Origin of the sequence: Streptomyces sp. NPDC004065, assembly GCF_044903565.1 — a bacterium.
GTDB lineage: Bacteria > Actinomycetota > Actinomycetes > Streptomycetales > Streptomycetaceae > Streptomyces.
The window spans coordinates 56,736-172,078 of record NZ_JBJDQT010000014.1 but is presented as its reverse complement, the minus strand read 5'-3'; the positions used below and the strand labels follow the sequence as shown (position 1 = coordinate 172,078).

General features: G+C 73.3%; 90 protein-coding genes, 2 pseudogenes and 1 riboswitch (2 of these 93 cut by a window edge). Of the genes and pseudogenes, 62 read left to right on the top strand and 30 right to left on the bottom strand.

Annotated elements, in window-relative coordinates; translation table 11 throughout:
• A protein-coding gene (locus tag ACI2LW_RS17505) for a glycosyltransferase family 1 protein (protein WP_404732067.1) crosses the window boundary here: on the top strand, positions 1 to 2,084 show its 3' portion. It extends 565 nt beyond the left edge of the window; 2,084 of the gene's 2,649 nt are visible here — the last part of the coding sequence; the start codon falls outside the window, past its left edge; the stop codon is at positions 2,082 to 2,084.
• A gap of 22 nt (positions 2,085 to 2,106) precedes the next feature.
• Here the strand turns inward: ACI2LW_RS17505 and ACI2LW_RS17500 are convergent, their stop codons facing one another.
• From ACI2LW_RS17500 to glgX, 6 genes are all read right to left on the bottom strand, one after another.
• Complete coding sequence (locus tag ACI2LW_RS17500) at positions 2,107 to 2,628, bottom strand: DUF1990 family protein (protein WP_404732066.1); 522 nt, start codon at positions 2,626 to 2,628, stop codon at positions 2,107 to 2,109.
• A 76-nt stretch (positions 2,629 to 2,704) separates the two neighbouring features.
• Entirely contained in the window at positions 2,705 to 4,366 is a 1,662-nt protein-coding gene (locus ACI2LW_RS17495) for a M4 family metallopeptidase (protein WP_404732065.1), read from the bottom strand.
• A gap of 255 nt (positions 4,367 to 4,621) precedes the next feature.
• Positions 4,622 to 6,667: a M4 family metallopeptidase gene (locus tag ACI2LW_RS17490; protein ID WP_404732064.1), complete on the bottom strand. Its 2,046-nt coding sequence runs from the start codon at positions 6,665 to 6,667 to the stop codon at positions 4,622 to 4,624.
• A 413-nt stretch (positions 6,668 to 7,080) separates the two neighbouring features.
• A complete protein-coding gene (locus ACI2LW_RS17485) occupies positions 7,081 to 8,940 on the bottom strand; it encodes an ABC transporter ATP-binding protein (protein ID WP_404732063.1) in 1,860 nt (619 codons plus the stop codon).
• Positions 8,937 to 10,904 (bottom strand): ABC transporter ATP-binding protein, encoded by a 1,968-nt coding sequence (locus tag ACI2LW_RS17480; protein WP_404732062.1) that lies wholly within the window; start codon positions 10,902 to 10,904, stop codon positions 8,937 to 8,939. The genes ACI2LW_RS17485 and ACI2LW_RS17480 overlap by 4 nt, the downstream gene beginning before the upstream one ends.
• Positions 10,905 to 11,094: 190 nt before the next feature.
• A complete protein-coding gene (glgX, locus tag ACI2LW_RS17475; protein WP_404732061.1) occupies positions 11,095 to 13,347 on the bottom strand; it encodes a glycogen debranching protein GlgX in 2,253 nt (750 codons plus the stop codon).
• Between the two features lie 163 nt (positions 13,348 to 13,510).
• Here glgX and ACI2LW_RS17470 point away from each other — a divergent pair, with 163 nt between their 5' ends.
• The 9 genes and pseudogenes from ACI2LW_RS17470 to ACI2LW_RS17430 form a co-directional block, all read left to right on the top strand.
• Positions 13,511 to 14,740, top strand: coding sequence for an Ig-like domain-containing protein (locus ACI2LW_RS17470; RefSeq protein WP_404732060.1), 1,230 nt, complete (start codon positions 13,511 to 13,513; stop codon positions 14,738 to 14,740).
• A 176-nt stretch (positions 14,741 to 14,916) separates the two neighbouring features.
• A complete protein-coding gene (locus ACI2LW_RS17465) occupies positions 14,917 to 16,164 on the top strand; it encodes an Ig-like domain-containing protein (RefSeq protein WP_404732059.1) in 1,248 nt (415 codons plus the stop codon).
• Positions 16,165 to 16,281: 117 nt separating this feature from the next.
• Positions 16,282 to 17,049 carry an enoyl-CoA hydratase/isomerase family protein gene (locus tag ACI2LW_RS17460; protein ID WP_404732058.1) on the top strand — a complete coding sequence of 256 codons (768 nt, stop codon included), beginning with the start codon at positions 16,282 to 16,284 and terminating at the stop codon, positions 17,047 to 17,049.
• Between the two features lie 323 nt (positions 17,050 to 17,372).
• Positions 17,373 to 17,879, top strand: a complete 507-nt coding sequence (locus ACI2LW_RS17455; protein WP_404732057.1) for an ATP-binding protein — start codon at positions 17,373 to 17,375, stop codon at positions 17,877 to 17,879.
• A 104-nt stretch (positions 17,880 to 17,983) separates the two neighbouring features.
• Positions 17,984 to 18,787, top strand: coding sequence for a polysaccharide deacetylase family protein (locus ACI2LW_RS17450; RefSeq protein WP_404732056.1), 804 nt, complete (start codon positions 17,984 to 17,986; stop codon positions 18,785 to 18,787).
• A complete protein-coding gene (locus ACI2LW_RS17445; protein WP_404732055.1) occupies positions 18,787 to 19,980 on the top strand; it encodes a hypothetical protein in 1,194 nt (397 codons plus the stop codon). Before ACI2LW_RS17450 ends, ACI2LW_RS17445 begins: the two co-directional genes overlap by 1 nt.
• Before the next feature lie 127 nt (positions 19,981 to 20,107).
• Positions 20,108 to 21,019, top strand: a complete 912-nt coding sequence (locus ACI2LW_RS17440) for a MerR family transcriptional regulator (protein WP_404732054.1) — start codon at positions 20,108 to 20,110, stop codon at positions 21,017 to 21,019.
• Positions 21,020 to 21,079: 60 nt separating this feature from the next.
• A complete protein-coding gene (locus ACI2LW_RS17435) occupies positions 21,080 to 21,292 on the top strand; it encodes an EF-hand domain-containing protein (protein ID WP_404732053.1) in 213 nt (70 codons plus the stop codon).
• Between the two features lie 148 nt (positions 21,293 to 21,440).
• Positions 21,441 to 22,127: pseudogene (locus tag ACI2LW_RS17430) on the top strand (NADPH-dependent F420 reductase); the annotation flags it as partial.
• A 77-nt stretch (positions 22,128 to 22,204) separates the two neighbouring features.
• Here the strand turns inward: ACI2LW_RS17430 and ACI2LW_RS17425 are convergent.
• The 6 genes from ACI2LW_RS17425 to gcvT all read right to left on the bottom strand — a co-directional run bounded on the left by ACI2LW_RS17425 (position 22,205) and on the right by gcvT (position 28,509).
• Positions 22,205 to 22,759, bottom strand: a complete 555-nt coding sequence (locus ACI2LW_RS17425; protein WP_404732052.1) for a glycoside hydrolase family 25 protein — start codon at positions 22,757 to 22,759, stop codon at positions 22,205 to 22,207.
• 93 nt (positions 22,760 to 22,852) lie between these two features.
• Positions 22,853 to 23,890, bottom strand: a complete 1,038-nt coding sequence (locus tag ACI2LW_RS17420; protein ID WP_404732051.1) for a phosphatidylinositol-specific phospholipase C domain-containing protein — start codon at positions 23,888 to 23,890, stop codon at positions 22,853 to 22,855.
• A gap of 125 nt (positions 23,891 to 24,015) precedes the next feature.
• On the bottom strand, positions 24,016 to 25,383 hold the full coding sequence (locus tag ACI2LW_RS17415; RefSeq protein WP_404732050.1) for an L-serine ammonia-lyase: 1,368 nt from the start codon (positions 25,381 to 25,383) through the stop codon (positions 24,016 to 24,018).
• 155 nt (positions 25,384 to 25,538) lie between these two features.
• A complete protein-coding gene (glyA, locus tag ACI2LW_RS17410) occupies positions 25,539 to 26,816 on the bottom strand; it encodes a serine hydroxymethyltransferase (RefSeq protein WP_404732049.1) in 1,278 nt (425 codons plus the stop codon).
• A 23-nt stretch (positions 26,817 to 26,839) separates the two neighbouring features.
• Positions 26,840 to 27,217 carry a glycine cleavage system protein GcvH gene (gcvH, locus tag ACI2LW_RS17405; protein WP_404732048.1) on the bottom strand — a complete coding sequence of 126 codons (378 nt, stop codon included), beginning with the start codon at positions 27,215 to 27,217 and terminating at the stop codon, positions 26,840 to 26,842.
• Between the two features lie 152 nt (positions 27,218 to 27,369).
• Positions 27,370 to 28,509, bottom strand: coding sequence for a glycine cleavage system aminomethyltransferase GcvT (gene gcvT, locus ACI2LW_RS17400; protein ID WP_404732047.1), 1,140 nt, complete (start codon positions 28,507 to 28,509; stop codon positions 27,370 to 27,372).
• Positions 28,510 to 28,708: 199 nt separating this feature from the next.
• A riboswitch (glycine riboswitch) is annotated at positions 28,709 to 28,809 on the bottom strand.
• Between the two features lie 172 nt (positions 28,810 to 28,981).
• Here gcvT and ACI2LW_RS17395 point away from each other — a divergent pair.
• The 9 genes from ACI2LW_RS17395 to ACI2LW_RS17355 all read left to right on the top strand — a co-directional run bounded on the left by ACI2LW_RS17395 (position 28,982) and on the right by ACI2LW_RS17355 (position 40,150).
• Complete coding sequence (locus ACI2LW_RS17395; RefSeq protein WP_404732046.1) at positions 28,982 to 29,680, top strand: AAA family ATPase; 699 nt, start codon at positions 28,982 to 28,984, stop codon at positions 29,678 to 29,680.
• A 959-nt stretch (positions 29,681 to 30,639) separates the two neighbouring features.
• Positions 30,640 to 31,443, top strand: a complete 804-nt coding sequence (locus ACI2LW_RS17390; RefSeq protein ID WP_404732045.1) for an enhanced serine sensitivity protein SseB — start codon at positions 30,640 to 30,642, stop codon at positions 31,441 to 31,443.
• Positions 31,444 to 31,548: 105 nt separating this feature from the next.
• Positions 31,549 to 32,346: an enhanced serine sensitivity protein SseB C-terminal domain-containing protein gene (locus ACI2LW_RS17385; protein WP_404732044.1), complete on the top strand. Its 798-nt coding sequence runs from the start codon at positions 31,549 to 31,551 to the stop codon at positions 32,344 to 32,346.
• A gap of 485 nt (positions 32,347 to 32,831) precedes the next feature.
• The gene (locus tag ACI2LW_RS17380) at positions 32,832 to 33,830 is read left to right on the top strand and encodes an ABC transporter permease (RefSeq protein WP_404732043.1); all 999 of its coding nucleotides are present in this window, start codon (positions 32,832 to 32,834) and stop codon (positions 33,828 to 33,830) included.
• A 78-nt stretch (positions 33,831 to 33,908) separates the two neighbouring features.
• The gene (locus ACI2LW_RS17375) at positions 33,909 to 35,621 is read left to right on the top strand and encodes an ABC transporter substrate-binding protein (RefSeq protein ID WP_404732075.1); all 1,713 of its coding nucleotides are present in this window, start codon (positions 33,909 to 33,911) and stop codon (positions 35,619 to 35,621) included.
• 90 nt (positions 35,622 to 35,711) lie between these two features.
• Positions 35,712 to 36,722, top strand: a complete 1,011-nt coding sequence (locus ACI2LW_RS17370) for an ABC transporter permease (protein WP_404732042.1) — start codon at positions 35,712 to 35,714, stop codon at positions 36,720 to 36,722.
• Positions 36,719 to 37,801, top strand: a complete 1,083-nt coding sequence (locus ACI2LW_RS17365; protein ID WP_404732041.1) for an ABC transporter ATP-binding protein — start codon at positions 36,719 to 36,721, stop codon at positions 37,799 to 37,801. Before ACI2LW_RS17370 ends, ACI2LW_RS17365 begins: the two co-directional genes overlap by 4 nt.
• Before the next feature lie 14 nt (positions 37,802 to 37,815).
• A complete protein-coding gene (locus tag ACI2LW_RS17360; RefSeq protein ID WP_404732040.1) occupies positions 37,816 to 39,273 on the top strand; it encodes an ABC transporter ATP-binding protein in 1,458 nt (485 codons plus the stop codon).
• 220 nt (positions 39,274 to 39,493) lie between these two features.
• On the top strand, positions 39,494 to 40,150 hold the full coding sequence (locus ACI2LW_RS17355; RefSeq protein WP_404732039.1) for a trimeric intracellular cation channel family protein: 657 nt from the start codon (positions 39,494 to 39,496) through the stop codon (positions 40,148 to 40,150).
• On the opposite strand, the gene ACI2LW_RS17350 is transcribed toward ACI2LW_RS17355, so the two are convergent.
• Positions 40,059 to 41,318, bottom strand: a complete 1,260-nt coding sequence (locus ACI2LW_RS17350) for an alpha/beta hydrolase (RefSeq protein WP_404732038.1) — start codon at positions 41,316 to 41,318, stop codon at positions 40,059 to 40,061. The two genes, ACI2LW_RS17355 and ACI2LW_RS17350, sit on opposite strands and share 92 nt — an antisense overlap.
• Positions 41,319 to 41,568: 250 nt before the next feature.
• Between ACI2LW_RS17350 and ACI2LW_RS17345 the strand changes: the two genes are divergently transcribed.
• A complete protein-coding gene (locus tag ACI2LW_RS17345) occupies positions 41,569 to 42,429 on the top strand; it encodes a thioesterase family protein (RefSeq protein WP_404732037.1) in 861 nt (286 codons plus the stop codon).
• A gap of 212 nt (positions 42,430 to 42,641) precedes the next feature.
• Here ACI2LW_RS17345 and ACI2LW_RS17340 read toward each other — a convergent pair whose 3' ends face one another.
• Positions 42,642 to 43,268, bottom strand: coding sequence for a TetR family transcriptional regulator (locus ACI2LW_RS17340; RefSeq protein WP_404732036.1), 627 nt, complete (start codon positions 43,266 to 43,268; stop codon positions 42,642 to 42,644).
• A 147-nt stretch (positions 43,269 to 43,415) separates the two neighbouring features.
• Between ACI2LW_RS17340 and ACI2LW_RS17335 the strand changes: the two genes are divergently transcribed.
• The 3 genes from ACI2LW_RS17335 (at position 43,416) to ACI2LW_RS17325 (ending at position 45,238) form a co-directional block, all read left to right on the top strand.
• On the top strand, positions 43,416 to 43,580 hold the full coding sequence (locus ACI2LW_RS17335; RefSeq protein WP_404732035.1) for a hypothetical protein: 165 nt from the start codon (positions 43,416 to 43,418) through the stop codon (positions 43,578 to 43,580).
• Between the two features lie 77 nt (positions 43,581 to 43,657).
• On the top strand, positions 43,658 to 43,924 hold the full coding sequence (locus tag ACI2LW_RS17330) for a DUF4190 domain-containing protein (RefSeq protein WP_404732034.1): 267 nt from the start codon (positions 43,658 to 43,660) through the stop codon (positions 43,922 to 43,924).
• Positions 43,925 to 44,068: 144 nt separating this feature from the next.
• On the top strand, positions 44,069 to 45,238 hold the full coding sequence (locus ACI2LW_RS17325; RefSeq protein WP_404732033.1) for a cysteine desulfurase family protein: 1,170 nt from the start codon (positions 44,069 to 44,071) through the stop codon (positions 45,236 to 45,238).
• 184 nt (positions 45,239 to 45,422) lie between these two features.
• Here ACI2LW_RS17325 and ACI2LW_RS17320 read toward each other — a convergent pair whose 3' ends face one another.
• Entirely contained in the window at positions 45,423 to 46,085 is a 663-nt protein-coding gene (locus ACI2LW_RS17320; protein ID WP_404732032.1) for an N-acetylmuramoyl-L-alanine amidase, read from the bottom strand.
• Between the two features lie 59 nt (positions 46,086 to 46,144).
• On the opposite strand from ACI2LW_RS17320, the gene mnmA reads away from it, so the two are divergent.
• The gene (gene mnmA / locus ACI2LW_RS17315) at positions 46,145 to 47,323 is read left to right on the top strand and encodes a tRNA 2-thiouridine(34) synthase MnmA (protein ID WP_404732031.1); all 1,179 of its coding nucleotides are present in this window, start codon (positions 46,145 to 46,147) and stop codon (positions 47,321 to 47,323) included.
• On the opposite strand, the gene ACI2LW_RS17310 is transcribed toward mnmA, so the two are convergent.
• Both ACI2LW_RS17310 and ACI2LW_RS17305 read right to left on the bottom strand, forming a co-directional pair.
• Complete coding sequence (locus ACI2LW_RS17310; protein WP_404732074.1) at positions 47,292 to 47,426, bottom strand: DUF397 domain-containing protein; 135 nt, start codon at positions 47,424 to 47,426, stop codon at positions 47,292 to 47,294. The genes mnmA and ACI2LW_RS17310 overlap by 32 nt on opposite strands.
• Positions 47,427 to 47,496: 70 nt before the next feature.
• A complete protein-coding gene (locus ACI2LW_RS17305) occupies positions 47,497 to 48,351 on the bottom strand; it encodes a helix-turn-helix domain-containing protein (RefSeq protein ID WP_404732030.1) in 855 nt (284 codons plus the stop codon).
• A 345-nt stretch (positions 48,352 to 48,696) separates the two neighbouring features.
• On the opposite strand from ACI2LW_RS17305, the gene ACI2LW_RS17300 reads away from it, so the two are divergent.
• Both ACI2LW_RS17300 and ACI2LW_RS17295 read left to right on the top strand, forming a co-directional pair.
• On the top strand, positions 48,697 to 49,008 hold the full coding sequence (locus tag ACI2LW_RS17300; protein WP_404732029.1) for a hypothetical protein: 312 nt from the start codon (positions 48,697 to 48,699) through the stop codon (positions 49,006 to 49,008).
• Positions 49,005 to 49,262: a hypothetical protein gene (locus ACI2LW_RS17295; RefSeq protein ID WP_404732028.1), complete on the top strand. Its 258-nt coding sequence runs from the start codon at positions 49,005 to 49,007 to the stop codon at positions 49,260 to 49,262. Before ACI2LW_RS17300 ends, ACI2LW_RS17295 begins: the two co-directional genes overlap by 4 nt.
• 184 nt (positions 49,263 to 49,446) lie before the next feature.
• Here ACI2LW_RS17295 and ACI2LW_RS17290 read toward each other — a convergent pair whose 3' ends face one another.
• The 3 genes from ACI2LW_RS17290 to ACI2LW_RS17280 all read right to left on the bottom strand — a co-directional run bounded on the left by ACI2LW_RS17290 (position 49,447) and on the right by ACI2LW_RS17280 (position 52,026).
• A complete protein-coding gene (locus ACI2LW_RS17290) occupies positions 49,447 to 50,316 on the bottom strand; it encodes a ketopantoate reductase family protein (RefSeq protein ID WP_404732073.1) in 870 nt (289 codons plus the stop codon).
• 539 nt (positions 50,317 to 50,855) lie between these two features.
• Positions 50,856 to 51,641 carry an alpha/beta fold hydrolase gene (locus ACI2LW_RS17285; protein ID WP_404732072.1) on the bottom strand — a complete coding sequence of 262 codons (786 nt, stop codon included), beginning with the start codon at positions 51,639 to 51,641 and terminating at the stop codon, positions 50,856 to 50,858.
• Between the two features lie 61 nt (positions 51,642 to 51,702).
• On the bottom strand, positions 51,703 to 52,026 hold the full coding sequence (locus ACI2LW_RS17280) for a DUF427 domain-containing protein (RefSeq protein WP_404732071.1): 324 nt from the start codon (positions 52,024 to 52,026) through the stop codon (positions 51,703 to 51,705).
• Between the two features lie 84 nt (positions 52,027 to 52,110).
• On the opposite strand from ACI2LW_RS17280, the gene ACI2LW_RS17275 reads away from it, so the two are divergent.
• The 5 genes from ACI2LW_RS17275 to ACI2LW_RS17255 all read left to right on the top strand — a co-directional run bounded on the left by ACI2LW_RS17275 (position 52,111) and on the right by ACI2LW_RS17255 (position 59,434).
• Positions 52,111 to 52,671 carry a TIGR00730 family Rossman fold protein gene (locus ACI2LW_RS17275; protein WP_404732027.1) on the top strand — a complete coding sequence of 187 codons (561 nt, stop codon included), beginning with the start codon at positions 52,111 to 52,113 and terminating at the stop codon, positions 52,669 to 52,671.
• A gap of 49 nt (positions 52,672 to 52,720) precedes the next feature.
• Complete coding sequence (locus tag ACI2LW_RS17270; RefSeq protein WP_404732026.1) at positions 52,721 to 53,419, top strand: SDR family oxidoreductase; 699 nt, start codon at positions 52,721 to 52,723, stop codon at positions 53,417 to 53,419.
• A 248-nt stretch (positions 53,420 to 53,667) separates the two neighbouring features.
• The gene (locus tag ACI2LW_RS17265) at positions 53,668 to 54,675 is read left to right on the top strand and encodes a methionine synthase (RefSeq protein ID WP_404732025.1); all 1,008 of its coding nucleotides are present in this window, start codon (positions 53,668 to 53,670) and stop codon (positions 54,673 to 54,675) included.
• A 14-nt stretch (positions 54,676 to 54,689) separates the two neighbouring features.
• Positions 54,690 to 56,882, top strand: a complete 2,193-nt coding sequence (gene ligA, locus ACI2LW_RS17260; protein WP_404732024.1) for an NAD-dependent DNA ligase LigA — start codon at positions 54,690 to 54,692, stop codon at positions 56,880 to 56,882.
• A 260-nt stretch (positions 56,883 to 57,142) separates the two neighbouring features.
• The gene (locus ACI2LW_RS17255; protein WP_404732023.1) at positions 57,143 to 59,434 is read left to right on the top strand and encodes a putative bifunctional diguanylate cyclase/phosphodiesterase; all 2,292 of its coding nucleotides are present in this window, start codon (positions 57,143 to 57,145) and stop codon (positions 59,432 to 59,434) included.
• 804 nt (positions 59,435 to 60,238) lie between these two features.
• Here ACI2LW_RS17255 and ACI2LW_RS17250 read toward each other — a convergent pair.
• Complete coding sequence (locus ACI2LW_RS17250) at positions 60,239 to 60,826, bottom strand: TetR/AcrR family transcriptional regulator (protein ID WP_404732022.1); 588 nt, start codon at positions 60,824 to 60,826, stop codon at positions 60,239 to 60,241.
• Between the two features lie 85 nt (positions 60,827 to 60,911).
• On the opposite strand from ACI2LW_RS17250, the gene ACI2LW_RS17245 reads away from it, so the two are divergent.
• From ACI2LW_RS17245 to gatB, 6 genes are all read left to right on the top strand, one after another.
• Positions 60,912 to 61,283 (top strand): DUF4267 domain-containing protein, encoded by a 372-nt coding sequence (locus ACI2LW_RS17245; protein ID WP_404732021.1) that lies wholly within the window; start codon positions 60,912 to 60,914, stop codon positions 61,281 to 61,283.
• 149 nt (positions 61,284 to 61,432) lie between these two features.
• Positions 61,433 to 61,927: a cupin domain-containing protein gene (locus ACI2LW_RS17240; protein WP_404732020.1), complete on the top strand. Its 495-nt coding sequence runs from the start codon at positions 61,433 to 61,435 to the stop codon at positions 61,925 to 61,927.
• A 115-nt stretch (positions 61,928 to 62,042) separates the two neighbouring features.
• Complete coding sequence (gene gatC, locus ACI2LW_RS17235) at positions 62,043 to 62,339, top strand: Asp-tRNA(Asn)/Glu-tRNA(Gln) amidotransferase subunit GatC (protein ID WP_006130840.1); 297 nt, start codon at positions 62,043 to 62,045, stop codon at positions 62,337 to 62,339.
• 5 nt (positions 62,340 to 62,344) lie between these two features.
• A complete protein-coding gene (gene gatA, locus ACI2LW_RS17230; RefSeq protein WP_404732019.1) occupies positions 62,345 to 63,847 on the top strand; it encodes an Asp-tRNA(Asn)/Glu-tRNA(Gln) amidotransferase subunit GatA in 1,503 nt (500 codons plus the stop codon).
• Positions 63,844 to 64,086, top strand: coding sequence for a hypothetical protein (locus ACI2LW_RS17225; protein WP_404732018.1), 243 nt, complete (start codon positions 63,844 to 63,846; stop codon positions 64,084 to 64,086). The genes gatA and ACI2LW_RS17225 overlap by 4 nt, the downstream gene beginning before the upstream one ends.
• 16 nt (positions 64,087 to 64,102) lie before the next feature.
• Entirely contained in the window at positions 64,103 to 65,617 is a 1,515-nt protein-coding gene (gene gatB / locus ACI2LW_RS17220) for an Asp-tRNA(Asn)/Glu-tRNA(Gln) amidotransferase subunit GatB (RefSeq protein WP_404732017.1), read from the top strand.
• 312 nt (positions 65,618 to 65,929) lie between these two features.
• Here the strand turns inward: gatB and ACI2LW_RS17215 are convergent, their stop codons facing one another.
• The gene (locus ACI2LW_RS17215; protein WP_404732016.1) at positions 65,930 to 66,694 is read right to left on the bottom strand and encodes an SAM-dependent methyltransferase; all 765 of its coding nucleotides are present in this window, start codon (positions 66,692 to 66,694) and stop codon (positions 65,930 to 65,932) included.
• A gap of 344 nt (positions 66,695 to 67,038) precedes the next feature.
• On the opposite strand from ACI2LW_RS17215, the pseudogene ACI2LW_RS17210 reads away from it, so the two are divergent.
• From ACI2LW_RS17210 to ACI2LW_RS17190, 5 genes and pseudogenes are all read left to right on the top strand, one after another.
• Positions 67,039 to 67,341: pseudogene (locus tag ACI2LW_RS17210) on the top strand (hypothetical protein); the annotation flags it as partial.
• A gap of 343 nt (positions 67,342 to 67,684) precedes the next feature.
• Positions 67,685 to 69,922, top strand: coding sequence for an MMPL family transporter (locus tag ACI2LW_RS17205; protein ID WP_404732015.1), 2,238 nt, complete (start codon positions 67,685 to 67,687; stop codon positions 69,920 to 69,922).
• 79 nt (positions 69,923 to 70,001) lie between these two features.
• The gene (locus tag ACI2LW_RS17200) at positions 70,002 to 70,775 is read left to right on the top strand and encodes a hypothetical protein (protein WP_404732014.1); all 774 of its coding nucleotides are present in this window, start codon (positions 70,002 to 70,004) and stop codon (positions 70,773 to 70,775) included.
• 173 nt (positions 70,776 to 70,948) lie between these two features.
• Positions 70,949 to 71,173 (top strand): hypothetical protein, encoded by a 225-nt coding sequence (locus tag ACI2LW_RS17195; protein WP_404732013.1) that lies wholly within the window; start codon positions 70,949 to 70,951, stop codon positions 71,171 to 71,173.
• A gap of 911 nt (positions 71,174 to 72,084) precedes the next feature.
• Positions 72,085 to 75,132: an AAA family ATPase gene (locus ACI2LW_RS17190; RefSeq protein WP_404732012.1), complete on the top strand. Its 3,048-nt coding sequence runs from the start codon at positions 72,085 to 72,087 to the stop codon at positions 75,130 to 75,132.
• 4 nt (positions 75,133 to 75,136) lie between these two features.
• Here the strand turns inward: ACI2LW_RS17190 and ACI2LW_RS17185 are convergent, their stop codons facing one another.
• Together ACI2LW_RS17185 and ACI2LW_RS17180 are read right to left on the bottom strand one after the other, a co-directional pair.
• Positions 75,137 to 76,309 (bottom strand): PQQ-dependent sugar dehydrogenase, encoded by a 1,173-nt coding sequence (locus tag ACI2LW_RS17185; protein ID WP_404732011.1) that lies wholly within the window; start codon positions 76,307 to 76,309, stop codon positions 75,137 to 75,139.
• 181 nt (positions 76,310 to 76,490) lie between these two features.
• Positions 76,491 to 77,489, bottom strand: coding sequence for an aldo/keto reductase (locus ACI2LW_RS17180; RefSeq protein ID WP_404732010.1), 999 nt, complete (start codon positions 77,487 to 77,489; stop codon positions 76,491 to 76,493).
• A 77-nt stretch (positions 77,490 to 77,566) separates the two neighbouring features.
• Between ACI2LW_RS17180 and ACI2LW_RS17175 the strand changes: the two genes are divergently transcribed.
• The 6 genes from ACI2LW_RS17175 (at position 77,567) to serA (ending at position 88,028) form a co-directional block, all read left to right on the top strand.
• A complete protein-coding gene (locus tag ACI2LW_RS17175) occupies positions 77,567 to 78,529 on the top strand; it encodes a 2-hydroxyacid dehydrogenase (RefSeq protein ID WP_404732009.1) in 963 nt (320 codons plus the stop codon).
• A gap of 376 nt (positions 78,530 to 78,905) precedes the next feature.
• Positions 78,906 to 82,385, top strand: a complete 3,480-nt coding sequence (locus tag ACI2LW_RS17170) for a putative bifunctional diguanylate cyclase/phosphodiesterase (protein ID WP_404732008.1) — start codon at positions 78,906 to 78,908, stop codon at positions 82,383 to 82,385.
• A gap of 242 nt (positions 82,386 to 82,627) precedes the next feature.
• Positions 82,628 to 84,475, top strand: coding sequence for an acetolactate synthase large subunit (locus ACI2LW_RS17165; protein ID WP_404732007.1), 1,848 nt, complete (start codon positions 82,628 to 82,630; stop codon positions 84,473 to 84,475).
• Positions 84,476 to 84,519: 44 nt separating this feature from the next.
• On the top strand, positions 84,520 to 85,047 hold the full coding sequence (gene ilvN, locus ACI2LW_RS17160) for an acetolactate synthase small subunit (RefSeq protein WP_404732006.1): 528 nt from the start codon (positions 84,520 to 84,522) through the stop codon (positions 85,045 to 85,047).
• Positions 85,048 to 85,165: 118 nt separating this feature from the next.
• Entirely contained in the window at positions 85,166 to 86,164 is a 999-nt protein-coding gene (gene ilvC, locus ACI2LW_RS17155) for a ketol-acid reductoisomerase (RefSeq protein ID WP_404732005.1), read from the top strand.
• 274 nt (positions 86,165 to 86,438) lie between these two features.
• A complete protein-coding gene (gene serA, locus ACI2LW_RS17150; RefSeq protein WP_404732004.1) occupies positions 86,439 to 88,028 on the top strand; it encodes a phosphoglycerate dehydrogenase in 1,590 nt (529 codons plus the stop codon).
• 199 nt (positions 88,029 to 88,227) lie between these two features.
• On the opposite strand, the gene ACI2LW_RS17145 is transcribed toward serA, so the two are convergent.
• Positions 88,228 to 89,838 carry an MFS transporter gene (locus ACI2LW_RS17145; protein ID WP_404732003.1) on the bottom strand — a complete coding sequence of 537 codons (1,611 nt, stop codon included), beginning with the start codon at positions 89,836 to 89,838 and terminating at the stop codon, positions 88,228 to 88,230.
• Positions 89,839 to 89,934: 96 nt separating this feature from the next.
• Here ACI2LW_RS17145 and ACI2LW_RS17140 point away from each other — a divergent pair, with 96 nt between their 5' ends.
• Positions 89,935 to 90,603: a TetR/AcrR family transcriptional regulator gene (locus ACI2LW_RS17140; protein ID WP_404732002.1), complete on the top strand. Its 669-nt coding sequence runs from the start codon at positions 89,935 to 89,937 to the stop codon at positions 90,601 to 90,603.
• On the opposite strand, the gene ACI2LW_RS17135 is transcribed toward ACI2LW_RS17140, so the two are convergent.
• A complete protein-coding gene (locus ACI2LW_RS17135) occupies positions 90,600 to 91,898 on the bottom strand; it encodes a PucR family transcriptional regulator (RefSeq protein ID WP_404732001.1) in 1,299 nt (432 codons plus the stop codon). The genes ACI2LW_RS17140 and ACI2LW_RS17135 overlap by 4 nt on opposite strands.
• A gap of 157 nt (positions 91,899 to 92,055) precedes the next feature.
• On the opposite strand from ACI2LW_RS17135, the gene ACI2LW_RS17130 reads away from it, so the two are divergent.
• The 11 genes from ACI2LW_RS17130 to cimA all read left to right on the top strand — a co-directional run bounded on the left by ACI2LW_RS17130 (position 92,056) and on the right by cimA (position 104,398).
• Positions 92,056 to 92,982 (top strand): proline dehydrogenase family protein, encoded by a 927-nt coding sequence (locus tag ACI2LW_RS17130; RefSeq protein ID WP_404732000.1) that lies wholly within the window; start codon positions 92,056 to 92,058, stop codon positions 92,980 to 92,982.
• Positions 92,983 to 93,035: 53 nt separating this feature from the next.
• Positions 93,036 to 94,667, top strand: a complete 1,632-nt coding sequence (gene pruA, locus ACI2LW_RS17125) for an L-glutamate gamma-semialdehyde dehydrogenase (protein WP_404731999.1) — start codon at positions 93,036 to 93,038, stop codon at positions 94,665 to 94,667.
• A 318-nt stretch (positions 94,668 to 94,985) separates the two neighbouring features.
• Positions 94,986 to 95,117 (top strand): hypothetical protein, encoded by a 132-nt coding sequence (locus ACI2LW_RS17120; RefSeq protein WP_404731998.1) that lies wholly within the window; start codon positions 94,986 to 94,988, stop codon positions 95,115 to 95,117.
• Between the two features lie 89 nt (positions 95,118 to 95,206).
• Positions 95,207 to 96,250 carry a 3-isopropylmalate dehydrogenase gene (locus ACI2LW_RS17115; RefSeq protein ID WP_404731997.1) on the top strand — a complete coding sequence of 348 codons (1,044 nt, stop codon included), beginning with the start codon at positions 95,207 to 95,209 and terminating at the stop codon, positions 96,248 to 96,250.
• Positions 96,251 to 96,538: 288 nt separating this feature from the next.
• Positions 96,539 to 97,627: a branched-chain amino acid aminotransferase gene (locus tag ACI2LW_RS17110; RefSeq protein WP_404731996.1), complete on the top strand. Its 1,089-nt coding sequence runs from the start codon at positions 96,539 to 96,541 to the stop codon at positions 97,625 to 97,627.
• 567 nt (positions 97,628 to 98,194) lie between these two features.
• Positions 98,195 to 98,878, top strand: a complete 684-nt coding sequence (gene ureA / locus ACI2LW_RS17105) for an urease subunit gamma (protein WP_404731995.1) — start codon at positions 98,195 to 98,197, stop codon at positions 98,876 to 98,878.
• A complete protein-coding gene (locus ACI2LW_RS17100) occupies positions 98,875 to 100,563 on the top strand; it encodes an urease subunit alpha (RefSeq protein WP_404731994.1) in 1,689 nt (562 codons plus the stop codon). Before ureA ends, ACI2LW_RS17100 begins: the two co-directional genes overlap by 4 nt.
• A gap of 11 nt (positions 100,564 to 100,574) precedes the next feature.
• Positions 100,575 to 101,618 (top strand): agmatine/peptidylarginine deiminase, encoded by a 1,044-nt coding sequence (locus tag ACI2LW_RS17095; RefSeq protein ID WP_404731993.1) that lies wholly within the window; start codon positions 100,575 to 100,577, stop codon positions 101,616 to 101,618.
• A 26-nt stretch (positions 101,619 to 101,644) separates the two neighbouring features.
• Positions 101,645 to 101,824 (top strand): hypothetical protein, encoded by a 180-nt coding sequence (locus tag ACI2LW_RS17090; protein ID WP_404731992.1) that lies wholly within the window; start codon positions 101,645 to 101,647, stop codon positions 101,822 to 101,824.
• Complete coding sequence (locus ACI2LW_RS17085; protein WP_404731991.1) at positions 101,821 to 102,450, top strand: TetR/AcrR family transcriptional regulator; 630 nt, start codon at positions 101,821 to 101,823, stop codon at positions 102,448 to 102,450. The genes ACI2LW_RS17090 and ACI2LW_RS17085 overlap by 4 nt, the downstream gene beginning before the upstream one ends.
• 343 nt (positions 102,451 to 102,793) lie before the next feature.
• A complete protein-coding gene (cimA, locus tag ACI2LW_RS17080; protein WP_404731990.1) occupies positions 102,794 to 104,398 on the top strand; it encodes a citramalate synthase in 1,605 nt (534 codons plus the stop codon).
• A gap of 993 nt (positions 104,399 to 105,391) precedes the next feature.
• On the opposite strand, the gene ACI2LW_RS17075 is transcribed toward cimA, so the two are convergent.
• Together ACI2LW_RS17075 and ACI2LW_RS17070 are read right to left on the bottom strand one after the other, a co-directional pair.
• The gene (locus tag ACI2LW_RS17075; RefSeq protein WP_404731989.1) at positions 105,392 to 105,997 is read right to left on the bottom strand and encodes a GPP34 family phosphoprotein; all 606 of its coding nucleotides are present in this window, start codon (positions 105,995 to 105,997) and stop codon (positions 105,392 to 105,394) included.
• A 16-nt stretch (positions 105,998 to 106,013) separates the two neighbouring features.
• On the bottom strand, positions 106,014 to 107,882 hold the full coding sequence (locus tag ACI2LW_RS17070; RefSeq protein WP_404731988.1) for a lectin: 1,869 nt from the start codon (positions 107,880 to 107,882) through the stop codon (positions 106,014 to 106,016).
• Positions 107,883 to 108,178: 296 nt separating this feature from the next.
• Here ACI2LW_RS17070 and ACI2LW_RS17065 point away from each other — a divergent pair, with 296 nt between their 5' ends.
• The gene (locus ACI2LW_RS17065; protein WP_404731987.1) at positions 108,179 to 111,232 is read left to right on the top strand and encodes a glycoside hydrolase family 3 protein; all 3,054 of its coding nucleotides are present in this window, start codon (positions 108,179 to 108,181) and stop codon (positions 111,230 to 111,232) included.
• 389 nt (positions 111,233 to 111,621) lie between these two features.
• A complete protein-coding gene (locus tag ACI2LW_RS17060; protein WP_404732070.1) occupies positions 111,622 to 112,944 on the top strand; it encodes a hypothetical protein in 1,323 nt (440 codons plus the stop codon).
• 90 nt (positions 112,945 to 113,034) lie between these two features.
• Here the strand turns inward: ACI2LW_RS17060 and ACI2LW_RS17055 are convergent, their stop codons facing one another.
• Positions 113,035 to 114,672, bottom strand: a complete 1,638-nt coding sequence (locus ACI2LW_RS17055) for a sigma-70 family RNA polymerase sigma factor (RefSeq protein ID WP_404731986.1) — start codon at positions 114,670 to 114,672, stop codon at positions 113,035 to 113,037.
• Positions 114,673 to 114,873: 201 nt separating this feature from the next.
• A protein-coding gene (locus tag ACI2LW_RS17050; protein ID WP_404731985.1) for a YceI family protein crosses the window boundary here: on the bottom strand, positions 114,874 to 115,343 show its 3' portion. The gene runs 139 nt beyond the window's last position; only the last 470 of its 609 coding nucleotides appear in the window; the start codon falls outside the window, past its right edge — the gene reads right to left on this strand; its stop codon occupies positions 114,874 to 114,876.

The following is a 115,343-nucleotide window of genomic DNA, read 5'->3' as shown; positions in this document are numbered from 1 at the left end:
GCAGCGCGGCCCGGGTCTCCCTCGCGCTGCCCGGCGGCCGGGCGCTGCACGCCAGGATCTGGCTGGCGCAGGTCGGCCGGATCCCGCTGCTGATGCTGGACTCCGACGTCGAGGAGAACGACCTCGGCGAGCGCGGGGTGACCGACCGGCTCTACGGCGGCGGCAGCGAGCACCGGCTGCTCCAGGAGATGCTGCTCGGCATAGGGGGTGTGCGGGCGGTGCGGACGTACTGCCGGCTCACCGGGCACCCCGGACCGGAGGTCTTCCACACCAACGAGGGACACGCCGGCTTCCTCGGCCTGGAGCGGATCGCCGAGCTGTGCGAGCAGGGCCTGGACTTCGACGCGGGCCTGGAGGCGGTGCGCGCGGGCACCGTGTTCACCACCCACACCCCCGTCCCCGCCGGCATCGACCGCTTCGACCGGGAACTGGTCGCCCGCCACTTCGGACCCGACGCCGAGCTGCCGCACATCGACGTGGAGCGGATCCTCCAGCTGGGCATGGAGACCTATCCGGGCGGCGAGCCGAACCTGTTCAACATGGCCGTGATGGGCCTGCGGCTCGCCCAGCGCGCCAACGGCGTCTCCCTGCTGCACGGCAAGGTCAGCCGGGAGATGTTCCGCGGACTGTGGCCGGGATTCGACGCCGACGAGGTGCCGATCACCTCCGTGACCAACGGGGTGCACGCCCCGACCTGGGTGGCTCCGGAGGTCTTCCGGCTGGGCGCCCGCGAGATCGGCCCGCAGCGCACCGAGGACGCGCTGAGCGTGGGCGGCTCCGAACGCTGGGACTCCGTCGCCGACATCCCCGACCAGGACATCTGGGAGCTGCGCCGCGGTCTGCGGGAGCAGCTGGTGGACGAGGTGCGCCGGCGGCTGCGGGCGTCCTGGCGGCAGCGCGGCGCGGCTACGGCCGAGCTGGGCTGGATCGACGGCGTGTTCGACCCCGACGTGCTGACCATCGGCTTCGCGCGCCGGGTCCCCTCGTACAAGCGGCTGACGCTGATGCTGCGCGACCGCGACCGGCTGATGGACCTGCTGCTGCACCCCGAACGCCCCCTCCAGATCGTCGTAGCGGGCAAGGCGCACCCGGCGGACGACGGCGGCAAGCGGCTCATCCAGGAGCTGGTGCGGTTCGCCGACGACCCGCGGGTGCGCCACCGGATCGTCTTCCTGCCGGACTACGGCATGGCGATGGCGCAGAAGCTCTACCACGGCTGCGACGTGTGGCTGAACAACCCGCTGCGCCCGCTGGAGGCGTGCGGCACCTCCGGGATGAAGGCCGCGCTCAACGGCTGTCTGAACCTGTCCGTGCTGGACGGCTGGTGGGACGAGTGGTACCAGCCCGACTTCGGCTGGGCCATTCCGACGGCGGACGGCGCGGGCACGGACCCCGACCACCGCGACGACGTGGAGGCCGCCGCCCTGTACGACCTGCTGGAGCAGCGGGTCGCCCCCCGGTTCTACGAGCGCGGGAGCCTCGGGCTGCCCGAGCGCTGGATCGAGATGGTCCGCCGGACGCTGACGCTGCTGGGGCCCAAGGTGCTGGCGGGCCGCATGGTCCGGGAGTACGTGGAGCGGCTGTACGCCCCGGCCGCGCACGCCCACCGGGAGCTGGACGCGGACGCGGCGCGTGAGCTGGCGGCCTGGAAGGCGCGGGTGCGGGCGGCCTGGCACGAGGTGACCGTCGACCACGTGGAGACGTCCTCGCCGGTCGCCGAGAACGTCCCGGGCTCCGCGTCCACGGGCACCGCCGAGCTCGGCACCACCCTGGGCCTGCGGGTCCGGGTCGGACTCGGCGGGCTCGGCCCGGAGGACGTGGAGGTGCAGGCGGTCTCGGGCCGGGTGGACGAGGAGGACCGCATCACCGACGCGTGCACGGTCCCGCTGAAGCCGATGGGCGCCCCCGACCACGAGGGCCGCTGGGTCTACGAGGGCCCCCTCACCCTGGACCGCACGGGTCCCTACGGCTACACGGTCCGCATCCTGCCGTCCCACCGCCTGCTCGCCTCGAGCGCGGAGATGGGCCTGCTGGCCGTGCCGTCCGAGGAGACGGGAGAGGGGGCCGGGGTCCTGATGCGGTGACCGCCGCCCGCGCCGCGCCCGGTCAGTCCTCCGCGAGGCCCGCGGTCAGTCTGCGCAGGGTGGTGCCGCAGCGGCGCGCGTAGGCGTGCTGGAGGCCGCGGGTGGCCGGGCCGCCCGCGCGGGCGTACCACTTGGCGGGGCGGCTGAAGGCGGTCACGGTGAGCCAGACGGTGCCGTCGCCGGTGCGGTCCACGACGAAGGACTCCTCGCCGGTCTCCGGATGGCCGGGCAGCGTCCCGTACGCCCAGCCGGCGCGGCGCTGCTCCTCCACCGTCCAGACCACCCGGCAGGGCGCCTTGATCACACCGGCCAGGCTGACCGTGACGTCGACGCCGGGCGCGGCGCGCTCGGCGCTCGCCTCGATGCCCACGCCCATCGCGCGGTGCATCTCCCAGGTCAGCAGGGCCTGTGACGCCCGCCGGAACACCTGATGCCCCTCGCCGATGCGCGTGCGCACCTGCATGCGGTGGAAGCCCGGCGGGCAGGGGGAGGCGCCGTCGCGGGTGACCCCGACCTCCGCGTAGGTGAAGTCCTGTGCAGACATGCGACCCAAGCGTAGGACGGCCCCCGGGAGAGTGGTCCTCCCGGGGGCCGTCCCCGTCATCGTGTCCCGGCCGGCGTCAGCTGACGTTGACCGCGGACCAGGCAGCCGCCACCGCGTTGTACTCGGTGCTGCCGGAGCCGTACAGCGCCGACGCGGCGTTCAGCGTCGCCGTGCGGGCGCCCTTGTAGTTGGTGGTCGAGGTCATGTACGTGGTCAGCGCCTTGTACCAGATCTGCAGCGCCTTGGCGCGGCCGATGCCGGTGACGGTGGAGCCGTTGTACGTCGGCGAGTTGTAGCTCACGCCGTTGATCGTCTTCGCGCCGCTGCCCTCGCTCAGCAGGTAGAAGAAGTGGTTGGCGACGCCGGACGAGTAGTGCACGTCCTTGTTGCCGACGGAGGAGGACCAGTAGTCGGCGGAGCCGCCGTCCTTGCTGGGCTTGTCCATGTAGCGCAGCGGGGTGCCGTCGCCGTTGATGTTGATCTTCTCGCCGATCAGGTAGTCACCCTTGTCGGACGTGTTGTTGGCGTAGAACTCCACGCCGGTGCCGAAGATGTCCGAGGTGGCCTCGTTCAGGCCGCCGGACTCGCCGGAGTAGTTCAGGCCCGCGGTGTTGGAGGTGACGCCGTGGCTCATCTCGTGGCCGGCCACGTCCAGCGACGTCAGCGGGTGGTTGTTGCCGGAGCCGTCGCCGTAGGTCATGCAGAAGCAGCCGTCGTCCCAGAACGCGTTGACGTACTGGTTGCCGTAGTGCACGCGGCTGTAGGCGGCCACGCCGTTGTTCTTGATGCCGTTGCGGCCGAAGGTGCCCTTGTAGAAGTCCCAGGTGACCTGGGCGCCGTAGGCGGCGTCCGCGGCGGCCGTCTGGTCCGCGGTGGAGCTGGAGGCGGCGCCGGTGCCCCAGACGTCGTCCGCGTCGGTGAACAGGGTGCCCTGGGAGGTGCTGGAGCTGTGGGCCTTGTTGTACGTCTTGTGGCCGCCGCGGGTGGTGTCGTACAGCTGGTACGTCGAACCCGACTTGTAGGTGCTGAGGGTGACGGTGCCGGAGTAGAGCGTCTTGCCGGTGCCGGTCTCCACGCCCTGGTACTCGTGGAGCTTCTTGCCGGTGACCGCGTCGGTGATGACGTGCAGCTGGTTCGGGGTGCCGTCGTCCTGGAACCCGCCGACGACCGTCTCGTAGGCGAGGACCGGCGTGCCGCTGCCCGCCCAGATGACCTTGCGCGGGGCCTTGCCGGCGGCGGGCTTCTTTGAGCCGGCGGCCTCGGCCGCGGTCAGCGCCTGCTTCTCGGCCTTGGCGGTGGCGATCTTCGGGGTGAGCGAGGCCACCTTGATGGCCGCCTTGGTGGCTCTGGTCACGCCCTCGGCCCTGCCGGCCCCGGAGGTGTGGACGATCAGGTCGCCGCCGAGGACGGGCAGTCCGGCGTAGGTGCGCTCGTAGCGGGTGTGCACGGTGCCGTCGGCGTCCTTGACGACGTCCTTGACGACCAGCTTCTCCTTCGCGCCGAGGCCTATCCGCTCGGCGGTGGCCGCCGCGCCGGCCTGGGCATCGGCTATCAGGGAGGTGCGGGCCGCGGCGGACAGCGCGGTGGGGGCGGCGGCGAGGGAACCCCGGCCGGCCGTGTCGGCCGCGGGCTGGGCCGAGGCGCTGGTGGTCAGCCCGGTGCTCAGCAGGGCGCCGGCGGCGACGGCGGTGGCGATGGCCAGGGTGGTGCGCTTGTGACGCGCGTAGCGGGGAGTCACACAAGCTCCTTATGTGGGGGAGCCCGGTCGGGCGTGGGGTTGCCGGACCGGATCGAGGGGCGGGAGTGCAGTGCTCGTGCGGCGGTGTCAGGAAGAGTGACACCTAGGACGCGTACATGTCATGACCCCGAAGTGATGTTGGCCAAAAAATGACTGTCCGGAATATGTTTCGGCAGCGTGAACGGGCGCCGTCCCAGGGCTTGGACCTCCGGGACGGCGCCCTGACTCGGGGTGCGCGAGGGGGCTGCGGACGGCTTACGGGAAGGTCAGCTTCCAGCCGTCGATGTAGCCGGTGTCGTACGTGTAGACGTCCTGCACCCGCAGCTTCCAGGTGCCGTTGGCGGTCTCGGAGGACGCGTTCACGGTGTACGTCGCGTGCACGTCGTCCGCGGAGTCCGAGCCGCTGGAGTTCTTCAGCCGGTAGGCGGTGCCCGACGGGCCGATGAGGTCGACCACCAGGTCACCGCGGTAGGTGTGCACGATGTCGACCGAGACCTGGAGGTTCGAGGGGGCGTTGCCGGTCCTGCCGGTGACGCTGATGGAGGAGGTGACCGCCGAGCCGTGGTCCGGGATCGACACGTTGCCGGTGTTCTCGAACGACGTGCCGCCGCCTCCGCCGCCGCCGGAGCGCGAGCCGACCGCGACGGCCGCCCAGGCGTCCTGCACCGCCTTGTACTCGGTGCTGGAGGTGCCGTACAGCTCGCCCGCCGCCGCCAGCGTGCCGGTGCGGGCGGCCGCGTAGTTGGTGGTTGAGGTGAACTTGGTGGTCAGCGCCCGGTACCAGATCTGCAGCGCCTTGTCCCGGCCGATGCCGGTGACCGGAAGCCCGTCCGCGGTGGGCGAGTTGTAGCTGACGCCGTTGATGACCTTGGCGCCGCTGCCCTCGCTCAGCAGGTAGAAGAAGTGGTTGGCGATGCCGGACGAGTAGTGCACGTCCTTGTTGCCCACGCCCGAGTACCAGGAGTCGGCCGAGGCGCCGTCCTTGCTGGGCTTGTCCATGTAGCGCAGCGGGGTGCCGTCGCCGTTGATGTCGATCTTCTCGCCGATGAGGTAGTCGCCGACGTCGGAGGCGTTGTTGGCGGAGAACTCCACGCCGGTGCCGAAGATGTCCGAGGTGGCCTCGTTCAGGCCGCCGGACTCGCCGGAGTAGTTCAGGTCCGCGGTGTTGGAGGTGACGCCGTGGCTCATCTCGTGGCCGGCCACGTCCAGTGAGGTCAGCGGGTCGGTGTTGCCGGAGCCGTCGCCGTAGGTCATGCAGAAGCAGCCGTCGTCCCAGAACGCGTTGACGTACGAGTTGCCGTAGTGCACGCGGGAGTAGGCGGCCGCGCCGTCGTTGCGGATGCCGTTGCGGCCGAAGGCGCTCTTGTAGAAGTCCCAGGTGACCGCCGCGCCGTAGTGCGCGTCGGCGCCCGCGGTGGCGGCGTTCGACGTGGTGCCGTTGCCCCAGGTGTCGCTGGACTGCGAGAACAGCGTGCCGGTGCCGGACGAGCCGTGGTTGAGGTTGTACGTCTTGTGGCCGCCGCGCGACCCGTCGTTGAGCGTGTACGTCGAGCCGGACTGGGTCGTCGTCAGCGTGACCTGGCCGCTGTACTGGGTGTTGCCGATGCCCGTCTCGACGGCCTGGTAGCGGTACAGCTCCTTGCCGGTGGTCGCGTCGGTGACGACGTGCAGCCGGTTCGGGGTGCCGTCGTCCTGGAAGCCGCCGATCACCGTCTCGTAGGCCAGCACCGGCTTGCCGCTCGCCGCCCAGATCACCTTGCGGGAGGACTGGTCCACCGCGGCCCGGTCGGCGCCCAGGGCCTTGGCGCGCTGCACCGCCTGCTTCTCGGCGGTCGCCTTCGCCACCTTCGGAGTCAGGCTCGCGACCTTCACGGCCGCGTTCGTCGCCTTCACGACGCGCTGGGTCTGCCCCGACTTCGCGGTGTCCACGACCAGGTCGCCGCCGAGGACGGGCAGTCCGGCGTAGGTGCGCTCGTAGCGGGTGTGCAGGGTGCCGTCGGCGTCCTTGACGACGTCCTTGACGACCAGCTTCTCCTTCGCGCCCAGGCCGAGGTCCTTCGCCGTGCGCGCCTTGGCGCCGTCGGCGTCACGGACCAGCTCGGCGCGCTGCGAGGGCGTGAGCTTCACGGCGACGTGGGCCGGGTTGATCTTCCCTGCCTGCGGAGCCCGCGCGGGGGCGGCGCTGGCGGCGCCCGTCTGGACGGCCGCGGCGATCAGCGCGGCGACGCCGGCGAGGGCCAGACCCGCGGTGCGGCGGGGGGTGGTGTGGGAGGTGCGTCTGCGAGAGCTTTGGCTACTCAACACTGACTCCTTCTGCGTGGCCGCGGGTCGCGCGGCCAGGGGAGATCCGGACGGGGTGCGCCGCCCGGGCAGAACAGGTCGTAACGCGGAACCAGGTGCTCGTGTGCCGGCCCGCGCACAGCCGTCGAACGTGGGGTGCTGTGGGGTGGCTGTGAGCGGCCGAGGGGAAGAGTGACAGGAGATCACGCTCCTTGTCAGGAGCGCGTCATCAACTTGGCCGGAAATCGTTCGTTGTCCGGATGTTCCTGTTCGCTATGCGGACGGGTTCGGTTCGCGGTCGCGACGGAGCAACGCGACGGCGGAACTCACCGGCCGGTCAGTCCGCCGGCGGCCCGGCGGCCGGGTGTCCGCGGGGATGGGTGTCCGCGGGGGACGGGTGTCCGGGGCCTCCCGGCCGCCGCTCGCCGCGCGGGTCAGGCCAGGCTGTCCCGCCAGGCGCGGTGCAGGTCCGCGAACCGGCCGGTGCCGGCGATCAGTTCCTCGGGGGTGCCGTCCTCCACGATCCGGCCGTGCTCCATCACCAGCACCCGGTCCGCGATCTCCACGGTCGACAGCCGGTGCGCGATCACCACCGCCGTACGGCCCCGCAGGACCGTGGCCATCGCCCGCTGCACCGCCCGCTCGCCGGGGACGTCCAGGGAACTGGTCGCCTCGTCGAGGATCAGCACGGCCGGGTCCGCGAGCAACGCCCGGGCGAACGCCACCAGCTGGCGCTGTCCCGCCGAGATGCGTCCGCCCCGTTTGCGGACGTCGGTGTCGTAGCCGTCGGGCAGCGCGGCGATGAAGTCGTGCGCGCCGATCGCCTTCGCCGCCCGCTCGATCTCCTCGCGGGTGGCGTCCGGGCGGCCGATGGCGATGTTCTCCGCGACCGTGCCGGAGAACAGGAACGCCTCCTGGGTCACCATGACCACCCCGCGCCGCAGCTCCGGCACCGCGAGGTCGCGCAGGTCCACCCCGTCGAGCAGCACCCGCCCGCCGGAGGGGTCGTAGAACCGGGCCAGCAGCTTGGCCAGGGTCGACTTGCCCGCGCCGGTCGAGCCGACCACCGCGACGGTCTGCCCGGCCGGGACGGTCAGGTCGAAGCGGGGCAGCACCTCGCCGCCGGTGCGGTAGCCGAAGCGCACGCCGTCGAAGACCACCTCACGACCGGGGTGCTCGGAGGCGAGCGGCGGCAGCCGCCGTGGCGTGGCCGGTTCCGGGACCGAGGGTGTCTGCGCCAGCAGGCCGGCGATCTTCTCCAGCGAGGCCGCCGCCGACTGGTAGGAGTTGAGGAACATGCCGAGCCGGTCGATCGGGTCGTACAGCCGGCGCAGGTACAGCACCGCCGCCGCCAGCACACCCAGCTCCAGCGAGCCGTCCGCCACCCGGTGGGCGCCCCACAGCACGATCACCGCCACGGCCGTGTTGGCCACCAGCCGGGAGCCGACGACGTAGCGGGCCATCTCCAGCATGGCGTCGCCGTTCGTCCGCTCGTGACGGCGGTTGAGGACGCGGAAGTCCGCCTCGTTGGCCGCCTCGCGGCGGAACGCGCGCACCGGGCGGATGCCGTTCATCGTCTCCACGAACTTCACGATCACCGCCGCGATCGCCGTGGACCGCTGTTCGAACACCCGCCCGGCGCGCCGCCGGTAGACCCGGATCAGCCCGTACAACGGGACGAACGAGGCCACGGCGACCGCCCCGAGGCCCAGGTCGAGCCAGAGCAGCAGCGCCGAGATGTAGACGAAGGACAGGATGACGGTGACCAGCTCCTGCAGCCCCTCGTCGAGCAGTTCGCGCAGCGACTCCACGTCCGTGGTGGAGCGGGAGATGAGCCGGCCCGAGGTGTACCGCTCGTGGAAGTCCACGCTGAGCGCCTGCGCATGGCGGAAGATACGGCCGCGCAGGTCCAGCAGCACGTCCTGGTTGACGTGGGCCGAGGCCGTGATGAACGCCCACTGCAGCGCCCCGGAGGCGAGCGCGCACAGCAGATAGCCGGCCGCCACCGCCAGCAGCGGCCCGCGGTCGTGGTCCCGGAACGCCGGTACGGCGGTGTCGAGGGCGTACGCCACCAGCAGCGGGCCCGCCTGCACGGCCGCCTGCTGGAGCAGCAGCAGGAGCGTGGTGCCGGCGACGCGCGCCTTCATCGGGGCGAGCAGCGAGCGCAGCAGGGCGCCGGTGGCGCCGGGCGGCGTGGGCAGGACGTCCCGGTCGAACGGGTCGCCGCCGTCCTGGGGGCGGGGGAGGTCCTCCTCGCCGGCGGTGGCCGGAACGGATGCCGTGGGGGCCGTCATCGGTCGTCGTCCTCCTGTTCCCCCGACATGAGGTGGGCGTACTCGGCGTTGGCGCGCAGCAGCTCGTGATGGGTGCCCACGGCGGCGATCCTGCCCCGGGAGAGCAGGGCGACCCGGTCGGCGAGCAGCACCGTGGAGGGGCGGTGCGCCACGATCAGGGCGGTGGTGCCGGCGAGGACCTGGCGCAGCGCGGCCTCCACCGCGGCCTCGGTGTGCACGTCCAGGGCGGACAGCGGGTCGTCCAGGACCAGGAAGCGCGGGCGGCCCACCACCGCGCGGGCCAGCGCGAGCCGCTGCCGCTGGCCGCCGGACAGGCTCAGGCCCTGCTCGCCCACCTGGGTGGCGGTGCCCTGCGGGAGGGTGTGCGCGAACTGGGCCTGGGCCACGGACAGCGCGCGCTCCAGCTCCTTCGCGCCGGCGCCCTCGCCGGCACCCATGAGAACGTTGTCGCCCACGCTCGCCGAGAACAGGGTGGGCTCCTCGAAGGCGACGGCCACCAGCGCGCGCAGCTCCTCGCGGGCCAGGGCGGTGATGTCCCGTCCGTCGAGCGTGATGCGGCCCGACGTCACCTCGTGCAGACGCGGGACGAGCGCGGTGAGGGTCGTCTTGCCGCTTCCGGTCGCGCCCACCAGGGCCATCGACTCGCCCGGGCGGATGTGCAGGTCGACGCCGTCCAGCACGGGCGGGGTGCCGGGCGGGGCGTCGGGATAGCGAAAGCGCACGCCCTCGAAGCGCAGCCCGCCGTCCGGGCGCGGCGCGAGGGCGGCGGCGGACCGTGCGGCGCCCGCCGCGGCCGTACGGACCTCCGCGGATCCGGCGATACGGGCGTCCGCGGGCCCGGTCCCGGCCGTACGGGCGTCCGCGGACCCGGCCGTACGGACCTCCGCGCGCTCGGTCCCCGCGCCGCTCTCCGGCTCGGCGTCCATCACCTCGAAGTACCGCTCCGTCGCCGTCGCCGCCTCCTGGCTCATCGCCAGCAGGAAGCCGATCGACTCCACCGGCCAGCGCAGGGCCAGCGCCGTGGACAGGAAGGCGACCAGGGTGCCCGCCGACAGCGAGCCGTCCGCGACCTGCACCACGCCCACCACCAGCGCCGCCCCGATGGCCACCTCGGGCAGCGTCATGATGACCGCCCAGATGCTCGCCAGCAGCCGGGCCTTGCGCAGCTCCGTGCCGCGCAGGGTGCCGGACAGCTCGCGGAAGGCGCGCGCCTGGCTGCGGTGCCGGCCGAAGCCCTTGATGACGCGGATGCCGAGCACGCCCTCCTCGACCACCGTCGTCAGATCGCCCACCTGGTCCTGCGCCAGCCGCGCCACCTCGGCGTACCGCTTCTCGAAGTAGGCGCACATGACGACCACCGGCACCGCGGGCCCGAGGATCACCAGTCCGAGCGTGAAGTCCTGCAGCAGCATCACTCCCACGCCGACCAGGATCGTCACGCCGTTGACCAGCAGGAACGTCAGCGGGAAGGCGAGGAACATGCGCAGCAGCATCAGGTCCGTCGTGCCCCGGGACAGCAACTGTCCGGACGCCCAGCGGTCGTGGAAGGCGACCGGCAGTCGCTGCAGATGGCGGTAGAGGTCCGCCCGCATCTCCGCCTCGACGTGCGACAGCGGACGCGCCACCAGCCATCGCCGCAGCCCGAACAGCACCGCCTCGGCCAGCCCGAGCAGCAGCAGGTACAGCGCGCCGAGCCACACGCCCGACGGGTCGTGGCCGGCGACCGGCCCGTCCACCATCCACTTCAGCACGAGCGGGATCGCCAGCCCCACGCAGGAGGCGACGATCGCGACGAGTGCGGCGACGAGCATCCGGGCGCGCACCGGCCGTACGTACGGCCACAGCCGCAGCAGGGTGCGCACGGCCGACCGGCCGGCCGGGCCGGCGCGGTGCTCGGCGGCGTCGGCGGTGTCGGCGGCGTCGGCGGTGTCGGTGGCGTCGGTGGCGTCGGGTGTCGTGGGCATCAGGAGCGAGACTACGGAACGGCACTGACATCGCCCACCGAGTTTCGGCCGGGCCCGCCTCCGCCGCTGGTCCTACGACCTGCGCGTTCGGCCGTACGGTCGCGCACCTGCTCCGCGCCCCGGCCCGCGCCCCCGGTCCGTGCCCCACCCGGCCCGCGCCCCCGGTCCGCGCCCCACCCGGCCGCGCCCCTCAGTCCGCGACCCTCAGCAGCAGCACCGACCGGGCCGGGACCGTGACGGCCGCGCCCGACCGGTGCACCGCACCCGGCGGCCGTGCCTGCTCCTCCCGCGAGGTGTCGACGACCACCTCGTAGTGCTCGGCCCAGGGCGGCCCGGGCAGCACGAACCGCACCGGGCGCTCCCCGGCGTGCAGCACCGCGAGGAAACTGTCGTCGCAGACCGCCTCGCCGCGCTCGTCCCGGCCCGGGATGTCCCGGCCGGACAGGTACATCCCGAGGGTGGCCGCGGGGGCGTACCAGTCCCCTTCCGTCATCTCCGAGCCGCGCGGGGTGAACCAGGCCAGGTCCCGCAGCCCGTCCGCCGAGTGCGCGCGCCCGGAGAAGAAGGCCCGGCGGCGCAGCACGGGGTGGCGGTGGCGCAGGGCGAGGAGCCGGGCGGTGAGGTCGAACAGGGACCTCCACCCCGGTTCCTGGAGCAGGGACCAGTCCAGCCAGCCGATCTCGTTGTCCTGGCAGTAGGCGTTGTTGTTGCCGCCCTGGGTGCGGCCCAGCTCGTCGCCCGCCACCAGCATCGGCACCCCCGTGGACAGCAGCAGCGTGGTCATCAGGTTGCGCAGCTGCCGGCGCCGCAGCGCCCGGATCCGCTCGTCGTCGGTCTCGCCCTCCGCGCCGCAGTTCCAGGAGCGGTTGTCGTCCGTGCCGTCCCGGTTGCCCTCGCCGTTGGCCTCGTTGTGCTTGTGCTGGTAGGAGACCAGGTCGCGCAGGGTGAAGCCGTCGTGCGCGGTGACGAAGTTGACCGAGGCGTAGGGGCGGCGCCCGCCCCAGGCGTACAGGTCGCTGGAGCCCGACAGCCGGTAGCCCATCTCCCGCACGTCCGGCAGGGCGTGCCGCCAGAAGTCCCGCACGGTGTCCCGGTAGCGGTCGTTCCACTCCGTCCACAGCGGCGGGAACGCCCCCACCTGGTAGCCGCCCGAGCCGACGTCCCAGGGCTCCGCGATCAGCTTGACCCGCCGCAGCACCGGGTCCTGGGCGATCACGGCGAGGAACGGGGAGAGCATGTCGACGTCGTGCATCGAGCGGGCCAGCGCGGCGGCGAGGTCGAAGCGGAAGCCGTCCACGCCCATCTCCGTCACCCAGTACCGCAGCGAGTCGGTGATCAGGCGCAGCACGTGCGGCTGGACCACGTGCAGGGTGTTGCCGCAGCCGGTGTAGTCGGCGTACCGGCGCGCGTCGGGCTGGAGCCGGTAGTAGCGCTGGTTGTCGATGCCCTTCAGGGACAGCGTCGGGCCGTACTCGTTCGCCTCCGCGGTGTGGTTGTAGACCACGTCGAGGATCACCTCGATGCCGGCCGCGTGCAGCGCGCGCACCATCCGCTTGAACTCGCCGACCTGCTCGCCCCCGGTGCCGGAGGCCGCGTAGCCGGCGTGCGGGGCGAAGTAGCCGATGGAGTTGTAGCCCCAGTAGTTGCGCAGGCCGCGGCGCAGCAGGTGGTCCTCGTGCGCGAACTGGTGCACGGGCAGCAGCTCCACCGCCGTCACGCCCAGCTTCACCAGGTGCTCGATCGCGGCGGGATGGGCCAGGCCCGCGTACGTCCCGCGCAGCTCGGCGGGTATGTCCGGGTGCAGCCTGGTGAACCCGCGCACGTGCAGTTCGTAGATCACCGAGTCGGCCCACGGCGTCTTCGGGCGCCGGTCGTCGGACCAGTCGTCGTCGTCGTGGACCACGACGCCCTTGGGCACGTGCGGCGCGGAGTCCCGCTCGTCGCGCACGGTGTCGGCGACCGACTGGTCGGGCCAGTCCCGTACGTGGCCGTAGACCTCCGGCGGCAGCGCGAACTCGCCGTCCACCGCCCGGGCGTACGGGTCGAGCAGCAGTTTCGCCGGGTTCCAGCGGGCGCCGGTCCAGGGGTCCCAGCGGCCGTGCACCCGGTAGCCGTAGCGCCGGCCGGGCATCACGCCGGGGACGAAGCCGTGCCAGATCTCGTGCGTCAGTTCGGTCAGCGGGGCGCGGGTCTCCCGGCCGGACGCGTCGAAGAGGCACAGCTCGACCGCCTCCGCCCCGGCCGCCCAGAGGGCGAAGTTGGTGCCCGCCACCCCGTCCGGGCCGGTCCGGAAGCGGGCGCCCAGCGGCGTCGGCGCGCCCGGCCACACGGGCGCCGCGGGCGGTGGCGCGGCGCGGCGCGCGCCGTTCACGACGGCGGACGGGTGTCCGTCCGTGGCGGCGCGCCCGCCCGCCACCGCCTCCTGTTCGGCTGCGCTGGACACCTGGTCGGCCCCTTTTTTCGGCTCGTTCGCCTCCGGGGCGCCACGGCCGACGCGGCTCGGTGACGGGCGCGGCTCCCCATCGCGTTGTCCCTCCCCAGTGTTCTGCCCAGAGCGTGGCTCGCACTCACGTTTCCCGGGAGCGGGGCCGGTCGTTGGGAAGTGTGTGAGGGATGTGACTGGGCGCGCACGGCGCGTGAGGGCCGCACTGGCCGCCGTACTGACATGGGCGGGGCTGCTGGCCGGTGCCGCCGGCTGCACCTCGGGCGGCTCGCCCGATCTCGGCGGGATGTTCGGCAAGCAGCGGGCCCCGGAGGACGTCGTCAGGGTGTCCCCGGACGACGGCAGCAAGGGGGTCCGCCCGGACGGGAGGCTGCGGGTGCGGGCCACCGAGGGGCGTCTGCAGTCCGTCCAGGTCGTCAGGTCCCAGGACGCGCAGGACACGCCCGTCCCCGGGCACCTCTCCCGCGACGGGCGGACCTGGCGGCCCGACGACGACCGGCTCGCCCTCGCCGCCAGGTACACGGTCGACGCGGTGGCGGTCGACGGCGACGGACGCCGCTCCGCCCGCCACACCACCTTCACCACCTACGTCCCCGACGAGCGCTTCATCGGCTACGTCACCCCGGAGAACCGCTCCGTGGTCGGCACCGGGATGATCGTCTCCCTGTCGTTCAGCCGGGCGATCGAGCACCGTGCCGCCGTCGAGCGCGCGGTGCGCGTCACCGCCCGGCCCCCGGTGGAGATCCGTCCCCACTGGTTCGGGCGGGACCGCCTGGACTTCAGGCCCCGGCACTACTGGCGGCCGGGCACGCGGGTGACCGTCGAGCTGCGGCTGAGGGACGTCGAGGGGGCGCGGGGCGTGTACGGGCTCCAGTACAAGACCTTCTCCTTCACCGTCGGCCGCAGCCAGGTCTCCCTGGTCGACGCGGCGGCGCACACCATGCAGGTCCGGCGCGACGGCGAACTGCTGGCGACGGTGCCCATCACGGCCGGGGCGCCCGGGACCACCACGTACAACGGGAAGATGGTGATGATGGAGATGCTCGACGTCACCCGCATGAACAGCCGCACGGTCGGCTTCGGCGGCGAGTACGACATCCCCGACGTCCCGCACGCCATCCGGCTGACCGGCTCCGGCACCTTCGCGCACGGCAACTACTGGTCGACGCCCGACCCGTTCGGCCATGTCAACGTCAGCCACGGCTGCGTGGGCCTGAAGGACGTCAGGGGCGGCGGCTCCGACACCCCGGCGGGCTGGTTCTTCGACCGCAGCCTGGTCGGCGACGTGGTCGAGGTCGTCCACAGCAACGACAGGCAGGTCGCTCCCGACAACGGCCTCGGCGGGTGGAACATGGGCTGGGAGGAGTGGAAGGCGGGCAGCGCCGTCAACTGAGCGGCCGGCGCCACACGTTGGGAGGATGTGAGGACCGTGTCCGGTGGCTGTTGAAGTTGGGACGGAACAGTGACAATTGCCTGACATCCTGCCCCTGACCTTGTGGTTAATATGCGCCAGAGTGCGCGGGGAGCGCCGGGGCGCGGGCCCTTCCGGCCCGGGGAGGGGAGACCAACTTGAACGTGCGGCCGATATGGGGGGCGTCGGTTGACGCGCGGCGACACGGGGCACGACGGGGGAGCAGGGGGCTGCTGGCGCTGGTCTCCGGCGTGCTGGTGCTCGCCGTCACCGCGTGCGGCGGCGGGGACTCCGGCGGGGCGTCCAGCGCCGGCAAGGGCAAGAACGCCGGCGAGGCCGGGAGCGGGCAGTCGCAGGCGGTGGTGACCATCGCGCCCAAGGACGGCGCCAAGTCCGTCGACACCAGCGGGGCGCTCAAGGTCAGCGCGAGCAAGGGCACGCTCACCCAGGTGGTCGTCAAGGACGCCAAGGGCGGTGTGATACCCGGGAGGATAACCGGCGGCACCTCCTGGACGCCGGAGACCCACCTGGCCGCCTCGACCAAGTACACCGTGCACGCGGTCGCCAAGGACTCCGCGGGCCGCCAGGCCGCCGAGGACTCCAGCTTCACCACGCTCACGCCGAAGAACACCTTCGTCGGCTACTTCACGCCCGAGGACGGCTCCACCGTCGGCGTGGGAATGCCGTTCTCCGTCCGCTTCACCCGGGGCATCACCCACCCCGACGCCGTGAAGCGGGCCGTCCGGATCACCACCGAGCCGGCCGTCGACGTCCAGGGCCACTGGTTCGGCAACGACCGCCTCGACTTCCGCCCCGAGCACTACTGGAAGGCCGGCACCAAGGTCACCGTCAAGCTCAACCTGGACGGCGTCGAGGGCCGCCCCGGCGTCTACGGCAAGCAGACCAAGACCGTGTCCTTCACCATCGGCCGCAACCAGGTGTCCGTCGTGGACGCCGCCAAGCACACGATGAAGGTCACCCAGGACGGCAAGGTCGTGAAGACCATCCCCGTCACCACCGGCAAGCCCGGCTACGACACCTGGAACGGCCGCATGGTCATCAGCGAGAAGCTCACGGTGACCCGCATGAACGGCGAGACGGTCGGCTACGGCGGCGAGTACGACATCAAGGACGTCCCGCACGCCATGCGCCTGACCACCTCCGGCACCTTCATCCACGGCAACTACTGGGGCGGCGGCGCCTTCGGCAACTACAACGCCAGCCACGGCTGCGTCGGCCTGCGCGACGTGCGCGGCGGCTACGACAGCGGGGTGCCGGCCGCCTGGTTCTTCAACCACTCGATGATCGGCGACGTGGTCGAGGTCAGGAACTCCCACGACCGGACCGTCGCCCCGGACAACGGGCTCAACGGCTGGAACATGTCCTGGGAGCAGTGGAAGGCGTAACCAGGGGAACGAACGGCCCGGGGGACCCAAGGCGAACCAGGGGGACGAACGGCGGCCGGCCCGGTGTGAGCGAGCGCACCGGGCCGGCCGCCGTTAGTCGCCGTTAACCTGCTTCCCATGACCGTAACTCTGGAAGTCGCCGAGGGCGTCGGCACGCTGCGCCTGAACCGCCCGCCCATGAACGCGCTCGACGTCGCCACGCAGGACCGGCTCAAGGAGCTCGCCGAGGAGGCGGGCCGCCGCGAGGACGTGCGCTCCGTGATCCTGTACGGCGGCGAGAAGGTGTTCGCGGCCGGCGCGGACATCAAGGAGATGCAGGTGATGGACCACGCGGCCATGGTCCTGCGCGCCCGCGCCCTGCAGGAGGCGTTCACCGCCGTGGCCCGCATCCCCAAGCCCGTGGTCGCCGCCGTCACCGGCTACGCGCTGGGCGGCGGCTGCGAACTCGCCCTCTGCGCGGACTACCGCATCGCCGGCGACAACGCCAAGCTGGGCCAGCCGGAGATCCTGCTCGGCCTGATCCCGGGCGCGGGCGGCACCCAGCGGCTGTCCCGGCTGATCGGCCCCTCCAAGGCCAAGGACCTCATCTTCACGGGCCGTCAGGTCAAGGCCGACGAGGCCCTGGCGCTGGGCCTGGTGGACCGGGTCGTCCCGGCCGCCGAGGTCTACGAGGCCGCCCACGCCTGGGCGGCCAGGCTCGCCCAGGGCCCGGCGATCGCGCTGCGCGCGGCCAAGGAGTCCATCGACACCGGGCTCGAGACGGACATCGAGACCGGGCTCGCCGTCGAGCGCAACTGGTTCGCCGGGCTGTTCGCCACGGAGGACCGCGAGCGCGGGATGCGCAGCTTCGTCGAGGAGGGCCCGGGCAAGGCGAAGTTCCTCTGAGCCGGTTCCTCTGAGCCGGTCCCTCTGAGCCGCACGGCCGGCCGGGCGGGAAAAAGACCCGCCCGGCCCCTTGCTGTTGACACGGCGTCCGATCCGCGTCCGTCGCCGGGAAGGCTTATCGCCGCCTTAAGGCAGCCTTAAGCATGCCGTGCCGGGGAGCGGGCGGCCGCCTCCGGCCGGACCGTGCGCGCAGGGGGCGGGCTGTTCAGCGGCCCGGAACGGCCAGGGCATATGCCGCTCGAATAGGAGTGAACGGGGGCGCCCGGGGGGCGTATTCGGCCGGAACGGCCCCGCCGTGACCGTGGGGCGGCCATGATGGGTGCATGGCGGGGCTGGAGGGCATGGAACAGCCGCGGGGGCCGCACCATGCGACCGCTGCGGCGCGCTGGTCGCCCGCGGTCGAGGACGACCGGGCGCTGAAGGCGCTGGAGTTGTACGGCAACCCCACGGAGGCCGAGGTTCCGTTACCGTCCCGTCCCGAGTCCGCCGCCATCGCCCGCCGGCTCGCCCAGGTCGTCGTACTGCGCCAGTGGGGCCTGACGCCCAAACTGACCGAGGACGCCGTGCTGCTCGTCTCCGAACTGGTCGGCAACGCCGTACGGCACACCGGCGCCCGGGTCTTCGGCCTCCGTATGCGCCGCCGCCGCGGCGGGATCCGCGTCGAGGTCCGCGACCCCTCCAGGGGCCTGCCCTGCCTGATGCCCGTGCAGGAGCTCGACATCAGCGGCCGGGGCCTGTTCCTGGTGGACAAGCTGGCCGACCGCTGGGGCGTGGACCTGCTGCCGCGCGGCAAGACGACCTGGTTCGAGATGAGGGTGCCCGAACGCTGACCCTCCGGACGGCGCGCCGGACCCCACCGGAGTATCCCCGGGGGCGACGCCCGCTCGGGGGCCGGATGGGTGAATCGCCGGTTTTGGCGGGCTTCGGGCCTTAAATGGTGCGGGTGACCACGACCGACCGCCGCGGTGTGCTGCGGGCCGGTGCCGGACTCGTCACCTCAGGCGCGCTCGCCGCCGGGTGCTCCGCGACCGGCGCCGGCCCGCGCCCCGTGACGTCCTCCGGCACCGCCTCCTCCCGCCCCGCGGCGCACCCCGCCGCCTCGGCCCCGGCCGCGCCCGCTCCCCGCGCCTTCCCGCGGCAGCCCGCGCAGATCACGCACGGCCCGCGGGACAGGCCGCGCATCGCGCTCACCTTCCACGGCCAGGGCGACCCCGACCTCGCCCGCACCCTGCTCGACGCGGCCGAGAAGCGCGGCGCCCGTCTCACGGTGCTCGCCGTCGGCACCTGGCTGGAGCGGTACCCGCGGATGGCCCGCCGGATCCTGGACGGCGGCCACGACCTCGGCAACCACACCGAGCGGCACCTGGCCGTCAACGCGCTGCCCGAGCCGGAGGCCCGCGCGGAGATCACCGCCTGCGCCGACCGGCTCAGACGGCTCACGGGCTCGATCGGCACCTGGTTCCGCCCCTCGCGCGCCCCAACCGCCTCCCCGCTGGTGCAGCACCTGGCGCACGGCGCCGGCTACCCGCACGTGCTGTCCTACGACGTCGACTCCCTCGACTTCACCCGGCCCGGCGCCGCCGCCGTCACCCGCAAGGTACTGGCCGAGGCCCGCAACGGGTCCGTGGTGAGCATGCACTTCGGGTTTCCCGACACGGCGGCCGCCCTCCCCGACGTACTGCACGAACTCGACCGCCGCGGCCTGCGCGCGGTGACCACCACGGAGCTGCTGAGCTGATGCGACCCACCTCGATTCCCCGCCTCACCCGGGCCCTGACCGCCGGCGCCGTCTGCGCCGCACTGGCCGCGCTGCCCGCCTGCGGCGGCTCCGCGCACCGCGCCGACGAGGCACTCGGCAGCGAGGCGCCCGCCGAGCAGCCGCCGAAGCGGCCGGGCGTCGACGGCCTGCCCGGCATGCCGCCCGTCCTCGACCCGTCCGACCTCTACGCCGCCGACCGTCCCGGCCGGCTCTCCCCGGTGGTCAAGGACTTCCCCTCCCGCGTCTACGTGCCCAACACCAACTCGGACACCGTCACCGTCATCGACCCCGCGACGTACCGGGTCGTCGAGACCATCCGCGTGGGCCGGCAGCCGCAGCACGTCGTGCCGTCCTGGGACCTGAAGACCCTCTGGGTCAACAACGACCTCGGCAACTCCCTCACCCCCATCGACCCGAGGACCGGCAAGGCGGGCAAGCCCGTCGACGTGCACGACCCGTACAACCTGTACTTCACGCCGGACGGCAAGTACGCCGTCGTCATGGCGTCCAAGGACCGCGAGCTGGTGTTCCGCGACGCGCACACCATGAAGACGGTCAAGACCGTCCCGGTCCGCTGCGCCGGCGTCAACCACGCCGACTTCTCCATGGACGGCCGCTACTTCATCGTCTCCTGCGAGTTCAGCGGCGAACTGCTCAGGGTCGACACCGCCGCGATGAAGGTGACCGGCCAGCAGAAGCTCGACTTCCCCGGCGCCATGCCCCAGGACGTCAAGATCTCGCCCGACGGGAAGACGTTCTACGTGGCCGACATGGTGGCCAACGGCCTGTGGATCCTGAACGGCGACACCTTCGGCACACCGCGGTTCCTCTACACCGGCAAGGGCGCGCACGGCCTCTACGTCAGCCGCGACTCCCGCGTGATGTACGTGTCCAACCGGGGCGAGGGCACCGTCTCCCTCTTCGACTTCGCCCGCGGCCGGCTCACCGCCAAGTGGCGCCTGCCGCAGGGCGGCAGCCCGGACATGGGCGGCGTCTCCGCCGACGGCAAGGTGCTGTGGCTGTCGGGCCGCTACAACTCCGAGGTGTACGCCATCGACACCCGCACCGGCGCCCAGCTGGCCCGCATCAAGGTCGGCAGCGGCCCGCACGGGCTCGCGGTCTACCCGCAGCCCGGCCGCTACTCGCTGGGCCACACGGGCGTCTTCCGCTGACCCCGGCCCGGGGCCCGGCCCCCGGGCGAGCGGGGGACCGGCGGGGCGCCCGTGCGGTGCGCCCCGCGAGGTCCGGGCCACGGGGCGCCTTGAGTCTCCACCCACTGGAAGGCCCAGACTCGCAGACGTGATCGACGACGGCACCGGACTTCTCACCATCGGCGAACTGGCGCGGGCCACCGGACTGACCGTGCGGACCATCCGCTACTGGTCCGACGAGGGCGCCCTGCCCCCGGTGGCCCGCTCCGCGGGCGGCTACCGCCTGTACGACGCGGCGTCCGTGGCACGCCTGGAGCTGATCCGGACCCTGCGGGAGCTGGGCCTCGGCCTGGACGACGTCCGCCGGGTGCTGTCCGGGGAGCGGACCGTCGCCCAGGTCGCGGCGGCGCACGTGGCGGCGCTGGACGCGCAGATCCGGTCCCTGAAGGTGACCCGGGCGGTGCTGTCGACCGTGGCACGACGCGGTGCGAGTGCGGAGGAGACGACCCTGATGAACAGACTGGCGCGGCTGTCGGCGGCCGAGCGGCAGCGGATCGTGGACGAGTTCGTGGAGGAGATCTTCCAGGGCCTGGACACGGCGGACCCCTGGATCCGGGAGCGGACCCGGGCGATCGGCGTGAACCTGCCGGACGATCCCACCCCGGAGCAGGTGGACGCCTGGGTGGAGCTGGCCGAGCTGCTCCAGGACGAGGAGTTCCGGGCCGCGATGCGCAGGCTGATCGAGTACAACGCGGCCGACCGCGGCCCGGACACCCCGGCCGGCGCCTCCATGTGGTTCTTCCGCCGGCTGGTGGACCTGGTGGGCGACGCACGGGCCCGGGGCGTGGCGCCCGGGAACCCCGAGGCGGACGCCGTGCTGACCGAGCTGCTGGGTGCGGACGCCGACCGGGCGGCCGTGCTGCGCCGCATCGACCTGGGCCGGGAGGTCGCCCGCTACCGGGAGCTGGCGGCCGCGGTCAAGGGCGAGCAGGAGCCGCCGAGGCACCAGGAGGAGTTCGCCTGGGTGGTCGCGGCACTGAAGGCCTGGCCGGGCCGTTAATCTGACCTGCGTCACTACGACAGCACGACAGAGTCAACGCGAGACAAAAGGGGCGGATCGGTGGCGGACATCGAGGCAGCACGCAAGGAATTCCAGCGGATCGACGCGGACGGTGACGGGTACATCACCGCCGCCGAGTTCAAGTCCGCCCTGGCCCAGGGCGGCGACTGGAACGTCACCGACACGGTGGCCGAGGCCATCATCAGGACCCGCGACCTCAACGGCGACAAGGTCCTCTCGTTCGACGAGTTCTGGGCCTACCTGAGCAAGTGACGCGGAGAGGCGGGGCGCCCGGCCGTACGGCGGCGGGCGCCCCGCTTCCCGTTTCCCGCGCCCGGGTCTCACCCGTTCGCCACAGCCCCGGAATAGCCGTCCCGGCACCGGGGTTGCACAGCGCCGTGAAGTCTGCGGACATCCGAACCCGGAAGGGCAGGGCGAGCAGGACATGAGGATCGGCATCATCGGCGCGGGCAACATCGGTTCCCATCTGACCAGGCGGTTCACCGCCGTCGGTCACGAGGTCCGGGTCGCCAACTCCCGCGGCCCCGAGACGCTCGCCGCGCTGGCCGAGGAGACCGGCGCGACCCCCGTCCGCGCCGGGGAGGCGGCGCGCGGCGCGGAGATCGTCGTGGTCACCGTCCCGCTGAAGCGGGTCCCGGAGCTGCCGTCCGGCCTGCTGGACGGGGCCGCCGAGGGCGTCGCGGTGATCGACACCGGCAACTACTACCCCCAGCAGCGCGACGGCCGGATCGCGGAGATCGAGGACGAGGGCCTCACCGAGAGCCGCTGGACCGAGCGCCGGATCGGCCACCCGGTGGTCAAGGCGTTCAACGGCACCTTCGCGGCGGACCTCCTGGACCGCCACCGGCCCGCCGGAGCGCCCGACCGCATGGCGCTCCCGGTGGCCGGCGACGACCCCGCCGCCAAGGCGAAGGTCCGCGCCCTGATCGAGGAGATCGGCTTCGACACGGTGGACGCCGGCGGCATCGACGACTCCTGGCGCCAGCAGCCCGGCACCCCGGTCTACGGCCTGCGCGCGGGCGTCGACGCCGTCACCGAGGCCCTGGCGGAGGCGTCCCCGGAGCGCACGGCGGACTTCCGCGGGTAGCCGCACGGCCGGCCCCGGAGCGCACGGGACCGGCACCGGGGGCCGGTCCGTCCCGCCCGCGCCGGGGCCGGTGCCGCTCAGGCGCGCGCCCACTCCCGCAGCGCCGTCCTGCTGGAGAAGTTCGCCACGTCCTTGTCGTGGGGCTCGTCGGTGTACTGGTGGAAACGCCACTTGGCCTTGATGCGCGGATGGCCGGCGGAGACGTAGTCGGCGATCCAGAGGCCGTCGCCGGCGTACGAGGTGGTGTCGACGTTCAGCCAGAAGTGCCGGTTGGTGTACAGGAGCACCCGGTGGTGCGGGCGCAGTTCCTTCACCTTGCGGATGAAGTGGTCCTTCTCGGCGTTGGACGCGTGGGTGCCCTCACCGGTGGTCTCCCAGTCGACGGCGAGCAGATCGCCCGCCTTCTCGGGGGCGTGGGAGACGAAGTACTCCGCCTGGGCCGTGATGTTGCCCGGCCACAGGAAGTGGTAGAAGCCGACGACCAGTCCGGCGTCCCGGCCGTGCTTGGTCTGGGCGCTGAGCCTGGAGTTGACGTACGAGCGGCCCTCCGTCGCCTTGATGAAGACGAAGGAGAGACCGCTCGTGCCGTAGGTGGCGGACTGGTACGCGCTGACATCGATGCCGTGCAGCATGCGAACTCCCTTGAGGTGCCGTGGGGGGAGGAGTCGGTTGGTTGAGTTCTGCCCCGACTCCCGTACGGCCGATCCCCTCGGGGTGTTCGAACATCAGCTCCGGTCGGCCACCGATCCCAGTACGGACGGCGGCTTGGCCGCCCAGTCCGAGGTGATGACGCTCGCGTGGGCGCCGGCGAGGAGCCGCAGACGGGCGGCCACCTCCGCGTCGGTGGGATCGGTGGAGGAGATCGCCGGGGCGACCCCGGCGGCGCCCGTGGTGATCAGGATGTAGTGGTTCCTCGAGTAGAAGGACGTGTCGTACCCCTGGGTGACGTACGTCGCCGCGTCGCCGTCGAAGAACACGAACCAGGGGCGGATCGAGGCGTCGTAGCGGCCGGTGCGCGGGTCGCCCGCGGCGGCGCCGAGGACCGCGGGGAACGCCTGCGCCTCGCCGATGTTCCCGGCCGCGTACAGGTCGCGCAGATGGTCGCCGTACTCGCGGTCGGTCCAGTAGTGGTCGAAGGGGTTGGCCTGTTCCACGGTGCCGGGGATCAGCTCCAGCAGCACCTTGCCGCGCAGCGCGTCCCGGGACGGCCAGGCGTCGGCCCGTGCGGCCGCGTCCACCGAGTCGTACACCCCGCCGAGCAGGTCGGACGGCCGGTAGACCAGGCTGCCGAGCTTCTGCCGCACCAGCGTGTCGAACTCGTCCGGGCCGAGGCCGATGGTGTTGTTGAAGCCGTTCTTCATCTCCACCTTGAAGACGATCGGCCGGTGGTCCGGGTGCAGCTGGTGCCAGGCCGCGATGTTGTCCAGGCAGCCGCCGAGGTCCTGGTTGCGGCTCTTGCCGTAGAGCTCGGCGGGCGTCCGCGCGGCCTCGCAGTTGTTGTCGTTGCCCAGCGGGTTGCTGTGGCTCACCCGCCACCGCCTGCTCAACGGGTCGGTGTAGACGTCGAGTTCGAGCAGCGAGGCGCCGGAGTCCAGCGCCTGCGCGAAGTACGTGTACTTGGCCTTCTCGTACGCGTTGTGCGTGCCGATCGCCGTGGTCCGCGAGAACTTCGGTGCCTGGTCCGCCTGGGCGGCGGTGCCGGGCACCACCGACAGCAGTGCGGCGGCGCCCACCAGCGCCGCCAGCCGTCTTGCCACACGCATGGGCCAACTCCCCTTCGCCGTAGCCGAGTTGGCCGCAGCGTAGGGGCAGGCGGTTACCGTGCGGTAGCCCCTGGAGGAACAGGAATCACCTCACCCCCGGACGAGGTCCGGGGGCGGGGAAGCGCTCAGCACTCGATGATGTTCACCGCGAGTCCGCCGCGGGCGGTCTCCTTGTACTTCACGGACATGTCCGCGCCGGTGTCCTTCATGGTCTTGATGACCTTGTCCAGGGAGACCTTGTGCGAGCCGTCGCCGCGCATGGCCATGCGGGCGGCGGTGACGGCCTTGACCGCGGCCATGCCGTTGCGCTCGATGCAGGGGATCTGCACCAGGCCGCCGACCGGATCGCAGGTGAGGCCCAGGTTGTGCTCCATGCCGATCTCGGCGGCGTTCTCCACCTGCTCGGGGGTGCCGCCCAGCACCTCGGCCAGCGCGCCCGCCGCCATCGAGCAGGCCGAGCCGACCTCGCCCTGGCAGCCGACCTCCGCGCCGGAGATCGAGGCGTTCTCCTTGAACAGCATGCCGATCGCGCCGGCGGCGAGCAGGAAGCGGACCACGCCCTCCTCGTCCGCGCCGGGGACGAAGTTGATGTAGTAGTGCAGCACCGCCGGGATGATGCCGGCCGCGCCGTTGGTCGGGGCGGTCACCACCCGGCCGCCGGCCGCGTTCTCCTCGTTGACCGCCATCGCGTAGAGCGTGATCCACTCCATCGCGCGGGCGGCCGCGTCGCCCTCGGCGCGCAGCTGGCGCGCGGTGACGGCCGCGCGGCGGCGCACCTTCAGCCCGCCCGGCAGGATGCCCTCGCGGGACATGCCCCGCCGCACGCAGGCCTGCATCACCCGCCAGATCTCCAGCAGGCCCTCGCGGATCTCCTCCTCGGTGCGCCAGGCCCGCTCGTTCTCCAGCATCAGCGAGGAGATCGACAGACCGGTCTCCTTCGTCAGCCGCAGCAGCTCGTCCCCGGTGCGGAACGGGTACTTCAGCACCGTGTCGTCGAGCTTGATGCGGTCCGCGCCCACCGCGTCCTCGTCCACCACGAAGCCGCCGCCCACCGAGTAGTACGTCTTGGTCAGCAGCTCGGCGCCCGAGGCGTCGTACGCCCACAGGGTCATCCCGTTGGCGTGGTAGGGCAGCGCCTTGCGGCGGTGCAGCACCATGTCGTCGTCGAAGGAGAACGCGATCTCGTGCTCGCCGAGCAGCCGGAGCCGGCCGGACTCCTTGATCCGCTCCACCCGCTCGTCCGCCGTCTCCACGTCCACCGTGCGGGGCGAGTCGCCCTCCAGGCCGAGCAGCACCGCCTTGGGGGTGCCGTGGCCGTGGCCCGTCGCGCCGAGGGAGCCGTACAGCTCCGCGCGCAGCGACACGGCGTGCTCCAGCAGTCCCTCGCCGCGCAGCCGGCGGGCGAACATCCGGGCCGCGCGCATCGGGCCGACCGTGTGGGAGCTGGACGGGCCGATGCCGATCGAGAACAGGTCGAAGACCGAGATGGCCACGGGAACTCCTCAGTACGGGTGGTGCGGGAGGTGGTGCGCGGGGTGCCGGGGGTGGCGGCGGGAGCCGGGGCACCGCGCACGGACGGGTTCTCCGGCCGTGCGCGGTGCTTTCCGGATGCGGGTGCGGATGCGGGTGCGGATGCGGGTGCGGTGACTTACTTGTTCAGACCCGGGTACAGCGGGTGCTTGCCGGCCAGGGCCGCGACCCTGTCCCTCAGGGCCCGCGCCTCGGCCTCCCCGAAGGGGGCGGGCGCCTTCAGCGTCTCCGCGATGACGTCCGCGACCTCGGCGAAGTCCTCGGCGGTGAAGCCGCGGGTCGCCAGGGCCGGGGTGCCGATCCTCAGGCCGGAGGTGACCATCGGCGGGCGCGGGTCGTTCGGGACCGCGTTGCGGTTGACCGTGATCCCGACCTCGTGCAGCCGGTCCTCGGCCTGCCGGCCGTCCAGCTCGGAGTCGCGCAGGTCCACCAGGACCAGGTGCACGTCCGTGCCGCCGGTCAGCACGTCGACGCCGGCCGCCTTGGCGTCGTCCCGCGTCAGGCGCTCGGCCACGATGCGGGCGCCCTCCAGGGTACGACGCTGGCGCTCCTTGAAGTCCTCGCTCGCCGCGACCTTGAAGGAGACCGCCTTGGCGGCGATCACATGCTCCAGCGGGCCGCCCTGCTGACCGGGGAAGACCGCGGAGTTGATCTTCTTGGCCAGCTCGGCGGTGGACAGGATGACCCCGCCGCGCGGCCCGCCCAGCGTCTTGTGGGTGGTCGTGGTGACCACATGGGCGTGCGGCACCGGGTTGGGGTGCAGGCCCGCGGCCACCAGGCCGGCGAAGTGCGCCATGTCGACCATCAGGTACGCGCCGACCTCGTCGGCGATCCGGCGGAACGCGGCGAAGTCCAGCTGCCGCGGGTACGCCGACCAGCCGGCCACGATCAGCCTGGGCCGGGACTCCTTCGCCAGCTTCTCCACCTCGGCCATGTCGACCAGGCCGTCCTCGCCCACGTGGTAGGCGACGACGTCGTAGAGCTTGCCGGAGAAGTTGATCCGCATGCCGTGGGTCAGGTGCCCGCCGTGCGCGAGGTCCAGGCCCATGATCGTGTCGCCGGGCTGCAGCAGCGCGAACATCGCGGCCGCGTTGGCCTGGGCGCCCGAGTGCGGCTGGACGTTGGCGTGCTCGGCGCCGAACAGCGCCTTGATCCGGTCGACGGCGATCCGCTCGACCACGTCGACGTGCTCGCAGCCGCCGTAGTAGCGCCGGCCCGGGTAGCCCTCGGCGTACTTGTTGGTGAGGACCGAGCCCTGCGCCTCCATGACCGCGACCGGGGCGAAGTTCTCCGAGGCGATCATCTCGAGGGTGGACTGCTGGCGGTGCAGCTCGGCGTCGACCGCGGCGGCGACGTCCGGGTCGAGTTCGTGCAGCGGGGTGTTCAGAACGCTCATCTGCTCAGTCATCGTCGCGCTGCTCAGCCCGCCGTCTCGGCGGCGTACTCGTCGGCGGAAAGGAGGTCGGCGGGCTCCTCCGAGACGCGCACCTTGAACAGCCAGCCGCCCTCGAAGGGCGCGGAGTTCACCAGCGACGGGTCGTTCACCACGTCCTCGTTGATCTCCGTGACCTCACCGCTGACCGGGGAGTACAGGTCGGACACCGACTTCGTCGACTCCAGCTCGCCGCAGGTCTCGCCCGCGGTCACCGTGTCGCCGACCTCGGGGAGCTGGGCGTAGACGACGTCGCCGAGCGCGTTGGCCGCGAACTCGGTGATGCCGACCGTCGCCACGCCGTCCTCGGCGGGCGACAGCCACTCGTGCTCCTTGCTGTAGCGCAGCTGCTGGGGGTTGCTCATGGCCTGGATTCTCCTGTACGCGGGGGGTGCTGATGGATGGGGACCTGCGAAGGGCGTGCGGGACCGGACACGGCGGGCCGGTTCCCGGCGCGGGCGCGGCACGCGTGTGCCCGCGTGCGCCCCGCCCTCACGCCCTGCTGCTCACGACGGTGTCACTTCCGCCGCTTGTAGAAGGGCAGCGCCACGACCTCGTACGGCTCGTGGCTGCCCCGGATGTCCACGCCCACGCCCGGGGTGCCCGGAGCGGCGTGGGCGGCGTCGACGTACGCCATGGCGATCGGCTTGCCCAGGGTGGGGGAGGGGGCGCCGGAGGTGACCTCGCCGATCACCTCGCCGTCCGCGACGACGGCGTACCCCGCGCGGGGGACGCGGCGGCCCTGGGCGACCAGGCCGACCAGCACCCGCGGCGGGCTGGCGGCGGCACGCTCGGCGGCGGCGGCCAGCGCCTCGCGCCCCACGAAGTCGCCCTCCTTGTCGAACTTCACCACCCGGCCCAGACCCGCGTCGAACGGGGTCAGCGCGGTCGTCAGCTCGTGCCCGTACAGCGGCATGCCCGCCTCCAGGCGCAGCGTGTCGCGGCAGGACAGCCCGCACGGGACCAGCCCCACGCCCTCGCCGGCGTCGGTCAGCGCCCGCCACAGCTTCTCGGCGTCGGCCGGGGCGACGAACAGCTCGAAGCCGTCCTCGCCGGTGTAGCCGGTGCGCGCGATCAGCGCGGGCACGCCCGCGACCGTGCCCGGCAGGCCGGCGTAGTACTTCAGCCCGTCCAGGTCGGCGTCGGTCAGGGACTTGAGGATGCCCGGCGACTCGGGGCCCTGGACGGCGATCAGCGCGTAGGCGTCACGGTCGTCGCGGACCTCGGCGTCGAAGCCGGCCGCCCGCTCGGTGAGCGCGTCGAGCACCACCTGGGCGTTGGCGGCGTTGGCGACGACCATGTACTCGGTCTCGGCCAGCCGGTAGACGATCAGGTCGTCGAGGATGCCGCCGTCGGCCCGGCAGATCATGGTGTAGCGGGCGCGCCCGACGCCGACGGAGCCGATGTTGCCCACCAGGGCGTGGTCCAGCAGGGCGGCGGCCGCCGGGCCGGTGACCGTGATCTCGCCCATGTGGGACAGGTCGAACAGGCCCGCCCTGGTGCGCACGGCCAGGTGCTCGTCGCGCTCGGAGCCGTAGCGCAGGGGCATGTCCCAGCCGGCGAAGTCGGTCATCGTCGCCCCCAGCGAGCGGTGCAGCGCGTCGAGCGCGGTGCGGCGCGGCTGCGGGGACGGCTGCGGCGATTCGGTACTGCTCATCGGTCGGTCTCCAAGGCGATGGGGTCCCCGCGCGCGGTCCGGTCCGGGCCGGGCGCGGGGGAGGACGAGGAGGGATCTCGTGTCCTCCCCATCTGTCATCGGAACCTGAGAGGTTCGCCCTGACCCGCCGGCGGGCGGACGGTCACGGCTTGCACCTTGGGTGGAGCCACTGCGGCAGCGGCCCGCTTTTCAGATGTGCCTCGCCCACGCGGTAATGGTGCCTGAGAGATTCAAGGGAGGGACTTGCTCCTTCGGCGCCCCAGCGAGACGGACGGCTGGGGACTCTCCCGCGCGGATTCAAGCGGCCGGTATGCAGTTGACGCCGACATCATTGCACGCCCGGGGCGCCCTCGGCAGGGCCGCCTTTGTAACCGGCCTGTGGCCGTACGCGCACGAAAAGAGGGAAGACCTCGCATTACCTTCTCTTTGCACTCGACGGGGAGGTGCACTGCCACCACCCCAGGGGAGGACGATGACGGTGAACAGGACCGCGGCCTGCGCCACGACCCCAGCCCTCGCACTGCCGGAGCAGGCTCTCGGCCTGCCCCCGCGCCCCGGGGCGCCCGCCCGCGAGCGCGGCGGCGGGCGGCCCGCCCCGGTCGTCCGCGACCTGCGCGGCCGGCCGGCCGGCCACGGCCCGCGCGCGCTGCTCTTCGGCCCGCGCGACGTGGTCGTGATCACGGGGCTGCCCGGCAGCGGCAAGTCGACCCTGATGCGGCGCGCGGTCCCCGGCACCCGGATCGACTCCCAGGACATGCGCGAGCGCTGGGACGCCCGGCTGGCGCACCGCCTCCCGTACGCCGTGTACCGCCCGCTGGTCCGCCTCGCCCACTACGCCGGTCTGCGCCGGGCCCTGCGCACCGGAGAGGGCCTGGTGGTCCACGACTGCGGCACCCAGACCTGGGTCCGGTCCTGGCTGGCCCGCGCCGCCCGCCGCCGCGGCGGCACCCTGCACCTGCTCCTGCTGGACGTCGCCCCCGGCACCGCGCTGGCCGGCCAGCGCGCACGCGGCCGGGGCGTCTCCCGCTACGCCTTCCTGCGCCACCGCAGGGCCACCGCCCGCCTGCTGCGCTCGGCCGAACAGGGCGACCTCCCGGCGGGCTGCGCCTCGGCCACCCTGCTGGACCGCGCCGCGGCGGCCACCCTGCACCGCATCGGCTTCACGGGGTGAGGCGAGGCGCGCGAGTGGGGGCGCCGGTGCGCGTGCGGCCTCTGGCGTGACCGCGACCGCCGGCGCGACAGGCATCGCGGGTGCGGCCGGGACCCCCGGTGCGGCCGGGGTCGCGGGTGCCGGTGCGACTGCCGGCGCGACCGGGATCGCTGGCGCGACCGGGGTCGCGACCGGGACTCCCGGTGCCAGTGTGACCTCTTGCGTGCCCGCGGTCGCCGCCGTGCCCGCGACCGCCGCCGTGCCCGCGACCGCTGGCGCGGCTGGGGCCGCCGACGCGACGGTGGCTGGGACTGCCGGTGCGGCCGTGGCCGTGACCGGGGCCGCCGGTGCGAGCGAGGCTGCCGGTGCCGCCGGGGTCGCGACCGGGACTCCCGGTGCCAGTGTGACCTCTTGCGTGCCCGCGACCGCCGCCGTGCCCGCGACCGCTGGCGCGGCTGGGGCCGCCGACGAGACGGTGGATGGGACCGCTGGTGCGGTCGGGGCCGCCGACGCGAGCGAGGCCGCCGGTGCGGCCGGGACCCCCGGTGCGGTCGGGGTCGCGGCCGGGACTGCCGGTGCGAGTGCGCCCTCTGCCGTGACCGTGACCTCTGGCGCGCCCGCGACCGCGAGCGCCGACGCGGCCCCGCGGCCCGCCCGCGGCAGGCAGGCGGGCGCACGCGGCAGGCGGGCGGGCTGGCGTGCGGGGCCGGCGTCGTCGGCGCCCGGACCTGCCGGTGTGCCGTACCCGTGGGGAACGCGCCGGGCGGGCGGGCGTGCGGGGCCGGTGTCGTCGGTGCCCGGGCCCGCCGGTGTGCCGTACCCGTGGGGAACGCGGCGGGCGGGCTGGCGTGTGGGGCCGGTGTCGTCGGTGCCCGGGCCCGCCGGTGTGCCGTGCCCGGGCGGAACGCGCCGGGCGGGTGCCCCGGCGGGAACCGTTAGCCTTTCGGGCACAGCAGTGGTTCTCGGCAGGCGGTAGGCAGATGGACTTCCCGGCGGGCTTCTCCGCGGATTTCTCCTCGGACTTCCCGGCACAGGCGCACCCCCACCCCCACGGCGGGTGGCCCGGCAACGAGCTCGAGGAGGTGCTGTCGGCGTCCCTGGGCGTCCCGGCGGCCGGCGGCCGGATCGTCGAGGTGCTCGGCCGCAGCTTCCTGTGGGTGCCCCTGCCCAACGGCGGCGGCCCCGGCACCGGTCCGCTCGACCTGCCCACCATGGAGATCGACGGCCAGGCGTACGTGCCGGTGTTCAGCTCCGAGGAGCAGCTCCGCCGGGTCGCCGGTTCCCACATGGCGTACACCGTCGCGCCCGCCGTCGAGTTCGCGCGCGGACTGCCCGCGCAGGTCGGGCTCGCGATCAACCCCGAGGGCGTGGTCGGCGTCCCGCTGCCCCCCGCGGCCGTGGCCGACCTGTGCCGGGCGGGCCGCACCGTGCTGGACGGCCCCGCGACCGGCGGCCGGGTCCGCCTGTTCGAGCCCGACTGGCAGGACGACCCGGTGGACTTCCTCTCCGCCGCCTCCGAGGAGTTCGCCGCGACGGGCGTGGTGCGCACCGCCCGCCGCTGCCTGGCCGCGGTCGAGACGGCCGACCCGGTGATGTTCGTCGGCGTCGAACTGTCCCAGTGGGAGGGCGACCTGCGGGTCCGCCCCCTGGACGCCCTGGGCCGGGCCCTGGCCAGGGTGCCGGTGGCCTGGCCGGTGAACCTGGTCCTGCTGGACGTGACCGACGACCCGGTGGCCGAGTGGATGAGGGAGCGCGTGCGGCCGTTCTACCAGTACGGCCCCTGAGGCGCCGAAGTGGCGTGAAACCTGACCCCGTACCGGGCGGCCGGGCGGCTTTAAGCTAGAGCCCGGCTCGGCGAAACGTTGGTTGCACGAAGGGGCGGTACAAAGGTGAGCGCGAGCGGCACGGCCGCGGCCGGGCACGTGGAGCAGATGCTGCGCCAGGTGACGCCCGGCCGCTACGACGCCTACGAGGCGCTGCTGCGCGCCCTCGCGGCCCCGTCCTCCGGCCAGGTCTGGATGCTGCTGTGGCACGGCCAGTCCGGGGCGCCGGACGCCCAGTACGGCCACATGGAGGTCGACGGCCACAGCTACGCGCCCTGCGTCACCTCCGCCCAGGAGCTGTCGGCCAGTGGCTGGAACCGTTCGTTCGAGGTGGTGGACGGCCTCGAGGTGGCCCGCGCCCTCTACCCCGACCGCTACGGCCTGTGGCTCAACCCGCACGCGCCGGGCGGCGGCGTCGGCATCCCCTGGCTGGACCTGCGGCGCATCGCCACCGGCCTGGACCGCCAGCCCGCCGGCCCGCTGCGGCTGTCCGAACCGGCCATCGAGATCCCGCACTTCTACGCCCTGCTCGCCCAGAACGCCCACCGCACCCCGGCGGTCCGCTCACTGCGCCGCGCCTGGGTGCAGCCCGCGCTGGGGGCGCCGTACCTCGCCATCGGCCTGGAGGTGTACGACACCTCGCCGCCCGCCGTCGACTCGGTGCGGGCGATGATGCGGCAGTCCGTCGGCGCCGTCCCCGACGGCCTGCCGGTGTCGACGGTCGCGATGTCCGACGAGCACGACCCGGTGGCGATGTGGCTGCGCGTCAACTCCCGCCCCTTCTACGACCGCGAGGCCCACGCGGCCCCCGCCGGCCTGCCGGCGGCCGGCTACGGGTACCCGCCGGCGGGCGGCGGCTACTGAACGGCGGGCGGCTGCTCGGCTGTCGGCGGCCGTCCGGCCGCCGCCCGCCGAGCAGCCGCTCCGGCAGGACCGCGCGGCGCGCCGTCCGGCCGCCCCTTCACATCCGCCACATGCTGCACGCGCCCCTCACACTTCTGCGCGCGTAGACACAGATGATTCGCACCGATTGGCGGCACAATCACCCTTGTGTCCCAACTGCCCCGTGTCCGAGGGGCGTTACCCACTGTTCGGATAACGGAATCCCCTGAACTGCATCACGGTTGCGCATACTTTCGTCTTCTGGGCTGGCGAGTGATCGCGAGCGCGTTGAAGACTCGCATCTCAGACGCGAGGCCATCGATCCTGTGATCGAACCAATCGAAGGATCCGCTGGACAGTCGAGCCGCACCCATCAGCGGCCGCCGCCGCGCAGCAGGTAAGCGAACCAAGCCGTCCACAGCGGCGGACAAAGGCCGGTCACCACCGGCGAGAGGGGTCAGGTCACTGTGACCGCACCGATCGAGACCACCGGGGCGGAAGCCGGAGCGCAGCCGGAGGCCGTGCTCGCCGGGGCCAAGAGGAGCCAGATCGAAGGGCGTTCACTCACCCAAATCGCCTGGACCCGCTTCAAGAGGGACAAGGTGGCCGTGGCGGGTGGCGTCGTGGTCGTCCTGCTGGTTCTCATGGCTGTCCTCGCCAAGCCGATCGAGTGGGCCTTCGGGCTCGACCCGGACAAGTTCCACCAGGACCTGATCGACCCCGCCCTACTTGCTCCCAAGGGCGGCTGGGGCGGCATGAGCTGGTCCCACCCGCTGGGCATCGAGCCGCAGTACGGGCGCGACATGCTGGCCCGCATCATCGACGGCTCCTGGGTCTCGCTGCTGGTCGCCGGCGGCGCGACGCTGCTGTCGGTCGTGATCGGCACGGTGCTCGGCGTCGTCGCCGGCTACTACGGCGGCTGGGTGGACAGTCTCATCAGCAAGCTGATGGACACCTTCCTGGCCTTCCCGCTCCTGCTGTTCGCCATCGCCATCTCGGCCTCGGTGCAGGACGGCTTCTTCGGCCTGGACGGACTGCCGCTGCGCATCTGCGTGCTGATCTTCGTGATCGGCTTCTTCAGCTGGCCGTACATCGGCCGCATCGTGCGGGCCCAGACGATGAGCCTGCGCAAGCGGGAGTTCATCGAGGCCGCGCAGAGTCTCGGAGCCCGGGGCCCCTACGTCCTCTTCCGGGAACTGCTCCCCAACCTCGTCGCGCCGATCCTCGTCTACTCGACGCTGATCATCCCGACGAACATTCTCTTCGAGGCCGCGCTGAGCTTCCTCGGAGTCGGCATCGCTCCGCCGCAGGCCTCCTGGGGCGGAATGCTCAGCAACGCCGTGGATCTCTACACAGCGGATCCGCAGTTCATGTTCGTGCCCGGACTGGCGATCTTCATCACCGTCCTGGCCTTCAACCTGCTGGGTGACGGGCTGCGTGACGCCCTCGACCCTCGCAGCAAGTGATCCATCGACAGATCCATCCATAGAGGGGGCTTTCCTCACGTGAAGACGAGAAGGGTTACCGCGGCCGTTGCGTCGGTCATGGTGCTCTCGCTGGGCGCCGCTGCGTGCGGCGGCGGGGGCGGCAGCGACAAGGGCTCCGGTGGTAGCGGAAAGAAGGACGCGGCGCTGGACTCCATCGTCAACGCGTCGAGCAAGAAGGGGGGCACGGTCCGTCTGGAGGACTCCGACGTGCCCGACTCCCTGGACCCGGGCAACACGTACTACGGCTTCGTGCAGAACTTCTCGCGGCTGTACGCGCGTACGCTCGTGACGTTCAAGCCGGCCGCGGGCAAGGACGGCCTCACGGTCGTTCCCGACCTCGCCGAGTCCCTGGGCAAGCCCAGCGACGGCGCCAAGACGTGGACGTACAAGCTGCGTGAGGGCGTGAAGTTCCAGGACGGCACCCCGGTGACGTCCAAGGACATCAAGTACGCGATCGAGCGCTCCAACTTCGCGCCCGAGGCCCTCTCCAACGGCCCGACCTACTTCAAGAGCTACCTGGTCGGCGGCGACAAGTACAAGGGCCCGTACAAGGACAAGTCGCCCGAGGGCCTGAAGTCGATCGAGACCCCGGACGACCGGACGATCGTCTTCAAGCTGAACCAGCCGTTCGCCGACTTCGACTACCTGGCGACCTTCTCCCAGACGGCCCCCGTGCCGCAGGCGAAGGACGACGGCGCCAAGTACGTCCAGCACATCGTGTCCTCCGGCCCGTACCAGTTCCAGTCGTACGAGGAGGGCCGCAGCGCCGTCCTGGTCCGCAACAAGAACTGGGACGCCAAGACGGACCCGGTGCGCAAGGCGCTGCCGGACCGCATCGAGGTCAAGTTCAAGGTCAACCCGGTCACGATCGACAACAACCTGCTGGCCGACAAGATCACGGGTGACATCGCGGGCACCGGCGTGCAGCCGCAGACCCAGCCGAAGGTGCTGAGCGGCAAGTACGCCAAGCAGACGGACAACTCCTACGCGGGCGCCACGTCGTACATCGCGCTGAACGTCAACGTGAAGCCGTTCGACAACATCCACTGCCGCAAGGCCGTGCAGTGGGCGATCGACAAGAAGTCGGTGCTCGACGCCATCGGCGGCACCCCGAAGGGCGACGTGGCCAGCACGCTGCTGCCGCCGTCGGTCAACGGCTACACCAAGTTCGACACCTACGCGACCCCGGGCAACAAGGGCGACGTGGCCAAGGCCAAGGAAGAGCTCAAGGCGTGCGGCAAGCCGAACGGCTTCGCCACCACGCTGACGGCCCGTTCCGACCGTCCCGCCGAGGTGGCGCAGGCCACCGCGATCCAGAACTCGCTGAAGGCCGCCGGCATCACCGTCGACATCAAGCAGTTCCCCTCCGGCAAGTACTTCTCCAACTTCGCCGGTGTCCCGAGCTACGTCCACGAGCACAAGCTGGGCATGCTGTCCATGGCGTGGGGTGCCGACTGGCCGACCGGCTACGGCTTCCTGGACCAGATCATCAACGGTGCGGCCATCAAGCCGTCGGGTGGCAACAACCTGATGGAGCTGAACGACCCGAAGATCAACAACGCTCTGAAGTCCGCGATCGCCAACACGGACTCCGCGGCCCGCACGAAGGCCTGGGGCGACATCGACAAGATGGTGCTCGACAACGCCTCCGTCGTGCCGCTGGTCTACCGCAAGAACCTGCTGCTCCGGCCGACGTCCGCGACCAACGTGACGGTCACGCAGGCGTACCTCGGCATGTACGACTACGCACTGCTGAGCTCCTCGAAGTAACAGCAGGCCGGATACCCCTGAAAGGCAGGTGAAGGCACCGGGTGGCCGGGGCGGACACACTCCGCCCCGGCCACCCGGAGCCGCACAGCTGTGGCTGCGTACATCATCCGACGCGTCTTCGGCGCATTGGTACTGCTGCTGGTGGTCAGCGCAGTCACCTTCGCCATCTTCTTCCTGGTCCCCCGCCTGGGCGGCCAGACAGCCACCCAGCTGGCCACCCAGTACGTCGGCAAGGACGCCAACCCCGAGTCCGTCGCCGCGATCAAGAGGAACCTGGGTTTCGACCAGCCCATCTACATCCAGTACTGGGACTACCTCAAGGGCCTGTTCGTGGGCGCCGACTACAAGTTCGGCCCCGACGCCAGTCACTGCGACGCCCCTTGCTTCGGGTACTCCTTCAAGAGTCACGTCGAGGTGTGGCCGCAGCTGACCCAGCGCATCCCGATCTCCTTCTCGCTGGCCGTCGGCGCGGCCGTGATCTGGGTGATCTTCGGTGTGACGACCGGTGTGATCTCCGCCCTGCGCAAGGGCAGGCCGGTCGACCGCATCTCGATGTTCATCGCGCTGGCCGGCGTCTCCCTCCCGATCTTCTTCACCGGGCAGGTCATCAACGCGCTGTTCGTCTACCAGTGGCCCATCTGGGACAGCACCGACTACGTGCCGTTCACCGAGAACCCCGCCGACTGGGCCTGGCACCTGCTGCTGCCCTGGATCAGCCTCGCTTTCCTCTTCTCCGCCACCTACGCCCGGCTCACCCGGGCGGGCATGCTGGAGACGATGAGTGAGGACTACATCCGCACGGCCCGGGCCAAGGGCCTGCGCGAGACCACGGTCGTCACCAAGCACGGGCTGCGCGCCTCGCTGACCCCGATCGTCACCATCTTCGGCATGGACTTCGGCACCCTGGTCGGCACCGCGGTGCTCACCGAGACCGTCTTCTCCCTGCAGGGCATCGGCGCGTACTCCATCCAGGCCATCAAGGACAACGACCTGCCCATCGTGATGGGCGTGACCCTGGTCGCCGCGTTCTTCATCGTCTTCTGCAACCTCGTCGTCGACCTGGTGTACGCAGCCATCGACCCCCGCGTGAGGTACTCGTGAGCAAGCTCGACAAGGCGGCGCTCGGCGAACCGGCCCCCGTCGCCCCCACCGACGCCGACGACGCGTTCCTCTCCGTTCGCGATCTGCGCATCCACTTCAACACCGACGACGGCCTGGTCAAGTCGGTGGACGGGGTCAGCTTCGACGTGCGCCGGGGCCAGACCCTGGGCATCGTCGGCGAGTCCGGTTCCGGCAAGTCCGTCACCTCGCTCGGCCTGATGGGCCTGCACCGCGCGGCCAACGCCCGGGTCTCCGGTGAGGTCTGGCTGGACGGGCAGGAGCTGATCGGCGCCCACCCCGACGAGGTGCGCCGGCTGCGCGGCCGGAAGATGGCGATGATCTTCCAGGACCCGCTGTCCGCCATGCACCCGTACTACACGGTCGGTGCCCAGATCGTGGAGGCGTACCGCGTCCACCACCAGGTGAGCAAGAAGGTCGCCAGGCAGCGTGCGATCGAGATGCTGGACCGCGTGGGCATCCCGGAGCCGGCCAAGCGGGTGGACAGCTACCCGCACGAGTTCTCCGGCGGTATGCGCCAGCGCGCGATGATCGCGATGGCGCTGGTCAACAACCCCGAGCTGCTGATCGCCGACGAGCCGACCACCGCCCTGGACGTGACCGTCCAGGCGCAGATCCTCGACCTCATCCGGGATCTGCAGAAGGAGTTCGGCTCCGCGGTCATCATGATCACGCACGACCTCGGCGTCGTCGCCGAGATCGCCGACGACCTGCTGGTGATGTACGCCGGCCGGTGCGTCGAGCGTGGACCGGCCGAGCAGGTGTTCTCCGCGCCCCGGCACCCGTACACCTGGGGCCTGCTGGGTTCGATGCCGCGGCTGGACCGGGAGCAGACCGACCGGCTCATCCCGATCAAGGGCTCCCCGCCCTCCCTCATCAACGTCCCGTCCGGCTGCGCCTTCAACCCGCGCTGCCCGTACGCCGACATCCCGAAGGACAACGTCACCCGCACGGTCCGCCCCGAGCTGGCCGAGGTCGGCAGCGGTCACTGGGCGGCCTGCCACCTGACGCAGGAGCAGCGGGAGCGTATCTGGACCGAAGAGATTGCGCCGAAGCTGTGAGCGAGGAAAAGGCAGTGAGCATCCCTGCGCAGAGTGACGGCACCACCCTCGGCAAGGACGCCTCCGGCAAGGACGCCTCCGGCGAGATCCTGCTGAAGGTGACCGGTCTCCAGAAGCACTTCCCGATCCGCAAGGGCCTGCTGCAGCGTCAGGTCGGCGCGGTGCGCGCCGTCGACGGGATCGACTTCGAGGTGCGCAGGGGCGAGACGCTGGGCGTTGTGGGCGAGTCCGGATGCGGCAAGTCGACGATGGGCCGGCTGATCACCCGGCTGCTCGAACCGACCGCCGGCACGGTCGAGTTCGAGGGCAAGGACATCACGCACCTCGGCGTGGGCGGTATGCGCCCGATGCGCCGCGACGTGCAGATGATCTTCCAGGACCCGTACTCGTCGCTGAACCCGCGCCACACCATCGGCACCATCGTGGGCGCCCCCTTCAAGCTCCAGGGCGTCACGCCCGAGGGCGGCATCAAGAAGGAGGTGCAGCGGCTGCTGTCGGTGGTCGGGCTCAACCCCGAGCACTACAACCGCTATCCGCACGAGTTCTCCGGCGGTCAGCGCCAGCGCATCGGCATCGCCCGCGCGCTCGCGCTCAACCCGAAGCTGGTGGTCGCGGACGAGCCGGTCTCCGCGCTGGACGTGTCGATCCAGGCGCAGGTCGTCAACCTGCTGGACGACCTCCAGGAGGAGCTGGGCCTGACGTATGTGATCATCGCGCACGACCTGTCGGTCGTCCGGCACGTCTCGGACCGGATCGCGGTGATGTACCTGGGCAAGATCGTCGAGCTGGCGGACCGGGAGTCGCTGTACAAGGCGCCGATGCACCCGTACACCAAGGCGCTGATGTCGGCCGTCCCGATCCCGGACCCGCAGCGGAAGAACGCCAAGAGCGAGCGCATCCTGCTCAGGGGCGACGTGCCCTCGCCGATCGCGCCGCCGAGCGGCTGCCGCTTCCACACCCGGTGCTGGAAGGCCACGGAGATCTGCCGGACCACCGAGCCGCCGCTGCTGGAGCTGAAGCCCGGTCAGCGGGTGGCCTGCCACCACCCGGAGAACTTCGAGGACCAGGCGCCGCAGGACACCGTCCTGCTGAGCGCGGCGAAGGCGGCCGCGGAGCTGGTCGCCGACGAGGTGCTGGCGGAGTCCGCGGCCACCTCGGCGGCGGTGGCCGCGGAGGTCGCCGCGGAGCGGGCGCCGGAGGCGGGTGCGTCCCAGGACGCGTCCGCGGAGGCGGAGGAGGAGCCGGCGAAGGCCGGGACTGCCGCGACGGGGGCCGTGAAGGCCGAGCGCACGGAGTCCGGCACGGAGGAGGCCGGCACGGCTCCTGCCGCCGACGCCGACGCCGACGCCGACGCCGACGCCGAGGCCGAGGAGGCCGAGGCCGCCGACGCCGAGTCGGACGCCCCGGCCGAGTCCGGGTCCGGGTCCGAGGCCGGTTCCGGCAGCGACCGTCGGGAGTCGACCGACGACTGAGGCATGACGAGTGGGCAAGTCATGCGCATGGCCGAACGGGAGAGTGCAGAGGGATGGCACTCTCCCGTTCGGCACGTCCGGGGGCCGTCGTCACCACGGCGGTGCCCGGGCAGCGGCTCGGCGACCTGTTCCGCACCTGGCGGTTCACGGCCGGCGGGCCGGCCCCGTGAGCGCGCGGGCCCGTCCCGTAGCGGCCCGGCGCCGCAGGTAAGAATGTGGGGTGCCCGAGCAACTGTTCAACCCCTCCGTCCAGCACACCCTCGACGTGGTCGGCATCTTCGTGTTCGCCATCTCCGGGGCGCTGCTGGGCGTGCGCAAGAACTTCGACGTCTTCGGCATGGCCGTCCTCGCCGAGGTCACCGCGCTGGGCGGCGGGCTGTTCCGCGACGTGGTGATCGGGGCCGTACCCCCGGCCGCCTTCACCGACCTGGGGTACTTCCTCACACCGCTGCTGGCCACGCTCGTGGTGTTCTTCCTGCACCCGCAGGTGGAGCGCATCCAGCGGGCGGTGTACGTCTTCGACGCGGCGGGCCTCGGCCTGTTCTGCGTGTCCGGCACGACGAAGGCGTACGCCTACGGGCTCAACCTGACCGCGTCGGCGACCCTCGGCCTGGCCACCGCCGTGGGCGGCGGTGTGCTGCGGGACGTGCTCGCCAACGAGGTTCCCTCGCTGCTGCGCTGGGACCGCGACCTGTACGCGGTCCCGGCGATCGTCGGCGCCACGATGGTGGCGCTGGCCATCGACCAGGACCTGCTGACCCCGTTCACCAGTGGGTTCGCCGCGCTCACGGCGTTCGTCCTGCGCCTGCTGGCGATGCGGTACCACTGGCGGGCTCCGCGCGCCTGGAACCGGCGCTCGACGGTCCGGGAGGAGTAGCGGCGGCCGTCGGCGGCCGCCCGGGGCGCTGGGAGGACGGCGGCTCGCGGTCGCCCAGCTGCGCGGTCAGCCAGCCGAACACCGCGGGCGCCTGGGGCCGCCACAGCGCCATGCTGTGCCCGCCGGCGTTGCGCGGCAGGAGCACCACGCGCACGGTGGTGGGGGCCTTGGCGATCCGCCGCATGGCCAGGCCGGCCTGGTAGCCGTCGCCGGACTGGCCGGAGTAGTAGAGCGCGACGCGCGGCGGCTGCCGGTACTTCCCCAGCAGCACGTACGGGTTGTTCGCGCGCCGCACCCCGGGGGTCCGGGCCGCCAGGGAGCCGGGTACGCCGATCGGGTCGTTGTAGCCGGAGAGACTGACCCCGGCCCGGTAGCGGTCGGGGTGGGCGACGGCGAGTTTCGCGGCGCAGTGCGCGCCCGCCGAGTAGCCGGCCACCGCCCAGCCGTCCGGGGCCGGCCGGGTGCGGAAGTTGTCCATCACCATCTTCGGCACGTCGACGCTCAGCCAGCTGTCCGCGTTCACGGTGCCGGGGATGTTGGCGCAGCCCGTGTCCGCCTTGGCGATCAGATTGGTGCGCGGCGAGACCAGGATGAACGGCGCCACCTGGCCGCTGCGCATCAGCGGCTCCAGCTGCTCGTGCACCCGCATCGACCCGAACCAGGCCTTGGCCGAGCCCGGGTAGCCGGACAGCACCTCGACCACGGGGAAGGTCCTGTTCCGCTGGGCCGGGTCGTTGTACTGCGGCGGCAGCCAGACGTAGACCTCGCCGCTCACGCCCGAGATGCGGCCCTTGAGCTGGGTGACCCTGACGCCGCCTGCCGCGCGCATGCCCGGCCCCTGCGCCGGCCGGAAGCTCTGGCGCACCTTCGGCAGCTTCCGGTAGGCGACCCCTCCGGTGCCGTCGGCGCCGAGGTCGGCGGCCCGCTGCACATGGTTGCCGGTGCCGAGCAGGTCGGCCCAGTTGTCGTACAGGTTGTTGGCGTTGTTCACCAGCACGAACACCAGGGTCACGGCGGTGGCCTGGGTGAACAGCAGCATCAACGCCCGGGCCGCGGCGCGCAGCGCCCTCGGTCCCGGCAGCCGCGTCCACAGCGCGAACGGCAGGGCCAGGGCGAGCACGGCCAGCGCGATGGCGGTGTAAAGAAACGGAGTCCCGGTGAGGCTCATGTCCTCATAGATGGCGATCGGGGCCCGCAGGTCACAGGCGCGTGCGGACCATTACCGAGAACTGTCCGAACGCTCACCGAACGTACAGGCACGGGACGGCCGGGGGAAGGGGGTGCCCCGCGGGGACGGCAGGGACGGCAGGGACGGCGGGGACGGCGGGGACGGCGGGGACGGCGGGGACGGCGGGGACGGCGGGGACGACGAGGTAGAAAAGCTACCGCTTAGTAGTTACCTGTTGTACCGTTCACGCATGCCAGAAGCAGCTTCCGTCCCGGCCGCGCGGGCCCCGATCGGCGACAGCGAGTTCGACCGCGACACCGCGGTGACCCCGCGCGCGCCCGGTGTCTACGACATCGACCTCTCCGCCGGCTGGACCATCATCAACGCCGTCAACGGCGGCTATCTGCTCGCCGTCCTCGGCCGGGCCCTCTCGGACGCCCTGCCGCACCCGGACCCGTTCACCGTCTCGGCGCACTACCTGACCGCCTCCCAGCCCGGTCCGGCCGTCGTCCGCACGGACGTGGTCCGCACCGGCCGCACCCTGTCGACCGGCCAGGCGTCCCTGTTCCAGTACGACGAGGACGGCCGCGAGGTGGAGCGCATCCGCGTGCTGGCCTCCTACGGCGACCTGGCCGGTCTCCCCGACGACGTGCGCACCACGGCGAAGCCGCCCGCCATCCCGCCGATGGAGCAGTGCTTCGGGCCGCAGGACAGCCCCGCCCCCGTCCCGGGCAGCTCCGCGATCACCGACCGCCTGATGCTCAAGCTGGACCCGGCCACACTCGGCTGGGCGCTGGGCGCACCCTCCGGCAAGGGGGAGATGCGGGCCTGGTTCGGCCTCGCCGACGGCCGGGACCACGACCCGTTCTCCCTGCTGCTCGCCGTGGACGCGCTGCCCCCGACCGCCTTCGAACTCGGCCTGAAGGGCTGGGTCCCCACCGTCGAGCTGACCGTGCACGTCCGCTGCCGCCCGGCGCCGGGCCCGCTGCGCGTGTCCATCACCACCCGCAACCTCGCGGGCGGCTTCCTGGAGGAGGACGCCGAGGTCTGGGACAGCGCCGACCGCCTGGTGGCGCAGTCCCGCCAGCTCGCGCGCGTCCGCCTGGGCTGAGCACCCCGCCCGCCGCGGGCCGCCGACGGCGCGCGGCGGGCACCGCACCCGGGGCGGTCGGTGTCCGGCGGCCCGCGTCCGGCGGGGCGGCCCGGCGTACGCGGACGGGCCGCCTCCCGGACGGGCCGGTGAACACGGGTGGCCCGGCGTACGCGGACAGGCCGGCGTCCGGACGGGCCGCCGCCCGGACGGGCCGCCGCCCGGACGGGCCGTCAGTCGCGCCAGTGGCGGCGGCCGATGCTGATCAGGCGCAGCTGCCGGGTCGCGAGCCGGGTGACGCGCTCGCGCTCCTCCCGCGGGGCGTCCAGCGCCTCCAGGAACAGCGAGGCGGTGATCAGCATCTGGTCCACGTAGAGATGGGCGAGCATCAGCAGGTCGTCCTCGCTCCAGCCCCGCGACTGGGCGTCCTTGGCCAGTTCGTCCTTCACCTCGCGCGCGAAACGGACCAGTTGCCCGCGGATCGCCTCCCGCACCGGCTGCACCCCGCCGTGCCGTTCACGGGCGATGAAACGGACATGGGCGGGGTACGCCTCCACATGGCGGGCGATCAGCCCGACGGCACGGGTGATGCGCTCCTCGCCGTCGTCCGCCGTGGACACCGTGTCCCGGATCATCGGGTGCAGACTGCCCAGCGCCTCCTCGACCAGCGCCACGCCCAGATCCGCCGTGGAGCGGAAGTGCCGGTAGAAGGCGGTCGGCGCGACGCCCACGGCGCGCGTGACCTCGCGCAGCCCCAGGCTGCTCAGGCTCTGCTCCTCCAGGAGGGCCAGCGCCGCGTCCAGCAGGGCCCGCCGGGTCTTCTGCTTCTGGGCCTGCCGGACGCCGAGAGTGTGACTCATACCATGCAGTTAACAACTGTTCTCCGGAATTTCAAAGCCCCGAACGCGCTAGACTCCATAGTCAGTGAACAGTTGTAATCGCAAGCGTTCGCCGAACTCCGCGAGGACCTCGGGCCCTCGGGAGAACGCAGGAGGGGGATCCAACCCATGCTGTTCCTGGTCGCCGCACTGATGCTGCTCGGCGTGGTCCTGGGCACCGTCGCCCACGCGCCGCTGGACTTCACCGTCGTCACCGCCGTCGTCGTCGCCGTCTGGCTCGGCGTCTTCGCGCTGCGCGAGCGCCACGGCCGCCGGCGCGGGACGACGCACTGACCTTCGCCCGCCGCCCCCCTGCTCGCCGCTCACCGCGAGCGCGGGGGAGGCACCCGACCACCTGGAGCTGATCCGCCATGCAACTCACCGCACCGGCCACCGGCCGCACCGGTACCCGCGACGCCGACGGCATGGCCGTCGCGTCCTTCATCCTCGGCCTGCTGGGCCTGCTCGTGCTGAACCTGTTCCTCGGGCCCGTCGCCATCACCCTGGCCGGCGTCGCCCTGTGGCGCGGCACCACCCGGCCCGGCCGCGCCTGGCTCGGCCTCGGCCTCGGCGTCGCCGACCTCCTCGTCCTGCTGGCCTTCATGCAGGCCGACAACACGGTGTCCTGGAGCTTCTGACCTCCCCGAGCACGCTCCACGACGCCGGCCCGGAGGACGACGGGGCACACCGGAGCGGGACGGCCGGGAGCACCCTCCCGTCCACGACCCCACCCCGCTCGCGGCCGGGGGCGCGCCCGGCGCTCCCCGTAGAATCGCCTCACCATGGCTTACCTCGACCACGCCGCGACCACCCCCATGCTCCCGGAGGCGGCAGAGGCGCTGACCGCCGCGCTGGGTGTCACCGGCAACGCCTCCTCCCTCCACGCGTCCGGCCGCGCCGCCCGCCGTACGGTCGAGGAGTCCCGAGAAACCCTCGCCGAAGCGCTCGGCGCCCGCCCCAGCGAGGTCGTCTTCACCTCCGGCGGAACCGAGGCCGACAATCTCGCCGTCAAGGGCCTGTACTGGTCGCGCCGCGACGCCGACCCCGCCCGCACCCGGGTGCTGGCCAGCCCCGTGGAGCACCACGCCGTCCTGGACGCCGTCCACTGGCTCGGCGAGCACGAGGGCGCCACCGTCGAGTACCTCCCGGTCGACTCCCACGGCCGCGTCCACCCCGCCGCGCTGCGCGAGGCCGTCGCCCGCAACCCCGCCGACGTCGCCCTGGCCACCGTGATGTGGGCGAACAACGAGATCGGCACGGTCATGCCGGTCCGCGAACTGGCCGAGGCGGCAGGCGAGTTCGGCGTACCACTGCACACGGACGCGGTCCAGGCCGTGGGCCAGGTTCCGGTCGACTTCGCCGCCTCCGGCGTCGCCGCGATGACCGTCTCCGGCCACAAGATCGGCGGACCCTACGGCATCGGCGCCCTGATCCTCGGCCGCGAGCACACCCCCGTACCGGTCCTGCACGGCGGCGGCCAGGAACGCCATGTGCGCTCCGGCACCCTCGACGTCCCCGCGATCGCCTCCTTCGCCGTGGCCGGCCGGCTCGCCGCCGAGCAGCGCGAGCGGTTCGCGGCCCGGATCGGCGCCCTGCGCGACGAACTGGTCCGCGCGGTGCGGGCGGCCGTCCCGGACGCGATCCTGGGCGGCGACCCGGCGCCCGGCGGCCGCCTGCCCGCCAACGCCCACTTCACCTTCCCCGGCTGCGAGGGCGACTCCCTGCTGCTCCTGCTGGACGCCCAGGGCATCGAGTGCTCCACCGGCTCCGCCTGCACCGCGGGGGTGGCCCAGCCCAGCCATGTGCTCCTGGCCACCGGCGCCGACCCCGACCTCGCCCGCGGCACCCTGCGCTTCTCCCTCGGCCACACCTCCACGGAGGCCGACGTGGAAGCGGTCGCCAAGGCCATCGGACCGGCGGTGGAACGGGCCCGGGCGGCGGGGCTGACGTAGCCCCGGGGCCCGGTCGCGGTCCGTGCGGCGTGGACCCGGCGTCCGTGCGGCGTGGACCCGGCGTCCGTGCGCTCTGGACCCCGCGCCCGCCCGGTGTGGACCCGGCGCCCGGGCGCGCCTGGGCGGCGTGGACCCCGCGCCCGCCCGGTGTGGACCCGGCGCCCGGGCGCGCCCGCGCGGTGCCTCAGGCCCGGGTGGGGCGTGCCTCGCGCACCAGCCGCAGGTACCGGTCCCAGTCCCAGTGCGGGCCGGGGTCCGTGTGGTCCGCGCCCGGCACCTCCGCGTGGCCGACTATGTGCTCGCGGTCCACGGGAATGCCGTACCGCTCGCAGATCCGGGCGGTCAGCCGGGCCGAGGAGGCGTACATCGCGTCGGTGAACGAGGACGCCCGCTCGACGAAGCCCTCGTGCTCTATGCCCACGCTGCGCTCGTTGTAGGAGCGGTTGCCCGCGTGGAAGGCCACGTCGAGTTCGCGGATCATCTGCGTGACGCGGCCGTCCCGCCGGACCACGTAGTGCGCGGCGGCCCCGTGCGCCGGGTCCTGGAAGACCTTCACCGCGCTCGCGTAGCTGCCCTGGGTGACGTGCACGACGACCCGGTCGATCCCGTAGTCGTACGGGCGGTCCGCGCGCCGGTAGTTCGCCCCGGAGGCCGCCACCCACCGGGCGCCGCCGAAGTCGACCGCGCCCGCCACCCGGGGGCGCTGGTCGCCCGGCAGCCGCCACCACAGCCGCGACAGCCCGCTGCGCTCCAGCGCGGCCCCGCCCACGATCACCGCGACGGCCCCGCCGACGATCACCGCCCGGCGCCCCGGCCCCCGCCCCGCCCCGTCCTTCGTCGCCCCCATACGATCTTCAACGGACATCGGGCGCTGCCGGTTCCCGCTCCCCGTACCCTGGAGGGGCTATGACTGAGACCTCGCAGCGTTCCCGCCCCCTCCGCGTCCTCGCCGCCATGTCGGGCGGGGTCGACTCCGCCGTCGCCGCCGCGCGCGCCGCGGAGGCCGGCCACGACGTCACCGGCGTCCACCTCGCGCTCTCCGCGAACCCGCAGTCGTTCCGCACGGGCGCCCGGGGCTGCTGCACCGTCGAGGACTCGCGCGACGCCCGGCGCGCCGCCGACGTCATCGGCATCCCCTTCTACGTCTGGGACCTCGCCGAGCGGTTCCGCGAGGACGTCGTCGAGGACTTCGTCGCCGAGTACGAGGCCGGCCGCACCCCCAACCCCTGCCTGCGCTGCAACGAGAAGATCAAGTTCGCCGCGCTGCTGGACAAGGCGCTCGCCCTCGGCTTCGACGCGGTCTGCACCGGCCACTACGCCAAGGTGGTCGTGAACGAGGACGGCGACCGCGAGCTGCACCGCGCCTCCGACCTGGCCAAGGACCAGTCGTACGTGCTCGGCGTGCTGGACGACCGGCAGCTCGCGCACGCGATGTTCCCCCTCGGCGACACGGTCACCACCAAGGAGGAGATCCGCGCGGAGGCCGAGCGCCGGGGCCTGGCCGTGGCCAAGAAGCCCGACTCGCACGACATCTGCTTCATCGCCGACGGCGACACCCAGGGCTTCCTGGCCGGCCGCCTCGGCAAGGCGCAGGGCGACATCGTCGACGAGTCCGGCACGGTCGTCGGCACCCACGAGGGCGCGTACGGCTTCACCATCGGCCAGCGCAAGGGCCTGCGCATCGGCACCCCGGCCCCCGACGGCAAGCCGCGCTACGTCCTGGACATCTCCCCGGTCACCAACACCGTCACCGTCGGCCCGGCGTCCGCCCTCGACGTCTCCGCCCTGACCGCGATCAAGCCCCGCTGGTGCGGCGCCGCCCCCACCGGCCCCGGCACCTACACGGCCCAGCTGCGCGCCCACGGCGGCGAGACCGCCGTCACCGCCGAGCTCGTCGACGGCGAACTGCGCGTCACCTTCGCCGAGCCGGTCCGCGGCGTCGCCCCCGGCCAGGCGATCGTCCTGTACGCCGGCACCCGCGTGGTGGGCTCGGCGACCATCGCGACGACCCAGCGGGCCACGGCGGACGTGGCCCGCAGGCACTCCTTGCCGGTCAACGTGGTGAGGCCTCGCGTAGTTGAGTGACAAGTGCGGCGAACGCCGCGCGGCTGGTCCGGATGACCGACTGCGGACGGTTGCTGTTTCGTATCGCTACGTCACCGTCCTCGTCGGAGAGGGCAACTTCCACGCAATTGTTGCCGCCCCCGCCGCAGAATGACGAGCGCTTCCAGTCCAGTGCGGTCACCGCTCCAGTCCTCTCACAGTTCGCGTGCGATGGAACGGATGAGTTCCTGGGATGCGTCGGGTGGCAGCGCCGTCCGTTCCATCAGGTCCAACAGCGAACGGTAGTTCGCAAGTGGCGTCGGGGCATCCACGAAGTCGGCACCGAGGGCTGTGTCGAGCTGGACGGTGTCCAACTGCGGTACGGGACCCTCGGCGTAGAGGACTGACTGCCCGGCACCGTGGAAGGCGCCGGCGCTGAACGGGATCACCAGCAGGGTGATGTGAGGGCGGTCAGCCGCGTCAGCCAAGTGGTTCAGCTGCTTGCGTGCTACCTCCCGGCCTCCGAACTGCAGTCGGAGAGCGGCCTCGTGGATGATGCCGACGTACGGTTTCGGGCTGTCGCCGAAGAGGACGGACTGCCTGCCCATGCGGTGCGCAACGCGCAGTTCCACGTCGAGGCGGGGAAGTTTCGGCACCGTGAACTCGAAGATCGCCCGCGCGTGCTCCTCGATCTGCAGCAATCCGGGCAGGTGCACGGTCTGGGCGGTGCGGATGCGAGCGGCGTAGTGCTCCACTTCAGAGACGTCGAGGTGGCCCTCGGGCAGTTTGCCCCGGTATTCGTCCCACCAGCTGCGGACGCGTCTGGTGTCCGCGATCGAGGCGAGAGCCTCCACGAGTGCTTCGTCCGGACACTGGTAGTGACAGGCGAGTTGGCGCACGCGGTCACTGCTGACCGTTGTCCGTCCGGCCTCGATGTTGGACACCATCGTGCGGTCCGCGCCGAGCATCGAGGCGGCCTCCTGGACCGAGAGGCCTGCCTGCTCGCGCAAGCGACGCAATTCCGTGGCCAGACGTCGCTGTCGGCCGGTCGGTGAGTTCCGTGGCGCCATGAATCCTCTTTCGTGCGAGCGCGACGCAGTCTGGCAGGTCTGTTTTTTGCGGTCTAGTGAGTAGCCAACTGATTCACTCATTCGTGAAATCTGACTCACGTGTGAGTCAGATGGACTTACGGTGTGAGCCATGTCGCTTGCTGTCCACCCGGCGGAAGCGCACCGCCCGCCCCACTCCCGTCCAGGGCCCGATGGGACATGAGGCTGACGGCAGGCCACCGCCGGATGCCGTGGGCTCGGCCCGTGCGTGGACGGCGTCGTACGGGACACCACACCGACCAACCCCAACGAACCGACACCGTGTCCGTCGCACCGCGAACCTGCGCACGCACAAGGAGGTGACGCGTGAAGAACGCGGAACCGGAACACGAGCAGTCCCCCGAACCGCCCCGCCAGGACGACCACGTCATCCCCGTCCCACCCCTCATCCCGTTCACCGAACCCTGGGAGTACGAGCTGCATTTCCCCCGCGACCCGCGCGGGCCGGCCGTCGCCCGTACGACGCTCAAGGCCGTGCTCGGCGCGCACGGGCTGGGGGAGTTCACCGACCGGGCGGAACTGCTCACCTCCGAGCTGACCACCAACGCTTCCGCTACTCCCTCGGACCCGCCACCGTGCGACTGTGCTGGACGAACCCGGTCCTGCGGGTCAGCGTGACGGACACCTGTCCCGTCTTTCCCCTGCCGTTGATGCGGGACAGGCCGGACGCCGAGCGCGGGCGAGGGCTGCTGATTCTCGATCTGCTGGCCGACGCGTGGGGCGGATGCAGCCTCGGGGAGTCGCTGTTCGGGGTGGGTGGCAAGACCATCTGGTTCGAGCTGGTGCTCGGCGGAGGCGATCCGCCGCCCGGCGGCGGTACCGGCGACGGCATCGCGCCGAGACCGCCCGTGCCGCCGATGCTCGCGGCCTGAACGGCCGCCTCGGCCCACCTTCGAAAACCGTGAACACCTGCCCGGCAAGTGTTCACGGTTTTGTGGCGGCCAACCCCGTGCCGGTCGGCGTGGCGCATGGCCGCTCCCCGTGCGACCGCGGTCGTTCGCCGCTGCCGCATGTGGAGTCCAAGGACGGCGACTCGCCCCAGGAACATTGAGACGGTCACCGGGACGCCAGTTCCGACACCAGCCGGCCGACGGTCGGGGCGGCGACGCCGTGCCGGTTCGCGGCGCGCAGTACGGCGCCGCCGATCGCGTCGAGCTCCAGGGCGCGGCCCGCCTCGGCGTCGCGCTGCATCGAGGACTTCATCCCGGGAGGGAACGCGTCGTACATCGCCAGGGTCCGTTCCGCGTCGAGCGGCGCCCCGGCGGCGCGGCCGACGGCGGTGATCTCGTCGACGAGGGCGAGCAGCTCCTCCCGGTGGTCCGTGCGGACCGTGCCGATGGTGGCGCCGTAGCGGGTGGTGAGCAGGGCGAAGGGGGCGAGGAAGGCCAGCTTCGCCCACAGCGCGGCGGTCTCGGACCCGGCGAGCCGGGTCTGCACCCCGGCCGACTCCAGCACGGCGGCCACGGCGGTGAGCGGGCGCGCGGTCGCCGCCCCGGCCAGGTCGATCTCCGTGAACGGGCTGCCGTGCTCCACGACACCGGGCGCGACCCGGGTCGACTCGACGCGGATGACGCCCGCGGCCACCCGGCCGGCGCCGTAGCGGCGGCGCAGGGCCTGCGGGTGCTCGACGCCGTTGAGCAGCGGCAGGACGAGGCCGTCGGCGCCGAGCACGGCCGGCGGGACCCGGTCCAGCGCGGCGTCCAGGCTGGTGTGCTTGACCGCCACGACGCACAGGTCGGCCGGCTCCCGCAGCACGGTGTCCGCCTCGACCGCGGCGGTGAAGTCCCCGAACTGGCCGCTGCGCACGTGTATCCCGTTCTCGCGCAGGGACCGCGCCGTGGTGTCCGACGCCAGGCAGATCACGCGGTGCCCGGCGCGGGACAGCAGCGCGGCGAGCAGTCCGCCGACACCGCCGGGACCGAGCACGGCGACTGTCCAGGGACGGGCGGGCTGCCGCGCGGCGTCGGCTGCGGGCGCGGTGTCGGCCTCCCGCCCGGTGTCGGCTTCCCGCGCGGCATCGGCCGCCGGCGTGTCATCAGGCGTTGCCGGGGAGTCGGTGCCGGTGCCGGTGCCGGTGTCCGTGGCGGTGGCGGTCGCGGCGGGGGAGTCGGCTCCGGTGGCGGCCCGGGCTCCGGGCGCGGAGCCGGCCTCGGTGACGTCGTGCGCGGTGCTGGGCATGGCTGCGGTGTCCCTTCCGGTGGCGGGGCGGCCCGCCCGGGTGCGGGGCCGCCGTCCCGGTGGGCCCCAACAACCGCGGCTCCCGGCGCATTTCCGCACCGGCCGGCGTTGCCGGGGTGCCGGTGCCGGTGCCGGTGCCGGTGCCGGTGCCGGTTCCGGTGCCGGTCGCGGCGGGGGAGCCGGCTCCGGTGGCGGCCGGGGCTTCGGGCGCGGAGCCGGCCCCGGAGCGGCGGACGGGCGGCCGGCCGCCGCGCCCCGGCGGGGCCGCCCTGCCGGCGGTGTGCCGCTCAGGCCTCGGAAGTGAAGAACTCCGCCAGCACCGGCGCCAGCACCTCTGGTTCGACCGCGTGGGTCTGGCCCTCCAGCAGGCGGAACGTGCCCCGCGGCACCGTCCGGGCGACCTGCCGGGCGGCCTCGGCCAGCCATCCGGGGCTCGCCTCGCCGGCGAGGGCCAGCACGGGCACGTCGATCGACGCCAGCAGGTCGCGGGGGAGCAGGCCGTCGCCCATCACGGCGTTGTCGTACGCCAGCGTGGGGGCGATGGACTCCATGCCGCGCCACATGGGGGACTGGCGGGCGCTGGCGATCACCCCGGGGGCCAGGCCGGTGAGCCGGAGGAACAGCTCCACCGCGTCGCCGCGCCGGCCCTCGTCGAGCGCCCGGGTGAGGTTCGCGGTGTACTCGGCGCGCTCCCGCTCGCCGCCCTCGTACACCGCGAACGGCGGCTCGTACACGGCGACCTGACGCACCGGCAGCCCGCTCGCCGCCGCCCTGAGCGCCAGCGCGCCGCCCGAGGAGACCCCGTAGAGGGCGGCCTCGCCGCCCACCGCGTCGATCACCGCCGCGAGGTCCTCCACCTCGCGCTCCACCGCGTACGGCGCGGTGTCCCCGCTCCCGCCGCGGCCCCGGCGGTCGTAGACGACGGCCTCGCAGCGGTCCGACAGGGCCGCCGCCAGCGGCGCCAACGTGGCGCCCGTCGACATCGCGCCGCTGACGAGGACGACCACCGGGCCCTGCCCGGTGCGGTGGTAGGCGAGAAAGGTGCCGTCACGCGAGACGGTCTTCTTGTCCATGCCGGTCATGCCGGTCAAGACTGCCACGGCACCGCGTGCTCATCCGGTCACAACACCACGGTCACAGCACTTCGACGTCGTAGAAGCAGAGGTGGTCCTTGATCTCGGCGACGTCCGGCTTGGGGTCGGGGTAGGCCCACACCAGGTCCGCCGCGTCCGGCACCGACCAGTAGGACGCGGTGCCCTTGAACGGGCACTGGGTGCGGGTGCCGGACGGGGTCAGCAGATCCAGGCGTACGTCCTCCGGCGGCAGGTAGTAGCGCGGCGGACAGCCGGTCTCGCGCAGCACCAGGGGCCGCTCGCTCTCGGCGAGCACCTGGCCGCCGTGCACCACGCGCACGTGCTCGCTGCTCCGCTCGACGGTGATCGTGTGTCCTTGGGTGATACGGGTCATAAAGGGGGAGCGCCGACGGGCGCCGCGGTTGTTCCCGTGTACGGTGCACCTTTCCGCCCGCGTACCGTGGGGCGCATGAACATCTGCGTCTTCCTCTCCGCCGCCGACCTCGACGACCGCTACACGCGTCCCGCGCGGGACTTCGCCCGGCTGATCGGCAAGGGCGGGCACAGCCTGGTCTGGGGCGGGTCCGACTCGGGGCTGATGAAGGTGGTCGCGGACGGCGTGCAGGAGGCGGGCGGCCGGCTGGTCGGCGTGTCGGTGGACTTCCTGTCGTCCAAGGCACGGCCCGGCGCGGACGAGATGGTCATCGCGCGGGACCTCGCCGAGCGCAAGGCGCTGCTGCTGGAGAAGGCCGACGCCGTGGTGATCATGGTGGGGGGCACCGGGACGCTGGACGAGGCCACGGAGATCCTGGAGCTGAAGAAGCACGGCCGGACCGGGAAGCCCGTGGTGCTGCTGAACACGGCGGGCTTCTACGACGGCCTGCGCGAGCAGTTCCGCCGGATGGAGGAGGAGGGCTTCCTGCCCCGGCCGCTGGCCGAGCTCGTGCACTTCGCCGAGGAGCCCGCCGGGGCGATGGCCCACCTCGAGGAGGCGATGGCCCACCCGGAGGAGGCGCTGGGCGACGCCTGAACCGGTGGTGCGGCAGGCGCCGGGCGACTCCTGAACCGGTGGTGCGAGCATGGCGGGCATGGCTACTCATGTGATCACCGGGGCCGGTTCCGGCATCGGCGCGGCCGTGGCCCGCCGGCTGCACGCGCGCGGGGACGAGCTGTGGCTGCACGCGCGCGACGCGGGCCGGGCCAGGGAGCTGGCGGCCCGGTTCCCCGGCGCCCGGACACTGGTCGGCGACCTGGCCGACCCCGACCGGCTCAGCTGGGCGTTCTCGCACCAGACCCTGCCCGACCGGGTGGACGGCCTGCTGCACATCGCTGGCGTCGTCGACCTCGGCCCCGTCGGCGAGCTCACCTGCAAGAGCTGGCGCCACCAGCTCAACGTCAACCTGATCGCCCCCGCCGAGCTGACCCGCCACTTCCTGCCGCAGCTGCGCGCCGCCCGCGGGCACGTCCTGTTCGTCAACTCCGGTGCGGGCCTGAACGCCCACGCCGGCTGGTCCGCCTACGCCGCCTCCAAGCACGGTCTGAAGGCGCTGGCCGACTCCCTGCGGCACGAGGAGCACGCGAACGGCGTCCGGGTCACCTCGGTCTACCCCGGGCGCACCGCGAGCCCCATGCAGGTGAAGGTCCACCAGCAGGAGGGCAAGGAGTACGACGCCTCCCGCTGGATCGACCCCGAGTCGGTGGCGACCACCGTCCTCATGTCCCTGGACCTGCCCAGGGACGCCGAGGTCAACGACCTGACGGTCCGGCCGGGCGGCTGAGGGCCGGGTCGGCCACGGCCGGCCGCGGCGGCGGCCGGGAGGGGCACGGCGGCTGCCCTGAGCGTCGCCGCGGCCCCGGAGTGCGGGGGCGGCTGCCCGGAGTGCCGCGGCGGTGCGGACGCAGGCGTCCGGGGCGGCGGCCGGTCCGCACGCCCGGACACGTCCCTGGGCACCCGCGGGAGCGGTCGCCCCAAAACCGCCGCCGCCCACCGGACCGGCCGCCGCCCGCGGACGGCTACGCTTCCCGGGTGAGCGAGAACAGCCAGTTCAGGTTCGGTGCCGCCACCGGCGTCGGGTCCATGCCCGGCGGGGACGCCCGCGAGGCCGTCCGGACGGTCACCGGCACCTTCGAGGACTTCCCGTTCCTGCCCGAGCTGCCCGCCCGCGGGCCGGGCGCCGACATGATCGGCCGGACGGCCGGCCTGCTCGTCGAGCTGTACGCGCGCGTGGAGCCCAGCGGCTGGCGGATCGGCGACCGGCCGGGCCGGGACACCAGGCGCGCCCGGTCCTGGCTCGGCGAGGACCTCGACGCCCTGGAGGAGTTCACCCAGGGGTACGAGGGGCCGCTGAAGGTGCAGGCCGTGGGGCCCTGGACGCTGGCCGCGCACCTGGAGCTGAAGAACGGGGAGGCCGCGCTGTCCGACCCCGGCGCCTGCCGGGACCTGGCCGGCTCGCTCGCCGAGGGGCTGCGGCTGCACCTGGCCGAGGTGGCCCGGCGGGTGCCCGGCGCCCGGCTCGTCCTCCAGCTCGACGAGCCCTCCCTCACCGCCGTGCTGCGCGGGCAGGTCAGGACGGCCAGCGGCTACCGCACCCACCGCGCCGTCGACCGGCAGATCGTCGAGGCCACCCTGCGGGACGTCCTCGGCGTCCACACGGCCGGGCCCTGCGTGGTGCACTCCTGTGCGCCGGACGTCCCCCTGGCCCTGCTGCGCCGCGCGGGCGCCTCGGCGGTCTCCCTCGACGTCTCCTTGCTCACCGAGCGTGACGACGAGGCGGTCGGGGAAGCCCTGGAGAGCGGGACCCGGCTCTTCGCCGGTGTCGTCCCCACCGCGGACGGGGCATTGTCAGACCCTGCCGGTAGCGTCATGGGTGTCAGGACGCTGTGGCGCAGGCTGGGGCTGCGACCGGAACTCCTCGCCGAGTCGGTCACGGTCACCCCGGCGTGCGGGCTCGCGGGCGCTTCCCCCGCGTACGCACGCCAGGCGCTCGCCCACTGCGTCCGGGCGGCGAGATCCCTCGCGGACGACCCTGAGTAACGGGAGGACATCAGGTGGCCGGCGACAAGCAGCAAGCGGAGACAGTGCCCGCCGAGGCACGGGAGCGCCACGCGCGGCTCGCGGAGCAGGTCGAGGAGCACCGCTTCCGGTACTACGTCAAGGACGCTCCCGTCATCAGCGACGCCGAGTTCGACCGGCTGCTGCGCTCCCTGGAGGCCCTGGAGGAGGAGTACCCGGAGCTGCGCACGCCCGACTCCCCGACCCAGAAGGTCGCCGGGTCGTACGAGACGGAGTTCACCGCGGTCGAGCACCGGCAGCGGATGCTCTCCCTGGACAACACCTTCAACGACGACGACCTCGCCGCCTGGGCCGACCGCGTCGCCCGCGAACTGGGCGACCAGGAGTACCACTTCCTGTGCGAACTCAAGGTCGACGGACTCGCCGTCAACCTCACCTACGAGCACGGCCGGCTCACCCGCGCCGCGACCCGCGGCGACGGCCGCACCGGCGAGGACATCACCCCCAACGTCCGCACCATCGCCGAGATCCCCGACCGGCTCAAGGGCGAGCGCGTCCCCGACCTCGTGGAGATCCGCGGCGAGGTCTACTTCCCGATGGAGAAGTTCCAGGAGCTCAACGCCCGCCTGATCGCGGCCGGGGAGAAGCCGTTCGCCAACCCGCGCAACGCGGCGGCGGGTTCGCTGCGCCAGAAGGACCCGCGCGTCACCGCCACCCGCCCGCTGCACATGGTGGTCCACGGCATCGGCGCCCTGGAGGGGTTCACCGCACCGACCCGGCTCTCCCAGGTCTACGACCTGCTGCGCACCTGGGGCCTGCCCACCTCCCCGCACAACAGGGTGGTCGACGACCTGGACGGCGTGCGCGAGTTCATCGCCTACTACGAGGAGAACCGCCACTCCGTGGCGCACGAGATCGACGGCGTGGTCGTCAAGGTCGACGAGATCCCGCTCCAGGGCCGCCTCGGCTCCACCTCCCGCGCCCCGCGCTGGGCGATCGCGTACAAGTACGCGCCGGAGGAGGTCAACACCAAACTGGTCGACATCCGGGTGGGCGTCGGCCGCACCGGCCGGGTCACGCCGTACGCCCAGGTCGAGCCGGTCACGGTGGCCGGCTCGGAGGTCGAGTTCGCCACCCTGCACAACCAGGAGGTCGTCAAGGCCAAGGGCGTCCTCATCGGCGACACGGTGGTGCTGCGCAAGGCCGGCGACGTCATCCCGGAGATCCTCGGCCCGGTGGTCGACCTGCGCGACGGCAGCGAGCGCGAGTTCGTGATGCCGTCCGAGTGCCCCGAGTGCGGTACGCCGCTCAGGCCGATGAAGGAGGGCGACGTCGACCTGCGCTGCCCGAACGCCCGTGCCTGCCCGGCGCAGTTGCGCGAGCGGCTGTTCTACCTCGCCGGCCGCAAGGCGCTCGACATCGAGCACTTCGGGTACGTGGCCGCCGCCGCCCTCACCAAACCCCTGGAGCCCGAGGAGCCGCCGCTGCGGGACGAGGGCGACCTGTTCGACCTGACCGTGGAGCAGCTGCTGCCCATCAGGGCCTACGTCCTCGACCAGGACAGCGGCCTGCCCAAGCGGGACCCGAAGACCGGCCAGGAGAAGGTCGTGACCGTCTTCGCCAACCAGCGGGGCGAGCCGAAGAAGAACACGCTTGCCATGCTGGAGAACATCGCGGCGGCCAAGCGGCGCCCGCTCGCCCGCATCCTGACCGGGCTGTCGATCCGTCACGTCGGGCCGGTCGCCGCCGAGGCGCTGGCCCGCGAGTTCCGCTCCATCGACCGCATCCAGCAGGCGAGCGAGGAGGAACTGGCCGCCACCGAGGGCGTCGGACCCGTCATCGCCGCCTCCCTCAAGGAGTGGTTCGCCGAGGACTGGCACCAGGAGATCCTGCGCAAGTGGCGGGCCGCCGGGGTGCGCATGGAGGAGGAGAGCACCGGGGAGGACGAGGGCCCGCGTCCGCTCGAAGGGCTCACCGTCGTCGTCACCGGCACCCTCGAGCACTTCACCCGCGACGCCGCCAAGGAGGCCCTGCAGAGCAGGGGAGCGAAGGTGACCGGGTCGGTCTCGAAGAAGACCTCGTTCGTGGTGGTCGGCGACAACCCCGGATCGAAGTACGACAAGGCGATGCAGCTCAAGGTTCCGGTCCTGAACGAGGAGGGTTTCCGCGTCCTGCTGGAGCGGGGACCCGAGGCGGCGGCCGAAGTCGCGCTCCCGACCGGGGAGTAGCGGTTGAAGGTCACCCGTTCGGTGCATATCAGATGCATACGGGTGGCCGGGGCGCATTCGGGCAACCGTCGACGACCGCTGCCCGTGGGAGCCTTCAGCGGCCTACTGTTGAGGGGTGCGCCTGCCGTGCCCCGCTGCGGTCGGGGCATCCACGCGCCCGTGACGGGCACGTGGAAGGGTTTTCCAGCGCGGAACCGCCGAGGGGTTGTCGGGCACCGGGCCGCGTGGCGTGGGCACCGCCGGCTGTGAGAGGGACGGGAATGGAACCGACCGAGAGCGCCGCCCGGCACTCGCGGCTGCGCCGGCTGACCGCCGGGTGGCGGGCGCGCCGGGGGCCGGCGTCGGAGCGCCCGGGCGCGCGGGGACGTGCCCGGGGACCGGGACGCACCGGCGAGGCGGCACGGGCCGAGGATGCCGCACGTGCTGCCGGACAGTACACCGTGGCGGAGATCCGCGCCTCCGCACAGCTGACCGTCGAACACGGCTCCGCGCTGCCGGGCGCGGCACCCGGCCCCGACCGCTCCCGGCCCGCGCTGCCCGCGGCCGTGGTCACGGCGGCGGCCCTCACCCTCGGCGCCGGCTTCCAGTGGGCCTTCACCGGCGGCCACGCCCTCTTCCCCTGCGGCGCCGCCGGCTGGTCGCTGGCCCTGCTCACCGGCGTCATCGTCGGTCACCTGGTGATGCTCGGCCGCGCCCGCTGGTGGGGCGGCACCGGCTCCGGCGCCGCCCTCACCCTCGCAGTGCTGCTGCTCTACGGCTGGGTGGCCGCCGGCATGGTGAGCCTCACCGTGGTCGTCCTGGTCGGCGTGGCCCGGCGCCACCGCTGGCGGCAGGGCGTGCTGCACGGCGCGGTGGACATCCTCGGCATCGGCGCCGCGGCCCTCGTGCTCGCCGCCTTCGACCGGGTGCCGACCGTCGAGGAGCAGTGGGACCCGGGCGACTGGACCGCCTACGCCGTCCCGCAGGTGGTGCTGGCCGCGGGCGCCTACCTCGCCGTCACCCGCACCGTCCTGTGGTACCTGAACGCCCCTCACCCCGGAGGACTGGCCACGATCGCCCGCAGCGCCTGGGTCAGACAGGGCCTGGTCGCCGCGGCCCTGCTCGGCATCGCGCCGCTGCTGTGCGTCGTGACCGCGGCCAAGCCGGTCCTGCTGCCGCTGTTCGCGATCCCGCTGATCGCCCTGGACTCCACCCTGTGGATGGCCCGTGCCCGGGCCGAGGAGCAGCTGCGCGATCCGCTGACCGGGCTGCCCAACCGGCAGTGGCTGCTGGAGCGCATCTGGACCGCCCTCGACGACGCCGAACGCATCGGCGCCCGGGCCGCCCTGATGCTGATCGACCTCGACCGCTTCCGTTCGGTCAACGACACGCTCGGTCATCTGGCCGGGGACCGGCTGCTGTTGCAGATAGCCGACCGGCTGCGGATCGCCCTGCCGCGCGGGGCGGAGGCCGCGCGGCTCGGCGGCGACGAGTTCGCCGTCTTACTGCCGGTCGCCGACTCCACCACGTCCGCGACCCGCATCGCGCGCGGGCTGGTCACCACCCTCAGCTCGCCGCTCGACCTGGACGGGCTCACCCTCGTGCTGGAGGCCAGCGCCGGCGTCGCGGTCTTCCCCGACCACGCCCTGGACGCCGAGGGCCTGCTGCGGCGCGCGGACGTGGCGATGTACCAGGCCAAGCGGGACCGTACGGGCGTGGAGGTGTACGAGTCCAAGCGCGACTCCAACACCCCCGACCGGCTGGGGCTGCTGGGCGATCTGCGCCGCGCCCTCGACGCGCACGAGGTGGAGCTGCACTACCAGCCGAAGGTCCGCTTCGACGGACAGGTCGCGGGCCTGGAGGCCCTGGTCCGCTGGGTGCACCCCGAGCGCGGCAGGGTGCCGCCGGACGAGTTCATAGCGATCGCCGAGTCCTCCGGGCTGATGCCCCACCTCACCGAGTACGTGCTGGAGACCGCGCTCGGCCAGGTCGCCCAGTGGCGCGCCCAGGGCCTGCTGGTGCCGGTGGCGGTCAACGTCTCCCCGCGCGATGTGCACTCACCCGGTTTCGCCGGCTCGGTGGCCGCCCGGCTGGCCCGGCACGGCGTCCCGGCGGGAGCGCTGCAACTGGAGATCACCGAGCACGTCCTGCTGGAGGACCCGCAGCGCGCCGCCGACACGCTGCACGCGCTGACCGGGCACGGCGTGAAGATGTCGCTGGACGACTTCGGCACCGGCTACTCCTCGCTGGTGCATCTGCGCCGCCTGCCGGTGAGCGAGCTGAAGATCGACCGCTCGTTCGTCGCCCGGCTCGCGGTGGACACCGAGGACGCGGAGATCGTGCGCTGCACCGTCGACCTCGCGCACTCCCTCGGACTGCTCGTCGTAGCGGAGGGCGTCGAGGACGACGAGACCTGGGAGCGCCTGCGCGATCTGGGGTGCGACGCGGTCCAGGGCTGGCTGGTCGCCGCGGCGATGCCCCCCGGGGAGACCACGGCGTGGCTGCGGGCGCGCGGCTCGCGGGGCTGGATACGCCCCGCCGCCGCACTGCCGGCGGCCGCGACGGACGAGTGACGCCGGAAGCCGGCACCCGCGCCCGCTCACCGGTCGGACCCCCTCCGCGCCGGCCACCGCACCCGTCGGTGGGTGGCCTCCGTTCCGGCCATCCGCACCCGTTCGCCGGCGGGTGACCTTCCGGCCCGGTGCACGCGCCCGCGCGGCCGGTGGGTGGCCTCCGTTCCGGTCACCGCACTCGTTCGCCGGTGGGTGACGTTCTGGTGTGGTGCACGCGCCCGCGCGGCCGACGTGACCTTCCGGCCCGGTGCACGCGCCCGCGCGGCCGTCGGGTGACCTCCCGGCCCGGCGCACGCGCCCGCGCGACGGGTGGGTGGCCTCCGTTCCGGTCACCGCACTCGTTCGCCGGTGGGTGACGTTCTGGTGTGGTGCACGCGCCCGCGCGGCCGGTGGGTGGCCTCCGTTCCGGCCATCCGCACCCGTTCGCCGGCGGGTGACCTCCCGGCCCGGTGCACGCGCCCGCGCGGCCGTCGGGTGACCTCCGGTCGGCGCGTTGCGCCCGTCCGAGCGGCGGGTGATCATCTGCGCCCGCGCCCACGCCCGTTCGCGCGGCCGGTGACCTCTGGGCCGGTGCGTGCGGGCGGGCGGCGAGTGACCTCCCGGCCGGCGCGCGCCTGCGGCCGGGGCGGGGGACTCCGACGTCCGTGCGACGACGGGCCGTCGGACTCGCGAACGGCCACCGGCCGTTCGTCCCCCACGCGGCGACGGGCCGGCGGCCCGCGGCGCGGGTGGGACGGACCGGCAGCGGCAGCCGGAGCGCGGGCGCGGGCGGGGGTGGCAGGCGCCGTGCCCGGGACCGACCGGTCAGCGCATGTTCCGCGGAACGAAGTGGTCGATGAGCAGGGCCAGTCGCCGTTCGTGGGCCTCCGGCGGCAGGCGCCCGCTGCGCATCAGCGTGACCAGTCCGTGCAGTCCCGCCCAGTACGTCTCCGTGAGCAGGCCCGGGTCGTCGCCCTCGCTCGCGACCGGCCCGACCGCCTCCGCCAGTTCGCCGAAGGCCTCCCGCAGCGGCGCCGGGGCCTCGGCCGTGGCGAACGGCAGATCCACCCTGTGGGTGAACATCGCGTCGTAGAGCGCGGGCCGCCGCCGGGCGAAGCCGGTGTACGCCCGGCCGACCGCGGCCAGCGCCTCCCGCGCGCTCCCGGCCGCCGTGCGCGCCGCCCGCAGTTCGGCGGCCAGGTCCGCGAACCCCTGCACCGCGACCGCCGCCATGATCGCGTCCTTGCCCTTGAAGTGGCTGTACAGGACCGGCTGGCTGTACTCGATCTCGGCGGCCAGCCGCCGCGTCGTGACCGCGTCCCAGCCCTCCGCCTCGGCCAGTTCCCGGGCGGCCGTCACGATCAGCCGCTCCCGCTCCGCTCGTTCGCGCTCCCGGCGCGTCTGGATCGACATGGCCCTGATTCTAGCAATGCTAGCCAAACTGTCGACGCTCTGATAGCTTCGCTCGCATCACTAGCGTTGCTAGAAAGGAGAGAACATGACCGTCACCGCCTACGCCCTGGCCGTGCTGCTCAACCTGTTCTGCCTGTTCCTCGGCTACCGGTTCCTCTTCCGGCCCGGCCCGGCCGCGGCCGGCTACGGCGTCCCGGCCGACCCCGCCGGCGACGCCCGCGCCTACCTCACGATCAAGGGCCTCAGGGACGGCACCCTGGGTGTGGTCGGTCTCGCGCTGCTGGCCTTCGCGGGGGCGCGCCCCGAGGCCTGGTTCATGGTCTGCGTGGCACTCGTACCGCTCGGCGACACGCTGATAGTCCTGCGCAACGGCGGGACGAAGGCGGTCGCGTTCGGGATCCACCTCGCCACCGCGGCCGTCGTCCTCATCGGCGCGGGTCTGCTGTTCGCCGTCTGACCCCCGCCGTCCGCCCCCACGCGCAACGCCCGTCCCCACGCGCAACGCCCGTCCCCACGCGCAACGCCCGCCCCCACGCGCAACGCCCGCCCCGACGCTCAACGCCGCACCCACGCTCACCCACCGCGGAAGACCAGGGGAGAAGAGACATGTCGCTGTTCGTTCCGGAGTTCGACGAGACGGTGGTCGTCCGCGAGGCCGAGGCGGAGGTGGTCGGCCGCGCGCCCACCACGGTGCGCCTGCTGGCCGACAGCAGCGCGACCGGCGGAGCGCTGTCCACCCAGCGCGTCACCCTCACGGGCGGCGCCGACGGCGCCCGGCCGCACTGGCACGACGGCTCGGCGGAGATGTTCTTCCTGCTCGACGGCGCCGCCGAGATCCTCTCCGGCGAGGACGTCCTGACCGCCGGCCCCGGCGACCTCGTGGTGGTCCCGCCCGGCAGGCCGCACGCCTTCGCCGCCGCGCCCGGAGCCGACGCCGACCTGCTCATCGTCATCACCCCGGGCGTAGAGCGCTTCGAGTACTTCCGCCACCTCCAGCGCATCCGCCTCGGCGAGGTCACCCCGGAGAGCCTGCTGGAGGTGCAGGACCTCTACGACAACCACTTCCTGAGGAGCGCGGCCTGGGACGCCCGCCGCGGCTGACCCCCGGCTGAGCCGGCGGGGGCGGCGGGCCCGGGGGAAACCGTTTCACGGCCACCGCCCCCCGCCCCATAGGATTGGCCCCAAACCGCACACACTCACCCCAGAGGATCGCTGCATGCCTGGCATCACGCGCGAGGAGGTCGCCCACCTCGCCCGGCTGGCGCGTCTGGAGCTGAAGCCCGAAGAGCTCGACCACTTCGCGGGACAGCTGGACGACATCATCGGCGCGGTGGCCCGCGTCAGTGAGGTCGCCGACCAAGACGTACCGCCGACCTCCCACCCGCTGCCGCTGACGAACGTCATGCGCGCGGACGAGGTCCGTCCGTCGCTCACCCCCGAGCAGGCGCTGTCCGGCGCCCCGGCCCAGGAGCAGCAGCGTTTCAAGGTGCCGCAGATCCTGGGGGAGGAGTGAAGGCCATGACGGACAAGAACAGCATCATCCGGCTCACCGCCGCCGAGACCGCCGAGAAGATCGCCTCCGGCGAGCTCACGGCCGTGGAGGTCACCGAGGCCCACCTGGCCCGGATCGAGGCCGTCGACGAGAAGGTGCACGCCTTCCTGCACGTCGACCGCGAGGGCGCCCTCGCCCAGGCCCGAGCCGTGGACGAGAAGCGCGAGCGCGGCGAGAAGCTCGGCCCGCTGGCCGGCGTGCCCCTCGCGCTCAAGGACATCTTCACCACCGAGGGCATCCCGACCACCGTCGGCTCCAGGATCCTCGAGGGCTGGATCCCGCCGTACGACGCGACGCTCACCAAGCGGCTCAAGGCCGCCGACGTGGTGATCCTCGGCAAGACCAACATGGACGAGTTCGCCATGGGGTCCTCCACCGAGAACAGCGCCTTCGGCCCGACCGGCAACCCCTGGGACCTCACCCGGATCCCCGGCGGCTCCGGCGGCGGCTCCTCCGCCGCGCTGGCCGCGCACATGGCCCCCCTCGCCATCGGCACCGACACCGGCGGCTCCATCCGCCAGCCGGCCGCCGTCACCGGCACGGTCGGCGTCAAGCCGACGTACGGCGCCGTGTCCCGCTACGGCATGGTGGCGTTCTCCTCCTCCCTCGACCAGGGCGGCCCCTGTGCCCGTACGGTCCTGGACGCGGCGCTGCTGCACGAGGTGATCGCCGGGCACGACCCGATGGACTCGACCTCCATCGACGAGCCGGTCCCGCCGGTCGTCGAGGCGGCCCGCAACGGCAGCGTCCAGGGCATGCGCGTCGGTGTCGTCAGGCAGTTCCGCGGCGAGGGCTACCAGGCCGGCGTCATCCAGCGCTTCGACGAGTCCGTCGAACTGCTCAGGGAACTCGGCGCGGAGATCGTCGAGCTGGACTGCCCGTCCTTCGACCTGGCCCTGTCGGCGTACTACCTCATCGCGCCCTCGGAGTGCTCCTCCAACCTGGCCCGCTTCGACGGCCTGCGCTACGGCCTGCGCGTCGGCGACGACGGCACGCACTCCGCCGAGGAGGTCACCTCCCTGACCCGCGAGGCCGGCTTCGGCCCCGAGGTCAAGCGCCGGATCATGCTCGGCACCTACGCGCTCAGCTCCGGCTACTACGACGCCTACTACGGCAGCGCCCAGAAGGTCCGCACGCTCATCAAGCGGGACTTCGACCAGGCCTTCGAGCAGGTGGACGTGATCGTCTCCCCGACGACCCCGACCACCGCCTTCCCGATCGGCGAGCGCGCCGACGACCCGATGGCGATGTACCTCGCCGACCTGTGCACCATCCCCACCAACCTCGCGGGCAACGCGGCCATGTCGCTGCCGTGCGGCCTCGCCCCGGAGGACAACCTCCCGGTGGGCCTGCAGATCATCGCGCCCGTGATGAAGGACGACCGGCTCTACAAGGTCGGCGCGGCCGTCGAGGCCGCCTTCGTGGAAAAGTGGGGGCACCCGCTGCTGGAGGAGGCTCCGTCGCTGTGAGCAAGGCACTGTCCAAGGCCAAGGGCTTCAAGAAGTCCAGGTCCGGTACGTATCTGTCCATGGCCACCACCGCGTTCGGCGCGATCGGTGTCGCCAAGCAGATCAAGAAGGCCCGCGTCGAGAGCGACACCCTGCGGCTGGTCGACGCCGTGGTGACCGCCGCCGGCCTCGTCACCGGCCTCGCCATCCTCTACCGCGAGCTGAAGCGGCTGGGCGACGACGACGTCCTGCTGGGCTGAGAGGGAAGTTTTCACCGTGACCACCACGACCGACCTGGTGTCGTACGAGGACGCGCTGGCGTCGTACGACCCCGTCATGGGCCTCGAGGTCCATGTCGAACTCGGCACCAAGACCAAGATGTTCTGCGGCTGTTCGACCGCGCTCGGCGCCGGCCCGAACACCCAGACCTGCCCCGTCTGCCTCGGCCTGCCCGGCGCGCTCCCGGTCGTCAACGCGACCGGCGTGGAGTCCGCCGTCAAGATCGGTCTCGCGCTGAACTGCGAGATCGCCGAGTGGTGCCGCTTCGCCCGGAAGAACTACTTCTATCCGGACATGCCGAAGAACTTCCAGACCTCCCAGTACGACGAGCCGATCGCCTTCAACGGCTACCTCGACGTGCAGCTGGAGGACGGCGAGACCTTCCGCGTGGAGATCGAGCGCGCCCACATGGAGGAGGACACCGGCAAGTCGACCCACGTCGGCGGCGCCACCGGCCGTATCCACGGCGCGTCCCACTCCCTGCTGGACTACAACCGCGCCGGCATCCCGCTGATCGAGATCGTCACCAAGCCGATCGTCGGCGCCGGCGAGCGCGCCCCCGAGGTCGCCAAGGCCTACGTCCGCGAGCTGCGCGAGCTGATCCGTGCCCTCGGCGTGTCCGAGGCGCGCATGGAGATGGGCCAGATGCGCTGCGACGTCAACCTGTCGCTGATGCCCAAGGGCAGCGAGAAGTTCGGCACCCGCAGCGAGACGAAGAACGTCAACTCGCTGCGGTCCGTCGAGCGCGCCGTCCGCTACGAGGTGCAGCGGCACGCCGCCGTGCTGAGCGGCGGCGGCACCGTGGTCCAGGAGACCCGCCACTTCCACGAGGACACCGGCTCCACGACCTCCGGCCGGGTGAAGGAGGAGGCCGAGGACTACCGGTACTTCCCGGAGCCCGACCTGGTGCCCGTGGCGCCCTCGCGCGAGTGGGTCGAGCAGATCCGGGCGGCGCTGCCCGAGCTGCCGCTGGCCCGCCGCACCCGGCTGCTGGCGGAGTGGGGCATCTCGGCCACCGACATGCAGGCCATCATCAACGCCGGTGCGCTGGACCTGATCGTCGCCACGATCGAGGCCGGCGCGGACGCGGCCGCCGCCCGCAAGTGGTGGATGGGCGAGCTCGCCCGTGCCGCCAACGAGTCCGGCAAGTCCCTGGACGAGCTGCCGATCACGCCCGCGCAGGTGGCCCGGGTCACCGAGCTGGTCGCCAAGGGGGACCTGAACGACAAGCTGGCCCGGCAGGTCATCGAGGGCGTCCTCGCGGGCGAGGGCACCCCGGACGAGGTCGTCGACAAGCGCGGTCTGAAGGTGGTCTCCGACGAGGGCGCGCTGACCGCGGCCGTCGACGAGGCCATCGCCGGCAACCCGGCCGTCGCGGACAAGATCCGCGGCGGCAAGGTGGCCGCGGCCGGCGCGCTGGTCGGCGCGGTCATGAAGGCCACCCGCGGCCAGGCCGACGCGGCCCGCGTCAAGGAGCTGATCCTGGAGAAGCTCGGCGTCGCCGAGGGCTGAGCCGCCCGGCGACCACCCCGAGGGGGACGCACCGTGAACGGTGCGTCCCCCTCGGGCGTGCGGCGTGCGGGCGCGTGGCCTCGGGGGCGGGCGCGTGGCCTGGCGGGCGGGTGCGGCGGACCGGGTGCTCGCCCTCCCGGGCGGGCGCGGCGCGCGCAGGCCGCCCGCTGGTCGTGGGCGGGCCGGAGCGGGCCGGGGCGGGCCGAGGGCGCTCGCCGCAACGGCCGCCGGGACGGCCGCACGGTGGCTCCGGTGCTCGCCGCGGCGCGGGCGTGCCGCGGCTGCGGTGCCGCAGGGCTCGCGGGCCGCCTCTCACAGCCGGCGCCCGACCACCCGGGTGAAGCCGAGCAGGTGGTCCGTGTCGGCCTCCAGGAGCCGTACGGAGTCGCGGGCCAGGCCCGCCATGAACTCGCTCGGGCTCTCCTCGGCGCACACCTCGCTCCACCGCAGCCAGTCCCGCCACCCGTCCGGCTGCCAGTCGGCCGCCTCCACCTCCACCGCCCCGCTGCGCGTCCAGTGCCGGCGCCACCAGCCGGGCGAGTGGAAGCACCAGAAGGCGGGCTCCCAGTGCGGCTTCAGCCGCTCGGGCGGCTCGGTCCCCTCCGGCTCCTCCCGCAGCGACGGCACGACCACGCCGATCCGGCCGCCGGGCTTCAGCAGCCGGGTCAGCGTGGGCAGGTACAGGTCGTCGGTGCCGAAGTACTGGTAGGCGTCGATCGAGACGATCGCGTCGAAGGTGCCCTCGCCGAACGGCAGGTCGTGTGCCTCCGCGTGCACCGGGAGCACCCGGTCGGCCACCCCGGCCCGCTCGATCCGCCGCGCGTTGTCGTCGGCCTCGATCCAGAGGTCGGCCGCGGTGACCCGCAGGTCGTACTCCCTGGCCAGGAAGACCGAGGTGAGCGCCCGCCCGCAGCCCAGGTCCAGCACCCGGGCGCCGGCGGGCAGCGCTTCCAGCCCCAGGGCGGGGGCCAGCCACTCCAGCAGCCACAGCGGGTGCGGGCCCATCTGGTTCTCGATCAGCCAGCGGGCGTCGTAGGTGTTGCTGCGCGGGCAGCGGCTGTGCGTGAGATCGGCCATGGTGAGGTGGGTAGCAGACCGCACCCCCACCCCGCATCCGGGTTTCCTGTCCGGAGGCGCTACGCTCGCCCGCCATGAGTGGACGCGCCGATTCCGAAACACCCGCCGGAATATCCGAGGTGGAGGAGGCCGAGGCCGCCGTCGTCCGGCAGGGGGCCGGGGACGACCCGCGCGGCGAGGGTCACGACGGCCCGCGCGGTGGGGCCCAGGACGGCCCGCGCGGCGGGGGTCACGACAGTCCGCGGAACGGAGCCGCCCGGGGCCACGGCGAGAAGGACGCCGGAGACCGCCCCGAGGCGTACGCGGGGGACCCTGCCGAGGAGGACGCCGAGGGCGATGCCGGGGACGACCCCGAGGGCGATACCGAGGACGATGCCGAGGACGGCCTCCAGGACCCGGCCGAGGTCGCCCGCCGGGCCCGCTGGACGGCTGCGGGCGCCGGGGCGCTGCTGACCCTGGCCGGCCTCGCCGCCTCGCTGCTGCGGCTCAGCCGCTCCGCCCCGGCCGCCGTCCCGGCCGCCTATGCCGTGGGCGCCGCCGTGTGCGCGCTCGCGGCCCTGCTCGGCCTGCGCGGCCGCACCCGGCGGGCCCTGTGGCTGCTCATCGCCGGGGTGATGGTCATGGCCCTCGGCGACCAGTCCGACTGACCGCCCGGCACCCGTCGAACGGATTCCGCCCCCCGCCCGGAACACGTCGAGCGGCACCCGCCCCCGCCCGGCACCCGTCGAGCGGCACCCGCTCCCGTCACCCGTTGAGCACGTCCCACCCTGGGGCCGTACTCCACGGCGGGCACTGAACGGGACGACGGAGTGCGGCCGGCTGTCCTGTGAATTGGGTCGCACTCCTGTGAATACGCCCACGAAGGGCGTAAACGATCTCAATCGCCTGCAAGAGTGGCTTCACCTTGCTCATGCGTTCTTTGCGGGCCGTTCCGTTCATGGACGACTGTTCCCGGTCAAAGATCCACAAAAGTCCCTGGGAGCACGTTTCGTGGCAGCCCTCGCGCGCTGGTGTGTCCGGCACCGCCTCGTCGCCGTACTGCTCTGGCTCCTCGCCTTCGGCGGGGTGACCGCGGCCGCCTCCCTCACCGGCGCGGCGTACTCCAACGACTACGAGGTCCCCGCCACCGACTCCGGCCGCGCCACGCAGCTGCTGCAGAAGGACTTCCCCGGGCTCGCCGGCGACAACGACACGGTGGTGTGGCGCACCACGTCCGGCACCGTCCGGGCCGCCGACGTCGAGCAGACCATGACCCGCGCCCTGGACCGGATCGCGGACCTGCCCGCCGTGGCCTCCGTGACCAGCCCCTACAAGGGCGGCCACGGCGCGGACCGGATCAGCCGCGACGGACGCACCGCCTACGCGACGGTCACCTTCGACCGCCCCGCGCAGGGCGTCACCGAGGCCCAGGCGCGGGCGGTGGCCGACGTGGCCCGGGCCGCCGCCACCGACGGCCTCCAGGTGGAGCTCGGCGGCAGCGCGGTCGCGCACACCCAGTCCTCCGGCGGGCATCTCGCCGAGATCGCCGGAGTGGCCGTGGCGGCCGTGGTACTGCTGGTCGCCTTCGGCTCGCTCGCGGCCGCGATGCTGCCCATCGCCACCGCGCTGGTGAGCGTCGGCACCGCCCACGGCGCGGTCCAGCTGCTCGGGCACGCCATGAAGGTGGCCGACTTCGCGCCCATGCTCGGCATGCTGATCGGGCTCGGTGTCGGCATCGACTACGCGCTGTTCATCGTCACCCGGCACCGGCGCGGCCTGAAACGCGGGCTGAGCACCGAGGAGTCGGTCACGCGCGCCGTCGCCACCACCGGACGCGCGGTCGTCTTCGCGGGTGCCACCGTCTGCATCGCCCTGCTCGGCATGCTGATCCTGCGGCTCGGCTTCCTCAACGGGGTCGCCGTCGCCGCCTCGGCGACCGTCGTGCTCACCGTGGCCGGATCGGTGACCCTGCTGCCGGCCCTGCTGTCCTTCATCGGTCCGCGCGCCCTGAGCCGGCGGGAGCGCCGCCGGCTGGCCGAGCACGGGCCCGAGCCCGAACTGCCCACCGGCCTCGCCGCCCGCTGGGCCGCCTTCGTCGAACGCCGGCCCAGGCTCCTGGGCGCCCTCGCCCTCGCGGTCATCACCCTGCTCGCCCTGCCCACGCTCTCCCTCCGCCTGGGCACCTCCGACCAGGGCAACGACCCCGCCTCGTCGACCACCCGGCGGGCCTACGACCTGATCGCCGACGGCTTCGGCCCTGGCGTCAACGGACCGCTGACCCTGGTGACCCGGGTGGACGGCGGCGAGGACAAGCTGGCCCTCGACAATCTCGACGCCGCGCTGCGCGCCACCGACGGGGTCGCCGCGGTCACCCCGGCGACGTACAACACCGGCGGCACCGCCGCCTTGCTGACCGTGGTCCCCGACTCCGCGCCCCAGTCGCAGCGCACCAGTGACCTCGTCCACCGGCTGCGCACCGAGGTGCTGCCGCGCGCCGAGACCGGCACCGGCCTCGATGTGCACGTCGGCGGGGTCACCGCCGGATACGACGACTTCGCCGGGGTCATCGTGGGCAGACTGCCCCTGTTCGTCGGCGTGGTCGTGGGCCTCGGCTGCGTCCTGCTGCTGCTCGCCTTCCGGTCGCTCGGCATCCCCCTCAAGGCCGCCGTGATGAACGTGGCCGCCGTCGCCGCCGCCTTCGGCGTGGTCGTGGCGATCTTCCAGTGGGGCTGGGGCTGCGAGTTCCTCGGCCTCGGCCGGGCCGGGCCCATCGAGCCCTTCCTGCCCGTGATCATGGTGTCGGTGCTCTTCGGGCTCTCCATGGACTACCAGGTCTTCCTGGTCAGCCGGATGTACGAGGAGTGGCTGGAGACCGGCGACAACCGGCGTGCCGTCCGCGTCGGCCTCGCCGAGACCAGCCGGGTGATCAACTCGGCCGCGGTCATCATGATGTCGGTCTTCCTCGCGTTCGTGCTCAGCGGCGACCGGGTGATCGCCCTGTTCGGCATCGGGCTGGCCGCCGCCGTCGCCCTGGACGCCTTCGTGCTGCGCACCCTGCTGGTGCCCGCGCTGATGCACCTGCTCGGCGGCGCCAACTGGTGGCTGCCGCGCCGGCTGGACCGGGTACTGCCCCGGATCAGCATCGAGCCGCCCGAGTGCCGCGCCGCGCACGAGAGGCTCAACCGGGTCACCCGGTCCGTGACCGAGCCGGCCGGGCGGACGCGGGACGTACGCGACATCCACGGGTGAGGACTCGCCGCGAGCCGCCCGCCCGTGTCCGGGCGGCTCGCGGCGATCATTAAGGGACCTCTCAGAGAGCCTCCGTACGGTGCGGGGCATGGGAACCAGCAGTGCGAAGAAGGCCGGGGCCGCGCATGAGGCCGAGGCGAGGAACGACCAGGACACGCCGGACGCGACCGGCGCCGCCGACGCGACCGACGTGAGGGGTGCCGCCCACGCGGCCGACACGGCTGGTGCGACCGGTGCGACCGACCCTGCCGGTGCCGCCGGTCCTGCCGGGGCGACGCCCGCCGGGCCGGGGAACGCCGAGGGCGCCGATCCGGCGGGGGCGGATGCCGTGGCCGGGACCGATGGCGGGACCACGGCTGGGACCACGGCCGGGGCCGCGGCGGAGGCCGAGGCCGAGGCCGGTGGGGGTGCGGAGGCCGGGGCGCGACAGGGGTCCGGGGAGGCGGACGGGGGCGACGGTCCCTCGGGGGTCGGGCAGGGCGCGGGCGCCGTCGTGTCCGCCGCGCTCGGTCTCGTCTCGCTGAGCGGGAGCTGGCTCGGCACCGTGGCCGGTGCGCGCGAGCAGCTGATCGGCCAGTTGCGCACCGCGTCGTCGGCCGGCATCGCCCAGCAGATCAAGGAGGTCTACGGCGACGCCTGGCGCACCACCGCGCTGTGGGGCGGGCTGTTCGCCCTGGCCGCGCTCGTCGTGGGCGTCGTGGTGCTGGCCCGGCCCGCGTTCGGCGCCCCGGGCAGGCCGCAGGCGCCCTGGATCAAGTCGGTCGCCTGGGCGGGCGTCGTCCTGGGGGTCGTCGGTCTGCTGCTGGCGGTCCTGAAGTACACGGACGCCCTGCTCGGACTGCCGTCGGCCTGAGCGCCGCCCACGGCCCGCCGAGGGGCCTTAGGGACCGGCCGCGGGTCCTTACCCCGCCCCCTGAGGCCCCTTGCGCGTCCCTAAGGCCGCAACCGCCGCGCAAGATGCGGAACTTACCCGATGTGGCCGGTGCCCCTGGGAGACGAAGGTGGTGTCCGGCATCGCGGAAGGCGATGCCGGACACCACCACTCACCAGGGAGACACCGTGCTGACGTACGAGCTGTACCAGATGCGTTCCGCCGAGCTGCGCCGGCAGGCCGACCAGGAGCGCCTGGTGCGCACCGCCCTCATCGGCCGCCGCGCCGCCCGCAAGGGGGCGCATACGGCCCAGGAAGCGCCGGAGCCCGAGGCTCATACCCCCGGCCCGCGCCGCCGGCGCTTCACCCACGCCGCATGACCAGCCGGCCACGGCGCCCCGCGCCCGCACCGCCGGGCCCGGCCGCTCCGGCGGCCACCGCATCCGCCCCGGCCCGCCCGCTGCCCGCCGCCTCCGGCCCTCACCTCCCCGAGGCCGCCCACGGCGGCCCCGGACGGTCCGGGGCCACCCCGGGCGGCCCCGCCCGGGGTGGAGCGGACCTGCCCGGGGCGGACCGGCCGCGGGCCGCCACCGGCCGCGGGAGCGCCCGCACGGCGACGGCCCCCGGCATGTCCGTCGGTTCCGCGACGGCCGTCGGCATGTCCGCCAGCTCCGCGGCGGCCCCCGGCGCGTCCGTCGGGACCGTGAGGTCCGTCGGCACGTCCGTCGGCTGCGCGACGGCCGCCGGCGCGTCCGCCGGGAGCGCGACGGCCGTCGGAGCATCCGTCGGTTCCGCGACGGTCGTCGGCACGTCCGTTGGCTGCGCGACGGCCCCCGGCGCGTCCGTCGGGACCGTGAGGTCCGTCGGCACGTCCGTCGGCTGCGCGACGGCCCCCAGCGCGTCCGCCGGGAGCGCGACGGTCGTCGGCACGTCCGTCGGCTGCGCGGCGGCCCCCGGCGCGTCCGTCGGGACCGTGAGGTCCGTCGGCACGTCCGTCGGCTGCGCGACGGCCCCCGGAGCATCCGTCGGTTCCGCGACGGCCCCCGGAGCATCCACCGGTTCCGTGACGGCCGTCGGCACGTCCGTCGGCTGCGCGACGGCCGTCGGAGCATCCACCGGTTCCGCGACCGCCTCCGGCGCGTCCGCCGGTTCCGCGACGGCCCCCGGCGCGTCCGCCGGCACCGCGACCGCCCCCCGCGCGACCGCCCGCGCCGCCTCCGTGCGCGCCGGCGGCGGGCGTCCGCGGGTGCTCCCGGTGAAAACCGGTGCCGTGCTGTCGGACCCTCGTGCGATGCTCGGGGCTGTGGAGAGCAGGTCTGTCAGTCCGGTGTTCGTCGGTCGCGTCGACGAGTTGCGCACGCTGCACGACGCGCTCGCCCGTGCCGCCGCGGGGGAGCCGCAGGCGCTGGTGGTGGGCGGTGAGGCCGGGGTCGGCAAGACCCGGCTGGTCGAGGAGTTCACCGGCGCCGCCGCCCGCCAGGGCGCCGTCGTCGCGCTCGGCGGCTGTGTGGAGGTGGGCGGCGACGGGCTGCCCTTCGCCCCGTTCTCCACCGCCCTGCGCGCCCTGCGCCGGGAACTGCCCGACGAGGTGGCCGCCGCCGCGGCCGGCCAGCAGGAGGACCTCGCCCGGCTGCTGCCCGAGCTGGTCGACCCCGCGGCCCCGCGTACCGCGGGCCGGCACGACGAGGAGGGCATGGCCCGCCTCTTCGAGCTCACCGCCCGCCTGCTGGAACACGTCGCCGCCGAGCGCACCGTCGTGGTCGCCCTGGAGGACCTGCACTGGGCCGACGCCTCCACCCGCCACCTGCTGGCCTACCTCTTCCGCACCCTGCGCACCGGCCGGCTCGTCGTCCTCGCCACCTACCGCTCCGACGACATCCACCGCCGGCACCCGCTGCGCCCCCTGCTCGCCGAACTCGACCGGCTGCGCAGCGTCCGCCGCCTCGAACTGGCCCGTTTCACCCGGGACGAGGTGGGCCGCCAGATCGCCGGCATCCTCGCCACCGAGCCCGAGCCCGCGCAGGTCGACGACATCTTCGAGCGCTCCGACGGCAACGCCTTCTTCGTCGAGGAACTCGCCGTCTGCGCCACCGAGGGCTGCACCTGCATCAGCGAATCACTGCGCGACCTGCTCCTGGTGCGGGTGGAAGCGCTGCCCGAGACCGCCCAGCAGGTCGTCCGGATCGCCGCCGAGGGCGGCTCCACCGTCGAGTACCGGCTGCTCGCCGCCGTGGCCCGGCTCGCCGAGGACGACCTCATCGAGGCACTGCGGGCCGCCGTCAACGCCAGCATCCTCACCGCCGCGCCCACCGGGGACGGCTACGGCTTCCGGCACTCCCTGGTGCGCGAGGCCGTCAGCGACGACCTGCTGCCCGGCGAGCGCTCCCGCCTCAACCGCCGCTACGCCGAGGCCCTGGAGGCCGACCCGACGCTCGTCCCCGCCGACGAGCGCGTGCTGCGGCTGGCCAGCTACTGGTACCACGCCCACGACCCGGCCAAGGCCCTGCCCGCCGTCCTGGACGCCTCCGTCACGGCCCGCGCCCGGCACGCCTACAGTGAGCAACTGCGGCTGCTGGAGCGGGCGATGGAGCTGTGGGACGCCGCCCCCGAGGACGTGCGGGCCCGGCTGCGGCCCGTCGACTACGCCGAGGTCTACCCGCCCTGCGGCTGCGACCCGGCCACCACGCCCCTGCGCTACCTGGACCTGATGGCGGAGGCCGCCGTCGCCGGGCGCCTGTCCGGGGAGCGGGAACGCGCCTGGAAGATCACCAAGCGGGCGCTGCGCATCCTTCAGGACGAGCACGACCCGCTGCGCGCCGCCTGGTTCTGGATCCAGCGCTCCCGGCTGGTCCAGGCGAAGGCGAAGGGCGACGGCTGGACGGAACTGGCCACCGCGCAGGAACTGGTGCGCGGGCTGCCGCCGTCCGAGGTGCACGCCGAGGTGCTGGCCCACGTCGCCAACTGGTCGATGGTCCACGAGCCGGGACCGGAGGCGTTCTCCGCCGCCCAGCGCGCCGTGGAGTACGCCCGGATGGTCGGCGCCCGCGAGATCGAGATGAACGCCCGGCTCACGCTGGGCGGACTCATGGTCGACGCCGGCGACGTGGAGGCCGGTCTCACCGAGATGCACGAGGTCAAGACGCGCACCGTGCAGGACGGCATCGCCGCCGTCGCGGGCCGCGCCTACGTGAATCTGCCCTCCGAGCTGGAGTCGGTGGGACGCTCCCGGGAAGCGGTGCCGATCATGGAGGAGGGCATCGCCTTCACCCGCCGGTACGGCCAGCTGGACTCCGAGGCCTGGGTGTGGGGCAACCTCGCCGAGTCGCTGTACCACCTCGGCCGCTGGGACGAGGCCGCCGAGGCGGCCACCCGCTCCCGCCGCGTCGGCCAGAGCGCCAAGCCGCGCGGCTTCCACGCCCGCATACGCGCCGAACTGGCCCTCGCCCGCGGCGATCTGGCCGAGGCCGCGGCCCAGCTGGCCGACGCCCGCGCCCACTTCGGCACCCACGACTTCGCACCGCAGCACTCCCTGCCGCTGTCCCGCATCGCGATCGCCGTCGCCGCGGGCGAGGGCCGCCTGCTCGACGCCCGCGCCGAACTCGAACGCGTCCTCGAGGCCGGCTTCCCGCCCGGCACCCAGCGCTACGGCTGGCCCCTGCTGGTCACCGCCGCCACCGTGGAGACCCGCGCGGCCGCACTGCCCGCCGCCGTGCCCGGACGCCCCGAGACCCTGGAGCGCATCCGCCTGGCCGCCAAGCGGCTCGCCACCAACGTGCCCGTCTGGCAGGCACACGAACACTGGGTGCGCGCCGAGCTGCTGCGCGCCGAGGGCCGCGCCACCCCGGAGGACTGGGCCGGCACCGTCACGGCCTTCGAGAGCCTCGAACGCCCCTACGACCTCGCGCGCGTGCGCTACCGGCTGGCCGGGGCCCTGCTCGCCACCGGCGACGGCGAACGGGAGCGCGCCACCGAGCTGCTGCGCCTGGCGCACGCCGTCGCCGAGCACCTGGGCGCCCGCCCCCTCGCCGACGCGGTCGCCTCTCTCGCCCAGCGCGGCCGCCTCTCCCTGACCGGAGCCCCGCCGCGGCCGGCGGTCGACGACCCGGCGGGCGCCCTGGGCCTGACCAGCCGGGAACGCGACGTGCTGCGCCTGGTCTCCGCCGGCCGCACCAACCGCCAGATAGCCGAGGAGCTGTTCATCTCCCCGAAGACGGCCAGCGTCCACGTCTCCAACATCCTGTCCAAGCTGGGCGTCTCGGGCAGGACGGAGGCGGCGGCGCTGGCCCACCGCCTGGGCCTGTTCCCGCAGGGCGCGGGGGAGAGCCTGGTGGCGCGGTGACGGGCTACGTCACCCGGAGTTCCAGGATCCGGTCGTCGCCCTTGTCCGGGGTGCCGCGGCCGTCGGTGTTGCTGGTGACCAGCCACAGCCTGTCGCCGCCCGCCGCGACGACCGTGCGCAGCCGGCCGTAGTCACCGGTCAGGAACGCCTGGGGCGCCGCCGACGCCGCGGTGCCCCGCAGCGGGATACGCCACAGCCGCTCGCCCTTCAGGCCCGCCATCCACACCGAGCCCTCGACGTGGGCGACGCCGCTCGGGGAGGCGTCGTCGGTGCGCCACTGGGCGAGCGGGTTGCGGAACCCGGTGCCCTTGGCGGTGCCCTCGGCCTCGGGCCAGCCGTAGTTGCCGCCCGGCACGATCGCGTTCAGCTCGTCCCAGGTGTCCTGGCCGAACTCCGACGCGAACAGGCGCTGTCTGCCGTCCCAGGCCAGACCCTGCACGTTGCGGTGGCCGTAGGAGTACACCGGCGAGCCCGGGAACGGATTGCCCGGGGCGGGCTCGCCCTCCGGCGTCAGCCGCAGGATCTTGCCGCCCAGGGACTTCCTGTCCTGCGCCAGCCCCCGGTCGCCGCTCTCCCCGGTGCCCGCGTACAGCATCCGGTCGGGTCCGAAGGCGATCCGCCCGCCGTTGTGGATCACGCCCTTGGGGATGCCCTTGAACACCGTGTCGGGCGCGCCCAGTTGCTCCCCGGCCGGCTTCCCGCCGTCGTACAGCATCCGCACGATGCGGTTGTCGGAGGCAGAGGTGAAGTACGCGTAGACCATGTGGTCGGAGGCGTAGTCGGGGGACAGGGCGATGCCGAGCAGGCCGCCCTCGCCCTGAGGGGCCACCCCGGACACGGTGCCCAGCTCGGTCTTCCGGCCGGTCGCGGCGTCGACCCGGGTGATCGTCGCCGTGTCCCGGGAGGAGACCAGCAGATCCCCGTCGGGCAGCGGGGCCAGTCCCCACGGCGAGTTCAGGCCCTCCGCGACCGTGCGCACCACCTTCACCGAGCCCTTCGCCGGCGGGGCGCTCTCCCCGGCGCTCCGCCCCGGGGGCGAGGCCTGCGCCGTCGTGGGCCGCGGCGACCCGCTGTCCGCGCCGCCCGCGGGCCCCCCTCCGCCGCCGGAGGAGCAGCCGGCCGTCAGCAGCAGGGCGGCGGCCGTCAGGGCCGTCACAACTCGACGTCGCACGATCATGTCCCTTCGACGCGGCGGGGCTCTGACTGTCATACCCCGCGCACGCCCTGCGAAGTTCCCGAACGGCGCGACGCGACCCGGCGATCGGACCGGGCGATCGGACCGTGCGGCCGGACCCGGCGGCCGGACCCGGCGCCGGACCGTGCGGCCGGACCCGGCGGCCGGCCGCCCGGCCCGGCGCTCAGTCCCAGGACCCCCGCGCCGCCGGCAGCCGCGCCATCTCCGCGAGGTCCCGCTCCGTCAGCCGCAGCCCGGCCGCGCCCGCGTTCTCCACCACCCAGCGCTCCCGCTTGGCGCCCGGGACCGGGACCACCTGGCTGCCCTGGGCGAGCACCCACGCCAGGGCCACCTGGGCGGGGGTGACCCGCTCGCCGTGGCGCGCGGCCACCCGCCGCAGCCCGGCGACGATCGGCTGGTTCGCGGCCATCATCTCGGCGGTGAAGCGGGGATGACGCGCGCGCAGGTCGTCCGGCTCGAAGCCCTCGCCGGGTGTCAGCGTGCCGGTCAGGAAGCCGTTGCCGAGCGGCATCGCGGCCAGGAAGCCGACACCGCGCGCCGCGCACCAGGGGAGCAGCGACTCCAGCGCCTCCGGCGACCACACCGACAGCTCCGCCTGCACCGCGCTCACCGGGAAGACCTGCTGCACCCGCTCCAGCTGGCGGATCGTTCCGTCGTACAGCCGGTCCCCGGACCGGCGTCCGCCGCGCACGCCGACGGCGCACAGCCCCAGCGCGCGCACCTTCCCGGCCCGCACCAGCTCCGCCATCGCCCCCCAGGTCTCCTCCACCGGGACCTCCGGATCGGCGCGGTGCAGCTGGTACAGGTCGATCACGTCCGTCTGCAGCCGCCGCAGCGAGGCGTCGCAGGCCCGGCGCACATAGCCGGGACGGCCGTTGGCCACGATGTGCTGCTCGCCCACGAGCAGCCCGGCCTTCGTGGAGACGAAGGCGTCCCCGCGCCGCTCCTTCAGCACCCGTCCCAGCAGCAGCTCATTGGTGAACGGCCCGTACATGTCGGCCGTGTCCAGCAGGTTCGAGCCCAGGTCCAGCGCCCGGTGCACGGCCCGTACCGACTCCTCCCCCCGCTGCCGCGACTGGCTGTAGGCCCAGCTCATCGGCATGCATCCGAGTCCTACGGCCCCCACCGCGAGTGCCGCCGCGCCGATCGTCCTGCGCTCCACCTCGCCGTAAACCTCCCTCGCCCGCGACCCACCAACCTAGCCGCTGCCGTCGGACGCCCTGACATAGCCTCCTGACCATGACTGGTGACGTGTGGCTGCCCATCCCGCCCGACGAGATCGAGGGGCTCCCCAAGGGGCCGGACTACCTCTTCTGGGACGGAGGCGACGACGGCGCCCAGGAGTTCCCCGGCGACCCCGCCGACTGCGTCTTCTACGTCGTGCCGTACATGAGGCCCGCCGAGGTCTGCGTGCGGCCGATGCCCCGGATGAGCTCCGTGCGGGTCGTGCAGACACTGTCCGCCGGCACCGACCACGTCGAGCCGGCCCTGGCGGACCTGCCCGCCGGCGTGCGGCTGTGCAACGCGCGCGGAGTGCACGAGGCGAGCACGGCGGAACTCGCCCTCACCCTGGTCCTGGCCTCCCTGCGGGGCGTCCCCGAGTTCGTGCGGGCCCAGGACCGGGGCCTGTGGCGGGGAGGCTTCCACCCCGCGCTGGCCGACCGGAACGTCCTCATCGTGGGCTACGGCTCGATCGGCGCCGCCATCGAGGACCGGCTCGTGCCGTTCGAGGTCGCGCGGGTGGCGCGCGTGGCGCGCTCCCCGCGCACCACGGCGCGCGGTCCGGTGCATCCGATCGCCGATCTGCCCTCTCTGCTTCCGGACGCCGATGTCGTCATCGTGTCCACGCCCTTGACGGAGGACACCCGCGCCCTGGTGAACGCCGACTTCCTGGCCCGGATGAAGGACGGCGCGCTCCTGGTGAACGTCGCCCGCGGACCCGTGGTGGACACCGAGGCGCTGCTGGCCGCACTGGAGGGCGGCCGCGTCACCGCCGCCCTCGACGTCACCGACCCCGAGCCGCTGCCCGCGGACCACCCCCTGTGGACCGCTCCCGGGGTGCTGATCAGCCCGCACGTCGGCGGCGCGACCTCCGCCTTCCTGCCCCGTGCCGAACGCCTGCTCGTCAACCAGCTGCACCGCTTCGTGAACCGGGAGCCGCTCGCCAACGTGATCCTGACGACGGGGGCGAAAGGCGCGTAGTCCGCTTCGGGCACCGTCCGCAATCCCCCGGACGCGGTGCGTGCCCGCACATGCGCTGGTCGTCACGGAGCGTAGAGGAACTATGTCCCTGAGTGACGAGACTGGTGTATCGTCCCCGACAGGGGCTGCGCCGCGGACCGTTCGGCGCCGGGGACGGACATTTCAGACTGCGAGGGGGGCGACGGGCGATGCACGGCCTATGGACGAACGATCCGACGCGGCGGGGCCGCCACCGGAGGCCCTGGCGCACGGCCGCGCGCAGACGCGGTCACCACACCTGCCATCAGCACCCCCGCGGGCCGGGCGCCCGCAGGAGGCACGCCCACCCGTGGCACCGGGAGGCGCGCGACCCGGCGGCCCGCACCGGGAGGGACCGGTGAGCCCGCCGCCGCCCGCCATGCCCACGCTGGGCGGACCGCTGCGGACCCAGTCCCCGCCCGCCAGGCCGCTGCCCCGGCCGGCCGCCGCCCGCAGGCCGGGACCGCCCCCCCGGCTGGTGCTGGTGCTGGTGTGCGCGGGATATCTGGTCGGAGCCGCGAGCGGCTGGGGTTCGAACGAGGTTGCGCTGATCATGGGTGACTTCGGGCTGACCGCGGCGGCCGGCACCGCCGCCGTGTCGTGCGCCGTGTACGCCCGCGGTCACCGCGTCCGGTTCCGGTCCGCCTGGCTGCTGTTCTCCCTCTCCTCGGCGATGGCGGCCCTGGGCAACGCGGTCTGGGGGTGGTACGAGGTCGTCCTGGACGCGCCCGTGCCCAGCCCCAGCTACGCGGACCTGTTCTTCCTGTGCTTCGCGCCGCCCGCCATCGTCGGCCTGCTGGTCCTCGCCAAACGCCCGGTGACCAAGGCGGGCTGGGTGTGCCTCGGGCTCGACGCCTGGCTGATCGGCGGGTCGCTGCTCACCCTGTCGTGGAGCCTCGCGCTGGCCCAGGCGGCCAAGTTCGACGGGCCGAGCGTGGCGCACACGGCGCTGTCGCTGGCGTACCCGCTGCTGGACATCGCCCTGGTCAGCATGGTGCTCGCGCTGCACTTCCGGCGCTCACCGGTCAACCGCACCGCGGTGAACACCGCGATCGGCGGACTGGCCCTGACGGTGCTCAGCGACGCCCTGTTCACCTCGCCCCTGCTGCACAGCAGCTACCGCTCCGGGCAGTTGCTCGACGCCGGCTGGTTCGCCGGCTCGCTCCTGCTGGCCTACGCCCCGTGGGCCGCGCCCGGCTCCGGTCGTACGGCCGCCGGACCGGCCACGGCCGGACGGCGGGGCGTGAAGGGGCGCGAGGAAGACGGCCGCGCCCCGTTCGCGGGCGCCGCCCCCGGCCCCCACGACCAGGAGCCGCGCGACCGTGACCGCGACCGCCACCGCGACCGCGACCGGCACCCGCGCGGCGAACGCCCGCAGGATCCCCACGGGCCCGGCGGCCACTTCCCGAACGGGCACCCCGCGGGCGCGCACCCGCGGCACGGGACCGCGGCCCACCCGCACGCCCTCGACGGCCCCGACCGCCACGGCAACGGCACCGACGGCCACGAGCGCACGGCCGACGACCGCGCACGGACGCCGGGCGGCCACGCGCGCGTGGCCGGCGGGCACCCCCGCGGCGCCGACGGCGACCACGGCGCCACCGAAGGCGGCGACCGCCCCGGCGGCCGCGGGCGCGGGGCGCGCGAGCGGATCCCCGGGCCGCGCCCCGCGCGCCCGGCCGCGGCGCACGCCGGCGCCCTCCCGGGGCCCCTGCCGGGAGGCGACCTCGACCGGTACCCGGCCGGCCGCCCCATCTCCGGCTCCCTCGCCGCCCTCACGCCGTACCTCGCGGCCGCCGTGTGCACGCTGGGGATCCTCTACAACGTGCTCAACGGCCACAGCGTCGACCGCGTGGTGCTGGTCACCGCGGGCGCGGTCGTCCTGGCCCTCGTGGTGCGCCAGGGCATCATGCTGCTCGACAACATCAGCCTCGCCCAGGAACTCGCCCAGAAGGAGAACCACTTCCGCTCCCTGGTGCAGGGCTCCAGCGACGTCATCATGATCGCCGCGCCCAACGGCGTGCTGCGGTACGTCTCGCCCGCCGCGGCCGGGGTGTACGGACGGCCCGCCGAGGAACTGGTCGGCCGGGAGCTGGCCAGTCTCATCCACCCGGAGGACCTGGGCTGCGTGGTGCACGAGGTGCGCCGCTTCCTCGTGGCCGCACCCGAGGAGGAGCCCACCACCCGCATCGAGTGCCGCTTCCGGTCCGGCCACGGCGGGTGGCTGAACGTGGAGTCCACCATCAACCGCCACCACGGCGGGCTGATCTTCAACAGCCGGGACGTCACCGAACGCGTCCGACTCCAGGCGCAGTTGCAGCACAACGCCGAGCACGACCCGCTGACCGACCTGCCCAACCGGGCCCTGTTCACCAAGCGGGTCCAGCAGGCCCTGTCCGGCCGCCGCAGCACCGACCACGGCACGGCCGTGCTCTTCATCGACCTGGACGGCTTCAAGGGCGTCAACGACACCATCGGGCACCAGGCCGGCGACGAACTGCTCGTCCAGGCCGCCCGCCGGCTCCAGGAGGCGGTCCGCCACGGGGACACCGCCTCCCGGCTCGGCGGCGACGAGTTCGCCGCCCTCATCGTCGGGGACGGCACCCGCGACCGCGCCGCCCGCGAGAGGCACATCCTGGAACTCGCCGACCGTCTCAGGGTGACCCTCTCGCACCCCTACCTCATCGAGGGCAACGATGTCCGGGTCGCCGCCTCCATCGGCGTGGCCTTCGCCGAACCCGGCCTGGGAGCGGGGGAGCTGCTGCGCAACGCCGACCTCGCCATGTACCGGGCCAAGGCGGCCGGCAAGGGCCGGGTCGAGCTGTACAAGCCGCAGATGCAGCAGGACGTCGCACGCAAGGCGGAGCTGGCCACCCGGCTGCGGGCCGCCCTGCACGACGGCGAGTTCACCCTGCTGCACCAGCCGGTGGTGTCCCTGGACGACGGCCGGATCACGTCGGTCGCCGCGCAGGCCCGCTGGCGCTCCTCCCAGGGGGTCCTGTTCACCCCCGCCGAGTTCCTGCGGGTGGCCGAGGACAGCGAGAGAACGGCCGAACTGAGCCGCTGGCTGCTCGAGGAGGCCGTCGAGCAGGCCGCCGAGCGCGCCGCGACCGGCCTGGCCGTGCCCGTCACGGTCCGGACGGGCGCCCGGCTGCTGCTGGACCGCTCGCTGCCGCCCGGCTTCCTCGAGTCCCTGCTGACCCGGCACGGACTGCCGTCCGGTGCCCTGGTGATCGAGCTGTCCGATCTCGACCCGAGGGCCCCGCTGGACGAGCTGGAGCGCCGTCTGGCGGCCCTGCGGCGGCTCGGCGTGCGGATCGCGCTGGACGGCTTCGGTACCGGTCACGGCTCCCTCACGGCCCTGCGCAGACTGCCCGTCGACGTACTCAAACTCGACCGCGGACTGGTCGAGGGCGTCGTCGAGTCGGCACGGCTGCACAAGATCACCGGTGGGCTGCTGCGCATCGCCTGCGACCTCGGCCTTCAGTCCGTCGCCGACGGTGTGGACCTGCCGGAGCAGGTCGCGGCACTGCGCGCCCTGGGCTGCACCCACGGCCAGGGCATGGCGTTCGCCGCGCCGCTGGACGAGTACCGGCTGCGCCGGGCGCTCACTTCCGGCCACTACCCGGTGCCGCACGGACCGGCCGAGCCGGTGCTCGCCGGCGGGGGAGCGGGGGTCTACCGCACGCCCGGCGTGTCGGCCGGCCCCGTGACGGCCGGGCAGGTGACCTCGGGCGGGGTGACGGCCGGTGGAATGCCGGCCTCAGGGGTGTCCGCGGTGATCGGCGGCGGCACGGCGCTCCGTTCACATGATGAGACGCCCGTCCCACCCACTTGACAGTGAGTGGCTGCCGGGGGGAGGGTCGGGTCCATGCGCACCCGAATTCTCGTACTTGGACAGCGCGTCGGCTGAGCTGGGAACGACCGGAGGACGTCCGGAACCCCCAGCGACCCTCACCGGCGCGCTCCCCTCGCTTGCCTCACGGCACGAGGGGTTTTTTGTTGCACGGGCACCCTCGTACAACAGGCGTACACCGCACAAACCTCGCAAAAACCCTCAGCATCGAGAAGAGAATGCCGATGACCGAGCAGGCCACCGGGGCCCATCACCCGCAGCCGCGGCCCCGATCCGGAGGACACCACTCCGCTCCCGAGCACGTCACGGGTGCGCAGTCCCTCATCCGCTCTCTCGAGGAGGTCGGCGCCGACACGGTATTCGGCATTCCCGGCGGTGCGATCCTTCCCGCCTACGACCCGCTGATGGACTCCCGCCGGGTGCGCCACGTGCTGGTCCGTCACGAGCAGGGCGCCGGACACGCGGCCACCGGCTACGCGCAGGCCACCGGCAAGGTCGGCGTCTGCATGGCCACCTCGGGCCCCGGCGCCACCAACCTGGTCACCCCGATCGCCGACGCCCACATGGACTCGGTGCCGCTGGTCGCCATCACCGGCCAGGTGGCCTCCTCCTCGATCGGCACGGACGCCTTCCAGGAGGCGGACATCGTCGGCATCACCATGCCGGTCACCAAGCACAACTTCCTGGTCACCAAGGCCGAGGACATCCCCCGGGTGATCGCGCAGGCGTTCCACATCGCCTCCACCGGCCGCCCGGGCCCGGTCCTGGTCGACATCGCCAAGGACGCCCTGACGTCCCGGACCACGTTCTCCTGGCCGCCCGTGATGGACCTGCCCGGCTACCGGCCCGTCACCAAGCCGCACGCCAAGCAGATCCGCGAGGCGGCCAAGCTCATCACCTCCGCGAAGCGCCCCGTCCTCTACGTCGGCGGCGGTGTGATCAAGGCCCGGGCCACCGCCGAGCTGAAGGTCCTCGCGGAACTCACCGGAGCGCCCGTCACCACCACCCTGATGGCGCTCGGCGCATTCCCCGACAGCCACCCGCTGCACGTGGGAATGCCGGGCATGCACGGTGCGGTCACCGCCGTCACCGCGCTGCAGAAGGCCGACCTGATCGTCGCCCTCGGAGCCCGCTTCGACGACCGCGTCACCGGCAAGCTGGACAGCTTCGCCCCGTACGCCAAGATCGTCCACGCCGACATCGACCCGGCCGAGATCGGCAAGAACCGCGCCGCCGACGTGCCCATCGTCGGTGACGCCCGCGAGGTGCTGGCCGACCTCATCCAGGCGGTCCAGAAGGAGCACGCCGAGGGCCACAAGGGCGACTACAGCGCCTGGTGGAAGGACCTCAGCCGCTGGCGCGACACCTACCCGCTCGGCTACGACCAGCCGGAGGACGGCTCGCTCTCCCCGCAGCAGGTCATCCAGCGGATCGGACAGCTCGCCCCCGAGGGGACGGTCTTCGCCGCGGGCGTCGGCCAGCACCAGATGTGGGCCGCGCACTTCATCCAGTACGAACGGCCCGCCGGCTGGCTGAACTCCGGCGGCGCCGGAACCATGGGCTACGCGGTCCCCGCCGCCATGGGCGCCAAGGCCGGCCGCCCGGACGCCACCGTCTGGGCGATCGACGGGGACGGCTGCTTCCAGATGACCAACCAGGAGCTCACCACCTGCGCCCTGAACAACATCCCGATCAAGGTCGCCATCATCAACAACGGCGCCCTCGGGATGGTGCGCCAGTGGCAGACGCTGTTCTACAACCAGCGCTACTCCAACACCGTCCTGCACTCCGGCCCCGACGACGTCAACCCGCAGGCGCGGGGCACCCGGGTCCCCGACTTCGTGAAGCTGTCGGAGGCCATGGGCTGCTACGCCATCCGCTGCGAGTCCCCCGACGACCTCGACAAGGTCATCGAGGAGGCGAACTCGGTCAACGACCGCCCGGTCGTCGTCGACTTCATCGTGCACGAGGACGCCATGGTCTGGCCGATGGTCGCCGCCGGCACCTCCAACGACGAGATCATGGCCGCCCGGGACGTCCGCCCCGACTTCGGCGACAACGAGGACGACTGAGAGCACACCGGGACACCCGAGGACTTCAGGAAGGTACGACCGTCATGTCCACCAAGCACACGCTCTCGGTCCTGGTCGAGAACACACCCGGCATCCTCGCCCGGATCGCCGCCCTGTTCTCCCGCCGCGGCTTCAACATCGACTCGCTCGCGGTCGGCGTCACCGAGCACCCCGACATCTCCCGCATCACCATCGTGGTCAGCGTGGAGGACCTGCCGCTGGAGCAGGTCACCAAGCAGCTGAACAAGCTCGTCAACGTGCTGAAGATCGTCGAGCTCGATCCCGCGCAGGCCGTCCAGCGCGAACTCGTCCTGGTGAAGGTGCGCGCCGACAACGAGACGCGCTCGCAGATCGTGGAGATCGTCCAGCTGTTCCGCGCCAAGACCGTGGACGTCTCCCCGGAGGCCGTCACCATCGAGGCCACCGGCAGCAGCGACAAGCTGTCGGCCATGCTCAAGATGCTGGAGCAGTACGGCATCAAGGAGCTGGTCCAGTCCGGCACGATCGCCATCGGCCGCGGCGCCCGCTCGATCACCGACCGGTCGCTGCGCGCCCTCGACCGTTCGGCGTGAGGCCCGGTTCGGGCGGCCGGGTGACATCGGCCGCCCGTATACCGAGACCCGGAAACGTCCCGTCCCCCCACCGGCATACGGTGGGACGCACACCCCGCACACAAGGAGAGAACCCAAAGTGGCCGAGCTGTTCTACGACGCTGACGCCGACCTGTCCATCATCCAGGGCCGCAAGGTCGCGGTCATCGGCTACGGCAGCCAGGGCCACGCCCACGCCCTGTCGCTGCGCGACTCGGGTGTCGACGTGCGGGTCGGTCTGCACGAGGGCTCCAAGTCCAAGGCCAAGGCCGAGGAGCAGGGGCTGCGCGTGGTGACGCCGTCGCAGGCCGCCGCCGAGGCCGACGTCATCATGATCCTGGTGCCGGACCCGATCCAGTCCCAGGTCTACGAGGAGTCCATCGCCGGCAACCTGAAGGACGGCGACGCGCTGTTCTTCGGCCATGGCTTCAACATCCGCTTCGGCTTCATCAAGCCCCCGGCCGGCGTGGACGTGTGCATGGTCGCGCCCAAGGGCCCGGGCCACCTGGTGCGCCGTCAGTACGAGGAGGGCCGCGGCGTCCCCTGCATCGCCGCCGTCGAGCAGGACGCCTCGGGAGGCGCGTTCGAGCTGGCGCTGTCGTACGCCAAGGCCATCGGCGGCACCCGCGCCGGCGTCATCAAGACCACCTTCACCGAGGAGACCGAGACCGACCTGTTCGGTGAGCAGGCCGTGCTGTGCGGCGGTACGGCCGCGCTGGTCAAGGCGGGCTTCGAGACGCTGACCGAGGCGGGCTACCAGCCGGAGATCGCCTACTTCGAGTGCCTGCACGAGCTGAAGCTGATCGTCGACCTCATGTACGAGGGCGGCCTGGAGAAGATGCGCTGGTCGATCTCCGAGACCGCCGAGTGGGGCGACTACGTCACCGGCCCGCGGATCATCACCGACGCCACCAAGGCGGAGATGAAGAAGGTCCTCGCCGAGATCCAGGACGGCTCCTTCGCCCGCAACTGGATGGACGAGTACCACGGCGGTCTGAAGAAGTACAACGAGTACAAGAAGCAGGACTCCGAGCACCTGCTGGAGACCACCGGCAAGGAGCTGCGCAAGCTCATGAGCTGGGTGAACGAGGAGGCGTAGGCCTCATGCCGGGGGCCGGGGCGACGACTGCCCCGGCCCCTTCGGCGAACCGGGGGTAACGTCGTAGTCGACGGTGGATCCGCGGCGTTGTCCAACCCGTCCAGCCACGGACGGGTGATCCTTCCGCAGCGGCGCAATACGACGCACGCTGCGCCACTACACTGCTGCACAACAACGCGTCAGGCCCACAGCGTCGTGCGTCTTCCACGCGGCTAGCACCCCTCCGCCAGCGGCCGTCGGGACGGCCGTCCGCATTGGACTTGTGAGGACTCACGTGAGCTCGAAACCCGTCGTACTCATCGCTGAAGAGCTGTCGCCCGCGACCGTCGACGCGCTCGGCCCGGACTTCGAGATCAGGCACTGCAACGGCGCCGACCGGGCGGAGCTGCTGCCCGCGATCGCCGACGTGGACGCCATCCTGATCCGCTCGGCCACCAAGGTGGACGCCGAGGCGATCGCCGCGGCGAACAGGCTCAAGGTCGTCGCACGAGCCGGCGTCGGCCTGGACAACGTCGACGTCTCCGCCGCCACCAAGGCCGGCGTGATGGTCGTCAACGCCCCGACCTCCAACATCGTGACCGCCGCCGAGCTGGCCTGCGGCCTGATCCTCGCCACCGCCCGCAACATCCCGCAGGCCAACGCCGCGCTGAAGAACGGCGAGTGGAAGCGCAGCAAGTACACGGGCGTGGAGCTGGCGGAGAAGACCCTCGGCGTGGTCGGCCTCGGCCGCATCGGCGCGCTCGTCGCCCAGCGCATGTCCGCCTTCGGCATGAAGGTCGTCGCCTACGACCCCTATGTGCAGCCGGCGCGGGCCGCGCAGATGGGCGTGAAGGTGCTGACCCTGGACGAGCTGCTGGAGGTCTCCGACTTCATCACCGTCCACCTGCCCAAGACCCCGGAGACCCTGGGCCTGATCGGCGACGAGGCGCTGCGCAAGGTCAAGCCCGGCGTGCGCATCGTCAACGCCGCGCGCGGCGGCATCGTCGACGAGGAGGCGCTGTACTCGGCGCTCAAGGAGGGCCGGGTCGCCGGCGCCGGCCTGGACGTGTACGCCAAGGAGCCCTGCACGGACTCCCCGCTGTTCGAGTTCGACCAGGTCGTCTGCACCCCGCACCTGGGCGCCTCGACGGACGAGGCCCAGGAGAAGGCCGGCATCGCCGTCGCCAAGTCGGTCCGCCTGGCGCTCGCCGGTGAGCTGGTCCCGGACGCGGTGAACGTCCAGGGCGGTGTCATCGCCGAGGACGTCAAGCCCGGACTGCCGCTCGCCGAGCGCCTCGGCCGCATCTTCACCGCCCTCGCGGGCGAGGTCGCCGTCCGTCTCGACGTCGAGGTCTACGGCGAGATCACCCAGCACGACGTGAAGGTGCTGGAGCTGTCCGCGCTCAAGGGCGTCTTCGAGGACGTCGTCGACGAGACGGTCTCCTACGTCAACGCGCCGCTGTTCGCCCAGGAGCGGGGCGTCGAGGTCCGCCTCACCACCAGCTCCGAGTCGGCCGACCACCGCAACGTCGTCACCGTGCGCGGCACGCTCGCGGGCGGCGAGGAGGTCTCGGTCTCCGGCACCCTGGCCGGCCCCAAGCACGTCCAGAAGATCGTGGCCGTCGGCGACTACGACGTGGACCTCGCGCTCGCCGAGCACATGGTGGTGCTGCGCTACGAGGACCGTCCGGGCGTGGTCGGCACGGTGGGCCGCATCATCGGCGAGGCCGGCATCAACATCGCCGGCATGCAGGTCGCGCGTGCCGCCGCGGGCGGTGAGGCGCTCGCCGTCCTCACGGTGGACGACACGGTGCCGCAGAGCGTCCTGACGGAGGTCGCGGCGGAGATCGGGGCGACGTCCGCCCGTTCGGTGAACCTCGTCTGAGTCACGCACCCGTCCGCCCCGGGCCACCGCCGTCCCCGGGGCGGACCGCGCCGAACCCCGTTCCCCGCAAGCCCGAACCCCGTTCCGCTGGAACGGGGTTCGCGCGTTCACGCCGGACGGGAGGCCGGGCTGGGACGGCCGTCCCGGGGCGGGCCGGCCGGGTCGTCCGTCCGGCGTCCGCCGTCGCCGGGTGAGGCCCTCAGGTCGCGGCTTCGGCGACCCGCGTGGCCTCTGCCGCGTCCGCGGCGCCCCCGGCCTTCGCGGCGTCCGCGGCCTCCGCGTCCGTCGCCTCCCGCACCCTGATCCCGCGCAGGGTCACGGCCGCGCCCGCCGCCGCGAGCAAGAGCACCACAGCGCCCGCCACCCCCGCGCCCCGCATCCCCTGGGTGAAGGCCTCCCGCGCGGCCGTCGCCAGGGCGTCTCCCGCGCGCCCCGGAAGCCCGCCGGCCACCGCGAGCGCGCCGCCGAGGGTCTCGTGCGCCGGCGCCGGGGCGCCGGCCGGAATGCCGTGGCGGTAGACCGCCGTACCGATCGAGCCCAGGACGGCCATGCCGAGCGCGCCGCCGAACTCCGCACCGGTCTCCAGAAGCGAGGACGCCGTGCCGGACTGCTCCACCGGGGCCGCGCCCAGCGCGAGGTCCGTCATCTGGGACATCACCATCACGATGCCGGAGGCGAGCACGCCGCAGGCGGCCAGCACCAGCCCGAGGGAGTCGGTGCCCGCGAGGGCCAGCATCCCGTAGCCCGCCGCGCCGGTCGCGAAGCCCGCGGCGACCACATGGGCCCGGTCGACGCCCCGCTGGACCAGCGCGGTCGCCAGCGGCGCCGCCATGCCGATCGGCACCGACGGCAGCAGCGACCACAGGGCCGCCTCCATCGCGCTCCTGCCGAGCACCGACTGCAGGTACTGGGTGGTGAAGAAGGCCGAGCCCATCATGGCGAACGCGGAGACGAGGTTCAGCACCACCGCGGGGGCGAAGCCCCGGCCGCGGAACAGCGCCGGCGGGATCATCGGGGCGGCCGCGGTGCGCTGCCGGTGCACGAACAGCGCCGTGAACAGCAGACCGACGGTGATCGAGACGACGTAGAGCGGATGCCAGCCCTGGGAGGGGATCTCCTTCAGGCCGTAGACCACGGGCAGCACCGCGGCCATGGACAGCGGGACGCCGAGCAGGTCGAAGCGTCCGGGAGCGGGGTTCCTGGACTCGGGCAGCAGGACCGGGCCGAGCACCAGCAGCAGCGCCATGGCGGGCAGGTTGACCAGGAACACCGAGCCCCACCAGAAGTACTGCACCAGGACGCCGCTCAGCACCGAGCCGAGCGCGATGCCGCCGGTCATCACGCCCGACCAGACGCCGATCGCCTTCGCCCGCTGGGCCGGGTCGGTGAACATCGTGCGGACCAGCGCCATCGTCGAGGGCATCAGGGTGGCGCCGCCGACGCCGAGGACCGCGCGGGCGGCGATCAGGGTCCCGGCGCTGTCGGCGTAGGCCGCCGTCAGGGAGGCGGCGCCGAAGGCGGCGGCACCGAACAGCAGCAGCCGGCGGCGGCCGACGCGGTCGCCCAGCGAGCCCATGGTGATCAGCAGCCCGGCCAGGACGAACCCGTAGATGTCGAGGATCCACAGCTGCTGGGTGGCGCTCGGCTCCAGGTCGGCGCCGATCGCCGGAATGGCGAAGTACAGCACCGAGACGTCCATGGAGACCAGCAGCAGCGGCAGCATCAGCACGCCGAGGGCGGTCCATTCGCGGCGGCCGGCGCGCGGCGGGGTCGCGGGTGAAGTCGGTGTCGTGCGGGTCGAGTTGGTCATGCCGAGGACTGTACGGGCGTCTTAAACGCTTGTCTAGAACGAATGTATAAGTCAGCCGTCTAGGACGGCTGTATGGATCGTGGGTAGGGTGGCGTCATGGGACACCGTGAGGACCTGCTCGAGGGCGCGAGGCGCTGCCTGCTGCAGAAGGGGTTCGTGCGCACCACCGCGCGCGACATCGTCAAGGAGTCGGGGACCAACCTCGCCTCGATCGGCTACCACTACGGCTCGAAGGACGCCCTGCTGGTGCGGGCGTACGTCTCGCTGATCGAGGAGATGGGGGACCGGTTCGGGCCCGGCTGGGGGGCCGGCGGCTCGGCGCAGGCGCCGCCCGGCTCGCTCGAGCGGTTCCGCGAGGTGTGGGCGAGCATCATCGACTCGGTGCCCGCGTCGCGGGCGGTCTGGCTGCTCAGCTTCGAGCTGATCCTCCAGGGCGACCGGCTGCCGGAGGTGCGCAAGCTGCTGGCCGAGGCGCAGGAGGAGGGGCGCTCGGGACTGATCCCGCTGTTCAGCGACGTCCCCGAGGCCGAGCTGGACAAGGAGACCGTGGACACCGAGGGCCGGCTGTACCAGACCCTGCTCCAGGGACTCATGGTCCAGTGGCTGTTCGACCCGGGCACGGCGACCGACGCCGACCAGCTGACCGAGGGCCTGCGCCGGCTGATCACGGGGGTCACCGCGGCGGGGGCTGCCGAGGCCCCCCAGGTCCCCGAGACCGGCGCGACACCGGCGCCGCGAGAGGGCGGCGGGACCACCGAGGCCTAGAGCCGGGCCGCCTTCAGGGCCATGTGCAGCAGGAGGCGGTCCTCGCCGTCGTCCAGGTCGAGGCCCGTCAGCTGCTCCACCCGCGACAGGCGGTAGTACAGGGTCTGCCGGTGGATGCCCAGCTCGGCGGCGGTGCGCCCGGCCTGGCCCGCGCGGTCGAGGTAGACCTCGGCGGTGCGGGCCAGTTCCTGGTGCGCGGGGGTGAGCAGGGCCCGCACCGCGGGGTCCGGGGCGGCTCCCGGCGGCAGCGCGGTGAGCAGCCGGAACGGCCCGATCGACGCCCACTCGGCGACCGGCCCCAGCCGCGGTTCCGCCGCCGCGGCCCGGGCGGCGGCGGACGCCTCAGCCCAGGCCGTGCCCAGCTCCGCGAGCCCGGTCCGCGCGCCGGCGATGCCGGCCGCCGGCCCGCCCGCGGCCCCGCCCACCGTGCCCCCGGGCGCGCCCGGCCCGCCGGTCGTGCCGCGCGGCCCGCCCGCCGCGCCCCCGGGCGCGTCCGGCGAGCCGCCGCCCGCCGCCGTGCCCGCCGCCCGTTCCAGCAGCCGGGTCGCCGCCGACACCGCGGGGGCCGCGGTGTCCGTGGAGCGCAGCCGCACCAGCAGCGCCAGGCACTGCTGCGTCGTGCCCCACGGCACCGTGCACAGCGCCCGGGCCCCCGGCAGGGTGCGCACCGACGGCGCGTCGTCCGGCCCGGCCGTCGGCCACGGAGCCACGCACACCAGCGTGTGCGGCCCGTCCGCGCGCGTCCCGAGGGCCGCACGCAGCTCCGCGACCGCCATGTCCCGGGCCCAGCCCCGCTCGGCCGTCAGCACCGCGCGCAGCTCGCGGGTGAGATCGGCGCCGTGCTGCACCTCGTCCGCGAGCAGGGCGCCGATGCGCGCGGTCACCCGCATGGCGGCGGCCAGTTGCCGCTCGGTGGGACCGGGCTCGTAGTCCAGCAGCCAGACGTAGCCGAGGACGACACCCCGATGGCGTACCGGCAGGCAGATCCGGCCCCGGTACACGCCCGCCTCCGTGCTGGCCGGGATGCGCACCGGACCGGTCGCCCGGGTGATGCCGAAGCCCTCGAACCAGTGCCGGACCGCGGCGGTGGAGCGGCGGGTGAGGATGGAGCGGGTGCGCACCGGGTCCAGGGCCGAGGGGTCCAGGTCGCCCTCGCTGTCGTAGGCGCCGAAGGCGATCAGCTCGAAGTCGCGGTTCTCCAGCGTCGCCGGTGCGCCGAGCAGCTCGGAGATCTCGTCGACCAGCTCCTGGTAGTCACCCTTGTAGTCCGGCGTCACCCGGGCATTGTCCCGCATCTTCCACAGGGCTTCATACAGCTGTCTGAGATCCAGTGCACTGATGCGTGACAGCTGTCGATGGCCCGCGACCGGGAGGGAACCTAACGTTCACGGTGGTTCCCCGTGCCGTGCCCGATGGGCGGGTTCCGGCCCTGTTCGCTTGTGGAGGTGCCCCGTGCTGGGTCCCGTGATTCTCGCCGCGTCGCGCAGCGACCGGATGCGACGCCTGGTCTCGGCCGCCCCGGTGACCAAGCAGGTCGTCGACCGCTTCATTCCCGGTGAGAGCGTGGACGACGTCGTCCCCATCATCGAGGAGCTGACCGGCAAGGGCCTGGAGCTGACCATGGACGTGGTCGGCGAGGACATCACCACCGAGGAGCAGGCCGCCGCCGCGCGCGACGCCTATCTGCTGCTGATCGACCGGATCAAGGGGCTTGAGCTCGGTCCGAAGGTCGAGATGTCCGTCAAGCTGTCGATGTTCGGCCAGGCGCTGCCCGGCGGCCACGAGCTGGCGCTCGCCAACGTCCGCCCGGTGGCCGAGGCCGCCGCCGCCATCGGCACCACGGTCACCCTGGACGCGGAGGACCACACCACCCTCGACTCGATGTTCGCCATCCACGAGGAGCTGCGGAAGGACTTCCCCGGCACCGGCTGCGTCATCCAGGCCTACCTCTTCCGCACCGAGGCCGACGCCCGCCGCCTCGCCGCCAGCGGCAGCCGGGTGCGCCTGGTCAAGGGCGCCTACAAGGAGCCCGCCGACGTCGCGTACCAGAACCGGCACGAGATCGACAAGGCGTACGTCCGCATCCTGCGCACTCTCATGGAGGGCGAGGGGTACCCGATGGTCGCCACCCACGACCCGCGGCTGATCTCCATCGCACAGGAGCTGGCCCGCACCGCCGGGCGCAAGATGGACGAGTACGAGTTCCAGATGCTGTACGGCATCCGCAGCGACGAGCACCTGCGGCTGGCCGCCGAGGGCCACCGCATGCGCGTCTACACCGCCTACGGCACCGACTGGTACGGCTACTTCATGCGCCGTCTGGCGGAGAAGCCGGCGAACCTGCGCTTCTTCGTCCGCTCGATGCTCGGCAAGGGCTGAGCCCGGCCCCGCCCCGCCCGCAACACCGCTCAAGTCAAGGAGTTACGGAACCCATGGACGCTGTGACCCAGGTCCCCACCCCCGTCAACGAGCCGGTGCACGGCTACGCCCCCGGCTCGCCCGAGCGTGCCCGTCTGGAGGCCAGGCTCAAGGAGCTGGCCGAGAACCCGATCGACCTGCCCTGCACCATCGGCGGCGAGAAGCGCATGGGCGGTGGCGAGTCCTTCGAGGTCGTCCAGCCGCACAACCACAAGGCCGTCCTCGGCACGTACCGCAACGCCACGAAGGCGGACGCCCAGGACGCCATCGACGCCGCGCTCGCGGCCGCCCCGGCCTGGCGCGCGATGGCGTTCGACGACCGCGCCGCGATCATCCTGCGCGCGGCCGAGCTGCTGGCCGGCCCCTGGCGCGAGACGATCGCCGCGTCGACCATGCTGGGCCAGTCCAAGACCGCCCAGCAGGCCGAGATCGACACCCCCTGCGAGCTGGTGGACTTCTGGCGCTTCAACGTCCACTACGCCCGGCAGATCCTGGCCGAGCAGCCCCCGGCCAACTCCCCGGGCGTGTGGAACCGCCTGGACCACCGCCCGCTGGAGGGCTTCGTCTACGCGATCACGCCGTTCAACTTCTCCGCGATCGCGGCCAACCTGCCCACCGCGCCCGCCCTCATGGGCAACGTGGTGATCTGGAAGCCGTCCCCGACCCAGACCCACGCGGCCGTGCTGCTGATGAGGCTGCTGGAGGAGGCGGGCCTGCCCAAGGGCGTCATCAACCTGCTCACCGGTGACGGCCTGGAGGTCTCCGAGGTCGCCCTGAACCACCGGGACCTGGCCGGCATCCACTTCACCGGCTCGACCAAGACCTTCCAGTACCTGTGGAAGACGGTCGGCAACAACATCGAGAAGTACCGCTCCTACCCGCGTCTGGTCGGCGAGACCGGCGGCAAGGACTTCGTGGTCGCCCACCCGAGCGCCGACCGCGCGGTGCTGAAGACCGCGCTGACCCGCGGCGCCTTCGAGTACCAGGGCCAGAAGTGCTCGGCCACCTCCCGGGCGTACATCCCGGCGTCCCTGTGGAACTCCGGTTTCAAGGAGGAGTTCGCCGCCGAGGTGGACGGGCTGACCATGGGTGACGTCACCGACCTGTCGAACTTCCTCGGCGCCGTCATCGACGCGCGGTCCTTCGCCAAGAACAAGGCGGCGATCGACCGGGCCAAGGAGGACCCGTCCTGCACCATCGTCGCGGGCGGCACCTACGACGACTCGGTCGGGTACTTCGTCCGCCCGACGGTCATCGAGTGCACCGACCCGGAGAACGAGGTCTTCACCACCGAGTACTTCGGCCCGATCCTCGCGGTGTACGTCTACGAGGACGACAAGTACGACGAGATGCTGACCCAGATGGAGTCGGTCTCCGACTACGCGCTGACCGGTTCCGTCATCGCCAACGACCGCGCCGCCGCGGCGTACACGATGGAGAAGCTGCGCTACGCGGCCGGCAACTTCTACATCAACGACAAGTCGACCGGCGCCGTGGTCGGCCAGCAGCCCTTCGGCGGCGGCCGCTCCTCCGGCACCAACGACAAGGCCGGCGCCCCGCAGAACCTGATGCGCTGGACCCTGACCCGGGCCATCAAGGAGACCCTGGTCCCGCCGACCGACTACACCTACCCGCACATGGGCTGAGCCCCTTCCGCGGTGGCTGTCCGGGCCGGGCGCGTTCCCGGCCTCCGGCGGCGGACCCGCCGTACCGGAGAAAAGAGCAGGTCAGGCGGGAGTGGGCCACTTCGCCGTCTCAGATAGTAGGAAGTCCGAGTAATTGTGCAGACAGACGCGGACTCCTCGCCTAGTTTGGTAGGAGCCGAACGTTCTCGCTCGATCAAGCGAATGGCGGTCGTGAGCCGGGCCCCGTGCAGGACACCCCTGCGGCACGCTCCCCGCCGATCCGGCGTCTCGCATTCCCCTTGCCGCACTCCGCGCTGTTCTCGAAGGAGTCGATTCCCCATGGCCGAGACGACCGTCCGCCGCCGAGTCCGCCACATCTCCCGTACGAGCGATTCCGACCGCAGGAACGCCGCCGCCGCCCTTCAGCGCGCCCTCGACCGCCGTGACAACGGCGGCGAGACGGGCCACTGAGCCCCCACCGCCCCCACCGCCCCCGCCGTCCGATGTCCGCATGGCGGACGGTCCGTGTCATCACCTGGGACGAGGAGTAGGGTGCCGGCATGTCTCGCAGCATCGATCTCGCAGTGATCCCCGGTGACGGCATCGGCCAGGAAGTCGTGGCCGAGGGCCTCAAGGTCCTGACCGCCGTCCTCCCGCAGGACGTCAAGCTGGAGACGAAGGAGTACGACTTCGGCGCCCGGCGCTACCACGCCACGGGTGAGACGCTCACCGACGCCGACCTGGAGCAGCTGAAGCAGCACGACGCGATCCTGCTCGGCGCGATCGGCGACCCGTCCGTGCCCTCCGGCGTCCTGGAGCGCGGCTTCCTGCTCAAGCTCCGCTTCGCCTTCGACCACCACGTCAACCTGCGGCCCTCCAAGCTCCTGCCGGGCGTGGCCACCCCGCTGGCCGGTGAGCCGCAGATCGACTTCGTCGTGGTCCGTGAGGGCACCGAGGGCCCCTACACGGGCAACGGCGGCACCATCCGCAAGGGCACCGAGCACGAGGTCGCCACCGAGGTCTCCGTCAACACGGCCTTCGGTGTCGAGCGCGTCGTGCGCGACGCCTTCGCCCGCGCCCAGGCCCGCCCGCGCAGGAAGCTCACCCTCGTCCACAAGAACAACGTGCTGACCTTCGCCGGTCACCTGTGGACGAACATCTTCAACAAGGTGGCCGCGGAGTACCCCGAGGTCACCACCGAGTACATCCACGTCGACGCGGCCACCATCTACCTGGTCACCCAGCCCGAGCGCTTCGACGTCATCGTCACCGACAACCTCTTCGGCGACATCATCACCGACCTCGCCGCGGCCGTCTCCGGCGGCATCGGCGTCGCGGCCTCCGGCAACATCAACCCCGCCCGCGAGTACCCGTCCATGTTCGAGCCGGTGCACGGCTCGGCACCGGACATCGCCGGGCAGGGCAAGGCCGACCCCACCGCCACGGTCCTGTCCGTCGCGCTGCTCCTGCGCCACCTCGGCTACGACACCGAGGCGGCCCGGGTCGAGGACGCCGTCTCCGCCGATCTCGCGGAGCGCGGCGCGCTGCCCGCGCGCAGCACCTCCGAGATCGGTGACGCGCTCGCCGTACGAGTAGCCGGCTGACCGCCCGGAGTCCCGAGGACCCCGGGTGACCCGGGCTCCTCGCCTCTGGCACAGAACTGACGGAGCCGTCGGGTCGCATCCGCACCCGGCGGCTTTCCGTATGCGGCGCCGGGTGCCACCATCAACCCCTGGGCCGCATTCACCCCGTTTTCTTCCGCCGCCGCCCCCGCGCGATAATCGAACGCGGAGCCGCGACATGAGGGAATGCTCGGACGTCCCAGCACCGGCCATGAGCCGTGCGGGAGTGAGCGCGGCCCGTCACTACGACACGGTGAAGGACACGCACTCATGACGACGCCCACGATCGAGCTCAAGCCCTCGGCCCACCCGCTCTCCGACGCGGAGCGCGAGGCGATCCTGGCCCATCCCGGGTTCGGCCGCCACTTCACCGACCACATGGTGACCATCAGGTGGACGGAAGGCCGGGGCTGGCACGACGGACAGCTCGTTCCGTACGCGCCGATCTCGCTCGACCCGGCCACCACCGTCCTGCACTACGCCCAGGAGATCTTCGAGGGCCTGAAGGCCTACCGCCGCCCCGACGGCTCGGTCGCCACCTTCCGCCCCGAGAAGAACGCCCTGCGCTTCCAGGCCTCCGCCCGCCGGCTCGCCATGCCCGAGCTGCCCGTGGAGACCTTCATCGAGGCCTGCGACGTCCTGGTCCAGCAGGACAAGGCATGGGTGCCGGCGCACGGCGGCGAGGAGTCCCTCTACCTGCGCCCGTTCATGATCGCCACCGAGGTCGGCCTGGGCGTCAAGCCGGCCAACGAGTACCTGTTCCTCGTGATCGCCTCGCCGGCGGGGGCGTACTTCCCCGGCGGCGTCAAGCCCGTCTCCATCTGGGCCTCCGAGGACCGCGTCCGCGCCGTCCCCGGCGGCATGGGCGACGCCAAGACCGGCGGCAACTACGCGGCCTCCCTGCTGGCCCAGGCCGAGGCCGCGGCCCAGGGCTGCGACCAGGTCTGCTACCTCGACGCCGTGGAGCACAAGTGGGTCGAGGAACTCGGCGGCATGAACCTGTACTTCGTCTACGGGAACAAGATCGTCACCCCCACCCTCACCGGCTCCATCCTCGAGGGCGTCACCCGTGACTCCCTGCTGACCGTCGCCCGCGACCTCGGCTACGAGGCCGAGGAGGCCCGCGTCTCCATCGACCAGTGGCAGCGCGACTCCGAGAACGGCACCCTGACCGAGGTCTTCGCCTGCGGCACGGCCGCCGTGATCACCCCGGTGGGCACCGTCAAGCGCGCGGGCGCCGAGTGGCAGCAGTCCGGCGGCGAGCCCGGCGAGGTCACCCTCCGGCTGCGCCAGGCCCTGCTGGACATCCAGCGGGGCATCACCGAGGACAAGCACGGCTGGATGCACGTCCTGGCCTAATCTGAGCGCCCGGCCCGCCGGCCTCCGGGCCCACCGGGCCCCGGCCCCCGGGCGCCCGGCCCCCGGCCCCCGGGCGCCCGGCCTCCCGGCCTCCGGCTCCCGGCCTCCCGGCCTCCGGCTCCCGGCCTCCGGCTCCCGGCCTCCGGCTCCCGGCCTCCGGCTCCCGGCCTCCGGCCTCCGGCTCCCGGCCTCCGGCCTCCCGGCCTCCCGGCCTCCCGGCCTCCCGGCCTCCGGCCTCCCGGCCTCCCGGCCCACCGGGCCCCGGCCCCCGGCCTTTGGGCCGCACCGCCCGGCGCACCCGCCTTTCCCGGCCGCACGGCCCCGGCAGATTCCCCGCCCTCCGAACCGCAGGGGCGGGGAACGGCCGCCGGGCCTGCGGCCGCTGCGCCTACTGGCGGACGATCGCCAACGGTGCTCCGCCGCGGCCGACATGTTTAGTGCGGCGCTCAAAAGTGTCCGCGCGATCCATGGCACCGGTAACGGGCCGACCTCCGTTCGACCTTCTCCTTCCGGATGGATGGCGTTAGAGTGCTGCTCTAATGCCTGGAAGGAAGGAGGTGGCCCGGCGTGCGACTGACCCCCACCGAGCGTGACCGGTTGCTGCTCTTCACGGCCGCCGAACTGGCCCGCGCCCGCAGGGCGCGCGGTCTGCGGCTCAATGTGCCCGAGGCCACCGCCCTGATCGCCGACACCGTGTGCGAGGCGGCGCGCGACGGCGCCCGGCTGGCCGAGGCGATCGAGCGGGCCCGGTCGGTCCTCGGCCCGGACGACGTGCTGCCGGGCGTCGCGGACGTGGTCACCGAGGTGCACGTCGAGGCGGTCTTCGACGACGGCTCACGGCTCGCCGTCGTCCGCGACCCCGTCGCGGGCGGCTCGCTGGGCGACCGCGCCCCGGGCGCGCTGCTGCCCGGACCCGGGCACGCCGAGCCGGAGGCGGCCGTGCGGATCACCGTCACCAACACCGCGGCCGTGCCGGTCTCGGTCACCTCCCACTTCCACTTCTTCGAGGCCAACCCCCGCCTCGACTTCCCGAGATCACGGGCGTACGGCATGCGCCTGGCCGTGCCGGCCGGGTCGTCCGTGCGCTTCGGGCCGGGGGAGAGCGCCGAGGTGGGCCTCGTCCCGATCGGCGGCGAGCGCGTCGCCGTCGGCTTCGCCGGCCTGGTCGACGGGCCCCTGGACGCGCCGGGGGCCAGGGACGAGGCCCTGCGCCGGGCCGCCGCCTGCGGATATCTGGGAGCGGACCGATGACCACCGACCCCTACGCCTACGCCGCCACCCACGGCCCCCGCGCCGGCGACCGGATCCGCCTCGGCGACTCCGGGCTGGTCGTCCGGGTGGAGTCCGACGCCCAGAAGTACGGCGACGAGTTCCTCGCCGGGTTCGGCAAGACCGCCCGCGACGGGCTCCACCTCAAGGCGGCGGCCGTCCGCGAGACCTGCGACGTGGTGATCAGCAACGTGGTGGTGATCGACGCGGTCCAGGGCATCCGCAAGGTGTCGATCGGCATCCGCGAGGGCCGCATCCACTCCATCGGGCGGGCCGGCAACCCCGACACCCTCGAGGGCGTGGACGTGGTGGTCGGCACCGGCACGTCCATCGTGTCGGGCGAGGGGCTGATCGCCACCGCGGGCGCCGTGGACCCCCACGTCCACCTGCTGTCGCCGCGCATCATGGAGGCCTCGCTCGCCTCCGGGGTGACCACGGTCATCGGCCAGGAGTTCGGGCCGGTGTGGGGCGTCGGCGTCAACTCCCCCTGGGCGCTGCGGCACGCCTTCGGCGCGTTCGACGCCTGGCCGGTCAACATCGGCTTCCTGGGCCGGGGTTCCTCCTCGCACCCCGCGCCGCTGGTCGAGGCGCTGGCCGAGGGCGGCGCCTGCGGCTTCAAGGTGCACGAGGACATGGGAGCCCACACCCGCGCCCTGGACACCGCGCTGCGCGTGGCCGAGGAGCACGACGTCCAGGTGGCCCTGCACAGCGACGGGCTGAACGAGTGCCTGTCGGTCGAGGACACCCTGCGCGTCCTGGAGGGCCGTACGATCCACGCCTTCCACATCGAGGGCTGCGGCGGCGGGCACGTGCCCAACGTGCTGAGGATGGCCGGGGTCCCGAACGTCATCGGCTCCTCCACCAACCCCACGCTGCCCTTCGGCCGGGACGCGGTCGCCGAGCACTACGGCATGATCGTCTCCGTCCACGACCTCAAGACCGACCTGCCGGGCGACGCCGCCCTGGCCCGCGACCGCATCCGGGCCGGGACCATGGGCGCCGAGGACGTCCTGCACGACCTGGGCGCGATCGGCATCACCTCCTCCGACGCCCAGGGCATGGGCCGGGCCGGTGAGACCGTGCGCCGCACCTTCGCCATGGCCGGCAAGATGAAGGCCGAACTCGGCCCGCTGGACGGCGACGGCCCGGACGACGACAACGCGCGCGTGCTGCGCTACATCGCGAAGCTGACCGTCAACCCGGCCATCGCGCACGGCATCGCTCACGAGGTCGGCTCCCTCCAGGCGGGCAGGCTCGCCGACATCGTGCTGTGGCGGCCGGAGTACTTCGGCGCCAAACCGCAGCTCGTGCTCAAGGCGGGCTTCCCCGCCTATGGCGTCACCGGCGACCCCAACGCGGCCACCGACACCTGCGAACCCCTCGTGCTGGGACCCCAGTTCGGCGCGCACGGCGCCACGCCCGCCGACCTGTCCGTGGCCTTCGTCGCGGGCGCCGCCCTGGACCAGGGCCACGACACGCTGCCCACGCGCCGGCGCCGGGTCGCCGTCCGGGACACCCGCGGTATCGGCCCGGCCGACCTGCTGCTGAACTCCCGCACCGGATCGGTCGACGTCGACGGGCGCACCGGCCTGGTCACCCTGGACGGCGAACCCGTCCGCTCCGAGCCCGCCGACTCGGTCTCCCTGAACCGCCTGTACTTCCTGTGAGGACCCGCGAGATGACCACCCCCGCCGCCGACGGCTTCCGCATGCCCGCCGAGTGGGCGCCGCACGAGCGCACCTGGATGGCGTGGCCGGGCCCCAACCCGACCTTCGGCACCCCCGGTGAGCTGGCCGCCTCCCGGGCCGCGTGGGCGGCGGTCGCCCGCGCCGTCCGCCGCTTCGAACCGGTGACGGTGGTGTGCGGACCCGGCCAGTCGGCCGGCGCCCGGGCCCTGCTCGGCCCCGGCGTGGACACCGTCGAGCGCGACCTCGACGACGCCTGGATGCGCGACATCGGGCCCACCTTCCTGACCAACGACGCCGGTGAACTGGCCGCGGTGGACTGGACGTTCAATGGCTGGGGCGCCCAGCACTGGGCCCGCTGGGAGCACGACGCGAAGATCGCCGCCCAGGTGTCCGACCTCGCCGGGGCGAGGACGTACGCCTCGAAGCTGGTCAACGAGGGCGGCGCCCTCCACGTCGACGGCGAGGGCACGGTGCTGCTGACCGAGACGGTCCAGCTCGGCCCCGAGCGCAATCCGCACTGGACGCGGGAGCGGGTCGAGGCGGAGATCCACGCCCACCTCGGCACCCGCAAGGCCATCTGGCTGCCCCGGGGCCTGACCGGCGACTACCCCCCGCACGGCTACGGCACCCTCGGGCACGTCGACATCGTCGCCGCCTTCGCCCGCCCCGGCCTGGTCGTCGCCCACCACCAGCCGGACCCGGCCCACCCCGACCACGAGGTGACCAAGGAGGTGATCGGCATCCTCAGGTCGGCCACCGACGCCCGCGGCCGCCGCCTGGAGGTCGTGGAGGTCGCCGCCCCCACCGCCCTGGAGGCCGACGGCCACTGGGCCGACTACTCCTACATCAACCACTACCTGTGCAACGGCGGCGTCGTCCTGTGCGCCTTCGACGACCCGCGCGACGAGAACGCCGCCCGCATCTTCCGCCGGCTGTTCCCCGAGCGGACGGTGATCCCGGTGGACGCCCGCGCGATCTTCGCGGGCGGAGGCGGCATCCACTGCGTCACGCAGCAGCAGCCGAGGACCCGGTGACGGCCGGGGTCGGGTAGAACAGACGCGTGAACGTCCTGGTCTGCGCGGCCCGCGGCCGCCGTCTCAGCGATCCGCCGCGTCCGCTCCCCGTGCCGCCCGAGCTGTGCCCGGGGTGGGGGGCGCGGGTGGCGACGCTGTTCGCCGACTGCTCGGGGCCGTACGAGACCCACTTCCTGCCCGGCGCCGTACGGACGGTCCCGGCATGAGCGCGACCTCCTCGTCCCGCCGCCGGACCCCCGCCCCGCCGCGCGAGGACGTCCTCGCCACCGCCATGGAGATGATCGCCGAGCGCGGTCTGGAGAAGCTCACCATGGCGGCGCTCGGCCGCGCGGTCGGGATGAGCAGCGGCCATCTGCTGTACTACTTCGGCTCCAAGGACGAACTGCTGCTGCGCACCCTGGAGTGGAGCGAGAGCCGGCTCGGCGCCGAGCGGGCGCGGCTGCTCACCCGCGGCGGCACCGCCCGCGAGCGCCTCGACGCCTACGTCGGCCTGTACGTCCCGCACGGCCACCGCGACCCGCACTGGACGCTGTGGCTGGAGGTGTGGAACCGCTCGCAGAACGCCGGCGACGACGCCCGCGACCGGCAGGCCGCGATCGAGGGCGCCTGGCACCGCGACCTGGTCGCCCTGATCGCCGAGGGCGTCTCGCGCGGCGAGTTCCGGCCCGTGGACCCCGACCGCTTCGCCGCCCGGCTGCGCGCCCTGCTCGACGGCTTCTCCATCCATGTCGCCATCGGGCTGCGCGGCACCGGCCGCGCCCAGGTGCTCGGCCATGTGCGCGACTTCCTCGACGACGCGCTCGCCCCCGGGACGGACCCCGCGGACGCCTGACCGCCCGCCCCGGCCGCCGTCCGGCCGGCCGGACGTCCAGGCCGGCGTTCGCATCCTGAGACGGCGGGGAGGGCGGGGAGCGGTTTGTGCCAGACTGCCCCCGTGCTCTCGTTCGCCATGATTATGGGCAGCAGGCGCGCCGGTCCGCAGTGACCGCCACGTACGACCAGGTACGGGCGGCCACCGTGTCCTCGACCCGCGCGCAGACCTCTCGCACCCGCGAGGGGTCTTTCGCTTTCCTGGCCCACCTTCAGCCGGGAGCCGAAGCGCGAGGGATGATGGGGGGACGGTGGAGCCGGTCATTCCGGTAAGACCGAGATTCACCAACAGGAGTCCTGAGACCATGACCGAAACCAGCCAGCCGGCCGATTCCTTCCACGTCTTCGACACCACCCTGCGCGACGGGGCCCAGCGCGAGGGCATCAACCTCACCGTTGCCGACAAGCTGGCCATCGCCCGGCACCTGGACGACTTCGGCGTGGGCTTCATCGAGGGCGGCTGGCCGGGGGCCAACCCGCGGGACACCGAGTTCTTCGCCCGCGCGCGACAGGAGATCGACTTCCGGCACGCCCGGCTGGTCGCCTTCGGCGCCACCCGCCGGGCCGGTGCCAAGGCGGCCGACGACCCCCAGGTCAGGGCGCTGCTGGACTCCGGCGCCGAGGTGATCACCCTGGTCGCCAAGGCGCACGACCGGCATGTGGAGCTGGCGCTGCGCACCACGCTGGAGGAGAACCTGGAGATGGTCCGGGACACCGTCTCCCATCTGCGCTGCGAGGGCCGGCGGGTGTTCGTCGACTGCGAGCACTTCTTCGACGGCTACCGCGCCAACCCCGAGTACGCCAAGGCCGTCGTACGGGCCGCCGCGGAGGCCGGCGCCGAGGTGGTGATCCTGTGCGACACCAACGGCGGCATGCTGCCCGCGCAGGTGCACGCGGTGGTCGCCACGGTCCTCGCGGACACCGGCGCCCGGCTCGGCATCCACGCCCAGGACGACACCGGCTGCGCGGTCGCCAACACCCTGGCCGCCGTCGACGCCGGCGCCACCCATGTGCAGTGCACCGCCAACGGCTACGGCGAGCGCGTCGGCAACGCCAACCTCTTCCCGGTGGTCGCGGCCCTGGAACTGAAGTACGGCAAGAAGGTGCTCCCCGAGGGACGGCTGCGCGAGATGACCCGCATCTCCCACGCCATCGCCGAGGTGGTCAACCTCACCCCCTCCACCCACCAGCCCTACGTGGGCGTGTCCGCCTTCGCCCACAAGGCCGGACTGCACGCCTCCGCCATCAAGGTGGACCCGGACCTGTACCAGCACATCGACCCCGAGCTGGTCGGCAACACCATGCGGATGCTGGTCTCCGACATGGCGGGCCGCGCCTCGGTCGAGCTCAAGGGCAAGGAACTGGGCATCGACCTCGGCGGGGACCGGGAGCTCGTCGGCCGGGTGGTCGAGCGCGTCAAGGAGCGCGAACTCCAGGGCTACACCTACGAGGCGGCCGACGCGAGCTTCGAACTGCTGCTGCGGGCGGAGGCCGAGGGCCGGCCGCTGAAGTACTTCGAGGTGGAGTCCTGGCGGGCCATCGTCGAGGACCGGCCCGACGGCACCCACGCCAACGAGGCCACGGTCAAGCTGTGGGCCAAGAGCGAGCGCATCGTGGCCACCGCCGAGGGCAACGGCCCCGTCAACGCCCTCGACCGCGCCCTGCGGGTGGCCCTGGAGCGGATCTACCCCGAGCTGGCCGCGCTGGAGCTGGTCGACTACAAGGTCCGCATCCTGGAGGGCAAGCACGGCACCCAGTCCACCACCCGGGTCCTGATCTCCACCTCGGACGGCACGGGCGAGTGGTCCACGGTCGGCGTCGCCGAGAACGTGATCGCCGCCTCCTGGCAGGCCCTGGAGGACGCGTACACCTACGGCCTGCTGCGCGCGGGCGTGGCACCGGCGAAGTAGCCGACCCACCACCGCGGACACGCGTCCGCCCGGCGTCGGCGGGCGTCCGCCCGCTCGCGCCCGCCTGCCGCCGACGGCCGCCCGGCGCCGGCGGGCGGCCGCCGTCCGCGTGCGCCCGGCCCGACGTCCGCCCGCGCCCGCCTGCCGCGGCCTGCCGCCGACGGCCACCCGGCGCCCGCTCGCGCCCGCCTGCCGCCGACGGCCGCCCGGCGCCGGCGGGCGGCCGCGTCCGCGCGCGCCTGGCCCGCCGTCCGCGCGCACCCGCCCGCCGTCGCCAACCGTCCGCGCCCGCCGGGCGTCGGCGGGCGTCCGCCCGTGCGCGGCGGTGGGCGGCCGTCCGCGTGCGCCCGGCCCGACGTCCGCCGGCGCCCGCCTGCCGCGGCCTGCCGCCGACGGCCGCCCGGCGTCGGCAGGCGTCCGTTCAGGTATGGCGGGGACGGCCGCCCGCGGGCCCCGGCGCGGAGGTCCGCCCGCGCACGGGCCGGTCGGCAGCCCGCGACCACCCGGCGCCAACAGGCGCCCGCCTGCCGCGGCCTGCCGCCGACGGCCGCCCGGCGCCGGCAGGCGTCCGTTCACGTACGGCGGTGGGCCGTCGCCCGCGCGCCCCGGCGCGGACGGCCGCCCGCACACGGCGGCCGGGCGGCCGTCCGCCCCTGCGGGCCCGCGGGCCACAGGCCACGCGCGGGTCACGGGTCGCGCCCGCGGGCCACAGGTCTGGCGCGCGGGCCACGGGCCGGGCATGCGGGCACGGGCCGGGCATGCGGGCTACGGGTCGGGCGCGCGGGTCACCGGCCGGCATGCGGACCACAGGTGGGCACGCGGGCCACCGTCCGGGCGCGGGCCGCGGGCGGGCAGGTCACGGGTCGCGCCCGCGGGGCGCCGGTCGGGGGCGGCGGCGCGGGGCGCTGTCCGGGGGCGGCGGCGTGCCGGGTCCGGACGGTGCACGCGGCTAAGGCCCGGGCGTCACGGCGCACGCGGCCACGGCCGCGTCCGTCACGGTGCCCGCCAGATGTTGTCGAAGGCCGCGTCCTCGATCCGCCGGCGCTGCCGCACGGCCTCCAGCTCCGTCACCGCGTCGTTGACGGCGGCGACCACGGTCACCAGGGCGTCGTCGTCCGGCTGGTCGACCTCCTCGCCCGGCTCCGCCCCGACACCCACCGCCGCGGCCAGCGAGACCAGCACCGGCTCGCGGGCCGCCCAGCGGTCTGCCGCCGCGCGCCGGGCGGGCGAGTCGGCCGGCTCCCGCCGGGCGGCGCGCCGGGGCATCCAGCGGTGGCGCCGGCCGGTGAACAGCCCCTCGGCGTCGAGACCGGAGACGTACGCCTCGGCCAGCCCGCGGCCCCGCCGCCACAGCCACTCCTCCACCGTCTCGTAGGGAGCCAGGCGGACCAGCGCCGCCCCCGCCTCGTCCAGCAGCGGGTCGCCCGTGGCCGGCCGCGCACCCGGCACGATGCGCTCGCCGTCGAGGACGACGTGCCCGCCCGCCAGCAGATCGGCCAGCTCGGCCCCGGCGAGCGCGAGCGACAGGTCGCCCTGCTCGACGGGGCGCGCGGCCGGCACGTCCAGGGTGACGATCAACAGGTCCCGCGGTGTGCTCATGCGGCCTGACGTTACGTCACCTCAGCTGCCACTTCTGGTTGGCCGCTCCGGTGCACGACCAGATCTGCGCCCGGGCGCCGTCGGCCGGGGAGTTGCCGGTCACGTCCAGGCACTTGTCGGCGGCGAGGTTCACCACGTCACCGGTGGAGGCGTTGTACGACCACTGCTGGGCGCCGGTGCCGTTGCACTCGTAGAGCTGCACCTTCGCGCCGTCGCCCGTCGCGCCCGAGGTCACGTCCAGGCACTTGCCCAGCGCCCGGACCGGCCCGTCGTCCTGCACGGTCCACTGCTGGGCCGCCGTGCCGTTGCAGTCGTACAGCTGCACGGCCGTGCCGTTCGCGGACGAACCGCCCGCCACGTCCAGGCACTTGCCCGCGAGCCCGGTGAACGCCCCCGAGCGGCTGCCGCCGCCCGACTGCGTCCCGGACCAGGTGAAGGTGGCCGACGTCCGGGCCGGAAGGGTGTAAGTGGCGTGCTGCGCGCCCCAGTCGATGGTGAGGGTCCTGGCCGCGGTCGCGCCGTTGTACGCGATCAGCGCCTTGCCGCCGTCCGGGTTGCGCCAGGCCACGTTCGGCAGCGAGGCGGACGCGGTGGAGGCGATGCGCCGCGCGCCCGGGCGCACGAACTTCGTCAGATGTCCCATGTCGTAGTACTCGACGGTGTAGTCCACCTGGCCGGAGCGCGCGTCGCCGTTGTGCACGGTGATCAGCCCGGTGCAGGTGCCGCAGCCGCCGTTGTGCGGCCCCCTGTCCTGGTCCACGGCCAGGGACCACTTGGTCACCGACTTCGCCCAGTTGCGGGTGAAGTCGACGATGTCCAGCATGTCCTGGCGCTGCTGGTCGGCGATCCAGGTACCGCCGGAGTGCTCGGTGCCGAAGGCGTCCAGCCGCGGGTACTGGTTGTGCACGCCCGTCTGCCGGGTCACGTCGCCGCCGTAGCCGTGCCAGGCGACGCCGCCGAAGTCGGGGTGGGTGCGGATCGCCGCGTCGTCCACCGTCTGCGCGGCGTAGGAGTCGTAGGTGTCCCAGTTCCAGTCGTGGGCCAGCACCTTGGCCGGCAGGCCCGCGGCCTGCAGCCTGGGCAGCAGCTCGCTCCTGGTGAAGTAGGCGAGCCCGGAGGCGTTCCAGCTCATCGACGGGTAGCCGGAGCAGCACGTCGGCTCGTTCTGCGCGGTCACGTACGACACGGGCACGCCCTGGTCCCGGTAGGCCTGGAGGTACTTCACGAAGTACGCGGCGTAGGCCCCGTAGTACTCGGCCTTCAGCCGGCCGCCGTTCAGCTGACCGCTGTCCTTCATCCAGGCCGGGGCGGTCCACGGCGAGGCCATCACGGTCAGGGACGGGTTCAGCGCGAGCGCCTGCCTGGTCAGCGGCACCACGTCCGCGAGGTCGTGCGCGATGGAGAACCTCGCCAGGGCGGGATCGCTCTGCCCGGCCGGCACGTCGTCGTAGGTGTAGCCGTAGCGCGCCAGGTCCGAGGCGCCCATCGGGTTGCGCAGGAACGACAGCCCGATGCCGTCGGTGGGGGAGAACAGCTTGCGCAGCGTGGCGTCGCGGGTGGCCGGGGACAGCGCGCCGCTGCTGTTCATCAGCCAGGCGGCGGTGTCGGTGAAGGAGGCGCCGGCACCGGTGAAGGTCTGGTAGCGGGTGTTCTCGTCGACGGTGATGTGCTCGCCGCCGCCCGTGCCCGAGGAGCCGAAGGCGAACGGCGCCTGGGGCTCGAGGCCGCGGACCACATGGCGTCCGCCGGAGTCGTCGGTGGTGGTCAGCCAGACCGTGACCTGTTCGCCGGCCGCGTGCGCCGGCGTCGGGCCGTAGACGCTCAGTCCGGCCGTGGTCAGCAGCCCGGCCAGCAGCAGCCGGGCCGCGCGCAGGGGTCTTCTCATGGAACGCCGCCCTTCATGAGGTGGGGGATGGGGGCGTGCGAGCCGTGAGTAAAGGACGGCTTCGTGTACGCGTCAAGGGGGTTCGCGTTCAGAAGCCGAAAGGACGGCGGGCTCGATCCGGCCGTCGTACGCCTGTGTACCGCTTCCGGCGTGAACTCTTGACGGGTCGTCGGGGCGCCAGTTAACTCACGGCGTGATCTAAGTCATGAGATGAGTGCGCGTCGTCCATGAGCCACAGCGTCCACGAGCCGCCGCGTCCACGAGCCCGCCGCGTTCACAGAGTCGAGGGAAGGTCCATGCGAAGAACCGCCCTGCTCGCCTCCGCCACCCTGCTCACCGCCCTGATCCCGCTCGCCTCCGCCGCACCGGCCGCCGGCACCGGCACCGGCACCGGCACCGGCGCCGGCGCCGCGGACCCGGCCCCGGCACCCCTCGACCGCTTCGAGGGGGAGGTGCCCTTCGCGAACCAGCCCGCGGAGGGCATCTTCACCTGGGGCGGCGACGCCGACGACCCGCCCGCCCTCCGCCTGGCCGGCCGCGCCGACGCCCCCGAGGGCGCCAAGGTCCTCGAGGGCACCTACGACATCAGCGGATACGGCGGCTTCACCCACGACTTCGCCGCCGGCCTGCCGGCCCACGACTGGTCCGGCCGCAAGGGCATCCGCTTCTGGTGGGAGGGCCAGGACAACGGCCGGAAGGTCGCCTTCGAGATCAAGGACGGCGGCGCGAACGGCGAGGCGTCCGAGCTGTGGACGACCTCCTTCACCGACGACTTCAGCGGCTGGAAACAGATCGAGATCCCCTTCACCGACTTCACCTATCGCACGGACTACCAGCCGGTCGGCGGCATCGACCACGTCCTCGGCCTCACCGGGATGTGGGGGTACGCCATCACCCTCCCGGCCGGCACCAAGGGCCGCTTCGCCATGGACGGCGTGGAGCTGTACGGCAGGGCCGATCAGTCGGCACGGGCCTTCGTCACCACCGACGCGCCCGTCCACGCCGTGCGGGAGGGCGCCACCGCCGCCGTCCGGATCACCCTCGCCACCACCGGCGCGGCCCCCGTCGACGAGCCGGTCACCGTCGCCTACGGGACGGCCGCGACCGGCACCGCGCGGCCCGGCGAGGACTACACCCCGGTCTCCGGCACGCTCACCTTCCCCGCGGGCACCGCCTCCGGCGCCTCGCGCACCGTCCGGGTCCCGACCCTGCGGGACCGGTCCGCGGAGCCCGCCGAGACGATCCCGCTCCGGCTCACCGTCACCGGCGCCAAGGCCCCGGCCGAGACCCCGCAGATCGTCGTCGACGCCCACGGCCTGCCGTACCTGGACACCAGGCTGCCGGTGAGGAAGCGGGTCGCCGACCTCCTCGCGCGCATGACCCTGGAGGAGAAGGCAGGCCAGATGACCCAGGCCGAGCGCGGCGCGATGTCCGCGCCCGGCGACATCACGGCGTACGCCCTGGGCTCGCTGCTGTCCGGCGGCGGCTCGACGCCGACGCCCAACACCCCGCAGGCGTGGGCGCGGATGATCGACGACTTCCAGCTGCGGACCCGGGCCACCCGCTTCCAGATCCCGCTGATCTACGGCGTGGACGCGGTGCACGGGCACAACAACCTGGCCGGCGCGACGATCATGCCGCACAACATCGGCATCGGCGCGACCCGCGACCCGGACCTGGCGCGGCGCACCGGCGCGGTGACCGCGGCCGAGGTCCGGGCCACCGGCGTGCCCTGGGACTTCGCCCCCTGCCTGTGCGTGTCCCGCGACGAACGCTGGGGCCGCGCCTACGAGTCCTTCGGCGAGGACCCCGCCCTGGTCCAGTCCATGGAGACGGTGATCCAGGGCCTCCAGGGCCGCGCGGACGGACGCGACCTGAGCCGCCACGACAAGGTGCTCGCCACCGCCAAGCACTACGCCGGCGACGGCGGCACCCGGTACGGCTCGTCCACGACCGGCACGTACACCGTCGACCAGGGCGTCACCGAGGTCACCCGGCGGCAGCTGGAGGCCGTCCACCTCGCGCCGTTCCGGACGGCCGTCGACCGGGGCGTCGGCTCGGTCATGCCGTCGTACTCCTCGCTCGACATCGCGGGCGACGGGCAGGGCCCGGTGCGGATGCACGCCCGCGCCGACATGATCAGCGGCGTGCTCAAGGGGCGGATGGGCTTCGACGGCTTCGTCGTCAGCGACTGGAACGCCATCGACCAGCTTCCCGGCGACTACGCGAGCCACGTCCGCACGGCGGTGAACGCGGGCCTGGACATGATGATGGTGCCGTACGGCTACAAGGACTTCAGCACCACGCTCGTCGACGAGGTGAGGGCCGGCCGTATCGGCACGAAGCGGATCGACGACGCGGTCGGGCGCGTCCTGACGCAGAAGTTCCGGCTCGGTCTGTTCGAGCACCCGTACGCGGACACCCGCGGCGCCGCGGGCATCGGCTCCGCCGCGCACCGGGCGGTGGCCCGGCAGGCCGCCGCCGAGTCCCAGGTGCTGCTGAAGAACGCGGGCGGCGTGCTCCCGCTGCGCAAGAGCCAGAAGGTCTACGTCGCCGGGTCCAACGCGGACGACCTCGGCAACCAGACCGGCGGCTGGACCATCACCTGGCAGGGCGCCTCCGGCACCCACACGCGGGGCACGACCATCCTGCGCGGGCTGCGCAACGCCGGGGGAGACGTCACCTACTCCAAGGACGCCTCCGCGCCGACCGCCGGCCACGACGTCGGCGTGGTCGTCGTCGGCGAGACCCCGTACGCCGAGGGCGTCGGCGACGTCGGCAACGGCCACGACCTCCAGCTCCCGGCCGCCGACCGGGCCGCGGTGGACAAGGTGTGCGCGGCCATGAGGTGCGCGGTGCTGATCGTCTCCGGGCGGCCGCAGCTGATCGGCGACCGGCTGGGGCGGATCGACGCCCTGGTGGCCTCCTGGCTGCCGGGCACCGAGGGCGACGGCGTGGCCGACGTGCTCTACGGCCGGCGGCCCTTCACCGGCCAACTGCCCGTGACCTGGCCGAAGTCCGAGGCGCAGCTGCCCGTCAACGTCGGCGACCGGGTCTACGACCCGCAGTTCCCCTTCGGATGGGGCCTGACCACCCTGACCAGGGTCCCGGCCGGTGGCACGGCGACGCTCAAGGCGCTGGCCCGGGCCGCGGCCGCCGCTCAGCGGGCGCACGCCGGCCGGGCGGGCCGCGCCCTGGTCACCGAGGCCCGGCTGATCGTGCAGCGGAAGGCGGGCGAGCACATGAGCGCGGCGGTGGCCAAGCCCTTCGCCGACGCGGACCACCTGCTGCTCACCGGACGGTACGGGGCGGCGGTGGAACGGCTCACGGCGGCGTACCGGGCCGCCTGACCGGAGGCCGGCCGGGTGTGGGAGGCGCACCGCGCGGGGTACTCGCGGGGTGTGCCTCCCCTCGACACGAATGACCGCTTTCGCTCATATCCGGGTAGTTTTTCCTCATGACGGCCGTCGCCCCGACCCCGGCCTCCGGCGCCCCCCGGACCGCTCGGACCGCTCGGACTTCCCCGCCCACCCGCGTCTCCCGCGTTTCCCGCGTTTCCGGCGAGACGCGGGCCCGGCCGCGCACGGGGGCGCCGTGCGCGGCACGGACGGCCCGGACCGGACGGGCCCACCGGGCGTCCGCCGCCCTGCGGGGCCAGCGGGCGTCCACGGCCCTGCGGGGCTCCGTCCGGCTGCCGGCTGCCCTGAGGGGCTCCGCCCGGCTGCCGGCCGCCCTCGTGATCGCCGTCGTGATCGCCGTCGTGGCCCTGCTGTCGGCCGGCGTGCCGCGGGCACAGGCGCAGACCGGCATCGACACGGTCGCCGCGGCGCTGCGCAAGAGCCCCGTCTACGTCGATCCGGCAGCCTCCGGGCAGTTGTCCGCCGCCGACGCCGACACGTTGGCCCGGAGGATCAAGGACGCCGACAAGCCGCTGTTCATCGCCGTACTGCCCGCCGGCTACCCCACGAAGAACCTCTTCACCGACCTGCGCACCGCCACCGGCGTCACCGGCGCCTACGCCGTCCGCCTCGGTGACCGCTTCGACGCCCGCGCCGACTCCTCGGTGCTGCCCCGCACCGCCGTGCGCAACCTCGTCGGCAGCGTCCAGGGGGAGGACGCCAAGGCCCAGCTCACCGACTTCACCGACCGGGCCCTGGCCAACATGGGCGGCTCGGCGCCCGCATCCTGGGGCACCCCGGGCCACGGCAGCGGGGTGTCCGGCACGGCGCTGATCACCGCCGGGGCGGTGCTGGTGGCCGGCGGAGTGGGCGCCTACGCGCTGACCCGGCGCAGCCGGCGCCGCAGGGCGGCCGAGCAGCGCGCCGCCCTCGACCGGCTGCGGGTCGTCGTCGACGAGGACATCACCGCCTTCGGCGAGGAGCTGGACCGCCTCGACTTCCACCCGGCCGAGCCCGGCGCCGACGACGCGATGCGCGCCGACTACGAGCGGGCGCTGGACGCCTACGAACAGGCCAAGCAGTACATGGCGCAGGCCCGCCGGCCCGAGGACGTGCGCGCCGTCACCGAGGCGCTGGAGGACGGCCGCTTCTCGCTCGCCCAGCTCCGCGCCCGCCGGGAGGGCCGCCCGCTGCCCGAACGCCGCCCGCCCTGCTTCTTCGACCCGCGCCACGGCCCCTCGGTCGCCGACGTCACCTGGACCCCTCCGGGCGGCGCCCCGCGCCAGGTCCCGGTCTGCGCCGCCGACCGGGTCCGCATCGCCGAGGGACGCGAGCCGGCCGTCCGCGAGGTCGACACCGACCACGGCCGCCGCCCCTACTGGGACGCGGGCCCCGTCTACGGCCCGTGGGCCGGCGGCTACTTCGGCGGCGGCCTGCTGCCCGGTCTGCTGGTGGGCACCCTGCTGGGCAACGCCATGGCCGCCCCGGCCTACGGCGCCTACTACGGCGACGGCTACGGCGACTTCGGCGCCCAGGGCGGCTACGAGGGCGGGGACGTGTCGGGCGGCGACTTCGACCCGGGTGACTTCGGCGGCGGCTTCGGCGACTTCGGGGGCGGCGGCGACTTCGGCGGCGGGGGAGGTGACTTCGGCGGCGGGTTCTGACCCCGCCCGGCCGCACGGGCCCGGCCGCACCACCCGCACCGCGGTCCGTCCGCCCGGCGTCCGCCCGCCCCGCCGTACGCCCGCCCGTGCTCACATCCTGGTGCCGAAGTCCTGCGTCCACCACGGCCCGCCCGAGCCGTTGTGGACCCCCACGCCGATGTTCTTGAAGGCGCAGTTGAGGATGTTGGCGCGGTGGCCGGGGCTGTTCATCCAGGAGTCCATCACCGACTCGGGGGTCTGCTGGCCCTTGGCGATGTTCTCCCCGTACGTGGACCAGCGGTAGCCCGCGGCGGTGATGCGCTGCCCGGGGTCCTTGCCGTCGGGGTTGGTGTGCTCGAAGAAGTCGCGGGCGGCCATGTCGTCGGAGTGCGCCTGGGCGGCGGCCTCCAGCTGCGAGTCCTCCGTCAGCGGGCCGCAGCCGGCGTTCGCCCGCTCCTTGTTCACCAGCGCCACCACCTGCGCCACGGTGCCCGCGGGGGCGGACCGGCCCGGCGCGGTGGCGGACGGCCGCGGCGCCGGCCGGGACTGCCGCGCGACCGCGGGCGCGCTGCGCGCCGTGCGCGGACTCCTGGAGGCGGCCGGGCTCTTCGAGGGGGACGGCGAGGCGGACCTGGACGCGGAGGCGGAAGGGGACGCCGAGGCCGAGGGGGAGGGCGGCGCGGTGGAGGCGGGCGCCGCGAGGTCGGTGAGCGGCGTGTCGTCCGGGGAGGCGTCGGCCGTGGTCTCGCGCCCGTCTCCCGCGCCGGGACCGGTGCCGAAGTACCACACGCCGCCGGCCAGGCAGGCCGCCGCGACCGCACCGGCGGCCACCCGCCGCCGTACGCGCCGGCGCCTGCGCGCCGCCTCACGGGACCGGGCCCGTCCGCCGGCCGGGCGGTGCCGTGCCGCCCGCCCGGAACCGCCGGACCGGGACGCCGAGCCGGCCGGGGCCCAGCCGGACTCCGGCCGCACCGACGACAGCAGCGCGGCGGGCACCGGCACCAGCGCCAGGCCCGCGAGCAGCCCCTCGGCCGGCATCAGACCGCTCCACAGGCCCGCGCAGCGCACGCAGTCGCGGGCGTGCCGGGCTATGCGCTTGCGCCACAACGCGGAGGGCCGGCCGTCCCAGGCGGCGAGCGTCTCCCGCAGCTCCTCGCACGGCGGCCGGGCGTCCAGCGCGCGCACCACCACGCGGGCCGTCTCCAACTGCGCCTTCATCCGCTGCACCCGGACCGCGGTGTGCTGCGGCGACAGCTTCAGGGCGGTGGCCACCTCCGCGCGGGTCAGCTCACCGGCGCACTCCAGCCACCACAGCGACAGCAGGCCGCGGTCCTCCGGTTCCAGCCAGCGCGTCGCCCGGGCCGTCTCCTGACGCTGCCCCGACAGCTGCAGCCGCACCATGGTCAGGTCCACGAAGTCGGCGCCCGGGTCCGCGACCTCGCCCGCCTCCTCGACGGCGCCCGGTGCGGACCGCCGGTCCTGCCAGTGGGCCCGGACCCGGTTCACGGCGATGGCGACCAGCCAGGAGCGGAAGCTCTCCGGGGCGCGCAGACCGCCGAGCCCGTCCAGGGCGCGCAGCATGGTGTCCTGCACCACGTCGTCCACGTCCACCGAACCGTTCAGAGCCCTGCCCACGATGTTGTAGACGAGCGGGAGGTGCGCGCTGACCAGGGCGTCCTGAGCGGCCGGATCGCCCTCGCGGGCAGCGGTCACCAGGGCCGCCACGTCCACCGTGTGCTGTGTGCTCATAGGAGAGGTTCCCCGTCTCTTGACTCCGGTCGATGATGTCCGATGCCTGGGAGACCGCCGTAGGCACACCGGATAACAGTTCTTCGGACGCCCGATCGAAAAAACTGCCGCCGGGCATGGCGAAGCGCCCGCCCTTCCCGATACGGGGCGAAGGGCGGGCGCGTTCAGCGACGGGGGAGCCGCGGCGGGGCCGCGGACGGCTCACGCGTTCTTGATCGCGGAGATGTCGAAGTTCAGCTTGATCTTGTCGGAGATCAGCACGCCGCCCGTCTCCAGCGCGGCGTTCCAGGTCAGGCCCCACTCGGAGCGCAGGATCTCGGCCTTGCCCTCAAACCCCACGCGCTCGTTGCCGAAGGGGTCCTTGGCGGCGCCGTTGAACTCGAGGTCGATGGTGAGCGGCCTGGTCACCCCGAGGATGGTGAGGTCGCCGGTGATGCGGTAGTCGTCGCCGCCCAGCGCCTCCGCCTTGGTGGAGCGGAAGGTCATGGTCGGGAACTCCTCCGTCCGGAAGAAGTCCGCGCTCTTGAGGTGGCCGTCGCGGTCGGCGGAGCCCGTGTCGATGCTGTCCATCTTGACGTCGAGCGTGGCGGTGGACCTGGCCGGCTCGGCGCCGTCCAGGTGCAGGGCGCCGGTGAACTCGGCGAACGCGCCCTTGACGTTCGTGACCATCG

Excerpts from the sequence above, each read along its gene's own strand:
- ACI2LW_RS17500 (WP_404732066.1), bottom strand. The coding sequence starts at position 2,628 with ATGTCTGCACAGGACTTCACCTACGCGGAGGTCGGGGTCACCCGCGAC.
- ACI2LW_RS17485 (WP_404732063.1), bottom strand. The coding sequence starts at position 8,940 with ATGACGGCCCCCACGGCATCCGTTCCGGCCACCGCCGGCGAGGAGGAC.
- ACI2LW_RS17480 (WP_404732062.1), bottom strand. The coding sequence starts at position 10,904 with ATGCCCACGACACCCGACGCCACCGACGCCACCGACACCGCCGACGCC.
- ACI2LW_RS17460 (WP_404732058.1), top strand. The coding sequence starts at position 16,282 with ATGACCGTAACTCTGGAAGTCGCCGAGGGCGTCGGCACGCTGCGCCTG.
- ACI2LW_RS17455 (WP_404732057.1), top strand. The coding sequence starts at position 17,373 with ATGGCGGGGCTGGAGGGCATGGAACAGCCGCGGGGGCCGCACCATGCG.
- ACI2LW_RS17450 (WP_404732056.1), top strand. The coding sequence starts at position 17,984 with ATGGTGCGGGTGACCACGACCGACCGCCGCGGTGTGCTGCGGGCCGGT.
- ACI2LW_RS17445 (WP_404732055.1), top strand. The coding sequence starts at position 18,787 with ATGCGACCCACCTCGATTCCCCGCCTCACCCGGGCCCTGACCGCCGGC.
- ACI2LW_RS17425 (WP_404732052.1), bottom strand. The coding sequence starts at position 22,759 with ATGCTGCACGGCATCGATGTCAGCGCGTACCAGTCCGCCACCTACGGC.
- ACI2LW_RS17420 (WP_404732051.1), bottom strand. The coding sequence starts at position 23,890 with ATGCGTGTGGCAAGACGGCTGGCGGCGCTGGTGGGCGCCGCCGCACTG.
- glyA (WP_404732049.1), bottom strand. The coding sequence starts at position 26,816 with ATGAGCGTTCTGAACACCCCGCTGCACGAACTCGACCCGGACGTCGCC.
- gcvH (WP_404732048.1), bottom strand. The coding sequence starts at position 27,217 with ATGAGCAACCCCCAGCAGCTGCGCTACAGCAAGGAGCACGAGTGGCTG.
- gcvT (WP_404732047.1), bottom strand. The coding sequence starts at position 28,509 with ATGAGCAGTACCGAATCGCCGCAGCCGTCCCCGCAGCCGCGCCGCACC.
- ACI2LW_RS17395 (WP_404732046.1), top strand. The coding sequence starts at position 28,982 with ATGACGGTGAACAGGACCGCGGCCTGCGCCACGACCCCAGCCCTCGCA.
- ACI2LW_RS17390 (WP_404732045.1), top strand. The coding sequence starts at position 30,640 with ATGGACTTCCCGGCGGGCTTCTCCGCGGATTTCTCCTCGGACTTCCCG.
- ACI2LW_RS17375 (WP_404732075.1), top strand. The coding sequence starts at position 33,909 with ATGGTGCTCTCGCTGGGCGCCGCTGCGTGCGGCGGCGGGGGCGGCAGC.
- ACI2LW_RS17350 (WP_404732038.1), bottom strand. The coding sequence starts at position 41,318 with ATGAGCCTCACCGGGACTCCGTTTCTTTACACCGCCATCGCGCTGGCC.
- ACI2LW_RS17345 (WP_404732037.1), top strand. The coding sequence starts at position 41,569 with ATGCCAGAAGCAGCTTCCGTCCCGGCCGCGCGGGCCCCGATCGGCGAC.
- ACI2LW_RS17340 (WP_404732036.1), bottom strand. The coding sequence starts at position 43,268 with ATGAGTCACACTCTCGGCGTCCGGCAGGCCCAGAAGCAGAAGACCCGG.
- ACI2LW_RS17335 (WP_404732035.1), top strand. The coding sequence starts at position 43,416 with ATGCTGTTCCTGGTCGCCGCACTGATGCTGCTCGGCGTGGTCCTGGGC.
- ACI2LW_RS17330 (WP_404732034.1), top strand. The coding sequence starts at position 43,658 with ATGCAACTCACCGCACCGGCCACCGGCCGCACCGGTACCCGCGACGCC.
- ACI2LW_RS17325 (WP_404732033.1), top strand. The coding sequence starts at position 44,069 with ATGGCTTACCTCGACCACGCCGCGACCACCCCCATGCTCCCGGAGGCG.
- ACI2LW_RS17320 (WP_404732032.1), bottom strand. The coding sequence starts at position 46,085 with ATGGGGGCGACGAAGGACGGGGCGGGGCGGGGGCCGGGGCGCCGGGCG.
- mnmA (WP_404732031.1), top strand. The coding sequence starts at position 46,145 with ATGACTGAGACCTCGCAGCGTTCCCGCCCCCTCCGCGTCCTCGCCGCC.
- ACI2LW_RS17305 (WP_404732030.1), bottom strand. The coding sequence starts at position 48,351 with ATGGCGCCACGGAACTCACCGACCGGCCGACAGCGACGTCTGGCCACG.
- ACI2LW_RS17285 (WP_404732072.1), bottom strand. The coding sequence starts at position 51,641 with ATGGACAAGAAGACCGTCTCGCGTGACGGCACCTTTCTCGCCTACCAC.
- ACI2LW_RS17275 (WP_404732027.1), top strand. The coding sequence starts at position 52,111 with ATGAACATCTGCGTCTTCCTCTCCGCCGCCGACCTCGACGACCGCTAC.
- ACI2LW_RS17270 (WP_404732026.1), top strand. The coding sequence starts at position 52,721 with ATGGCGGGCATGGCTACTCATGTGATCACCGGGGCCGGTTCCGGCATC.
- ACI2LW_RS17255 (WP_404732023.1), top strand. The coding sequence starts at position 57,143 with ATGGAACCGACCGAGAGCGCCGCCCGGCACTCGCGGCTGCGCCGGCTG.
- ACI2LW_RS17250 (WP_404732022.1), bottom strand. The coding sequence starts at position 60,826 with ATGTCGATCCAGACGCGCCGGGAGCGCGAACGAGCGGAGCGGGAGCGG.
- ACI2LW_RS17245 (WP_404732021.1), top strand. The coding sequence starts at position 60,912 with ATGACCGTCACCGCCTACGCCCTGGCCGTGCTGCTCAACCTGTTCTGC.
- ACI2LW_RS17240 (WP_404732020.1), top strand. The coding sequence starts at position 61,433 with ATGTCGCTGTTCGTTCCGGAGTTCGACGAGACGGTGGTCGTCCGCGAG.
- gatC (WP_006130840.1), top strand. The coding sequence starts at position 62,043 with ATGCCTGGCATCACGCGCGAGGAGGTCGCCCACCTCGCCCGGCTGGCG.
- gatA (WP_404732019.1), top strand. The coding sequence starts at position 62,345 with ATGACGGACAAGAACAGCATCATCCGGCTCACCGCCGCCGAGACCGCC.
- ACI2LW_RS17215 (WP_404732016.1), bottom strand. The coding sequence starts at position 66,694 with ATGGCCGATCTCACGCACAGCCGCTGCCCGCGCAGCAACACCTACGAC.
- ACI2LW_RS17195 (WP_404732013.1), top strand. The coding sequence starts at position 70,949 with ATGCCGGACACCACCACTCACCAGGGAGACACCGTGCTGACGTACGAG.
- ACI2LW_RS17190 (WP_404732012.1), top strand. The coding sequence starts at position 72,085 with ATGCTCGGGGCTGTGGAGAGCAGGTCTGTCAGTCCGGTGTTCGTCGGT.
- ACI2LW_RS17185 (WP_404732011.1), bottom strand. The coding sequence starts at position 76,309 with ATGATCGTGCGACGTCGAGTTGTGACGGCCCTGACGGCCGCCGCCCTG.
- ACI2LW_RS17175 (WP_404732009.1), top strand. The coding sequence starts at position 77,567 with ATGACTGGTGACGTGTGGCTGCCCATCCCGCCCGACGAGATCGAGGGG.
- ACI2LW_RS17165 (WP_404732007.1), top strand. The coding sequence starts at position 82,628 with ATGACCGAGCAGGCCACCGGGGCCCATCACCCGCAGCCGCGGCCCCGA.
- ilvN (WP_404732006.1), top strand. The coding sequence starts at position 84,520 with ATGTCCACCAAGCACACGCTCTCGGTCCTGGTCGAGAACACACCCGGC.
- ACI2LW_RS17145 (WP_404732003.1), bottom strand. The coding sequence starts at position 89,838 with ATGACCAACTCGACCCGCACGACACCGACTTCACCCGCGACCCCGCCG.
- ACI2LW_RS17140 (WP_404732002.1), top strand. The coding sequence starts at position 89,935 with ATGGGACACCGTGAGGACCTGCTCGAGGGCGCGAGGCGCTGCCTGCTG.
- ACI2LW_RS17135 (WP_404732001.1), bottom strand. The coding sequence starts at position 91,898 with ATGCGGGACAATGCCCGGGTGACGCCGGACTACAAGGGTGACTACCAG.
- pruA (WP_404731999.1), top strand. The coding sequence starts at position 93,036 with ATGGACGCTGTGACCCAGGTCCCCACCCCCGTCAACGAGCCGGTGCAC.
- ACI2LW_RS17120 (WP_404731998.1), top strand. The coding sequence starts at position 94,986 with ATGGCCGAGACGACCGTCCGCCGCCGAGTCCGCCACATCTCCCGTACG.
- ACI2LW_RS17115 (WP_404731997.1), top strand. The coding sequence starts at position 95,207 with ATGTCTCGCAGCATCGATCTCGCAGTGATCCCCGGTGACGGCATCGGC.
- ACI2LW_RS17110 (WP_404731996.1), top strand. The coding sequence starts at position 96,539 with ATGACGACGCCCACGATCGAGCTCAAGCCCTCGGCCCACCCGCTCTCC.
- ACI2LW_RS17100 (WP_404731994.1), top strand. The coding sequence starts at position 98,875 with ATGACCACCGACCCCTACGCCTACGCCGCCACCCACGGCCCCCGCGCC.
- ACI2LW_RS17095 (WP_404731993.1), top strand. The coding sequence starts at position 100,575 with ATGACCACCCCCGCCGCCGACGGCTTCCGCATGCCCGCCGAGTGGGCG.
- ACI2LW_RS17085 (WP_404731991.1), top strand. The coding sequence starts at position 101,821 with ATGAGCGCGACCTCCTCGTCCCGCCGCCGGACCCCCGCCCCGCCGCGC.
- cimA (WP_404731990.1), top strand. The coding sequence starts at position 102,794 with ATGACCGAAACCAGCCAGCCGGCCGATTCCTTCCACGTCTTCGACACC.
- ACI2LW_RS17075 (WP_404731989.1), bottom strand. The coding sequence starts at position 105,997 with ATGAGCACACCGCGGGACCTGTTGATCGTCACCCTGGACGTGCCGGCC.
- ACI2LW_RS17070 (WP_404731988.1), bottom strand. The coding sequence starts at position 107,882 with ATGAGAAGACCCCTGCGCGCGGCCCGGCTGCTGCTGGCCGGGCTGCTG.
- ACI2LW_RS17065 (WP_404731987.1), top strand. The coding sequence starts at position 108,179 with ATGCGAAGAACCGCCCTGCTCGCCTCCGCCACCCTGCTCACCGCCCTG.
- ACI2LW_RS17055 (WP_404731986.1), bottom strand. The coding sequence starts at position 114,672 with ATGAGCACACAGCACACGGTGGACGTGGCGGCCCTGGTGACCGCTGCC.